This window comes from Pedobacter sp. AK017 (genome assembly GCF_014200825.1).
Classification (GTDB): Bacteria; Bacteroidota; Bacteroidia; order Sphingobacteriales; family Sphingobacteriaceae; genus Pedobacter; species Pedobacter heparinus.
In genome coordinates, this window is the sequence record NZ_JACHCW010000007.1 from 1 (window position 1) to 115,343 (window position 115,343).

Annotated in this window: 82 protein-coding genes, 1 tRNA gene and 1 pseudogene (1 of these 84 running past the window's edge); 44 read left to right on the top strand and 40 right to left on the bottom strand. The window is 42.4% G+C overall.

Translation table 11 applies throughout. The annotated features are described in order from the left end of the window. The 3 genes and pseudogenes from HDC92_RS11265 to HDC92_RS11275 form a co-directional block, all read left to right on the top strand. Nucleotides 1-314, top strand: a pseudogene (locus tag HDC92_RS11265) (peptidoglycan-binding protein); the annotation flags it as partial. Between the two features lie 102 nt (nt 315-416). After that, nucleotides 417-1,046, top strand: coding sequence for a DUF6266 family protein (locus HDC92_RS11270; RefSeq protein ID WP_183874555.1), 630 nt, complete (start codon nt 417-419; stop codon nt 1,044-1,046). Between the two features lie 11 nt (nt 1,047-1,057). Then, entirely contained in the window at nt 1,058-1,696 is a 639-nt protein-coding gene (locus tag HDC92_RS11275; RefSeq protein ID WP_183874557.1) for a DUF6266 family protein, read from the top strand. Between the two features lie 324 nt (nt 1,697-2,020). Here HDC92_RS11275 and HDC92_RS11280 read toward each other — a convergent pair whose 3' ends face one another. Beyond that, nucleotides 2,021-2,590: a hypothetical protein gene (locus HDC92_RS11280; RefSeq protein ID WP_183874559.1), complete on the bottom strand. Its 570-nt coding sequence runs from the start codon at nt 2,588-2,590 to the stop codon at nt 2,021-2,023. 160 nt (nt 2,591-2,750) lie between these two features. Between HDC92_RS11280 and HDC92_RS11285 the strand changes: the two genes are divergently transcribed. The 3 genes from HDC92_RS11285 to ahcY all read left to right on the top strand — a co-directional run bounded on the left by HDC92_RS11285 (nt 2,751) and on the right by ahcY (nt 5,530). Further along, on the top strand, nt 2,751-3,431 hold the full coding sequence (locus tag HDC92_RS11285) for a DUF3800 domain-containing protein (RefSeq protein WP_183874560.1): 681 nt from the start codon (nt 2,751-2,753) through the stop codon (nt 3,429-3,431). Further along, on the top strand, nt 3,406-3,930 hold the full coding sequence (locus HDC92_RS11290) for a hypothetical protein (RefSeq protein WP_221270956.1): 525 nt from the start codon (nt 3,406-3,408) through the stop codon (nt 3,928-3,930). The genes HDC92_RS11285 and HDC92_RS11290 overlap by 26 nt, the downstream gene beginning before the upstream one ends. Before the next feature lie 283 nt (nt 3,931-4,213). Continuing rightward, nucleotides 4,214-5,530 carry an adenosylhomocysteinase gene (gene ahcY / locus HDC92_RS11295; RefSeq protein WP_015809474.1) on the top strand — a complete coding sequence of 439 codons (1,317 nt, stop codon included), beginning with the start codon at nt 4,214-4,216 and terminating at the stop codon, nt 5,528-5,530. Between the two features lie 126 nt (nt 5,531-5,656). Here ahcY and HDC92_RS11300 read toward each other — a convergent pair whose 3' ends face one another. Beyond that, on the bottom strand, nt 5,657-6,649 hold the full coding sequence (locus HDC92_RS11300; protein WP_183874562.1) for a polysaccharide deacetylase family protein: 993 nt from the start codon (nt 6,647-6,649) through the stop codon (nt 5,657-5,659). A gap of 12 nt (nt 6,650-6,661) precedes the next feature. Then, the gene (locus HDC92_RS11305) at nt 6,662-8,236 is read right to left on the bottom strand and encodes a mechanosensitive ion channel family protein (protein ID WP_183874564.1); all 1,575 of its coding nucleotides are present in this window, start codon (nt 8,234-8,236) and stop codon (nt 6,662-6,664) included. 24 nt (nt 8,237-8,260) lie between these two features. Here HDC92_RS11305 and HDC92_RS11310 point away from each other — a divergent pair, with 24 nt between their 5' ends. The 5 genes from HDC92_RS11310 (at nt 8,261) to HDC92_RS11330 (ending at nt 13,703) form a co-directional block, all read left to right on the top strand. Next, nucleotides 8,261-8,983 carry a pyridoxine 5'-phosphate synthase gene (locus tag HDC92_RS11310; protein WP_015809477.1) on the top strand — a complete coding sequence of 241 codons (723 nt, stop codon included), beginning with the start codon at nt 8,261-8,263 and terminating at the stop codon, nt 8,981-8,983. 4 nt (nt 8,984-8,987) lie between these two features. After that, nucleotides 8,988-9,551 carry a hypothetical protein gene (locus HDC92_RS11315; protein WP_183874566.1) on the top strand — a complete coding sequence of 188 codons (564 nt, stop codon included), beginning with the start codon at nt 8,988-8,990 and terminating at the stop codon, nt 9,549-9,551. A 91-nt stretch (nt 9,552-9,642) separates the two neighbouring features. Continuing rightward, entirely contained in the window at nt 9,643-12,525 is a 2,883-nt protein-coding gene (gene gcvP, locus HDC92_RS11320) for an aminomethyl-transferring glycine dehydrogenase (protein ID WP_183874568.1), read from the top strand. A 40-nt stretch (nt 12,526-12,565) separates the two neighbouring features. Beyond that, nucleotides 12,566-13,159 carry a YceI family protein gene (locus HDC92_RS11325; RefSeq protein WP_183874570.1) on the top strand — a complete coding sequence of 198 codons (594 nt, stop codon included), beginning with the start codon at nt 12,566-12,568 and terminating at the stop codon, nt 13,157-13,159. A 145-nt stretch (nt 13,160-13,304) separates the two neighbouring features. Further along, nucleotides 13,305-13,703 (top strand): response regulator, encoded by a 399-nt coding sequence (locus HDC92_RS11330; protein WP_015809481.1) that lies wholly within the window; start codon nt 13,305-13,307, stop codon nt 13,701-13,703. Between the two features lie 4 nt (nt 13,704-13,707). Here the strand turns inward: HDC92_RS11330 and HDC92_RS11335 are convergent, their stop codons facing one another. After that, complete coding sequence (locus HDC92_RS11335; protein WP_183874572.1) at nt 13,708-14,475, bottom strand: MBL fold metallo-hydrolase; 768 nt, start codon at nt 14,473-14,475, stop codon at nt 13,708-13,710. An 83-nt stretch (nt 14,476-14,558) separates the two neighbouring features. Between HDC92_RS11335 and recJ the strand changes: the two genes are divergently transcribed. The 4 genes from recJ to HDC92_RS11355 all read left to right on the top strand — a co-directional run bounded on the left by recJ (nt 14,559) and on the right by HDC92_RS11355 (nt 19,122). Then, on the top strand, nt 14,559-16,262 hold the full coding sequence (gene recJ, locus HDC92_RS11340) for a single-stranded-DNA-specific exonuclease RecJ (protein ID WP_183874574.1): 1,704 nt from the start codon (nt 14,559-14,561) through the stop codon (nt 16,260-16,262). Nucleotides 16,263-16,303: 41 nt separating this feature from the next. Beyond that, the gene (gene lptB, locus HDC92_RS11345; protein ID WP_015809484.1) at nt 16,304-17,038 is read left to right on the top strand and encodes an LPS export ABC transporter ATP-binding protein; all 735 of its coding nucleotides are present in this window, start codon (nt 16,304-16,306) and stop codon (nt 17,036-17,038) included. A gap of 21 nt (nt 17,039-17,059) precedes the next feature. After that, the gene (locus HDC92_RS11350) at nt 17,060-18,568 is read left to right on the top strand and encodes a GH3 auxin-responsive promoter family protein (RefSeq protein ID WP_015809485.1); all 1,509 of its coding nucleotides are present in this window, start codon (nt 17,060-17,062) and stop codon (nt 18,566-18,568) included. A 125-nt stretch (nt 18,569-18,693) separates the two neighbouring features. Beyond that, nucleotides 18,694-19,122: a CBS domain-containing protein gene (locus HDC92_RS11355; RefSeq protein WP_015809486.1), complete on the top strand. Its 429-nt coding sequence runs from the start codon at nt 18,694-18,696 to the stop codon at nt 19,120-19,122. Between the two features lie 80 nt (nt 19,123-19,202). Here HDC92_RS11355 and HDC92_RS11360 read toward each other — a convergent pair whose 3' ends face one another. The 3 genes from HDC92_RS11360 to HDC92_RS11370 all read right to left on the bottom strand — a co-directional run bounded on the left by HDC92_RS11360 (nt 19,203) and on the right by HDC92_RS11370 (nt 22,066). Continuing rightward, on the bottom strand, nt 19,203-21,248 hold the full coding sequence (locus HDC92_RS11360) for a M13 family metallopeptidase (RefSeq protein ID WP_183874576.1): 2,046 nt from the start codon (nt 21,246-21,248) through the stop codon (nt 19,203-19,205). A gap of 84 nt (nt 21,249-21,332) precedes the next feature. Continuing rightward, nucleotides 21,333-21,794: a GyrI-like domain-containing protein gene (locus HDC92_RS11365; protein ID WP_183874578.1), complete on the bottom strand. Its 462-nt coding sequence runs from the start codon at nt 21,792-21,794 to the stop codon at nt 21,333-21,335. Between the two features lie 89 nt (nt 21,795-21,883). Next, nucleotides 21,884-22,066: a hypothetical protein gene (locus HDC92_RS11370; protein WP_015809489.1), complete on the bottom strand. Its 183-nt coding sequence runs from the start codon at nt 22,064-22,066 to the stop codon at nt 21,884-21,886. A gap of 199 nt (nt 22,067-22,265) precedes the next feature. On the opposite strand from HDC92_RS11370, the gene HDC92_RS11375 reads away from it, so the two are divergent. From HDC92_RS11375 to HDC92_RS11400, 6 genes are all read left to right on the top strand, one after another. Beyond that, on the top strand, nt 22,266-23,393 hold the full coding sequence (locus tag HDC92_RS11375) for a metallophosphoesterase family protein (protein WP_255484512.1): 1,128 nt from the start codon (nt 22,266-22,268) through the stop codon (nt 23,391-23,393). 72 nt (nt 23,394-23,465) lie between these two features. Further along, nucleotides 23,466-24,074 carry an RNA polymerase sigma factor gene (locus HDC92_RS11380; RefSeq protein WP_015809491.1) on the top strand — a complete coding sequence of 203 codons (609 nt, stop codon included), beginning with the start codon at nt 23,466-23,468 and terminating at the stop codon, nt 24,072-24,074. Nucleotides 24,075-24,144: 70 nt separating this feature from the next. Then, nucleotides 24,145-25,134 carry a FecR family protein gene (locus tag HDC92_RS11385; RefSeq protein ID WP_183874582.1) on the top strand — a complete coding sequence of 330 codons (990 nt, stop codon included), beginning with the start codon at nt 24,145-24,147 and terminating at the stop codon, nt 25,132-25,134. Between the two features lie 183 nt (nt 25,135-25,317). Continuing rightward, complete coding sequence (locus tag HDC92_RS11390) at nt 25,318-27,963, top strand: TonB-dependent receptor (RefSeq protein ID WP_015809493.1); 2,646 nt, start codon at nt 25,318-25,320, stop codon at nt 27,961-27,963. Between the two features lie 4 nt (nt 27,964-27,967). Beyond that, nucleotides 27,968-28,768: a DUF4249 domain-containing protein gene (locus tag HDC92_RS11395; RefSeq protein ID WP_183874584.1), complete on the top strand. Its 801-nt coding sequence runs from the start codon at nt 27,968-27,970 to the stop codon at nt 28,766-28,768. A gap of 10 nt (nt 28,769-28,778) precedes the next feature. Further along, nucleotides 28,779-29,675, top strand: a complete 897-nt coding sequence (locus tag HDC92_RS11400) for a sterol desaturase family protein (RefSeq protein ID WP_183874587.1) — start codon at nt 28,779-28,781, stop codon at nt 29,673-29,675. Nucleotides 29,676-29,682: 7 nt separating this feature from the next. Here HDC92_RS11400 and HDC92_RS11405 read toward each other — a convergent pair whose 3' ends face one another. Then, the gene (locus HDC92_RS11405) at nt 29,683-30,585 is read right to left on the bottom strand and encodes a pirin family protein (RefSeq protein ID WP_183874589.1); all 903 of its coding nucleotides are present in this window, start codon (nt 30,583-30,585) and stop codon (nt 29,683-29,685) included. A 93-nt stretch (nt 30,586-30,678) separates the two neighbouring features. Between HDC92_RS11405 and HDC92_RS11410 the strand changes: the two genes are divergently transcribed. Both HDC92_RS11410 and HDC92_RS11415 read left to right on the top strand, forming a co-directional pair. Further along, nucleotides 30,679-31,269: a lycopene cyclase domain-containing protein gene (locus HDC92_RS11410; protein WP_015809497.1), complete on the top strand. Its 591-nt coding sequence runs from the start codon at nt 30,679-30,681 to the stop codon at nt 31,267-31,269. Continuing rightward, nucleotides 31,262-31,501 carry a cytochrome b5 domain-containing protein gene (locus HDC92_RS11415; RefSeq protein WP_015809498.1) on the top strand — a complete coding sequence of 80 codons (240 nt, stop codon included), beginning with the start codon at nt 31,262-31,264 and terminating at the stop codon, nt 31,499-31,501. The genes HDC92_RS11410 and HDC92_RS11415 overlap by 8 nt, the downstream gene beginning before the upstream one ends. Nucleotides 31,502-31,552: 51 nt before the next feature. On the opposite strand, the gene HDC92_RS11420 is transcribed toward HDC92_RS11415, so the two are convergent. Beyond that, nucleotides 31,553-32,473, bottom strand: a complete 921-nt coding sequence (locus tag HDC92_RS11420; protein ID WP_015809499.1) for a PfkB family carbohydrate kinase — start codon at nt 32,471-32,473, stop codon at nt 31,553-31,555. Between the two features lie 143 nt (nt 32,474-32,616). Here HDC92_RS11420 and HDC92_RS11425 point away from each other — a divergent pair. Further along, nucleotides 32,617-32,690: transfer RNA gene (locus tag HDC92_RS11425), tRNA-Asn, on the top strand. Nucleotides 32,691-32,838: 148 nt separating this feature from the next. Continuing rightward, complete coding sequence (locus HDC92_RS11430) at nt 32,839-33,198, top strand: DUF2200 domain-containing protein (RefSeq protein ID WP_183874591.1); 360 nt, start codon at nt 32,839-32,841, stop codon at nt 33,196-33,198. Nucleotides 33,199-33,264: 66 nt separating this feature from the next. On the opposite strand, the gene HDC92_RS11435 is transcribed toward HDC92_RS11430, so the two are convergent. Both HDC92_RS11435 and murB read right to left on the bottom strand, forming a co-directional pair. Further along, nucleotides 33,265-33,795, bottom strand: coding sequence for an RNA polymerase sigma factor (locus HDC92_RS11435; protein WP_015809501.1), 531 nt, complete (start codon nt 33,793-33,795; stop codon nt 33,265-33,267). A gap of 164 nt (nt 33,796-33,959) precedes the next feature. Continuing rightward, nucleotides 33,960-34,976, bottom strand: a complete 1,017-nt coding sequence (murB, locus tag HDC92_RS11440; protein WP_183874593.1) for a UDP-N-acetylmuramate dehydrogenase — start codon at nt 34,974-34,976, stop codon at nt 33,960-33,962. Between the two features lie 206 nt (nt 34,977-35,182). On the opposite strand from murB, the gene HDC92_RS11445 reads away from it, so the two are divergent. From HDC92_RS11445 to HDC92_RS11465, 5 genes are all read left to right on the top strand, one after another. Further along, nucleotides 35,183-35,791, top strand: coding sequence for a TetR/AcrR family transcriptional regulator (locus HDC92_RS11445; RefSeq protein WP_015809504.1), 609 nt, complete (start codon nt 35,183-35,185; stop codon nt 35,789-35,791). Nucleotides 35,792-35,908: 117 nt separating this feature from the next. After that, on the top strand, nt 35,909-36,514 hold the full coding sequence (locus tag HDC92_RS11450; RefSeq protein WP_015809505.1) for a TetR/AcrR family transcriptional regulator: 606 nt from the start codon (nt 35,909-35,911) through the stop codon (nt 36,512-36,514). 15 nt (nt 36,515-36,529) lie between these two features. Continuing rightward, nucleotides 36,530-37,873 (top strand): TolC family protein, encoded by a 1,344-nt coding sequence (locus HDC92_RS11455; protein ID WP_015809506.1) that lies wholly within the window; start codon nt 36,530-36,532, stop codon nt 37,871-37,873. Then, entirely contained in the window at nt 37,870-38,934 is a 1,065-nt protein-coding gene (locus tag HDC92_RS11460; protein WP_183874595.1) for an efflux RND transporter periplasmic adaptor subunit, read from the top strand. The genes HDC92_RS11455 and HDC92_RS11460 overlap by 4 nt, the downstream gene beginning before the upstream one ends. A gap of 6 nt (nt 38,935-38,940) precedes the next feature. Continuing rightward, nucleotides 38,941-42,132, top strand: a complete 3,192-nt coding sequence (locus HDC92_RS11465; RefSeq protein WP_183874597.1) for an efflux RND transporter permease subunit — start codon at nt 38,941-38,943, stop codon at nt 42,130-42,132. 124 nt (nt 42,133-42,256) lie between these two features. Here the strand turns inward: HDC92_RS11465 and lpdA are convergent, their stop codons facing one another. Beyond that, on the bottom strand, nt 42,257-43,660 hold the full coding sequence (gene lpdA / locus HDC92_RS11470) for a dihydrolipoyl dehydrogenase (protein WP_183874599.1): 1,404 nt from the start codon (nt 43,658-43,660) through the stop codon (nt 42,257-42,259). Between the two features lie 89 nt (nt 43,661-43,749). On the opposite strand from lpdA, the gene HDC92_RS11475 reads away from it, so the two are divergent. Next, the gene (locus HDC92_RS11475) at nt 43,750-45,627 is read left to right on the top strand and encodes a CocE/NonD family hydrolase (RefSeq protein ID WP_183874601.1); all 1,878 of its coding nucleotides are present in this window, start codon (nt 43,750-43,752) and stop codon (nt 45,625-45,627) included. 5 nt (nt 45,628-45,632) lie between these two features. Beyond that, complete coding sequence (locus HDC92_RS11480; protein ID WP_183874603.1) at nt 45,633-47,288, top strand: M1 family metallopeptidase; 1,656 nt, start codon at nt 45,633-45,635, stop codon at nt 47,286-47,288. Here the strand turns inward: HDC92_RS11480 and HDC92_RS11485 are convergent. The 6 genes from HDC92_RS11485 to HDC92_RS11510 all read right to left on the bottom strand — a co-directional run bounded on the left by HDC92_RS11485 (nt 47,285) and on the right by HDC92_RS11510 (nt 55,464). Further along, a complete protein-coding gene (locus HDC92_RS11485) occupies nt 47,285-47,986 on the bottom strand; it encodes a DUF2490 domain-containing protein (protein WP_183874605.1) in 702 nt (233 codons plus the stop codon). The genes HDC92_RS11480 and HDC92_RS11485 overlap by 4 nt on opposite strands. Before the next feature lie 58 nt (nt 47,987-48,044). Further along, a complete protein-coding gene (locus HDC92_RS11490) occupies nt 48,045-48,935 on the bottom strand; it encodes a hypothetical protein (RefSeq protein WP_015809514.1) in 891 nt (296 codons plus the stop codon). A gap of 94 nt (nt 48,936-49,029) precedes the next feature. Continuing rightward, entirely contained in the window at nt 49,030-50,268 is a 1,239-nt protein-coding gene (odhB, locus tag HDC92_RS11495; protein ID WP_183874607.1) for a 2-oxoglutarate dehydrogenase complex dihydrolipoyllysine-residue succinyltransferase, read from the bottom strand. A gap of 18 nt (nt 50,269-50,286) precedes the next feature. Continuing rightward, nucleotides 50,287-53,082: a 2-oxoglutarate dehydrogenase E1 component gene (locus HDC92_RS11500; RefSeq protein WP_015809516.1), complete on the bottom strand. Its 2,796-nt coding sequence runs from the start codon at nt 53,080-53,082 to the stop codon at nt 50,287-50,289. A gap of 65 nt (nt 53,083-53,147) precedes the next feature. Continuing rightward, nucleotides 53,148-54,026 (bottom strand): MerR family transcriptional regulator, encoded by an 879-nt coding sequence (locus HDC92_RS11505; RefSeq protein ID WP_317618092.1) that lies wholly within the window; start codon nt 54,024-54,026, stop codon nt 53,148-53,150. A 145-nt stretch (nt 54,027-54,171) separates the two neighbouring features. Further along, the gene (locus HDC92_RS11510) at nt 54,172-55,464 is read right to left on the bottom strand and encodes a DASH family cryptochrome (RefSeq protein WP_183874611.1); all 1,293 of its coding nucleotides are present in this window, start codon (nt 55,462-55,464) and stop codon (nt 54,172-54,174) included. Between the two features lie 208 nt (nt 55,465-55,672). On the opposite strand from HDC92_RS11510, the gene HDC92_RS11515 reads away from it, so the two are divergent. Further along, nucleotides 55,673-56,587, top strand: coding sequence for a TIGR01777 family oxidoreductase (locus tag HDC92_RS11515; RefSeq protein WP_183874613.1), 915 nt, complete (start codon nt 55,673-55,675; stop codon nt 56,585-56,587). A gap of 29 nt (nt 56,588-56,616) precedes the next feature. On the opposite strand, the gene HDC92_RS11520 is transcribed toward HDC92_RS11515, so the two are convergent. The 6 genes from HDC92_RS11520 to HDC92_RS11545 all read right to left on the bottom strand — a co-directional run bounded on the left by HDC92_RS11520 (nt 56,617) and on the right by HDC92_RS11545 (nt 64,024). Further along, nucleotides 56,617-57,516: an FKBP-type peptidyl-prolyl cis-trans isomerase gene (locus tag HDC92_RS11520; protein WP_015809520.1), complete on the bottom strand. Its 900-nt coding sequence runs from the start codon at nt 57,514-57,516 to the stop codon at nt 56,617-56,619. After that, entirely contained in the window at nt 57,513-58,004 is a 492-nt protein-coding gene (locus HDC92_RS11525; protein ID WP_183874615.1) for an FKBP-type peptidyl-prolyl cis-trans isomerase, read from the bottom strand. Before HDC92_RS11525 ends, HDC92_RS11520 begins: the two co-directional genes overlap by 4 nt. A gap of 161 nt (nt 58,005-58,165) precedes the next feature. Next, entirely contained in the window at nt 58,166-59,956 is a 1,791-nt protein-coding gene (locus tag HDC92_RS11530; protein ID WP_183874617.1) for an acyl-CoA dehydrogenase family protein, read from the bottom strand. A 12-nt stretch (nt 59,957-59,968) separates the two neighbouring features. After that, the gene (locus HDC92_RS11535; RefSeq protein ID WP_183874619.1) at nt 59,969-61,147 is read right to left on the bottom strand and encodes an acetyl-CoA C-acyltransferase; all 1,179 of its coding nucleotides are present in this window, start codon (nt 61,145-61,147) and stop codon (nt 59,969-59,971) included. A 16-nt stretch (nt 61,148-61,163) separates the two neighbouring features. Beyond that, nucleotides 61,164-63,527 carry a 3-hydroxyacyl-CoA dehydrogenase/enoyl-CoA hydratase family protein gene (locus tag HDC92_RS11540; protein WP_183874621.1) on the bottom strand — a complete coding sequence of 788 codons (2,364 nt, stop codon included), beginning with the start codon at nt 63,525-63,527 and terminating at the stop codon, nt 61,164-61,166. A 29-nt stretch (nt 63,528-63,556) separates the two neighbouring features. Then, entirely contained in the window at nt 63,557-64,024 is a 468-nt protein-coding gene (locus HDC92_RS11545; protein WP_015809525.1) for a MarR family winged helix-turn-helix transcriptional regulator, read from the bottom strand. 205 nt (nt 64,025-64,229) lie between these two features. Between HDC92_RS11545 and HDC92_RS11550 the strand changes: the two genes are divergently transcribed. Further along, nucleotides 64,230-65,387, top strand: a complete 1,158-nt coding sequence (locus tag HDC92_RS11550) for an ATP-binding protein (protein WP_183874623.1) — start codon at nt 64,230-64,232, stop codon at nt 65,385-65,387. 188 nt (nt 65,388-65,575) lie between these two features. Here the strand turns inward: HDC92_RS11550 and HDC92_RS11555 are convergent, their stop codons facing one another. From HDC92_RS11555 to HDC92_RS11570, 4 genes are all read right to left on the bottom strand, one after another. Continuing rightward, nucleotides 65,576-65,755 (bottom strand): hypothetical protein, encoded by a 180-nt coding sequence (locus HDC92_RS11555; protein ID WP_015809528.1) that lies wholly within the window; start codon nt 65,753-65,755, stop codon nt 65,576-65,578. Nucleotides 65,756-66,675: 920 nt separating this feature from the next. Then, on the bottom strand, nt 66,676-67,998 hold the full coding sequence (locus tag HDC92_RS11560) for a DUF6089 family protein (RefSeq protein WP_015809530.1): 1,323 nt from the start codon (nt 67,996-67,998) through the stop codon (nt 66,676-66,678). A gap of 90 nt (nt 67,999-68,088) precedes the next feature. Further along, entirely contained in the window at nt 68,089-69,804 is a 1,716-nt protein-coding gene (gene ggt, locus HDC92_RS11565) for a gamma-glutamyltransferase (protein WP_183874625.1), read from the bottom strand. Next, nucleotides 69,782-71,554, bottom strand: coding sequence for an AMP-dependent synthetase/ligase (locus HDC92_RS11570; RefSeq protein WP_015809532.1), 1,773 nt, complete (start codon nt 71,552-71,554; stop codon nt 69,782-69,784). The genes ggt and HDC92_RS11570 overlap by 23 nt, the downstream gene beginning before the upstream one ends. A gap of 216 nt (nt 71,555-71,770) precedes the next feature. Here HDC92_RS11570 and HDC92_RS11575 point away from each other — a divergent pair, with 216 nt between their 5' ends. Further along, nucleotides 71,771-72,250, top strand: a complete 480-nt coding sequence (locus HDC92_RS11575; RefSeq protein WP_036674904.1) for a hypothetical protein — start codon at nt 71,771-71,773, stop codon at nt 72,248-72,250. Nucleotides 72,251-72,337: 87 nt separating this feature from the next. On the opposite strand, the gene HDC92_RS11580 is transcribed toward HDC92_RS11575, so the two are convergent. Then, a complete protein-coding gene (locus HDC92_RS11580; protein WP_183874627.1) occupies nt 72,338-74,128 on the bottom strand; it encodes a M61 family metallopeptidase in 1,791 nt (596 codons plus the stop codon). Nucleotides 74,129-74,309: 181 nt separating this feature from the next. Between HDC92_RS11580 and HDC92_RS11585 the strand changes: the two genes are divergently transcribed. The 4 genes from HDC92_RS11585 to HDC92_RS11600 are packed head-to-tail and all read left to right on the top strand — an operon-like array spanning nt 74,310 to nt 80,681. Further along, a complete protein-coding gene (locus HDC92_RS11585; protein WP_183874629.1) occupies nt 74,310-75,398 on the top strand; it encodes an efflux RND transporter periplasmic adaptor subunit in 1,089 nt (362 codons plus the stop codon). Beyond that, nucleotides 75,395-78,505 (top strand): efflux RND transporter permease subunit, encoded by a 3,111-nt coding sequence (locus HDC92_RS11590; RefSeq protein WP_183874631.1) that lies wholly within the window; start codon nt 75,395-75,397, stop codon nt 78,503-78,505. Before HDC92_RS11585 ends, HDC92_RS11590 begins: the two co-directional genes overlap by 4 nt. Further along, complete coding sequence (locus HDC92_RS11595; protein ID WP_255484513.1) at nt 78,486-79,808, top strand: TolC family protein; 1,323 nt, start codon at nt 78,486-78,488, stop codon at nt 79,806-79,808. Before HDC92_RS11590 ends, HDC92_RS11595 begins: the two co-directional genes overlap by 20 nt. Before the next feature lie 18 nt (nt 79,809-79,826). Then, nucleotides 79,827-80,681, top strand: coding sequence for an N-acetylglucosamine kinase (locus HDC92_RS11600; protein WP_015809538.1), 855 nt, complete (start codon nt 79,827-79,829; stop codon nt 80,679-80,681). Here the strand turns inward: HDC92_RS11600 and HDC92_RS11605 are convergent. The 3 genes from HDC92_RS11605 to HDC92_RS11615 form a co-directional block, all read right to left on the bottom strand. Next, nucleotides 80,671-80,859 (bottom strand): PID-CTERM protein-sorting domain-containing protein, encoded by a 189-nt coding sequence (locus HDC92_RS11605; RefSeq protein ID WP_183874633.1) that lies wholly within the window; start codon nt 80,857-80,859, stop codon nt 80,671-80,673. The genes HDC92_RS11600 and HDC92_RS11605 overlap by 11 nt on opposite strands. A 29-nt stretch (nt 80,860-80,888) precedes the next feature. Then, a complete protein-coding gene (locus tag HDC92_RS11610) occupies nt 80,889-84,053 on the bottom strand; it encodes a LamG-like jellyroll fold domain-containing protein (RefSeq protein WP_183874635.1) in 3,165 nt (1,054 codons plus the stop codon). A gap of 212 nt (nt 84,054-84,265) precedes the next feature. Beyond that, entirely contained in the window at nt 84,266-84,736 is a 471-nt protein-coding gene (locus HDC92_RS11615; RefSeq protein ID WP_183874637.1) for a GAF domain-containing protein, read from the bottom strand. Between the two features lie 328 nt (nt 84,737-85,064). On the opposite strand from HDC92_RS11615, the gene HDC92_RS11620 reads away from it, so the two are divergent. Continuing rightward, complete coding sequence (locus tag HDC92_RS11620; RefSeq protein ID WP_183874639.1) at nt 85,065-86,075, top strand: type IX secretion system membrane protein PorP/SprF; 1,011 nt, start codon at nt 85,065-85,067, stop codon at nt 86,073-86,075. A 19-nt stretch (nt 86,076-86,094) separates the two neighbouring features. Here HDC92_RS11620 and HDC92_RS11625 read toward each other — a convergent pair whose 3' ends face one another. The 4 genes from HDC92_RS11625 to HDC92_RS11640 all read right to left on the bottom strand — a co-directional run bounded on the left by HDC92_RS11625 (nt 86,095) and on the right by HDC92_RS11640 (nt 103,546). Continuing rightward, complete coding sequence (locus HDC92_RS11625; RefSeq protein ID WP_183874641.1) at nt 86,095-89,676, bottom strand: gliding motility-associated C-terminal domain-containing protein; 3,582 nt, start codon at nt 89,674-89,676, stop codon at nt 86,095-86,097. Between the two features lie 156 nt (nt 89,677-89,832). Then, entirely contained in the window at nt 89,833-91,827 is a 1,995-nt protein-coding gene (locus HDC92_RS11630) for an OmpA family protein (RefSeq protein ID WP_255484514.1), read from the bottom strand. A gap of 48 nt (nt 91,828-91,875) precedes the next feature. Continuing rightward, on the bottom strand, nt 91,876-92,871 hold the full coding sequence (locus HDC92_RS11635; protein WP_183874645.1) for a PorP/SprF family type IX secretion system membrane protein: 996 nt from the start codon (nt 92,869-92,871) through the stop codon (nt 91,876-91,878). A gap of 46 nt (nt 92,872-92,917) precedes the next feature. Next, nucleotides 92,918-103,546 carry a putative Ig domain-containing protein gene (locus tag HDC92_RS11640; RefSeq protein ID WP_183874647.1) on the bottom strand — a complete coding sequence of 3,543 codons (10,629 nt, stop codon included), beginning with the start codon at nt 103,544-103,546 and terminating at the stop codon, nt 92,918-92,920. A 301-nt stretch (nt 103,547-103,847) separates the two neighbouring features. Here HDC92_RS11640 and HDC92_RS11645 point away from each other — a divergent pair, with 301 nt between their 5' ends. Further along, nucleotides 103,848-106,394, top strand: coding sequence for a hypothetical protein (locus tag HDC92_RS11645; protein ID WP_183874648.1), 2,547 nt, complete (start codon nt 103,848-103,850; stop codon nt 106,392-106,394). A gap of 53 nt (nt 106,395-106,447) precedes the next feature. Here HDC92_RS11645 and HDC92_RS11650 read toward each other — a convergent pair whose 3' ends face one another. Beyond that, nucleotides 106,448-108,043 (bottom strand): S8 family peptidase, encoded by a 1,596-nt coding sequence (locus tag HDC92_RS11650; protein WP_183874650.1) that lies wholly within the window; start codon nt 108,041-108,043, stop codon nt 106,448-106,450. 74 nt (nt 108,044-108,117) lie between these two features. Further along, complete coding sequence (locus tag HDC92_RS11655) at nt 108,118-108,555, bottom strand: RrF2 family transcriptional regulator (protein WP_015809549.1); 438 nt, start codon at nt 108,553-108,555, stop codon at nt 108,118-108,120. Between the two features lie 441 nt (nt 108,556-108,996). Between HDC92_RS11655 and HDC92_RS11660 the strand changes: the two genes are divergently transcribed. Both HDC92_RS11660 and HDC92_RS11665 read left to right on the top strand, forming a co-directional pair. Continuing rightward, nucleotides 108,997-109,308: a hypothetical protein gene (locus tag HDC92_RS11660; RefSeq protein ID WP_036675245.1), complete on the top strand. Its 312-nt coding sequence runs from the start codon at nt 108,997-108,999 to the stop codon at nt 109,306-109,308. 95 nt (nt 109,309-109,403) lie between these two features. Next, nucleotides 109,404-110,729 (top strand): sigma-54-dependent transcriptional regulator, encoded by a 1,326-nt coding sequence (locus tag HDC92_RS11665; protein ID WP_183874652.1) that lies wholly within the window; start codon nt 109,404-109,406, stop codon nt 110,727-110,729. On the opposite strand, the gene HDC92_RS11670 is transcribed toward HDC92_RS11665, so the two are convergent. Continuing rightward, complete coding sequence (locus HDC92_RS11670; RefSeq protein ID WP_183874654.1) at nt 110,730-113,207, bottom strand: ATP-binding protein; 2,478 nt, start codon at nt 113,205-113,207, stop codon at nt 110,730-110,732. It abuts the gene before it with no gap. Between the two features lie 70 nt (nt 113,208-113,277). Beyond that, nucleotides 113,278-114,348, bottom strand: coding sequence for a patatin-like phospholipase family protein (locus tag HDC92_RS11675; protein ID WP_015809553.1), 1,071 nt, complete (start codon nt 114,346-114,348; stop codon nt 113,278-113,280). A 165-nt stretch (nt 114,349-114,513) separates the two neighbouring features. Between HDC92_RS11675 and HDC92_RS11680 the strand changes: the two genes are divergently transcribed. Beyond that, on the top strand, nt 114,514-115,343 hold the 5' portion of the coding sequence (locus HDC92_RS11680) for a glycosyl hydrolase family 28-related protein (protein WP_183874656.1). The gene runs 2,122 nt beyond the window's last position; 830 of the gene's 2,952 nt are visible here — the first part of the coding sequence; the start codon lies at nt 114,514-114,516; its stop codon lies off the right edge, out of view.

The window sequence follows — 115,343 nt, forward strand, 5'->3', positions numbered from 1 at the left end:
AAGTGGCTTGGTGCGCGGCCTTCTGTTCATGGTGCTTCGGGCAGGCAGGATACAAAGCGCCAAAAACGGCCTGGAGCCCCGCGCTCTTTCCCCCCGGAAGAATAGTAAAAGCAGCATTGCCTGGGATGGTAATGGGGCTGTATTTTCCATCGCTGCGAAGGATAGCACATTGCGGAATTGTAATTGGCGTAAAGGGAGAATGGTGTGAAACCGTTGAGGGTAATACCAATGTTGCGGGTTCAAGGGAGGGCGATGCTGTGATGAGAAAGTTGAGGCACAAAAGGACAATTGCAAAGTATGCGGATTGGTTGTAGTATTTAACCCGTCATATCGAACCGCAGGGAGATATCTCTTGTTTAGGCATAGTTCAAGAGATCTCTCCTGCCGTCGAGATGACGATAGAACAAAATAACATCATGGGAATCATTAGACAAGGAATATTCGGTGGTTTTGAAGGCAGAACCGGGCCATTGGTTGGCCGTAAAGTGAAAGGTAAAAGTGTGATATCGGGCTTGCCGCATAAGGCTACAAAACCACGAACAGCAGCGCAAATAGACCAGCAGCTAAAGTTTGAATTGGTTTTTGGCTTTTTGAAATGGTTAAAACGCTTAATAGCTATAGGGTTCAGAGACCCTGATGGTAAAAAGAACAGCTTTAATGCAGCAGTGAAATACAACTTTAAACACATTATTACGGGGACTTCGCCAGATTACGGCATTGATTACAGCAAGCTGGTTTTTAGTAAAGGTAGTTTGGCCGGGCCAAATAGCCCTTCAGTTAGTTTAGGAACTAATGCTATAGTGATTAACTGGCAGCCAGATGTGCAGCATCAATTTAGCCAACACACAGACAGGGCCAGCTTTTTGGTGTATTGCCCTGGCAAAAATGCTTTTGTAATAAAGGTAAGTGCTACCGAAAGATTAATGCTGGGCTACAGTATGGGCATACCACAGGACTTGACAGGTTATGACATGCATGTGTTTATGAGTTTTACGAGTGCTGATGAGAAAGTGGTTAGTGACAGTGTTTATTTGGGAACAATTTAAAAATTAATAAAATGGGAACTTTAAAAAATGGAATAGCAGGTAATTACAGTGGTAAAATAGGAAACCTTGTATTTTATGAAATTAATGGTAAACAGGTGGTGCGTACTGTTGGCAAGATAACCAAACCACCCACAGAAAAACAATTGAGCTGCAGGCAGCAAATAACCGTAATAAACAGCTTTTTAAAGCCAGTTATCGAATTTGTGAATGTCGGGTTTAAATTAAAAGCGAAAGGCACAAACAAAGGGGCTTACAATATGGCCGTTTCTCATAACAAAAAGCAAGCATTGCAGGGCATTTACCCCAGTATTGAAATGGATTATCCATCGGTATTGCTTACTCAGGGTAGCCTTACAGGCGCCATAAGCCCAGAGGTTGAACAGCTACCGGAAGGGCTGAAATTTACCTGGCTCTGCCCTACCGAATTTGCCTGGCCCTTCGGAAATGACCAGGTGATGCTGATGGCTTATTTCCCAAAGCTAAAAAAGGCTGTATTTAATTTATATGGTGCAAAAAGATCGGGCTGTGAAGATGTGCTGAACCTGCAGCCCGATTTACTTAGTGAATATATGGAGGTTTATATTTCTTTTATAGCGGAAAACAGAACCCGGATAGCTAATAGTACTTATCTGGGGAATTTTAACAAGTAATTAAAAAAGGGATACAATTTACCATTGCATCCCGTTTGAAAATTCTTTGTTGCGTCAAAGTGCCAACGGATTATGTAAGTTTTTTACTGTTAAATTATTTTGGTTAGATGTTATCATATCCAGGTTTACGGTATCCACAATAGATGTTGTATTACCTTACGCCTTTTAACTCGAACGGCTTTTCAATTTTGCCAAGTTTTTCCATCTTCATCAAAAAATCATTATTAAATTGATAAGAAAAACCTGGCCGACCCTGGCTGTCGGTTTAGAATAAATTATATGATTCAAATTTGTAAAATAAAAAGAATACGAAAGGATTACCTTTTATATTGTTTTCGCCTTACGAGGGCCCATTTTCAAAACACTTCCGTCTTTTCCGACCCCAATTTTTAGTTCATATTTATTGTCCATTTCATCCTGAAACGTTAAATCAATAGAAAATAAAAGCGGATCTTCAATTTTACGATCCCATAAGTACCCTAAATTTATCTTGCTATTTAAGACATAAGTTGACGGGGGTTGATTTACTATGTTACTACAATCAGTAATACCGGCTGATACCTGAGATATCTTGTATGTAAGATAACGCAAGGCCCGATTTATAGGAGTCAGAGTTATATTAATTTTGTCCGTCATGAACGATGCCTCTATTTTTACGTCAGGTCGAATTTCAGATTCAAAACGTCTTTGTTCAATTTCGGTGGCTAGTTGCTGAGCTTTCTGAACTGCAAGTTGTGATTCAAGCGTTTTTTGTTGTATGCTTAACGAAGAAGACTGAGCTTTAAATGTCTTTATTAGGTAAATAAGTGTAAAGCTTGTGACAACTACCATGGTACAATCAAAAAAAGTTCCCCAGACTTTGCTATCGAACGGGCCAAAATTATTTATATCCATGAGGGCTAATTTACATAAATGATCAGAGTTTGATACATCAGCGAGACTTATCCCAATAAATTCTATAAAAAGATGACTAGCACTTATATTTCGAATTCAGCAACTTATGTATATTATTGTAAAACCAAATCTAAACTGCTCTCTTCCTAAAGAATTAAAAATGAAAGAAACTTACAATCTATATTGCGATGAAAGCTGTCATATTGAAAATGATCACAAAAAGTATTTATTCTTAGGTTCAATAAAATGTCCCTATAATCAAACCAAACTTCATACTGAAGCGGTAAGGGAATTAAAAAGGAAACATAATTTTTATGCAGAGATTAAGTGGACATCCGTTTCGAAGTCAAAAATACATTTTTACTCTGACCTCGTTGATTACTTTTTTAAGACTCAATTAAAATTTAGGACAATTGCAATATTAAAATCAAAAATAGACTATCAGGCGCACGGTAAGAGTTATGATGATTTTTATTACACCATGTATTACTATCTTCTTAATCATAACATTGATACTTCCTATAATTACAATGTATACCTAGACATTAAAGACAGCTTAAGTGCTAGAAAGGTTAGAAAGCTAATGGAAATACTCAATACTAAATATGGTGTTTTTCGAAATGTTCAGAATATTAGATCTCATGAAAGTATATTAATGCAGTTAACGGACTTCTTTATGGGAGCCGTTTCTTATTTGCACAACGACAAACTTCACGCTAATGAGGCAAAGATGCAGATAATCGAGAAGATTCGACAACGAATCTCTGATGATCTAATGCAAACTAATTATTTAAATAATTTCAACCTATTCATCATTGATTTCATTAAAAATGCCTCTTAACTTGATAAAAATATATAACGCATTACTTGATATACATGCGCTTAATGCATATCAACGATCTGCTTCATTAATGGGTATATTTAACAGAGACATAGCAAATCATCCGAATTTTTGTTTCAGGAATAGGCCAATCACCCCTACACCCAAAGATGGAGTTATAGAAATGCAAACATTATTTACTCACCTTACAACCGTAATGGTTTGCAAAACCACAAGAGCAAGAGAATATGATCCAGACAGATCATGCCGTTTACATTGGCTGAAGTATCATATCGAAGAAAGAAAGCCAGATAATATGTTAATATTCTCTGTAGAAGAGCCAGATGGATTTCGTACTTACATTTATGATGTTGAAGAAAAATATGTGGTAGTCCTGGAACCCCTTAGAGAAATCGATGCGTATTACTTACTTAGTGCTTACCACGTCACTGGAAAAGACGCCAAAAGAGATAAATTTGGATCAAAATATCGAAAAAGAAGACTACCTGATATTTTATAAAGCAAAAAGCGCACAACTTCTAGGTTATGCGCTTTTCGATTTCCTTTCTTCGAATGAAGAATGAACTGATACAAAAGTAGTCTTACATTCTGTAAAAAAAAAATATTTTCTAAATATTTACATAATATGGGGGATCGACCAAAATCATACCTGTGTTACTTGCCGTAAAAAAAGCTAGTCCATAGACAATTAATCCTTTGACTTCAGCACTATATAATGATAATGCTTTTTTGTTATTGACAAGCAAATGCTGTAAATTTGCAGTTCATTTAAATAAGAAAATATGTCATCAGTAGAGACAACTTACGTTCCTTACAAGGTTAAGGACATTTCACTGGCAGAATGGGGCCGCAAAGAGATCGGACTGGCAGAGGCAGAAATGCCCGGATTAATGTCATTGCGTGAAGAATTCGGACCATCAAAACCTTTAAAAGGTGCCCGCATTGCAGGATGCTTACACATGACCATCCAGACTGCGGTTTTAATTGAAACATTGGTAGAACTTGGAGCAGAAGTGACCTGGTCATCATGTAACATCTTCTCTACCCAGGATCACGCTGCTGCTGCTATTGCCGCTGCAGGTATCCAGGTTTATGCATGGAAAGGCTTGGACGAAGAAAGCTTTGACTGGTGTATTGAGCAAACTTTACACTTTGGTCCTGAGCGCAAACCTTTAAACATGATCCTTGATGATGGTGGTGATTTGACCAATATGGTGTTCGACAGGTTCCCTGAACTGATTGCCGACATTAAAGGTTTATCTGAAGAAACCACTACAGGTGTACACCGTTTATATGAGCGCATGAAAAATGGCACTTTACATTTACCTGCCATCAATGTAAACGATTCTGTTACCAAATCTAAATTTGACAATAAATACGGCTGCCGCGAGTCGCTGGTTGATGCGATCCGTCGTGCAACTGACGTAATGATGGCTGGCAAAGTGGCTGTTGTTGCAGGTTATGGCGATGTAGGTAAAGGTTCTGCAGAATCTTTAAGCTCTCAGGGTGTACGTGTGATTGTTTCAGAAATTGATCCGATCTGTGCATTACAGGCAGCAATGGAAGGTTATGAAGTAAAGAAATTTGCTACAGCAGTTAAAGAGGCTGACATCATTGTGACCACTACCGGTAACTGTGATATTGTACGTGCTGAACACTTCAAAGCCATGAAAGACAAAGCTATCGTTTGTAACATTGGTCACTTTGACAATGAGATTGACGTGGCCTGGTTAAACAAAAACTACGGTGATACTAAAGTAGAGATCAAACCTCAGGTTGATAAATATACCATTGATGGCAAAGACATCATTTTATTGGCTGAAGGCCGTTTGGTAAACTTAGGTTGCGCAACTGGTCACCCAAGCTTTGTCATGTCTAACTCTTTTACCAACCAGACTTTAGCCCAGTTGGAACTTTGGACCAACACAGATAAATATGAGAACAAAGTATATGTACTTCCTAAATATTTAGATGAGAAGGTTGCCCGTTTACATCTGGCTAAAATTGGTGTGGAACTGGATGTTTTAGATCAGCACCAGGCTGATTACATTGGTGTTCCTGTTGAAGGTCCGTTTAAACCGGAAGCTTACAGATACTAATCTGATCTACGATCGGGGATTGTCTCGTCGCTACTTCGTAGTGAGATTTGTGATTCCCGGGATACAATAGAAGGGGAGCAGTCCATTTGGACTACTCCCCTTTTTTATGCGGTATGCGGTATAATTTTACTGACCGAATTCTTCTTCCACGCTTTGTCTCAGGTCATACATCATCCACTGCTTTCCTTGAACCTGTAATTGTTTATCCTTCAATAGCAGGATAAAATCTTTAACACCAAGTTCTTCATTGCCATTACCATGGATGAGGACAATACTACCGGCTTTGGCAGATTGCCCTTTTGCCAGCCAGGCATCGCTCCCTACCGGAATAAGACCATAAGTAAGCAATTTGGCCACCGCCTGTGAATCTGAGACCAGTCCGGGAAAACGAAAGAAAACAGAGGGCATTAAACCTTGCTGGATCATGGCTATTTCTGTACCCAGTATCTCAAAATCAAGATCTGTACCCGGCTCCAGCAGGAAATTGGTTTTAAGTGGGGCTTTGGCACTCACCCGGTGATTGTAAGAATGATTTACCCATGTAATCAAAATATCTCCGGAGGACACCAGCTCCTTTAACCATTTCAAATCGCTGCTATGGGTAAGCATCCATCGCCCGCTAATTGAGATCGCGATCGGGACTGGCTTTTCTGTTCGCTGAAACTCTGTGATCAATGAGGTAAAAATGACCCTGTCGAGTGGTTTATGCGATGGGCAAAGGTCTATCGTTAATATTATCCCCTTTTCTTTAGGAAATCCATGAATAATTCCTGCATCCTGTAAACTGCCGGATAATCGGGCAGCATCTTTTATGGTTTTAACATAAGGGCTATCTTTAAAATAAGAAAGGACATCCTGCCAGCTCAGCACTTTTGGGCTAAGGTTACCAACAGGAATAACTTGGGTGCTAAGTACCGCCGGATCAACAATCAGAAAAGATTCAGCATCGTCCTTTTTAAATTTACGCAATACCAGTTGATCTTTGTTTTCATATTTAATTACGGCAAAGTAGCGTTTATAGCCGGCAACTGTAATTTGCGCCCCCGCAGTTGAGGTGATACCCCACCATAAACAGATGATGCAGGTCCATTTTAAAACACGATTAAAAAACCTTTTCATAATGATAGTTGATTAAGACACCTTAATGGGGGAAACAGTACTTGCATTCCCATCCCTAATGGCCTGGTAATGCGGCGACATGATTTCTACACCTGCAGCATCAAAAGCGATATGAATTTGCTTATGGAGCTCCGAATAGATACGGGGCATTTTCTGTGGATTATTGATATAAACATTCAGTTCATAGGATACATACCAGTCTTCAAGGCTGGTTTGTAATACAAACGGCGCTTTTTCCTTGATTACCCCTTCAGAAGCCAAAGCCGCAGCAATTAACAGTTCATGAATTTGTGCCCAGGGAAGATCGTAGCCAAGGGTAACAGATGTGTGGATAATCAACTCATTCTGACTGGCCATACTACTGTAATTTACTGTGTTCCCATTTAATATAGCACTATTGGGAATGGTAATGACCTCATTTTTAAAAGTTAAGATACGCGTGACCAACAGTGATTTTTCCAGTACAGTACCCGTTGTATCACCAATCTTCACAATATCACCTAACTTAAAAGGCCGCATATAGGTAATGACCATACCGGCCACACCATTGCTGATGGCAGACGAAGAACCAAAAGAGATGAGCAATCCTAAAAATACAGAAACACCTTTAAATATACCCGAATCTGAGCCCGGGATAAATGGCCATATCACCACCAGCATAAACGCATTTAATACAAGCCTGACAATGTTAAAGGTTGGCTTTGCCCAATCGGCATAAAAGCCATTGATCTTAAGTTTCTCCGCTTCAATCTCATTTGCCAGAAATTTAATTGCTTTTTTAATGTAGTGAAATACAAACACAATAACTGCTATTGTAATCAGGTCGGGGATAAAGGCAATAATTCCGCTGAATATATTTTTCAGGGGGTTAAGCACAAAACCAATCAGACTATCACTCCAGGGTTTTGTCCAAGGAAAAAGGCGGAATACGATAGGCAGCGTCAGGTAAACAAGAATAAATATCACAAGTATCTTAACCAGGTTAAGTACCTTTCGGATCAGCAGCAGCTCGTCCTTACCGCTAATCAGCTCATAATTTTTAATTTTAAGGCCTGCAATCCTTTGATGCAGCTTTACCCGGAGCCAGGCATTGAAACGGTTTGAATATTTATTCAGGAAAAATATACATATGCCCAGAATAGAGATGATCAGGATACCTAATGCCCCACGCTTTAACAATTCTGTCAGATCTGTATCCTTCTTATACTTATGGATATTATTGAGTATAATTTCCTGGTAAGCCTTAACCATTACCTGTCTATCCATTTTTACGGAATCTGCATCAGCTTTCGATAAACTCAGGAGCACATTACCTTTATAGCTAATCGACACAAGGGTTGAATCATCTTCTGTGACTAAAGAATCAGCTACAAAAAGCAGGTCTTCTGCCAGGGCTTCCACTTTTGCAGAGGTTCTCTCGGCCCTCTCCTGGGCGGATAAAGAGCCAAGCTTATTTTTTATATGGAATAAGGTATCTGCATGTGCAATGACAGGATAACCTTTAAAAGCATTGGTATCCTGCCGGGCATAGGTTAGGCTACAAATACTCAGAAGGGCTATAAAAACAAATAGAGATCGTATCGACATAGGTTATTTATTTTATATTTGTGCATGGCACATCTATCTGTAAATATCAATAAAATAGCTACGCTTCGCAATAGCCGCGGCGGCAATAATCCGGATCTGGTAAAAGTAGCATTAGACTGTGAACGCTTTGGTGCTGAGGGCATAACAGTGCATCCCCGTCCGGATGAAAGACATATCCGTTACCAGGACGTTTTTGATTTAAAGGCTGTAATTGCTACAGAATTTAATATTGAGGGCAATTGCAGGGAGCAGAAGTTTATAGAGCTGGTACTGGCCAATAAGCCTGCACAGGTTACTTTAGTACCTGACGCAGAAGGACAGCTTACCTCCAATCATGGCTGGGATACCATCAAACATGCCGCTTACCTGAAAGAGATGGTCGGGCTGTTTAAAGCGGAAGGCATCAGGGTATCTATTTTTGTTGACCCTGTGGTTGAAATGGTTGAAGCAGCGGTTTTAACCGGTACAGACCGGATTGAGCTGTACACAGAAGCTTATGCACATAACTATTACGACAACAGGGAAAAAGCCGTTTTACCTTACGTTGCTGCAGCACACAAGGCCCATGAACTTGGTCTGGGTATTAATGCCGGACATGATCTTGACCTGCACAACCTGAAATACTTTGCAGAAAGTATTCCTGGTTTGCTGGAAGTAAGCATAGGCCATGCCCTGATTAGTGATGCACTTTACTTAGGCCTTGAAAACACTATACAAATGTATTTAAAGCAGTTAAAACACAACTAAACCTATGAAGAGAATCGCCTCCTTATGCCTGCTGTTTATTGTTTTTATGACAGCCTGCAGCAACAATGCAGTATTAGATCAAAGTGCAGCAACAGCTATTGTTACAGCTTACCTGAAACTGAATCCGGTTTATGAAACCGGCCGACTGGAGCTGGGCGAGATAAAATTTAAAAGTAAAAATGACAAAGCAGAGCTGGCCAGATACAAAGAACTGCAGGACAAGGGCTTTGTAGAGATGGAACTACAGGATCAAAAAAAGAAATTCCTGTCAAAAGACAGCTCTTATGTATACCTGATCAGTTTAACCGATAAGTCGAAACCTTTTGTGCTGAAACAGGAACAGAACAGGGCAACAATTAAGGTAATTGAATATGCACCCGATGAAGACAGAGCGGTTAGCCTGGATAAAAGCAGCAACAAAACAGCAAAGGTAACGGTAATGCTCAAAAAGGTAAAAAATGCTTTTACTGTTTTTTACAAGGATAAAAATACGGGCAGCAATTTCATTACCAAAACCTATAAACTGAAGTATAAAAAAGAATCGGGCTGGGCGGTTACCGGAGAATAAACAGTACTTTATTAAAAGTTTATGCAGCCTTTTTAACTGAAGCTAAGGGTATTTTTTATTACCTTTGCGCAACTTTTTTATTCATAGAATCATGAGCTTAGATATTCATTACAAAGAGGACTTTAAAAACCGTCACATTGCACCCAACACACAGGATACCAATGCAATGTTACACACGATTGGGCTAGGCTCTGTTGAGGAACTGATTGAACAAACTGTTCCTCAAAAAATCAGGTTAAAACAACCTTTGGATTTGCCAAAAGCTAAATCTGAAACAGATTATCTTGCAGCTTTAAAACAAACAGCTTCTTTAAATAAAGTTTTCAAATCTTATATAGGCCAGGGCTATTATGACACCATTACTCCGGGGGTAATATTGCGGAATGTAATGGAAAATCCGGGCTGGTATACCCAATATACACCCTATCAGGCCGAGATTGCCCAGGGCCGTTTACAGGCCTTGTTAAATTTCCAGACTATGGTGATTGACCTTACCGGAATGGAGATTGCAAATGCATCTTTGCTTGATGAAGGTACTGCTGCTGCAGAAGCCATGTTTATGCAGTACAGCTTGAAAAAAAACCAGCAGGCAACAAAGTTCTTTGTATCTGAACTGTTGTTCCCGCAAACCATAGATATTTTAAAAACAAGGGCCAATCCTTATGGTATTGAACTGGTAATTGGTGACCACCAGTCTTTTGAGCTTAATGAAGATTTTTTTGGCGCCATTATCCAGTATCCTGCCGGTAACGGTGAGGTATTTGATTATACCGGTTTTGCACAAAAAGCACATGATAAAAATGTTAAAGTAACAGTTGTGGCCGACCTGCTGAGCCTTACCCTATTGACACCTCCGGGAGAATGGGGCGCTGATGTAGTGGTAGGCACTACCCAACGCTTTGGCGTACCAATGGGCTTTGGTGGCCCTCATGCAGCTTATTTTGCAACAAAAGATGAATATAAACGCGCTATACCAGGCCGTATCATTGGTGTAACCATAGACAGCAATAACAATTATGCTTTACGTATGGCTTTACAAACCAGGGAACAACACATCCGCAGGGACAAAGCTACTTCCAACATTTGTACCGCCCAGGCACTTTTAGCTATTATGGCTGGCTTTTATGCGGTTTATCACGGACCAAAAGGCTTAAAACTAATTGCCGAACGTACCCATGGCCTTGCAGTTACCTTAGCTAAATCTTTAGAAAAAATAGGCTATAAACAACTGAACAAAGCTTATTTTGATACTATACAGTTGGATTTAGGTAATCTGGCAGACTCTATCCACAGGGAATGCATCGATAATGAGATCAACCTGCACTATAAAGGTGGTATAGTTACCATTGCTTTGGATGAGACCACTTCTTTTGAGGACATTAAACTGCTGACCAGGATCTTTTCAAAAGTAAAGGCCATTGCCGCTGATACGGTTGAACTGGCTGATGACAAAAACCTGGTTACCGTTATTCCTGCAGCACTGCAGCGTAAATCCACGTATTTAACACATCCGATCTTTAACGCACACCACTCTGAACATGAGATGCTGCGTTATATCAAATCGCTGGAAACCAAAGATCTTTCTCTTTGTCATTCTATGATTGCCTTAGGTTCATGTACCATGAAATTAAATGCAACAACGGAAATGATCCCGGTAACCTGGCCGGAATTCGGCAAGATCCATCCATTTGCACCCGCCGATCAGGTTTTAGGTTATTATACCATATTTAATGAACTGGACAAATGGTTAAGTGAAATTACAGGGTTTGCAGCCATGAGTTTACAGCCAAATGCAGGCGCTCAGGGCGAATATGCGGGCTTAATGGTGATCAGGGCTTACCATAATGACCGCGGCGATGCGCACCGTAACATTGCCCTAATCCCTTCGTCTGCACACGGTACCAATCCGGCTTCTGCTGCAATGGCAGGAATGAAGATTATAATTGTTAAATCACTGGAAAACGGGAATATTGATGTAGATGATCTAAAAGCAAAAGCTGAAGAACATGCGGCCAATCTATCCTGCCTGATGGTGACCTACCCTTCTACACATGGTGTATTTGAGGAAAGCATTGTTGACATCTGTAACATTATCCATGCAAATGGCGGTCAGGTTTATATGGATGGGGCCAATATGAATGCTCAGGTCGGACTAACAAGCCCTGGCAATATCGGTGCTGACGTTTGTCATTTAAACTTACATAAAACCTTCTGCATCCCCCATGGCGGTGGTGGGCCCGGTATGGGCCCGATTGGTGTAGCCAAACATCTTGTTCCTTACCTTCCTGGTCATGCTGTGGTAGACATCAATAATGAAAAATCTATTCATGCCGTGTCTTCTGCTCCCTGGGGCTCTGCCTCGATCCTTGTTATTTCTCACGCCTATATTGCCATGATGGGTACTGATGGACTGACAAATGCCACCAGATATGCCATTTTAAACGCCAATTACATGAAAGCACGTTTGGAACAGCATTATCCTGTTTTATACTCAGGTGCAAACGGACGCTGTGCACACGAGATGATTTTGGACTGTAGAGGCTTTAAGAGTTACGGAATTGAAGTAGTTGACATTGCCAAACGTTTGATGGACTATGGCTTCCATGCACCCACAGTTTCTTTCCCGGTTGCAGGCACTCTGATGATTGAGCCAACAGAAAGTGAGCCTAAACATGAGCTTGACCGTTTCTGTGATGCATTGATCGCTATCAGAAAAGAAGTTGCCGCAGTTGAACACGGTGAACTGGACAAAACAGATAATCCATTAAAAAATGCACCCCATACTGCCGCCATAGTAACGGGCGACGAATGGGACCATGCTTACAGCAGGCAAACAGCTGCATTTCCTTTGCCTTATGTTGCTGCATATAAGTTCTGGCCATCCGTAGGCAGGGTGAATGATTCTTATGGCGACAGGTCGCTGGTTTGTGCATGTCCGCCTATTGAAAGTTACATGGAAGAGCCGGTAGCATAAATACATCAAAAAACATATATTGCATCAAAAACATAAAAAGATGAAATTAAAACTCAGCGCATTGGCATTACTGCTTATAGTAATCACTTCCTCGGCTTTTATAGCGCCCTTAGTAAAACCTGTCATCTATAAAGTTGACCTGGAAAAATCGACACTAACCTGGGCTGCCAAAAAGGTAACCGGTGGCCATAATGGAACTGTCAACCTGCAGTCGGGCAGTTTACAGTTTGAAGGGAAAAAGCTTAACGGTGGAAATTTTGTAATCAATATGGCTACTATAAAGGATGCCGATAAAAGCGCAAAACTTGAAGGTCACTTAAAAGCTGATGATTTTTTTGGTGTCGATAAGTTCGCTACTTCTACTTTTGTGATCAAAAAAGTCACTTCCGGAACTGGAAACCAGGTAAATGTAACAGGAGATCTTACCATAAAAGGAATTACAAACCCTGTTACCTTCCCTGCAGCAGTAGTGTGGAATGCAGATGGCTCTGTAACCGCAACGGCAGATAAGATTGTTGTTGACAGAACTAAATTCGGTATTAAATTCAGGTCTAAAGGTATGTTTCCAGATATAGGCGACAAAATGATTTATGATGACTTTGAACTTTCTATCAAACTGTTTGCAAAAAAATAAAACTTATATTAAAACATTAAAAAGCCATTCTCTGTAATGGCTTTTTTTATTAATAAAATAAATGTTTATCCTTTAAAATATTTACAGACATATTTCATAACTTTATATCAGCAGCAAATATGCTGGCATAAGCCAGGTAACCCTTATGATGGACAATAGAATTAACCTTCTCGTTATTGATGATGATGACATCAACATCTTCATTATCAAAAAGATTGTTGAAAAAACGGGATACAACGTTAATATGGTATCCAAGGCAAATGGTTTATTGGCCATTGATCATTTAAAGGCCACAATGGGTCAGGAAACCTTCCCTCATCTGATCCTTATTGACATTAATATGCCGGTTTTAAATGGCTGGGAGTTTCTGGAAACCTATGAAGAGCTGAACATCACGCAAAGGGTAGACATGTATATGCTGTCTTCTTCGGTTTATGAAAACGACATAGAAAAGGCAAAAACTTATGCAAAAGTGAAGGGTTTTATCTCCAAACCTCTATCTATAGAGAGATTAATAGAGCTTTTTAAATTGCTGGAGCAATAAAAAACTAAGTGATCTTAAACTGTCCTTCAGCTGTTAAACTTACATGGCCAGATGCCTTTGTTTTGGCATGATAGAACAGGCAGTTCCAGTTTTCGGCCGCAGCCTTCTTACCAAACTCTTCTCTTAATTCCATTGCCTTTCTGCCATCAAAATCATATTTGGCGATAAACTTTCTTAAAAGTTCTTCGGGCTCAGGTAAAACGTCACCACCAAAAAACACTTTATCGACCCCGTCATCCAATAAAAAAACCTGGTGAAATGGGGTATGGGCACCTGTCAGTTCATAATTGATCTCGGGTGTCAACTGCCCCGAGCCTTCAATAAAAATGAGTTGTGCATTGCGTTGCAGGAATTCAAATATTTCCGTTTTATAAGAAGAAGATGGATTTGTAAATGCACTTTCCCATTCTCCCCTTTGTATCACATAACTGGCATTGGGAAAGCTAAGTCCCATTTTTTCTGCCCGATGATGGACCATACCACCTGAATGATCAAAATGCAGGTGCGACATGAGCACCATATTTATAGCTTCCGGATCAAAACCTGCCTTTCTTATATTTTCATGCAGGATGAGCTGTCCTTCCTCATTGCTATACCCCAATCCGGTATCAAATAAAATCAGTGAATCTTTTAACTGCACAAGAAAAGGCTGAATATGGATAAATAAAGAAGCTGGTCTGCTTTTTGGATCATCTGTTTCCGGGTTAAAAGGAATAAACTTTTTATCGGCAGCTACAGAATAAGACCCTTCGTATAAAGTGAAAACTTGCAATGGCGTAGTTATTTAATAAATGATATATTTACGAATCATTGCAAAGATATGGAACCTGCATGAAGTAATAGAATTATAATTAGATGAAGAAAAGATGGGTGCAGGCTTTACAGGGCAATAAAGAGACAACAGCGCTGCTTGCACAACAATTAAACATAGACAGCAGTTTGGCCCAGATACTGGTACAAAGGGGTATTTCCTCTTTCGAAGAGGCAAGGCAATATTTCAGACCGGACATGGGCAGGTTACACGATCCTTTTTTAATGAAGGACATGGACAAAGCTATTGAACGTATTGATAAGGCCATTAACAGTCGCGAAAAGATATTGGTTTATGGCGATTATGATGTAGACGGGACCACATCTGTAGCCCTTGCCTTTAGTTTCTTTAGCCAGTTTACAGATCAGATAGGCTATTATATTCCGGACAGACATAAAGAAGGTTATGGCATTTCTACAGCAGGGATTGATTATGCAAATGCAAATGGCATCAGCTTAATTATTGCGCTTGACTGTGGGATAAAATCAACAGATAAAATAGCTTATGCCAATAGTCTGAATATCGATTTTATCATCTGTGACCATCATTTACCTGGTGAGGTATTACCGGCTGCAGTGGCCATACTTGATCCAAAACGGAAGGATTGCCCCTACCCTTTTAAAGAGCTGGCTGGTTGTGGTATTGGATTTAAACTGGCACAGGCTTACTGCCTGCAGCATCGCCTACCTCAGGAGCAGTATGAGCGTTACCTGGACCTGGTGATGGTAAGTATTGCGGCCGACATTGTCCCGATAGAAGATGAAAACCGGATACTGGCTTATCACGGCCTGATTAAGCTGAACAGCAATCCCTGTATAGGGCTCAAGGCATTGATGGACATATCAGGAAAAAACAAAGATTACACCCTTACCGACGTGGTATTTACACTTGCCCCACGTATTAATGCTGCCGGAAGGATGGATCATGCCAACCAGGCAGTAAAAATGTTGCTCTGTACGGAGGATAATCTGGCACAGGAACAGAGTTTACTGATCAACCTTCAAAATACAGAACGCAAAACTTCGGACCAGAACATGACTGCCGAAGCCCTGGCATTGATAGCTGAATGTGAAATCCTCATCAATAAAAAAACAACCGTTGTTTACCATGAAAGCTGGAATAAGGGGGTAATTGGTATTGTGGCCTCGAGGCTGACAGAAAAATATTATCGTCCTACAGTCGTACTTACCAAATCGAATGGTCTGTTAACCGGATCTGCACGTTCTGTAGCAGGATTTGACCTCTATGAGGCACTACTGGGCTGCGAAGATCTGCTGGTACAATTTGGCGGACATAAATTTGCAGCCGGATTAACCATAAAAGCTGAAGATATCGGTTTTTTCACAGAACGTTTCGAAAACATAGTTGCTGCAACCATTACGGAAGACCTGCTTTGTCCCGAAATCAGTATAGACAACGAGATCCGGTTAAGGCAGATAGATGGAAAATTTCAGCGCATTATTGCTCAAATGGCCCCTTTTGGCCCACACAATATGGCCCCTGTATTTGTGAGCCATGAAGTATTTCTAGCCAGCAAACCTTATGTTGTAGGCACAAAACATTTAAAATTAGCTATAAAACAACAAAATTCATCTATTTTTGAATGCATAGCTTTTGGAATGGCTGAAGAATATGAACAACTGTTACAACCAAACCAGCCTTTTTCTGTTTGTTATACAATTGAAGAAAATATATGGAAAGCGCAAAAGCGTTTACAGTTAAATATTAAAGAGATCAAACTGAATTGAGTAAATCTATAATGATAAGAAATCGCAAATCGTAATTATAAATGATATTAAGAGCTGAACATCTCATCAAAAAATATAAGCAGCGAACAGTTGTTAACGATGTGTCATTTAGTGTAAGTCAGGGTGAAATTGTGGGTTTGCTGGGACCTAATGGTGCAGGTAAGACAACATCTTTTTATATGATTGTCGGCCTGATCAAACCCAATGAGGGTACCATTTTTTTGGATGAACAGGATATCACCAAAGACCCTATGTACCGCAGGGCCCAGAAAGGCATAGGATACCTTGCTCAGGAAGCATCGGTATTTAGGAAGCTTTCGGTTGAGGACAACATCATGGCCATTTTAGAAATGACAAAAATGAACAGGGAGGAGCGCCATGAAAAACTGGAAGAACTGATTACAGAATTTAGCTTGCATAAAGTACGTAAAAACAGGGGTGATTTGCTGTCTGGTGGAGAACGGCGAAGGACGGAAATTGCGAGGGCCCTGGCTGCAAGCCCGAATTTCATTTTATTGGATGAACCTTTTGCAGGAGTAGACCCCATTGCTGTTGAAGAAATCCAGACCATTGTAGCTAAGCTTAAACAAAAAAATATTGGAATATTGATTACAGACCATAATGTTCAGGAAACCTTGTCTATTACCGACAGGGCATATCTGCTTTTTGAAGGTAAAATACTGGAATCGGGCACGCCAGAGGTACTTGCGGCCAATGAGATGGTGAGAAGAGTTTATCTTGGTTCGAATTTCGTATTGCGCAAAAAACAATTATAGTCCTTATTCAAAAACCCACAGATGGCAATTGTAAATTCAATTTTTACCTGGTATATGAAAAAGCGCGTTCACCAGATCGAGCTTTTTATGAAATACCCGCACGATGTGCAGGAAGAATGGTTTCACAAACTGATATCCAGCGCAGAATATACAGAATGGGGAATGAAGTATGATTATCAGTCCATCCTTTCTCCACAGCAGTTTAAAGAAAGGGTACCCATTCAAAACTATGATACTTTAAAGCCTTACATAGAGCGCATGCTTAAAGGTGAACAAAATATCCTTTGGTCTTCAGAGATCAAATGGTTCGCCAAGTCATCCGGAACAACAAGCGACAGGAGTAAATTTATCCCTGTATCTGAAGAATCTTTACAGGAATGTCACTTTAAAGGGGGTAAAGACATGCTGTCTATCTTTTGTAACAACAGACCCGATAACCAGATCCTGACCGGGAAGGGCCTGGTACTTGGGGGAAGCCATCAGATCAACCAGCTGAATGAAGACTCCTTCTACGGAGATCTTTCGGCAGTACTGATCAAAAACCTGCCGGTATGGGCCGAATATTACCGTACCCCAAATATTTCTATCGCCCTGATGGATAATTACGAGGAGAAGATGGAAAAAATGGCTGAAGCAACGATTAAGGAGAATGTAACCAATATTGCTGGTGTGCCTACCTGGACCATTGTACTGGCAAAAAAAGTTTTAGAAATAACAGGAAAAAGGCATTTGCTTGAAGTATGGCCCAACCTGGAGCTGTACATTCATGGCGCAGTTAATTTTAAGCCTTACAGAGAACAGTTCCAGGAACTTATACCTTCAGATGAAATGTATTATTTGGAGACATACAATGCATCAGAAGGTTTTTTTGGCATACAGGACGAGGTAAACTCGGATGAAATGCTGTTGATGCTGGATTACGGAATTTATTATGAATTTCTTCCTCTTGAGCATATAGAGACTGAGCATCCACGGACCTTATCGCTGGAAGAAGTTGAACTGAATAAGAATTATGCCATTATCATTTCTACCAATGGAGGTTTATGGCGTTATATGATTGGGGATACCGTCCAGTTTACCAGTCTTTTTCCTTACCGGATAAAAATTACCGGCCGTACCAAACATTTTATCAATGCTTTTGGCGAAGAAGTTATTATTGACAATGCCGAACAGGCCATTTGCAAAGCCTGCACTGAAACAGGGGCTGTTTTTAAAGATTATACGGCCTGTCCTATCTACTTTAAAGGCGAAGAAGTTGGCGGCCATGAATGGATCATTGAATTTGACCAGCAGCCCAATGATTTTGAAAGATTTATAGATGTTTTAGATCAGACACTGAGAGAAGTAAATTCTGATTATGATGCCAAACGTTTTAAAGACCTTGCGTTGCGTAGACCTAAAGTGCACAATGCACCTTCCAATACATTCTATAACTGGTTAAAATCTAAAGGGAAGCTGGGTGGGCAGCACAAAGTACCACGACTGGCCAATGACCGGAAATATGTTGATGAAATTTTATCTATACTTTAAATTATTGTTTTTGCAGAAAGATTATTAAAATTCATTTTTTTTTATTAAATTTCATCTGCGTTTCTATTTCGTTCAAAGGAAGAGAAGAGATGGATAGAATTCGTGTTTTTAAATATGAATCGCTTATGAAAACCGTACAGCAGTTACTCAGCACCAAATCAGCCCAAATTTTCTCTGTAACAGAAAACTCATCAGTTTTAGATGCCTTAAAAGTAATGATGGAAAAAAACATTAGTGCCTTGATGGTTCTTGACGGTAAGCGCCTAGTAGGAATTTTTACAGAGCGGGATTATGCAAGAAAAATTATCCTGCACGGAAAGTCTTCGGCTGAAACTGCTATAAAAGAAGTCATGACTGCCCAGCCCATCACGGTACTTCCATCCGATGGCATAGACTTTTGTATGGGTATTATGACAGATAAACACATCAGACACTTACCTGTAATGCAGGAGCAGCAGCTTTTGGGTATGGTATCCATAGGTGATGTGGTAAAGTTTATTATTGAAGACCAGAAGCAAACCATTTCCCAGCTGGAGAGCTATATCAGCAGTTAATATGACCAGCTCATACCTCGTATGCTAAAAAAGCCTGTTCATTTACCTTGAACAGGCTTTTTTAGCATAAAGCATATCTTTTACCAGATTTTAACTCTTTTTTCAGGAGCTAGATATAAAGAATCTGTAGGTTTTACATTAAATGCAGTATAAAACTCCGGGATATTCCTTACCACCCCATTTACCCTGAATGTGGCCGGAGCATGTGGGTCTGTCCCCACTTGTGTTCTTAAAGCCTCATTTGTAGATTTATTTAACCAGGCTTGGCCCCAGCCAATAAACACCCTTTGTTCACCTGTAAAACCATCCATAACAGGTGCAGGCTTACCATTTAAACTTGCTTTATAAGCCCTCAATGCAATGCTTAAGCCACCAAGGTCACCAATATTTTCGCCAAGCGTAAAATTCCCATTTACATTCAGGTCAGGAAGCACTTTAAACGCACTATATTGTGCTACCAGTGCATTGGTTCTCTTTTTAAACTCTTCATTGTCTTTCTTTGTCCACCAGTTCCGCATCACACCATCCCCATCAAATGTACTGCCCTGATCGTCAAAACCATGACCAATCTCGTGCCCGATCACAGCACCTATACCGCCATAATTTACCGCATCATCTGCTTTCATATCAAAGAAAGGAGGCTGTAAGATTGCTGCAGGAAACACAATTTCGTTCATAGGCGGATTGTAGTAAGCATTTACTGTTTGTGGGTTCATCCCCCATTCAGAACGGTCTACAGGTTTACCAAGTTTGTTTATGGTCCGGTTATACTCAAATTCTGTTGCACGTACATTGTTACCATAAAGATCACCTTTAACCACCTTTAATGCACTATAATCTCTCCATTTATCCGGATAACCAATTTTAGGAGTGAACTTGTTAATTTTTATCAAAGCCTGTTTTTTGGTCTCAGGGCTCATCCAGTCCAATTCTTTAATACTGGCTTCATACGCTTTTAAAAGATTGGCCACCAACTTTACCATCCGCTCTTTAGCCTCTGCAGGAAAATGTTTTTCCACATACAACTTACCTACCATTTCACCCAGGTTTGCATTTACCACATCAACAGCCCGGCGCCATTGCGGCTTCTGTTCTTTGATACCCCTTAATGTTGTACCATAAAAGTTAAAATTTTCCTGATCCAGGGCAGAATTCAACATACTTGCACTCTCTGTAATTACTCCCCATTTCAAATAGTTTTTCCAGGTATCTATAGGTGTATTTTTAAGGATAGCATTCAGGTCCTTGGTATAGGCTACCTGTGTAACCACCAAACTGTCTACTCCCCTGATCCCCCCCTCAAGCAGCAAATTATTCCAGTCAAAATCAACCAGCAGTTTATTCAGATCCTTAACAGCATACTTATTATACAATGCCGCCATATTTCTGGTATCTTCTTTTTTCATCTGTTTGGAAGCCATCAGGGTCTCCAAAGCCATAACCTGTTTTGCGATAGCTTTTGCATCCTGTATTCCGGCAATGTTCAGCATATTTTCTATATGCTGAATGTATTTATTGCGTATCTCTTTCGACTTCGCATCAGTAAGCAAATAGTAATCACGATCTGGCAAACCCAAACCACCTTGCCAGCTGAACAGCATATATTTTTTCGGATCTTTAAAATCTTCCATTACCCCAAGGCTAAAAGGAATTTTAAAACCCAATTTATTGGCATAGGCAAAATAACCGGCAAGGTCTTTATTTGTGGTAAGCGCATCGATCTTTTTAAATTCGGCAGCAAGCGGTTCAAGCCCGATAGCATCACGAACTTTCATGTTCATATAAGACTCGTAAAAATCACCTATCTTTTGTTCTTCAGACCCATCCTTAGATTTAACCTTTGCTGCGGTCTCAATGATCGCCTTCACATCATCCTGGGCTTTATCATTAACAATGGCCATTGCCCCAAAAGAAGCTTTGTCTGAGGGGATTTTGGTGTTCTTCACCCATGTGCCGTTTACGTATTCAGTAAAATTATTGCCCGGAGCTACAGTGGTATCCATGTTTTTAAGGACAATACCTGAATAAAGGTCGGTAGTTTTAGCCCCTGGACTGTTACATGCGGACATAAAAAGGATGGTTCCGGCAACCACAGCAATACCTGCAGGCTTATTCAATTTTATCATAGATTAATGAGTTAGTATATTCAAACTTAGTAAAAAGATATTTAACCACCTGCTATTTAAAGCCCGATGAATAACATTTTTACATTAAAGCTTAACGGAGAGGTAAATGTCCACAACAGCATCTTCAGGATTTTGTGCTTTTTCTCCGTACACCTCAAAGTCTGAAGTGTATGCCCTGGGAATATCACTATTCCAGATATCAACCCAGGCATCGAATACCACACCTTTTAATAAGTTACCTTTTACACTGCGTTGCTGATAGCTCCCCCCTTCAATCAGGAGACCGGATAATCCTTCCGGAATATGGTCCAGATTTTCTACCCGGTAGCCGATCAATGTAGTATAAGGCTGGGTATGATCGCCATCATAAGCTGTGTAGATGCTGTAGACATCATTACTTATTACTCCCGGAATTTGTGCAGCAATATTGGCCGACCAAAACCTGTCCCAAAGTTCAGGAATATCTTTTGCAGCACTTCCGTCGGCATTGCTTGTTCTAACTGTGATTCCTATTACAGGAAATGAATGGATGATTTGATTTTTCATTTTTATAATTTTGATCACGCAAAATTAAACAGGCGTATGACAACCCTATGTCAGTGCCGAAAATTTATTTTACAATTCCCGTAAAACAACTAGGGTTTTCCCACAGCAGTAATGGTATCTGTACCAACTGTATCAGTTTTTACCGTATCAGTTTTTGCAACCGCTGTTGAAGCGCTCGCTTCATCCTTAGCTGGGGCTCTCAACTGCATTTTAGTATTGTCGCAGGCACTGAGGGTCAACACCATAGCAACCATAAAGAGGAAACGTTTCATAAAGATTTTTAAAAATTCTAATTCAAAATTAGAGAATAAATTGTTCTAAATGTTACAAACCTAATTTGAATTGTATCCTTATTTTATTTAATTACATCAGGATTACTTTGGTAAAAACCCGGTTCCAGTTATTATTCTTTTCTTAACAGTGTCTTAACATGGATGCTTTAATTTTATAGTAATCACTAAGCAGATGGTTATGATCAGTACAAAAACCTTATACAATGCGGTCCTGAAAACAGAACAGATTGATGACACCCATAAATTTCAGTCATTACCACAGCCATCGGGCAGCTATCCTTACAGATTAAATCTGGATGTTCCTGCGGATAGCAAAAAGCTTATTTTTCAGATGGTTGGTGATACAGGCGGACTGAATACTGCAGGTGCCAGACAACAGGTTGTAAAACAAATGGCAGCCCAATATACAAATGCAGCCACAAAGCACGATGAACCATCTTTTTTGTACCACCTGGGAGATATTGTATACCATTATGGGGAAGCGGAACAATATGAAGGACAATTTCTCGGGCCCTTTGAATATTATCCCGGACCCATTTATGCCATTGCCGGAAACCATGACAGCGATATCAATCCGGAAAGTGAAACACACTACGATAGTCTGGAAGCTTTTTATACTACATTTTGTAATACCTGTCCTAAAACCATTTATTTTGGTCAACACATCCAAAGAAAAAGCCAGGTACAGCCAAATGTATATTGGACCATGCAAACACCTCTAGCTACCATCATTGGCCTGTACACCAATGTTCCAAAATATGGCTGCATAAAAAAAGACCAAAAAAACTGGTTTATCAAAGAACTGCAGCATGCAGCAAAATACAGTACAGATAAAGCAATCATATTGTGTTTGCACCATGCACCTTACTCGGCCGATCTCAATCACGGTTCCAGCTTAGTAATGATTGATTTTTTAGAAACAGCTTTTGCTACAGCTGGTGTAAAGCCAGATGTTGTTTTTAGTGGCCACGTACACAACTACCAGCGTTTCAGTAAGCAATACAGTGATGGAAAAACCGTACCTTTTATTGTTGCGGGAGCTGGGGGCTTTGAAGACCTCCATTCACTCGCAAATCCCAACGATCCGGCTTATGATACCAAAAGTTCAGCCCTTGATCAGGTACAGCTGGAGAATTACTGCGACAATAAGCAGGGGTTCTTAAAAATCGAGATCGAAAAAAACCCATTCAATTTTAGCATCAAAGGGTCATATTATACGATCCCGGATCTGGATAAGGATAGTCCCGAAGAACTACAACAGGCCAGTTTATTTGACAGTTTCAGGATCGACCTTACCGGCAGATAAGATATATTACGATATTGCCCCGGATTTTTTAGTGTTGAAAAATTTATTTAACATTGGGCGCAATAGATTTTAATGCATACAGATCAACCGGATACAAATGATGACCATGCGCTGCTGATCAAACTCAGGAACGGCGATCAGTTGGCCTTTGCAGAGATTTACAACCTGTACAGAAGCAAAATGTATACCTATGCCTGTAACCTATGCAAATCAACCGAGACTGCTGAAGAGATTGTTCAGGAAGTATTTGTCAGGATCTGGCAAAAAAAAGACCAGATCAATACGGAGTTGAATTTCGCTGCCTATATTAAAAAGATCACACTAAACCATGTGCTTAATCATCTCAAAAAAATTTCCCGCGACAAGCAGCTTCAGGAAGAAGTATTTCATTACATAGCTACCATCCGCAATACAACAGAAGACCATCTACTCGAAAAAGAACTGCTGAAAACTTATGACGAGGCCATTGCTCTTTTACCACCTCAAAAGAAACTGATCTACCAAATGAGCCGCAATGAGGAAATGACGCATGAGCAGATTGCAGAAAAGCTGAACATTTCGAAGAACACGGTAAAAAACCACATGGTTGAGGCTACAAAATTCATCCGAAGTTATGTAAGCAAGCACAGGGGGATCATCTGTTTTATTATTGCTTCTTCAAATTATTTTCGGCCCAACTAGTCCCTCCTCTCTTTTAAATTGTATTGTAATTAACAGAACGCAATAGCGCGCCTGGCTTTAATTATTCAACTTGAAAGAGAAAGAGCAATTTAAACACTTATACCAGCTTTATTTAAACAACCTCTGCAATGCGGAGGAACTTAAACAGTTTTTTGAGCTGCTGAACAGGAACAGGGACGATCAGGAAATTAGCGCCATGCTTTCGGATACCTGGGACCGTACAGATTTAACTCCGGAAACAGGCCTTGTTCCTACATTTATAGATCAGCCATTAAAAACAGTAAAACTAACCCCTATCAGGCGATCAGTATTTGGCCTGCGAAGATTTATGACAGCAGCAGCTGTATTGTTGGTTTTAACAGGGATATATTTTTACAGAGCTGATATAGCAAAGGTATTCAACCCTGTGGCCAAAGCCCAGCTGTTCAGTTCTGCTGGCGAACGCAAACAAATCCGGCTGGCCGATGGTACCAAAGTATGGCTGAGCCGGAACAGTAAACTGAGTTATCCGGATAAATTTGAAGGGCCTGACCGCCAGGTAAGTCTCGAAGGAGAGGCCTTTTTCGAAGTAACCCATGATAGCAGCCATCCTTTTATCATTAAGAGTGGGGCAGTAAGTACAACCGTACTGGGCACCAGCTTTAACGTTAGTGCATACAAACAACAACACACTATAAATGTTACCCTGGTTACTGGTAAGGTGACCGTGGCCCTTAATGGCCAGAACAATACCAAGCGTGATACCATTGTAGCCAATCAACAGTTGATTGTTGATAAAATTACATCCAGTATCACAAAGCTAAACTATCCGGATGCGGCTGCTTTCCTGAACAGGAGGTTAGGCCTGTATGAATACAGGGGAGCAGCACTTCAGGAAGTTCAGCAAGACCTCGAAAACCAATACAACATCAAAATTGAACTTGGTCCCGGCTTAGCTGCCGCCACTTTTTATGGTAACCTGAACATGACAGATGCACTTCATGAAACTTTAAATAAACTATGTACGGTAATGGAAACTAAATGGAAGAAAGATGGAGGACATTATGAGCTGATAAAATAAATGCCCGGCAATGGATTACACAACCAGGCAAATATCCCGTCAATTTGAATGCCCAAGCCTTGAGAACTAAAGGGCAAAACAATTAATAGTTACTATAAAGTTATGAAACCTTACCGGATTTATCGTCTGTAAACGGAAATAATTTGCTACAGGCTACATAACCTTAAACACACAAATACTTATATGAAATCAAATGGATCAGTCAGGTTTCTGACACTCATTACCTTAATATTGCTTTTACTGGCCTTGGCACAAGTTAGGGCACAAGCACAGGAGCAGCTTACCAGAAAAATAACAATTACCTTAAAAGATGAAATATTGAAAAATGCACTCGATAAGATCACGAGTGTAAGCGGTGTTAAGTTCACTTATAATGAACTGGTGGCCAAGAGTAAAATAACCATTAGCGTAAATGCAAAAGATAAGCCGCTTTCGGCAGTGCTTACCACAGCATTTGCCGGACAGCCACTTCAGTTTAGTGCACTTGACAAAGAAATTTTTATACGTTTAGATCTTGCTAAAGAAAAAAAGCCGGAAGCCGGCCCGGCGGCAAATCCGGTGACAAGTCTGGAAAAACACACTTTAAGTGGTACTATTAAATCTGCAGCCACAGGAGAAACACTGATAGCGGCCACCATCAGGGTTGCGGATACCAAATTTGCCACTTTAAGTAATGAATACGGATTTTATTCTATAACCCTACCAAAAGGCAATTATAACATTGAGGTAAAAGCAGTGGGCGCTAAAAGTTATAAAGCCAAGGCAGATCTAGATAAGAACATCGTCTTAAATGTGGCACTGGATGATGATTTAAATGAACTTGAAACAGTAACCATCACCACAAAAGCCAGCAAAAGAGATATTGAAAGTCCGCAAATGGGTATGGAACGACTTAGTATCAGTGAAACTAAAAATGTTCCGGTGTTGCTGGGCGAAAGGGATGTAATTAAAACCCTGCAGCTTTTACCAGGTGTAAAAACATCGGGCGAAGGGAGTGGGGGTTTCTTTGTACGTGGCGGCAGTGCCGATCAGAACATGATCCTTTTAGATGAAGCTCCGGTTTACAATGCCACCCACTTACTCGGCTTTTTCTCTACTTTCAATTCCGATGCCATTAAAAATGTAACCCTTTATAAAAGTGGCATGCCTGCCCAATATGGAGGCGCTTTATCTTCTGTTCTGGATGTTAAAATGAACGATGGCAACAATCAGAAATTTGGGGTAAGTGGTGGCATAGGCCTTATTGCAGCCCGTATCAATGTAGAGGGGCCCATACAAAAGGATAAATCTTCTTTTCTCATCTCGGCAAGAAGAACCTATGCAGATATGTTCCTTAAGCTTTCCAGCGATTCGGCTACCAAAAATTCCCAGCTGTATTTTTACGATATCAATCTTAAAGCAAACTACTTCTTAGGCGAAAAAGACCGCTTATTTATTTCAGGCTATTTTGGTAAGGATATCCTGAAGTCTGATAACCTTTCGGGAATAGACTGGGGCAATGCCACATCGACCATAAGATGGAACCATATTTTTAGCAGCAAGTTATTTTCCAATACCTCATTGATATTCAGCAATTACAATTATAAGATTCAGTCGAACAGTGACGAAAGCTCCGTCAGACTCTTCTCACAAATCAGGGACTGGAACTTCAAGGAAGACCTGCAATGGTATGCCAACGATAGAAATACACTTAGTTTGGGGTTTAACTCCATTTTTCATACCATCAAGCCCGGAGAAGTACAGGCCAATGGAGACTCCGGCTTTATTTCTCAGAAACTTCAGGACAGATATTCCATGGAAAATGCTGTTTACCTGAGCAATACCTGGAAAGCCAGCACTGTTCTTAATTTTACTTACGGCTTAAGGGTTTCGGCTTTCAGCATTCTTGGAAAAGGTGAGTATTATACCCTGGACACGGAAGGGAATGTAACCAGTTCAACGAATTACAAACCTGGTGACTTGGTTAAAACCTATGTAAACCTGGAGCCCCGTTTCGCAGCAGCGCTACAGCTAAACAGCACCACTTCAATTAAGGCTTCTTATGTGAGAAATGCCCAGAACCTGCACCTGATTGCCAACTCAAATTCTTCATCACCTACAGACAGGTGGGTTGCAAGTACCAATATCATTAAACCTGAACTTAGCGATCAGGTATCACTGGGCTATTACAAAAACCTGGGTACTGATGCTTATGAGCTAACTGTTGAAACATATTATAAAACGCTTCAAAATCAGATCGACTACCGTAATGGTGCCGACATTTACACCAACAGGCCCATAGAGACCCAATTGCTATTTGGTAAGGGAAGGGCTTATGGTATCGAATTCCTGATCAAAAAGAAAACAGGTCGGTTAACAGGCTGGCTGGCCTATACTTTGTCTAAAACCGAAAGAAAAATAGATGGCATCAACAACAATACCTGGTATAATGCCAGACAGGACAGGACACACGACATTTCTATAGTAAGCATGTACCAGCTCAGTAAAAGATGGTCTCTATCAGCCAATTGGGTATTTGCCACAGGAAATGCCGTTACCTTTCCAAACGCAAAATACAAAATGCTCGGGCACAGTTATTTCTTTTTCTCGGAAAGGAATGCCGACAGGATGCCGAGCTATCACCGCCTGGATCTGGGTGCAACAAGGCAGCTAAAACAGACCAAAAAGTTCTCATCAGAACTTAATTTCAGTCTTTATAATGCTTACGGACGCGAGAATGCCTATCGCATTACTTTTAGGGATAAGGAAACAGACCCCAACAGAACAGAAGCCATCAGAACAACGCTTTTCAGGTTCGTTCCGTCAATTTCGTATAATTTTAAATTTTAAACCTATGAAACCAATACTTCGTTTTATAATTTTGGCAATAATCTCAATGTTTTGGTCTTGCGAAAAAGCCATAGACCTCAAATTAAAAGATAGTGACATTACTAAATATGTGATTGAAGGTGCAGTTACTAACCAATCAAATGGTTGCAAGGTAATTATAAGTGAGACAAAAAAATTTAGCGATGACAACCAATTTAATGGGATAAGCGGTGCAATCGTAAAAATTGAAAACAATGGCAGCACATTTATGTTAACAGAAACAGGAAAAGGCATATATGAAAATCTGACAGTTACCGGGGTACCAGGACAAACTTACCGCCTTACAGTAACCATAAAGGGTGAGGTATTTAAGGCCTCGAGCACTATGCCTGCTGTGGTTGATTTTTTGGACTTTACACTTAAACCAAACGATGTGGACACCACCAGGGCCACGCCAAGGGTAAAATTTAAAGACCCTTTAGCAACGCGTAACTATTACTGGTTTCAGCAGTACATTAACGATAAATTGCTTATGGAATACAAGGTACTTAATGATGAATATACATCGGGGCAGGAAGTTAATGAATACCTTGTATACGAAAATACAACAAAGAACCGTGCGCTTAATTTAAAAAAAGGCGACAGACTGACTGCAGAAATGCATTGTATTGATGAACCGGTATTCACCTATCTGTTTAGCCTGTTTGGTGCAAATGGAGCTGATAATGGTGCCGCCCCTACCAATCCGCTAAGCAATATCAGCGGAGGCGCGCTTGGCTTTTTCAGTGCGCACACTGTACAGCTAAAGACTATTGTGATTCCTTAATAAGTAAAAAATGAATGAATTAGATCAAGGTATAACCGTTGGGGCATTGTTTGGCTTTGTCATATTGCTTACCTTATTCGAAATGTATTTTAGTTACGCCCATGATAGAAAACACTATCATGGGCGTGATACCCTTACCAATATCTATTTGATGATTGCAGCATTTGTAATCAATGTGCTAACCAAAGCAGGCACATTTATGCTGCTGGATTATGTTTACCATCATTACAGGCTTTTCCAGGTCAAGAACATTTACCTATACTGGCTTGTATTGATCCTGGCACAAGACCTGCTTTACTGGCTGCTGCACTATACCGGCCACTATGTGCGTTTTTTTTGGGCCATGCACGTTACCCATCACTCTTCCCCCTATTTTAACCTCACAACAGGCTTCCGTTCTACTGTTTTCGAACCCTTATACCGGGTGTTTTTTTATTTGCCACTTGCCTTTATGGGCTTTAGTGCCATGGATATTTTATTTGCCTACCTGGTTACCCAGATTTACGGTAATCTGGTGCATACCCAAACCATAGGCAAATTGCAGCCCTGGTTCGAATATATCTTTGTAACACCATCACATCATCGGGTCCATCACGCCAGTAACCTGAGGTACCTGGACAAAAATATGGGTATGGTGCTTATTTTATGGGACCGACTTTTTGGCACTTTTCAGGAAGAAGTTCCGGAAGAAGAGATTGTATACGGCTTAACCAAACAGCCTGAAGACACGGGGGCTGTAAATATCATTTTTCATGAATTCAAGGCCTTAATCGCCGACGCAAAGAAAGCTCCTGATTTTAAGAATAAGGTAAAATATTTTTTATACCCACCAGGATGGAGCCATGATGGCAGCAGCCAGACAGCCAAAACAATGCAACGTGAAATGAAACAGCAGAAAGTGGCTTAAGCACTTATTAAGCTGGTTTATGGGGCTTAATGTGATCACTTTGTGGTGGCAGGGGCACAAAATCAGTTTCTCCGGGTACCGGAACAAATGATTGCTCCAACCACATTGTTTTTGCTTCTTCAATCCTTTCAGGTGTAGAGGCTACAAAATTCCAGTAAATGATCCGTCCTTCATCAAAAGGTTCACCTCCAAAAATATAAATGGTTGTATTCTCCTGCATGTTAAATGCACAAAGCTTGCTGTCTTTTGCTACCAGTAACTGTTTCGGGCCAAAAGTATTGCCCTCACTTTCGATGGCGCCTTCCAAAATGTACAAGGCACTCTCCCCAAAAAGGTCCTTACCTATCTGAATAGATCGCGGACCTTTGGTTTTTAATTCCAGAAAATAAAGAGGACTATAGACCGGCACCTCAGATTTTCTGCCAAAAACTTCACCGGCAATAAGTTTAAAATGTACTCCGTTTTCTTCCCATTCAGGCAAGCCTTTTCCTTCCACATGAAAAAACTCAGGTTCCATCTCTTCCAGGTGTTTTGGCAGGGCCACCCAGATCTGCAGCCCATGCATCATTTTATCCGAATGGCGCAGGTACTGAGGTGTTCTTTCTGAGTGTACAATTCCTTTACCGGCAGTCATCCAGTTTACCTGGCCGGGTTTTATTTCTACTTCAGTACCCAAACTATCCTTGTGCATAATGCTCCCCTCAAAAAGATAGGTAAGTGTCGACAGTCCGATATGCGGATGTGGTGGCACATCCATATTCTCGGTATCACTCATACAAACCGGCCCCATGTGGTCTATAAATGCAAAGGGGCCTACCATTCTTTTCTCACGGAAAGGCAATAGCCTGCCCACCATAAAGCTCCCTATGCTGGCCGGTCTTTCTTCAATAATCAGATTGATGTTTGACATGAAATTTTAGTTAATGTTTTTTTCATAGTGAAGAGATTAAATAGACATGCTTTTAAATATAATCATATTTTTGGGAAGAACTTATATTCATCCATGAACAATAGTTATATCAAAACAATATTATTAGCCAGTTGTTTAACAGGAATTTTCTTTTCTCTTATTACATTTCTTTTATCGGCACTGGGGGTATTGTCTGTTGGTCAGCAAACTTTAAGCAAACTCCTTATAGCTGGTCTTCCCTTCATCATCCCCGCATTGGCTTTATGGCTTTATCAGTTTTTAAATTCAAGGTTTCCAAACAACAGCCTCGAAAAATTCAGTTTACTTGTCAGCAACATTCTGCTGGGCATTTGTGTAGCAATGCTATTTTTTGGATACCAGAAGTGGTATACCCTAATTACCACTTTTATCTTGTTAAGTCTGTTAATTTACATTGAATATCTAAACAAATTAAGGTTTATGTACCGCTTTTACCGGTTGTTTATACTTTTGCTGATCCTTTTTTATCCTGTTTACCTGATGGTGATTACACATGGATTCTTAAAATTTAATGCAGAAGCTTCATTAAAATTAGGCATTGGAGGCGTTTCGATCGAGGCTTTCTTTTATTTAATGGCCATGCTGTTAATGGCCGTATATCTGTTTGAACTTTTTAAGCATAAAATAAGCAAATCCAATGGATAACCTGCCCCTGTTTACCAAGCAACAATTAGCCCTGCGCAACGGGCAGGATAAGCCAGAGATATGGGTAGCCTTTAAAGGCCTGATATATGATGTTACAGAAAGTCGTTTATGGCGAAATGGCAAACACTATGAACATTGGGCGGGTCAGGATTTAACAGATGAACTTCCGGATGCCCCTCATACCGAAACTGTTTTTGAAAAGTTTAAGCCCGTAGGAAAACTGGACGCATAAAAAATGGCTATCCATGATCCGGACAGCCATTTTTACGGTTTAAATATTAAACTACGGCTCTATAGTAAATGCACTCAGGTTTACAAATTCCTGCACCCTTGCAGCTACTTCTTCTTGCTTTAGATTTAAAATTTTCTCTATCCCAAATTTTTCTACACAAAAAGAAGCCAGTGCAGATCCGAAAATAATGGCATTTTTCATGTTATTAAAATTGACTGTTCCCACTTTAGCCATATAACCAATAAAACCACCGGCAAAAGTATCACCAGCACCGGTAGGGTCAAATACTTCAGCAAGCGGGAGGGCTGGCGCAGAGAAGATCTTGCCTTCGCCAAACAATAGTGCACCGTGCTCACCTTTTTTAATGATCAGATATTTCGGCCCCATAGTCAGGATTTTTTTTGCTGCCTTAACCAAAGAGTATTCACCTGAAAGCTGGCGAGCTTCGGCATCATTGATGGTCAGCACATCCACCATTTTAATAGTTTCCAATAAATCAGTCATCATAATGTCCATCCAGAAGTTCATGGTATCCAGAACAATCAGCTTTGGCTTATTTTTAAGACGTTTGATCACCGTTTGCTGTACAATCGGCGTCAGGTTGCCCAACATCAGGTATTCACAGTCCTGGTAATTGTCTGGTATGATCGGGTCGAAAGCTTCAAGTACATTCAATTCTGTAACCAGGGTATCACGACTGTTCATGTCGTTGTGATATTTACCAGACCAGAAGAACGACTTTTCGCCTGCCTTTACCTGCAGTCCTTCAGTGTCTATACGGTGTTCAGCAAATGTATCAATGTTCTTTTGTCCAAAGTCATCACCCACTACAGCAACAATTTTTACCTTATCGTAGAAGTAAGATGCGGCTAAACTGGCATAAGTTGCAGCACCACCAACTATTTTATCGGTTTTTCCAAAGGGGGTTTCAATAGCATCAAAAGCTACAGTTCCTATGATTATCAAGCTCATATAAGTTTCTTAAAATTTTTTTTCATTTTTTTCACTGCAAATATTGCATAAATAATTTAAAAGCCCTAATATTGCATTCCCAAAACGAACAAGATATTATTATCTTCAACGGTTCAAAAAGCCCGTTTTGGTAACCGGAATACTCCCGAATAGCTCAGCCGGTTAGAGCATCTGACTGTTAATCAGAGGGTCGCTGGTTCGAGCCCAGCTTCGGGAGCAGCAAAAAAAGCCTTATTCTTACGAGTGAGGCTTTTTTGTTTTCTGATCACTTTGAAAAGAATTAAGCATTGACAGTAAATTATAGTGACTATATTTAAAATCTAAAAGTCTAACTTATAATTTTTTGACCGTTAACCACGCGTAAAATGAATAATGCAAATCATGCAAGGGTATATAAAATGTCCTTTGCAAGTGTCTATCCACACTACATACAAAAAGCGGAGAAAAAAGGGCGCACAAAAGAGGAAGTAGACGAAATCATATACTGGCTAACAGGATATGATCAGCAAACATTACAACAGCATATAGATAACAAAACCGACTTTGAGACCTTTTTTGCCCGGGCACCACAAATAAATCCTAATATTTCAAAAATTACCGGAGTAATTTGCGGTTTTCGTGTTGAAGAAATCGAAGACCAACTTATACAGAAAGTCCGTTATCTGGATAAGCTGATCGATGAACTGGCGAAAGGAAAGCCAATGGATAAAATTTTAAGAAAATAAGAGGAAACCATCCCTAACAAAAAAAGACACATGACGTGTCTTTTTTTGTTAGGGATGGTGTATGTATTACATCACTTCCGTACCCAAAATATCTTTTGAATAGGTTTTCAGGTATTTTTTAAGGATTTGCCGGGCAACATGGATCCTCGTTTTTACCGTTCCTATTGGAATTTCAAGCATTTCTGCAATTTCATGGTATTTATATCCTTCAAAATACTTAACAAAAGGTATATAATATTCGGGTTGCAGCGTGGCTAATGCCTTATTAATATCTCCTATGATAAATTTGCTTTCACTGGAATTTTTGGTTGCACTATAATGCAGGTTTGCAGATGAAATGTCATCAGATTTCGTAATCAGTGCATTGGTTTTCACCAAGCGCCTGTAATTATTAATGAAGGTATTCTTCATAATTGTAAACAGCCATCCTTTTAAATTGGTGCCTTCTTTAAACTTCCCATAATAGGTAACCGCCTTTAGCATAGTATCTTGAACCAGATCATTTGCATCTTCGATGTCTTTGGTAAAATTTAAAGCGAATGATTGTAAAGAAACAGAATGATTGTGAAGCTGTAGGTTGAACTCATTTTTTGTCATAATGTTTAAGTTTTAAGGTTAAAAAAACGAACAAACAGTTTTTGAGTGGCGCTCACTGATTTGTTTAATCTTACACACTAAAGTCTTAACAACATATGTACCAAAAAATAATTTTCCATGTTAAGAAATTAATTTTGGCGCTTAACAATATAAATAAGTCAATATCACAAAATATTTACTTCTCTTTCCAGTTTTACACCAAACTTGGCATATACTGTATTGATAATTTCCTCCGAAAAAGCATACACTTCCTGTCCTGTTGCGGAACCAAGATTTACCAATACCAATGCCTGGTTTTTCCATGTACCTGTTTGCCCTGCCACTTTACCTTTAAAGCCACATTGCTCAATCAGCCAGCCTGCAGCCAGTTTAACCTGATCTCCGGGCATAGGATAATGGACAACATCCGGAAATTTGGCCAGCACAGATTCAAATTGAGCCTGGTCAATCACCGGGTTCTTAAAGAAGCTCCCTGCATTGCCAATTGTCGAGGGGTCTGGCAACTTACTGACCCTTATCGCCGAAACAACCTTAGAGATATCTGCTATCGTAGGATTGGTAATATTCCTGTTTAACAGTTCGGCCTGAATGGCTCCGTACTGCGTATGGAGTACGGCATGCCTGCTCAATTTAAAACTAACGGCAGTAATGATATACCTGCCCTTCAGCTCATTTTTAAAAATACTGTCACGGTAGCCAAATCTGCAATCTTCAAAATTAAAAACCCTTTTTTCTGCCGTGGCAATTTCGTAAGCGGTACAGGAATGAAAAACATCTTTCAGCTCTACCCCATAAGCACCAATATTCTGGATCGGTGCCGCACCCACGGTTCCCGGGATCAGGCTCAGGTTTTCCACACCAGCAAAACCATTCCCTACACAGTAGTTTACCAGATCGTTCCACACCACCCCTGCCCCTGCAGTTACCATTACATTATCCTGATCAACCTTTGAGGAAATACCCGGTATACTTATTTTCAGCACAAGGCCGTCAAAATCCTTAGTAAATAAAAGATTACTTCCCCCTCCCAAAACCAATAACTTTTGCGCACTGCTTACAGCCATTCCCAGCAACTCCTCTAAATCAGGTTCAGTAAAAATCTCTGCAAAAAAACTAGAACAAACGTTAACGCCAAATGTATTATATGGTTTGAGGGAAATATTTTCTTGCAGGACTAACATAAACAAGTAAACAGGTTAAATATATGCCACAAATGTAATTGTAAGACTTGTAATAAATATGTTAAAAGTAATATTTAAAAATTTTGACTATTTTTCATCCGTATTATATTTGTTTTTTAATGATGATGAAGCTATCACTATGGTTTCGGCTAAATTGTTAAAATACCTTAAACACAATAAAGGAAGAAGGGACCAGTAAAATTTGTATGGAAAATCAGGATAAAAAGAAAGTTTTAATTATTGAAGCGGCATTAAAACGGTTTGCTCATTATGGATTGTCTAAAACAACCATGACGGAAATCGCAAAAGACATATCGTTCTCCAAAGCTTTGCTTTATTACTATTTCCCTGATAAATTGAGCCTGTATGTAAGTGCAATAGAACACCTGATGCAGATCATCAGCAGAGATCTGGTGAAATCTATTGACAAAACAAGCAGCTCAACAGAAGGCATATTCAAACTGCTGCAAAAAAGACAATCTTTTATTCAAAAATATTACAATCTCCTGGAATCTACGCAACTTATTGGTAATGAACTACCTGATGATCTGTACCAGAAATTCAGTAAGGCAAGGGCTTTTGAAGCCATAATTATCAGCTCTTTGTTTAGCCGGGGCGTTACAAGCGGAGAGTTTATAATAGAAGATCCGAAACTGACAACAGAAATATTCATCGATGCCCTATCTGGCATACACTTCAACATCATGTCTAAGGACAAGAACATATTCCCTGTAAAAGAGCAGTTTAAACAAATATTTATCAAGGAAAAACTGTTCGCCGAGATTTTTCTGGAAGGATTAAGGCCAAAAAAATAAACCAAACAGTCATACAATTGTAAGTTTCAACTGATTTTTAAGAGAAAATTTTTAATGCAGGATTATGGCCGTATTTTTGACCACTTAAATAAAAAAGTCAGAAAGTAAAAAAGTAGAATGGTAGAGACAGATAAAAAAAGAGAGGCTATTATTGAAGGTGCAATTAAGCGTTTTATTCATTATGGGATTAACAAAACCACAATGAACGAGATTGCTGAAGATCTATCCGTATCCAAACCCTCTTTATATTATTATTTTCCTGATAAGAACAGTTTGGTACTTGGTGTCATTGAAAAAATATTCAATGATTATTTTGAAATGGTAGAAAAGGATAAGTTTGCCGACATTTCCCTGGAAGTATGCATGGCCGGCTTTATTGAAATCCGACACCGTTTTTTTCAGAAATATTATATGCTTCATTTATCAGGGGGCAGCCCGGATTCATCATTGAATTCTGAGGAATTAAAAGCGCATTTTATGAAAATGCATGGAAAGAACATACAATTGCATGCAGATATTTTTCAAAATGCAATAAATAAAGGTGAAATCGCAGATATGGAAGTTTATAAAACTGCAGAACTTTACCTGGACAGCCTGGCTGGTATTACCTCTCTTTGTATACTCCATGGCAACAAAGAGTTGTTCCCAAGTAAAAAAGAAATGAAAAATATACTGGAAAGACAGCTTAGCTTATCGGGTATATTTATTAAAGGATTAAAATAACAACAGACTATACATATGAACACAATAATTAAACAGATAAAAGTAATTCCGGTATTGCTACTCGGATTATTGCTATCAAATACAGTTAACGCTCAGCAAACCATGACGTTAAAGGAAGCATTGAATTATGCAGTACAGAACAGTGTGAAGACACGAAAATCCAAACTGGACATTGATGGCGGAAAGTATAAAACAGAGGAAATCAGAGCTCAGGCCCTGCCACAAATTACAGGTAATGCAGGCTTAACTTATAATCCAATTATTGGCCAGCTGGTAGCAAATATAGGTGGTCAGACCCAATCATTTAAATTGGGCCAGAACTGGAATTCTTCTGCCGGTGTACAGCTTTCACAACAACTGTTCAATCAAACAGTATTTACCGGGCTTCAGGCAGCAAAATCCAGTGAAGAGTATTATAATCTCGTTTCTCAACTTACTGAAGAGCAAATTATTGAATTGGTTGCCAACAATTACTATCAGGTTTTAGTAAACAGACAACAATTGAATGTGGTAGACAACAACATCAAAAATGTAAAAGTTATTGAAAAAATCATTTCTAATCAGTATCAGAATGGCTTGGCAAAAAAGATCGATGTAGACCGTATTAAAGTAAACCTTACCAATTTAGAGACACAGCGTGAACAAACTTTAAATTTAATCACACAATTGGAAAACCAGTTGAAATTCTCTATGGGGATGCCGGTAAGTACTGACATCACTTTACCTAAAACAGAACTTACAGAGGTTACCCGATTACCACAGTTCGCAGACTCTCTTTCGCTGGCCAATAGAACTGAAATCAAAATTTTGGATACTCAGGACAAACTATACTGGCTACAACGTAAAGCTTATGTATCAGAATACTACCCCTCTTTAGCTTTGACAGGAAACTATACCTATTCCAGCCAGAGCGGTAGTTTCGACTTCCTAAGCTCCAACAATACCGCCATAGGTTTTGGCTCCTCTGCTGTCGGCCTTACTTTAAAAGTGCCGATTTTTAATGGCTTTCTGACCCGTTCAAAAATTCGCCAGGCTGATATCGATATTAAAAAAGCAAGAGAAGACAGAAGAGAATCAACAAATTCACTGAATTTGGCTTATGAAAATGCAAAAATCCAGTTACGCAACAGTTTAAATACCATTAATGCACAAAAGAAAAATGCTGAACTGGCCGACGAGATCTATAGAAGTACACAAAACAACTATAACAATGGCCTCGCAAACTTAACAGATCTGCTGGACACAGAGAACGCATTAACAGAAGCACAAAACAGCTATACGCAGGCATTATTAAACTATAAGATTGCCGAAATACAATTAATCAAATCAAACGGAAATATAAAATCACTTTTACAATGAAAAGAATAATCATAGCAGTCCTGATCATCATAGTTGCCGGAGGAGGAATTGCCCTGGTGTTAAGCAACAATAAGAAAAAGAATGCAGCTAAAACTGCAATTGTTGCAGCAGGTGGAGGTGCAGTGAGTGTACGTACTGCAACGATCAAAAAAGCCGCCATTGACCTTGATTTTAGCGTTAACGGAACGTTTGCCCCCAATCAGGAGTTAAACTTCCTTTCAGAAAATGCAGGTCGCGTTACTAAAATATTTGTGGAAGAAGGTTCCAGAGTGAGTAAAGGCCAGATTTTAGCACGTATTGACGCCGAGATCATAAATACGGACAAAGAAACAGCCGAAGCAAATTTACAAAATGCCATCAGGGATGAAGCCAGGTATGCAAGCTCGTTTAAAACAGGTGGAGTTACGCAACAACAGCTGGATCAGGCTAAACTGGCAGTAGAAAATGCACGTTTAAGGTTGCAAAGCGCTACAAGAAAAGTAAGTGATGCCAACATAAAATCGCCAATCAACGGTATAGTCAATAAAAAATATATTGAAGTAGGGGCATTTGTAAATGCACAGGGAACACAAATGTTTGAACTGGTTGACGTTTCCAAACTAAAACTGAAGGTAAACGTAAATGAAAGCCAGGTAGCCAGCTTAAAAATCGGCGACAAAGTACAGATAAAATCCAATGTTTTTCCTGCCGATGATTATACCGGAACCATTACTTTTATTGCCGCTAAGGCCGACAATTCCCTGAACTTCCCAATTGAAATTCAGGTAGAAAACAACGGTAAGCACGACATTAAAGCCGGTATGTATGGAACAGCCATTTTTAAGTTCCCAAGACAGGCCCCTATCCTGACCATCCCACGTGGCTCATTTGTAGGCAGTGTAAGCAGCAATCAGATTTTTGTATTGGAAAATGGAAATACAGCCAGGCTTCGTAAAGTTATTGCAGGCAGAATTATTGGTGACAATGTAGAGGTCATTCAAGGTTTGCAAGAAGGAGAAACTGTAATCACAAGCGGACAAATCAATCTGGTAGACGGCAGTGCCGTAGCACCAGTAAAATAAAAGAATATGAAGATAACAGAAATTTCTATAAAACGCCCTACTCTCGTTATAGTGGTATTTACCGCACTAACGCTGATGGGACTATTGAGCTACTTTTCTTTAAGTTATGAATTACTCCCAAAATTCTCCAACAACGTAGTTTCAATATCAACAATATATCCGGGAGCCTCACCAAATGAGGTAGAAAATACCGTAACCAAAAAAATTGAGGATGCGGTGTCTTCCCTCGAGAATGTAAAGAAGATCAATTCCGTGTCTTACGAAAGCTTATCTGTTGTAACGGTAACGCTGACAGACAAAGCGGACGTCGACTTATCATTGAATGATGCACAACGTAAAATAAATGCCATTCTCGCCGATTTGCCGGAAGAGGTGAAACCTCCTTCACTGAACAAATTCTCTTTAGATGATTTACCGGTAATCACCATGTCTGCATCTGCAAAAATGGATGATGCCACCTTTTATGACCTGATTGATAAACGCATCGCCCCTGTACTTTCGAGGGTAAACGGAGTTGCCCAGGTAACTTTAGTAGGTGGTCAGGAAAGGGAGATCGAAGTAGGACTGGATGCCGACAAAATTCAGGGTTACGGATTATCAGTTCCCCAGATCCAGCAGGCCATACTTACCTCAAACCTTGATTTCCCTACTGGTAGCGTAAAAACCAACAGTGAGGATATCCTGATCCGTTTATCCGGTAAGTATAAAAATGTTGATGAACTGAGGAACCTGGTTGTGGCAACCAGCAAAACCGGTGCGCAAATTCGTTTAAGTGATGTGGCTGATGTTCAGGACGCACAAAAAGAAGTAGAGAAAATTGCCCGTATTGACAGGAAAGGGGCTATTGCAATTCAGATCATTAAACAAACTGATGCCAACGCCGTTGAAGTGAGTAAACAAATGCATAAAGTAATTGCAAACTTAATGCAGGATTACAAAACCAATGGACTGGACATTAAAATTGTAAATGACAGTTCTATCTTTACTTTAGAATCTGCAGACGCTGTTATCCATGACTTAATACTGGCGATTATACTGGTAGCCTTTGTGATGCTGTTTTTCCTGCACAGCTTGCGGAATGCCGCCATTGTAATGGTTTCTATTCCCGCATCGCTGATTGCCACTTTTATCGGGATCAGTCTATTTGGCTATACGTTAAACCTGATGTCATTACTGGGGCTCTCGCTGGTGGTAGGTATCCTTGTGGATGATGCAATTGTGGTACTGGAAAACATTTACCGACACATGGAAATGGGTAAAAACCGCGTCCGCGCAGCCTTCGACGCAACAAGTGAAATTGGATTTACCGTAGTTTCAATTACCCTGGTAATTGTAGTGGTATTCTTCCCTATTGCAGTAAGTACGGGTCTGGTATCAAACATTTTGCGCCAATTCTGTGTGGTAGTTATTATTGCAACACTATTATCCCTTGTGGCCTCATTTACCATTGTTCCATTATTATCATCCCGTTTTGGTAAACTGGAAAGGATTGAAGGTAAAAATATTTTCGGCAGGTTTATTTTATGGTTTGAAAAACAACTCCACACATTTACAGTTTGGATCACAGGCATATTAACCTGGACACTGCGTAATAAAGCAGTAACCATTATTGGTGTATTCCTTTTATTGTTCAGTTCCTGCGGCCTAACCATCGGTGGGTTCATTGGTACTGAGTTTTTCCCGAAGAGTGACAAAGGTGAGTTCCTGGTACAGATAGAGCTCCCTAAGGATGCTTCCCTTGAGAAAACAAATCAATTTACCCAAAAAGCAGAAGAGTTCCTGTCAACCAAACCAGAAATTACCCAAATGATCACTACAGTTGGTCAGGCCAGTGGTGATTTTGGTGGAACACAGGCCACAGCCTACAAATCTGAGATCAACGTAAAACTCGTAGATCGCAAAGACCGTAAGGATGAATCCAGTATTTATGCAACCAAAGTGAGCAGGGAACTGGCCAGACACCTGGTAGGTGCCAATGTTAAAACTGTTCCGATCAGTATCCTGGGTATCGCAGAGAACGCTCCCATCCAGCTGATTGTTACGGGCCCCGACCTGGATAGTGTTTTACGCTATGCCGAAGCGGCTAAGGGCGTACTGTCAACCATTGAAGGTGCCGCAGAACTAAAGCTCTCGGTAGAGAAAGGTAGCCCTGAGATTAACGTACAGGTAGACCGTGATAAGATGGCTGCATTGGGATTGACCCTGCAAACTGTAGGTGCAACCATGCAAACAGCTTTTAGCGGCAATACTGACGGAAAGTTCCGTAAAGGTGAATATGAATATGACATCAACATCAGGTACCAGGCTTTCAACCGTAAAAACATAGACGATGTGAGAAACCTGATCTTCGTAAATGCAAACGGCCAGCAGATTAAGCTTTCCCAGTTTGCAGATATCAAGGAAGGTGCCGGCCCAAGTCAGCTGGAAAGAAAAGATAAAAGCACTTCTGTTACTGTAAAAGCACAATCAATTGGTAGGCCAACGGGTACTGTAGTAGCCGAATTTGGTGCCAAGCTGGAACAGTTGGAAAAAGAGGGTAAGCTGAAAAAACCTGTAGGTGTAAATTATGTATGGGGCGGCGACCAGGAAAACCAGAGCGAGGGCTTCGGTACTTTAGGTATTGCCCTACTTTCGTCTATCATACTGGTATACCTGATCATGGTTGCTTTGTACGATAGCTTTATTTATCCTCTGGTAGTCATGTTCTCAATTCCATTGTCAATTATCGGGGCCTTGCTGGCACTTGCACTGGCCAACCAGTCGCTCGGTATCTTTACCATATTGGGTCTGATCATGCTGATTGGTCTGGTAGCCAAAAATGCGATCATCCTGGTCGATTTTACCAATCAGATGAAAGCCGAAGGAAAAACTACGCATGAAGCGCTGATTTTAGCCAATCACGCCCGTTTGCGGCCAATACTCATGACAACCATTGCCATGGTAATCGGTATGTTACCTATTGCATTGGCCAGTGGTGCCGGTGCCGAATGGAAAAATGGTTTGGCATGGGTAATTGTAGGTGGCTTAACAAGCTCCCTGTTCTTAACCCTGATTGTCGTACCTGTAATGTACCAGGTGTTTGACAACATACTGAATTACTTCGGTTTCAATAAAAAAGGAAAAACCATGGAAGAATTAATGGTTGAACCTTATACGCATAAAGAGGTTAAAGAATATGAAATAGACCATATCCATTAATGGCTAAAACCAATGCAGAAACAAAAAAGAGGAACCCTGAAAAGTTCCTCTTTTTTTTTGCAGGTTAAACAAATGTCAGTTCAGAATAAGCTGCGGCCTTTTGTCTGATGCACGAAACCGGTCATCAAATGTGGATGGCCCGGTTCTCTGTCGCTGCCATAGCAGCCTCTTTCATCGCCTCTGTATAAGTAGGGTGTGCATGACAGATCCTGGCAATGTCTTCTGCTGAGGCACGGAACTCCATAGCAACAACAGCCTCTGCAATCATATCTGCAGCCCTTGGTCCAATCATGTGTACACCTAAAATTTCATCTGTTTTAGCATCTGCAAGTACTTTTACAAAGCCATCTGTATCCATACTTGCCTTGGCACGGCCACTGGCCTTAAATGGAAAGGAACCTGTTTTGTATGATAGTCCTTTTTCTTTCAGCTGCTCTTCGGTATAGCCTACCGAAGCTACTTCCGGCCAGGTATAAACCACGCCCGGAATCAGGTTATAATTGATGTGTGGTTTTTGTCCCGCAATCCGCTCTGCAACATATACGCCCTCATCTTCGGCCTTATGGGCAAGCATAGCACCCTTAATCACATCACCTATCGCATACACACCCGGGACTGTCGTTTCCAGGTGATCGTTCACCGGGATCTTATTTCCTCTTTCTTCAGGTTTGATACCTATGTTTTCCAGCCCCAATCCTTCTGTATAAGCTGTACGCCCAACTGCAACAATGCAATAATCTGCTTCAAATTTCACCTCTTCTCCTTTGGCATTGGTTGCTGTAACCGTAACTTTCTTGCCCTTGGTACTGGCCCCGGTAACTTTATGGCCCATAAAAAACTCCATACCAAGCGATTTTTTCAATACACGCTGCAGTTCTTTACCTAAACCGGCATCCATCGTACCTATAATTGATGGCATAAATTCAATCACCGATACTTTTGTACCTAAACGTGCATATACCGAACCTAGTTCCAGTCCAATTACACCACCGCCAATAACTACCATCTGCTTAGGTACCTCAGTGATGTTTAAAGCTTCTGTAGAAGTGATGATCCGTTTTTTATCAACAGGTAAAAAAGGCAATGCAGTAGGTTTTGAACCCGACGCAATGATTACATTTTTAGCTGTTATGGTCTCCGATTTACCATCTTTGGTAATCTTAATCGTATTTTTATCTACAAAAGAACCTACACCCTCAAAAGCATCAATTTTATTCTTTTTAAACAAATATTGTATCCCAGCAGTATTTTGCGCCACCACATCATTTTTACGGGCAATCATTTGCGGCATATCCACCTTTAAATCTTTCAGGTTAATGCCATGCGTCTGAAAAGTATGTGCAGCATTATGAAAATGCTCTGAAGAATCCAACAGGGCCTTGGAAGGAATACATCCTACATTTAAACAGGTTCCCCCAAAAGTTTTATATTTCTCTATAACTGCTGTTTTTAAGCCTAACTGGGCACATCTGATTGCTCCAACATAACCGCCCGGGCCCGAGCCAATTACAACTACATCGTATTGCATACTAAGGATTTTTTTTGCGTAAAGTTAATAAACCTATCCCGTATTCAGCAATCAATTCCATATATTTATCCTTAAAAAAACCTTCCTCTATGACTCCTTTCAAATCGTTCTCCTTCATTTTTCTCTTTATTTTTACCAGTCTTTCTGCTTGTGCACAACAGTCCGACTCTGCTTATATACGTCAGAACTATACCAAAATAGAAAGGCTGATCCCTATGCGGGATGGCATTAAGCTATTTACAGCCATTTACATCCCCAAAGACAAAAGCAAGAAGTATCCTTTTATGCTCAACCGTACTCCTTATACCGTTTCGCCTTATGGCGAAAACAATTATAAAACAAGCCTTGGCCCCTCTCCGCTCTTTATAAAAGAAGGCTTTATCTTTGTTTATCAGGATGTAAGGGGAAAATGGATGAGTGAGGGAAAATTTGAAGACGTAAGGCCGCAAATAGCCGGCAAGAAACGCAAAACGGATATTGATGAAAGCTCCGATACTTATGATACGATCGACTGGCTGATCAGGAACATTCCTGGAAACAACGGTAAAACCGGTATTTACGGTATCTCATATCCAGGCTTTTATGCTACTGCGGCTCTACCAGATGCCCATCCATCTTTAAAGGCAGTATCGCCCCAGGCTCCGGTTACCGACTGGTTTATAGGCGATGATTTTCATCACAATGGCACCTTGTTCCTTGCAGATATCTTTAGCTTCTATTATACCTTCGGGGTACCGCGACCTCAACCAATTACGCCCGACAAACGTCCAAAACCCTTTGATTTCCCGGTTAAAGACAACTACCGTTTTTTTCTTGAACTGGGCCCCTTAAAAAACATCACCAAAAAATATTATGGCGATACCATACGATTCTGGAATGATATCAATGCGCATACCAATTATGATGCCTTCTGGAAAGCCCGTAACATTACGCCGCATTTAACTGGTGTAAAACCTGCAGTTTTGGTAGTGGGCGGCTTCTTTGATGCAGAAGACCTTTACGGTACGCTTAAAACCTATCAGGCCATCGAAAAACAAAATCCATCCTCAAAAAACAACCTCGTTATGGGCCCCTGGTACCATGGTGGCTGGGCAAGAAGTACGGGAAGCAGTTTCGGGGATATTAATTTCGGACAGCCAACCAGTACTTCATACCAGCAAAATGTTGAGTTCCCTTTCTTTATGCAATACCTCAAAGAGGCACCGGATGCAAAAATTGCAGAGGCAACCATTTTTATCACTGGCAGCAATGAATGGAAGAAATTTAGCTCCTGGCCACCTCAGGATACAGAAGAAAGAACATTATACCTGCAGCCCAATGGCAAACTGAGCTTTGAGAAGGTACAGCGGACCGACAGCTGGGATGAATATGTAAGTGATCCCAATTCACCTGTCCCTTATCAGGATGGCATACAAACCAGCAGAACCCGGGAATATATGATCGATGACCAGCGTTTTGCCTCGCGCAGACCGGATGTAAGGGTATTCCAAACAGAGCCCCTCAGTTCCGACCTTACACTTACCGGCCCGGTATTGGCCAAACTGGTGGTATCAACCACAGGTACGGATGCAGATTATGTGGTAAAACTGATAGATGTATATCCGGAAGATACACCAAATCCTGTACCTAACCCTAAAAACCTGATCATGGGTGGTTACCAGATGCTGGTACGCGGCGAGATCATGCGTGGAAAATACCGTAATAGCTTTGAAAAACCCGAGCCTTTTGTTCCTGGAACAATTACAAAAGTAAACTATGCCCTTCCGGATGTAGCCCATACCTTTAAAAAAGGTCACCGCATCATGATCCAGGTCCAGAATTCATGGTTTCCCCTGGCCGACCGGAATCCACAGCAGTTTATGGACATTTACCAGGCCGAAGCTGGTGATTTCAGAAAAGCCACACATAGGATCTTCCACGATGTACACAATGCATCTGCAATTACGGTAAACGTACTGAAACCTTAAAACGGATGAAACCAGTATATTGTGCCATCCTTACTTGCCTGCTCAGCCTTCAGGTAGCAGCCCAGCTGATGGACAAAAGACACCCCCATACAGCTGCAGATACATTACGAGGAATGCTCAGCCCCCTGCGTACCAGCTACGACATTAATTATTACCACCTGGACATCAGCCTGGATATTGCCAATCAAGCGATTAAAGGAAGTAACGAATTCCATTTTACCGCAACACAGCGCCTCAGTAAACTGCAGTTCGATCTTTTTGAAAATATGGATATAGAAAAGATCATTTTTAAAGCGCAGCAAATTCCATTTACAAGAAAATTTAATGCGGTATTTGTTAGCTTTCCCCAACCTATTGAAAAAGGCAGCAAAGAGAAATTCACGGTATTTTATTCAGGAAAGCCGGTCATTGCAAAAAATCCGCCCTGGGAGGGGGGCTTCATTTTCAGTAAAGACAAATCCGGAAAACCCTGGGTATCTGTAGCCTGCCAGGGCCTGGGCGCCAGCAGCTGGTGGCCCAATAAAGACCATCAAAGCGATGAGGCCGATAGCATGCTCATCAGTGTTACGGTACCTAAAGACCTGCAGGAAATCTCTAACGGCAGGTTGCGCAGCAAAGTAGAAAAACCAAATGGTCAGCTCCAGTACAACTGGTTTGTAAACAATCCCATCAACAACTACAATGTAACGCTATACGTAGGCCGGTATGCACACTGGGCCGACCAATATGCCGGAGAAAAAGGGGAACTGAGTCTGGATTACTGGGCCCTGAAGGAAGACAGTGCAATTGCAGTCCCCCATTGGAATGCAGATGTTAAACTCATGCTAAAATCCTTTGAACATTGGTTCGGCCCCTATCCTTTTTATCAAGATGGCTATAAACTGGTTCAGGCGCCCTATCTCGGAATGGAACATCAGAGTGCAATTGCTTATGGAAATGGTTTTAAAAAAGGATACCTGGGTAGCGATCTTTCCAACACCGGCTGGGGCCTCAAATTTGATTTCATCACCATTCACGAAAGCGGACATGAATGGTTTGGAAATAACATCACTACAAAAGACATTGCCGACATGTGGGTACATGAAGCCTTCACCAATTATGCCGAAGCCTTGTTCCTGGAATCAAACTATGGAAAGAAAGCCGGCGCTGAATACATTACCGGAATAAGGAAAAATATCCGCAACGACAGCCCGATAATCGGCACATACAACCTGAACCGTGAAGGATCGGGTGATATGTATTATAAAGGGGCTAATCTCGTACACCTCATCCGGCAGCTGATCAATGATGACGAAAAATTCAGAAGCATCCTCAGGGGATTAAACAAAACCTTTTACCATAAAACTGTCACCACACAGCAGGTTGAGGAATACATCATCAGACAGAGTGGCTTAAACCTGCAAAAAACCTTCGATCAATACCTCCGGCATACCGGCATCCCGACATTGGAATACCAGGTCTACAATGGTTTGCTGAAGTACAGATGGGCAGCCGATGTGAAAAACTTTGATATGCCTGTAAAAGTAAGCCTCAAGCCTGGCAATTTCAGTTTTATCTATCCTTCAGCCAACTGGAAAACGATTGCGGCAGATAAAAGTATAAGTAACAGATCCTTTAAAGCAGAGCCCAATTTCTACATCCAGCTTAAAGCGGTCAATTAAAACCGGGTATACAAAGCGAGCTGGATGGCATGGTTCATGGTATTGTTGCCGGCACCATTTATAAATTGGTTTAAGTACCCTGCCTCCACATCAAAACTTTTACTGAAGCGGTAACCAATGGCTCCGTAAGCACGGTTCTGGTCAAACAGTTTACCATTCAGCTTTGCCTTATGCTGAACGTTAAAAAATAATTCATTTTGCAAAGCGGCAAATGGCCCTTTGGTAAAGGTGTCCTTTGTTTCCGTAAGCGGAATAATGCCTCTCAGAAAATACCTGAGGCGTTGCGAGAAAATGTCATCTCCGGCAGCTTCTATAAATCGTTGCTCCAGTCTGAACCGGTGCTGTACCGCAACAGATTTGATTTTATGCATCAGGATATACTGCTCCCAGATCCGGTGCTCCGTCAGCACATGGCCTACTGGTCCGGTCTGATCTAAAAAAGTATTTGTCAGTAAATAACCAACTGTAGCATTGCTGTTTTTATTGATATAATAAGTTACACCGGGCCTGAACAAAAAATTCCGCAGCCCATCCCATTCATTTGCAGACCTCAGCTGAACATCCAGGTGCATGCCCCATTTGTCATTAAATTTAGTACTGTTTAAAAACAGGAACCAGCCAGAGTTTTGTTTTACCTGCTGGGAAAAACCATTCAGTACAAAAAGAGAAAATAAAAAGGCTAAAATTAAACGCTTCATATAATTGGATCGGATCAAAAAGCTAAAATAAAAAACAAAAGTAAAAGTTCAATAAATACTAGAACTGAAAGCCCAGCACCGTATAATTCTGAATATACTTAATTTTTTGACTTGCCCCGTCGATATCATTTCTACCAGTGGTGTGAATTTTAGTCAGGTCGATATAACCAACCTTTGTACTATTTTGCAGATAAAGCCCTTTCAGGATGTAAAATTTGAAACCAAGCTTGGCAGAAACACCATAACCGGCAATATTCCAGTAATTGTTCTTTCCTACATCAAATAAATGGGCATCAGTTCTGGGCACCACCAAACCAGCACCTATACCGGTTTCCATGGTCAACGAAGTACGCTGCGAATAAGCTACCCAAATGTCATCATACCGCTCCAGCTCTGCACTCGCATAGTTTAGTCCATCAGTATGCTCAAATCTTAGCATATCAGGGCCTACCTCCAGCATTTCACCATTATATACACCAGCGTAGCGGCCTGTAGGAATACCAGGCTCAGAAACAGTAGCATCTATATGTCCGTCGATCTTCACCTTCTGCGGAATGTCCATCACATATTTCATATGGTCCCAACCCAATGAGATGCTGTAATTGTCCTTGATAAAATAACCAAAGTGAAAATTAAACTGCGGGATACTTAGTGAACTTGGCTCCAGATATTTCCAGCTCAGTTTAGTTTGCCGGTCATTCGCTACAACATCTCTAAGGGTAAAATCATAACCAGGACCTTTAAAATTGATGTCACTCTTTGCATACCAGGAATGGTTATATCCCCACATCACAAAGAAATCTCCTTTTCTGGAAAAATTTCTTTTCAGCTCATTAGAAAAGATACTTCTACCAATTTTTGGCCGGTTTACAGAAGTAGTAATATTTTGCTGTGCGCTTAATTTTTTTGAAAAAACTAATAAAAAAACAAATAAGTAATACTTTTTCATAATTTCAATCAACCCACCGGGGGTGATAAATAAAATCAATTGTTCAAATCAAAAAAGACCCGCATTTTATGCAGGCCTTTTCTTTATCAGGCATTTATATACCCAATAACAATCTTGCAGGATCTTCCAGCAATTGTTTAACCCTTACCAGGAAACCAACAGATTCTCTTCCATCAATGATCCTGTGGTCATACGACAAGGCCACATACATCATCGGACGGATTACCACTTCACCTTTCTCTGCAACCGGGCGCTCAATGATATTGTGCATTCCAAGAATAGCAGACTGTGGGGCGTTGATGATCGGCGTCGACATCATCGAGCCAAAAACACCACCATTGGTAATGGTAAAAGTACCCCCTGTCATTTCTTCAATCGTCAACTTACTATCACGCGCTTTAGTAGCCAGTTCAATAACTGTTTTCTCTATCTGTGCAAGGCTCATGCTCTCTGCATTCCTGATAATCGGTACAACCAGTCCCTTAGGTGCAGAAACCGCAATTGAAATATCAGCAAAATCATTATACACAATAGATTCACCATCAATGCGTGCATTTACTGCCGGAAAGTCCTTAAGTGCCTCGCATACCGCCTTGGTAAAGAAACTCATAAAGCCTAATCCAACACCATATTTTTCCTTAAACTGATCTTTATATTTTCCGCGCAGGTCCATGATCGGCTTCATGTTCACTTCATTAAAAGTGGTCAGCATAGCCGTTTCATTTTTAACGGTAACCAGGCGTTTGGCAACAGTTTTGCGCAAAGGCGACATTTTTTCCCTGCGCTCATTTCTTGATCCAGCAACAGGAGCAGCCGGGGCCGAAGCTTTAGGAGCTTCTGCTTTCGCAGCAGGTTGCGCAGTTTTCTGAGCGTTTAAAGCATCGTCTTTGGTAATTCTTCCATCAACACCAGTTCCTTTTACAGTAGCGGCATCCACACCTTTTTCCGCAAGTATTTTACCCGCAGCCGGCGATGGCGCACCCGTTGCATAGCTTTCACCAGCTTTTTCTGCTACAGGGGCAGCCGATTTATCTTCGGCAACTACAGCCTTTTCAGCCGCTGGTGCGGCCTCTGCGGCAGGTTTTGCCGGAGCAGCACCAGCGTCTTCAATTTTACAAACTACAGCACCAATTGCCAGTGTATCACCTTCATTGGCTACTGTTTTCAAAGTTCCGGCCTGTTCCGCAGTTAATTCGAAAGTTGCTTTGTCAGATTCTAATTCTGCAATCACCTCATCCATTTCTACTGCATCACCATCATTTTTCACCCAACGTGATAAAACAACTTCTGTTATCGACTCGCCAACTGGCGGAACTTTTATTTCTATACTCATAACTGATGTATTATTTTTCTAATCTACATTAAATACTTTACTCACTGATTTTTTAGCAATCTTCTGCTCTACTTCAGTAACCGGCATCTCAAAAGCTTTGGCCAGAATATAGGCTTGCTGATCCGCATGTTGTTTTGCAAAGCCGGTGGCCGTACTGCTGCTTTCTTTTCTCGAGATCACTTCGATATCACCAAAGATCGTTCTTCTCAGTCTGCGCAATAAATACGGCCATGCCCCCATGTTTTCAGGTTCTTCCTGTACCCATACGGCTTCTTCTGCGTTTTTATACTTCTTATAAACAGCTTCCATCTGTGCAACCGGAGTAGGATACAATTGCTCTACACGAACAATCGCAACATCCCTGATCTGGTCTTTTTGCTGTTTTTCCAATAGCTCATAGTAAATTTTACCACTACAGAACAATACCCTTTTTACATCTGCGGCTTTTACATTTGTATCTGCAATCACTTCATGGAACTTGCCATCGGTAAACTCTTCCAGTTTAGAAACACATAACGGATGGCGCAACAGGCTCTTAGGGGTAAATACCACCAGTGGCTTTCTGAAGTCACGTTTAAACTGCCTGCGTAACGCATGGAAAAAGTTTGCAGGGGTAGTACAATTGGTTACCTGCATATTGTAATCTGCACAAAGCTCCATAAAGCGCTCAATCCTTGCAGATGAGTGTTCAGGGCCCTGTCCTTCATAACCATGTGGCAATAACATGACCAAACCATTTTCACGCTGCCATTTTGTTTCTGCACTGGCCACATACTGGTCTACAACAATTTGTGCCCCGTTAAAGAAATCACCAAACTGGGCCTCCCAGATGGTCAGCGCATTCGGATTGGCCATGGCATAACCATATTCAAAACCCAATACACCATATTCAGATAAATGCGAATTGTAAATGTCAAATGGCGCCTGCTGGTCAGAAATATTGGCCAGTGGGATATATTCCTCTTCCGAATCTTCTAAGGTCAGTACCGCATGGCGGTGAGAGAAAGTACCACGTTCTACATCCTGCCCGCTTAAACGTACCCTTTTACCTTCTGCAAGTAAGGTTCCATAAGCCAGCTGCTCACCCATCGCCCAGTCAAATACATGCGTAGTATTCGCCATTTTGCTCCGTTCCTCAAAAAGCTTCTCAATTTTTTTGAAGAACTTTTTATTGGAAGGCAATGTGCTGATCCTTTTGGCAATTTCCAGTAAGGTAGTTTTTTTAACAGCGGTACTTGGCGAACTTTCAAAATCCTTAGGTGTAGCGATCCGCATGTCAGACCATGCACCACCAAACTTCACATCCTGGTAAGTAGAAGTAATCTCTTTCGCCTCATTTAAACGTTCCTGTAAAATACCACGGAATTCTTTTTCCATCTCTTTTGCCAGGCTGGCTTCCAGTTTACCTTCAGTTATCAGCTGCTGGATGTAAATATCCCTTGGGTTCGCATGTTTTTCAATCGCTTTATAAAGCAGCGGCTGGGTAAATTTAGGCTCATCCGATTCGTTATGTCCAAACCTGCGGTAGCATAAAATATCTATAAAAACATCGTTTTTATATTTCTGACGGTATTCCATGGCCAGGTTAATGGCATACACCAGGGCTTCAACATCATCTCCGTTTACATGAAACACGGGCGATAAAGTCACTTTTGCAATATCAGTACAGTATGTACTCGTCCTTGCATCTTTAAAATTGGTGGTAAAACCAATCTGGTTGTTGATGATCAGGTGAATGGTCCCGCCGGTTTTATATCCATCCAGGCCAGCCATCTGGATCACTTCATACACAATGCCCTGTCCTGCAACAGATGCATCACCGTGTATCAGTATTGGCGCAATGCGGGCATTGTCGCCACCATATTTAAAATCTATTTTCGACCTGGTCATTCCTTCAACCACCCCATCTACCGTTTCCAGGTGCGATGGGTTCGGACAAAGACTCAGGTGTACACTCTTGCCATCATTTGTGGTCACATCAGTTGAATAACCCAGGTGATATTTCACATCGCCACCAAACGGAGATTCAGCACTATACCCCTTACCTTCAAACTCAGCAAAAATATCCTTATAGGTTTTCTGCATAATATTGGCCAGCACATTTAAACGTCCTCTGTGCGCCATACCAATTACAAACTCTTCAATACCAAGCTCGGCACCCTTTTCAATTACAGAATCGAGGGCGGGGATCAATGCCTCTGCACCTTCCAGCGAAAACCTTTTTTGTCCCAGAAACTTAGTGCCCAGAAAATTTTCAAAACTTACCGCTTCATTCAGTTTCTTAAGTATCCTTCTCTTTTCTTCAATTGAAAAATTTGGGGTGTTGCGCACACCTTCCATTTTCTGCTCTAACCAGGAAAGTACTTCAGGAGTACGCAGATACTTATATTCAACACCAATAGAACGGCAGTAAGTCTGCTTTAAAAAAGCAACAATATCGCTCAGCTTGGCCGCACCAATACCCAATTCAACACTTGCGTTAAATACGGTATCCAAATCCGCTGTGCTAAGTCCAAAATTTTCAAGGTCAAGCGTAGGCAAATGCTGACGTCTTTCCCTTACAGGATTGGTATGTGTAAACAAATGGCCGCGCTGACGATAACCATTGATCATGTTCAACACATTAACTTCCTTTAAAAAATGCTCAGGGGTATCTTCTGTAACTGCCCCTGCAGAGGAACCTCTGCCGAAATCAAAACCTTCAAAAAATTTCTGAAAGCCAAATTCAACCGAGTTTGGATCTTCTTTATAAGATTGGTATAAGGACTCTATGTATTCGGCATTTGCGCCGCTGAGATAAGATAAATTATCCATTATGTATAAATATGCTATAAGTGATGCAAAATTAGGATTTTACCTTATAAAACAGGCAAATTTCTTTATAATTCTTCAAGAAATTCGACCATGTCACAAACATTCTTCAAAGGGGTAAGCCTATCTTTTACAAGAATGTCAAATTCAGAGATCAGACTTCCTGCAACCAGCAAGGGCACCTCTACATAATCCATTACTTTTTCTATAATCTTGTTGAGGTCCTTTCCCAGGTTAAGCGAGGTCAAAACAATAAATGCATAATCAGGTTTATAGCCGCTGATCACTTTTTTAATATCTGCATAGGGAATTTCCGACCCCAGGTAAAGTGTTTCATGTCCGCATTTTTTTAACAGATACCTGGCAAAGAGCAGACCTGTTTCATGCATTTCTGCTTCGGGCAGGAAAAGCACAAACCGCAGTACTTTTTTCTTCCTTGGTTTTTCCAGTTTATCGATTTTCACAATGATCTTGTCCCTGATCAGACTGGAAGCAAAATGCTCGTGTGAAGGGTTTATGGTTCCTGTTTGCCACAGCATTCCTACACGTTTCATAAAGGGGAACAGCACCAGGTCCATAGTTTTGACCAAACCCATTTCATCAATACAGCCCGTAAGTATTCTTGAAAACTCATTTTCATCATACTTAAGGGTAGCATCTGAAAGGTTCAGCAACTGGATGCTCTCATTTCCCCAATCGGAATCTAACTGCCGCACCAGATCTGATACCTGTTGCCTGCTCAGCTTGGCAATCCTGCTGATCTTGTATCCGTTTTCATTTAAGGCTACAATATTAAGCAGCATTTTCAGGTCATCCTCATCGTAATACCTGATATTGGTAGGGGTACGTTTAGGCGGCACCAGGTTATACCTGGTCTCCCAGGCCCTTATGGTGTGTGCCTTTATGCCTATCAGACTTTCTATATCACTAATTGAATATTTCTTCACATTATTTATAACAACAAATGTTAAACAACTTTGTTTAAAATACAACTTTTGTTTAACATTTATAAGCATGGCCTATACTTAGCCTTTCTGTAAAACGAAGCTTTACGCAATTTGTTTTTATAAAAATACAGTAGCAGGCTCCAAATCAGGCGAAAGAAGGGCTGTCGGCAACTGCAATATCCAAAATTTTGATCTGCGTGTTTAAATCGAATGTATTTTTCGACCTGGCATCTTTACCAATACCGGCAACGCTTGCCCAGTTGCCCCAATTACTGGCCGGCGCATAATCAATCAGTTTCTCTTCAAAATAAGCTGCACCACAGGTCCAGTGTATTTTTAAAACATGAACAAGATAAGTAGCCACCAATAAACGGCCCGAATGAGGAATAAAACCAGTAGCATTCAGGTCATACATGTATTTGTCAACTACCGGATGTGCTGTACAGCCTGTTTTCCATTTTTCCAAGGCAGGATCCACCCTTTCAATAGCCTGCATAATGTCTTTCTCCAGATCGGTTTCCTGAAGAAAGGCAATGCCATGCTTTTTAAACATGAACCGGAAATAATCCCTCCATAAAAGGCCCAGAAAGATCTGGCTAAAATTGGCATTCAGTCCAAAAACCCCCTCTGCTTCCTTCACCTTCCAGTAAACCATTCTGGGCGACAGGCACCCGATGGTAAGCCAGGCAGACAAGCGGGAAGAAAAACCAGGTTTTTCAGGTGTATGTTTAGTATTTTGTTTCAAATAAATATCAGCACCCGCTTCCAGTAATTGCGTCAAATGCTGCAATCCCGAATCCTCGCCACCAGTCGCATACTTTTCAATCATAGCCCCGGCGACAGTTTCAAAACCAAGGTCCTTTAATGACGGCAATTGGCCCCAGTCTGCATTTTCCACGAAATCTATACGTTCCGGTGTCAAAATACAGGCTTTCACAATCGCATCACGCTCAGTTTTCTTTTTAAACTGCGCAAATACATCCGGGATATCCTTTATCGGAAATGGCAGGTCTTCCTTATTGTAAAGTGTATGCCCGATAAAATGCTTTAAATTGATCTTTAATGTCCACAGCAAATCCTCAACATGGCCTGAAATTTCAGTCTCCTCAGGGCCCACTTCGCGGTGATGGTATACTTCTGCAATATCAAACTGTTCTACCAGGTCCCTGATCATATCTTCGGGTTTCCCCTGCACCAGTAAAATATCCCCGCCAAACCGTTGAAAAGCTTTTCTTAACGACAAGATACTTTCCAATAAAAACGAAGCCCTTACTATCCCGGTTTTTGCGGTTCCAAACCTTGTATTTTCGAAATAACGCGGATCAAAAAAATAAACGGGTAAAATACTGTCAGATTTAGCAATCGCTTCAACCAACATCTCATTGTCATGTAAGCGAAGATCATTCCTAAACCAAACGAGTATTTTTTTATTCTTCATTAACCTAAATTAAATTTTATGATAAACTTCAAAAATATGCCATTTTTTATCTTAAAGCGAATCCCGCCACCAATCTTTACATAAGCAGAACAAAATATTTACCCTAAAAAGATAATTTATCAAACTAAAACACCTGTTATAAGTTGTATAATTACTATACAAGAAGCAGATTTTAGACGTTTTGTTATAAATAAAAAAATCCTTAAAGATGAACAAGCACATTCTGATCACCGGAGCAACTGGTATGATAGGAAAAAAACTAATAGAATCCTTACAAAAAGGCGGTCATTCTGTTACTGTTTTATCCAGAAAACCTAAAAATATACCTGGTGTAAAGCTGTATCTATGGGACGTGTACCAGCATAAAATAGACCAGCAATGCATGGAGGGGATAGACACAGTCATCCACCTGGCCGGCGAAAATATTGCAGCACATAAATGGACAAAGAAAAGAAAGCAGCAAATCATCGACAGCCGGGTCTTGTCAACCCAGCTACTTTATCAGGCCATAAAAGAAACAAAAGCCAGTGTCAGTACTTTTATATCTGCTTCAGGCGCTGCCTGGTATGGCGATAGCGGAGATGAAATCCTAACCGAAGAAAGTCCTGCCGGCTATGGCTTTATGGCTGCTTGCTGTGAACAATGGGAACAGGCCGTCGATCAAGGTAAAAAGCTTGGGATAAGGGTAGTAAAATTCAGGACCGGTATGGTACTGGGCAAAAACGAGGGGGCCTTAGCTTCATTAGAAAAGCCCATCCGTTTTTTTGCCGGGGCAGCACTGGGTTCCGGCAGGCAATGGGTTCCATGGCTGCATATAGATGACATGGTGTCCATGTACACTACCGCAGTAGAAAACACCCTGATTTCAGGAGCATACAATGCATGCGCACCTTTTTCTGTAACCAATGCCACATTAACCAGGGCCATCGCAAAAAAACTACACCGGCCGGTATGGCCTTTTAATGTACCCAAAAAAATACTTAAACTTATACTCGGAGAAATGAGCGAGGTTATATTTATCAGCACCAATACCTCTGCGCAGAAAATACTGGCAGCCGATTTCAAGTTCAGATATACCCGGCTCGAGGATGCTTTATCCGCTATTTACAGTCCCCAAAAATAGACTACATTTACCTATACCTATCCTAAGTATTAATTTGTAATACTTACAATTTCTATATCGAAATCCAGACAGGAGTTTCCAGGTATAGTTACACTACCAGCAGCATCAGTTTGGGCAGACTTACCATATCCCAGGTCTGATGGGATCAGTAACCTGATCTTTCCGCCAACCCCAATTTTTCCAGGCATTACCTGATACCAGCCTTTGATCAGTTCGTTCAATGTAAATGTCACCCCATCTGTACTCGAATCAAAAACAGTTCCGTTCAGCAACCTTCCGGTATATTTCACGTTTACTACTGAAGTCTGTTTGAGGTCCTGCTTGTTAGTCCCTTCATTAGAAATGATGTAACGCACACGTGTCGGATCCAGTACCGGCTGTAAATTATTTGCAGTAACAAACTTATTGATCAAGAAGTTATCTACCTCATATTGTTTGTTAAAATTCAGTAAACTCAGGTCGATGATCACGATCTCATTAGACTCAACCCCCAAAGCAGGTTGTCCATTTTTGCCAAATGCCATTCTTGAGGGCAGGATCACCTTAGCTGTTCCTCCTTTTTTTAACTTCCCGAGTGTAAGCCTTACTGCCGGTATGGTTAAAAAATTAAAGCGGTCTGTATAGCCCAGAAATGTTCCCGGAATGGTATAATCACCATTCTTTAAAAAGCTGGTTCCATTTGCATGTTTAAAATCATAACTATAGTAAACCGAATCTGAATTCACTACAGCAGCACCGGTACCTTCAGATACAATCTGGTAATAAAATCCCGAAGGGTCCATTAATTTCGGAATGTTGTTTTTTGAAAGGTAATCTTCTATGGTACGTGTATCCAGTGTTTCAATAGATTCATACTCTTTTTTACAGGAATTGAACAGCGTTAAAGCGCCTAACAAGGCAAAGGTATATAATGATAACTTTTTAATCATTTGGGGTGTTTTATTTTATCTATTTCTAAAGTGATATCTAATATTGAATTGGGGGGAATTACAGGTGAAGTAACTGCTCTGTCTTTAAAGCCTAATGCCGAAGGGATGATTAAACGGATTGCACCACCTGGCTGTATCAACCTGGTCCCGGTCTGCCAGCCCTCTATATAACCGGGAAGCAGGAATACAAAAGTACTGTCCAGGCTTCTGTCACGCAGAACAGTGTCTTTTAAAACCTTCAACCTGTACCTGGCATATATCGAATCCTTATCTCCATAAACCACATTCCCCGTACCCGGACTTATAATGTTATAATACAAGCCCGAACTGTGCTTTACAGCCGTCACCGAACTATCTTTCAAATATTTTACAATTATCGCATCGTCAATCTCCAGTTGCGCCTTGTCATCATAGGGTGCGGGTTTCTCGCAGGCAACAAATACTGCTGCCATCAAAACAAACCCCAACAATACCCTGGTTTTTAACATAATTCACAAAAATAGTCTTTTATTGCTGATGGCACAATTTTTAACCAATTTTAACAAATCTATATCCGGTAAAATCATATGGGCCCACAAAAAAAACGCCCGCAATTACATTACGGGCGCCCAGTTTTTAATTATGAATCGTCTCTTTTATGACAATGTCTTTAATAACAATATTTATTGGCAGCAATAAGTTGCTGAGCCACCTTTTGTCTGGCTTCCTTCACATTAAAAGGCTCCATTTTGGTAAACCTTCTCAGGCCAACCAGCATCATCCTTTGCTCATCCCCTTCGGCAAAAGCCCATAAAGCCTCTTTTCCTGCTTTCTGCACCGCATCAACAGCTTCCACAAAATAAATGCGCATCATGTTCAGCTGGCCTGTACAGGCTTCCTCACCCCGCAGACTAACCAGCTTTTCGGTTCTCAGCATGGCCGACTCAGCGATATACACATAACTGGCCATATCGGCAATGTTCATCAGTATTTCCTGTTCTTTCGACAAACTCATCATTAGTTTCTGCACAGCCGCTCCGGCAACCATCAGGGTTGCTTTTTTCAAATTCTTGATGAGCTTTTTCTCCGCTGCAAAAAGCGTATCGTCTTCCTCTCCAAATTCAGGGATAGCCATCAGTTCGGCCGCTACCGCAGTTGCAGGGGTCATCAGGTCCAGTTCTCCTTTCATTGCACGTTTCAGCATCATATCTACTGTCAGCAACCTGTTGATCTCATTCGTGCCCTCAAAGATCCGGTTGATCCGCGCATCGCGATAGGCCCTGTCCATAGGTGCCTCTGCCGAAAAGCCCATCCCGCCATAAATCTGCACCCCTTCATCCACCACATAGTCCAGTGCCTCCGATCCCCAAACTTTCAATATGGCACATTCAACGGCAAACTGCTCGGTCGATTTCAGCTTAGCCTTACCGGCATCCATCCCCCCTGCAACCAAAGCATCATAAGCATCATCAATATTCTGGCCGGCACGATAATTTGCCGATTCTACCGCATACACTTTAGTGGCCATTTCTGCCAGCTTGTAACGGATGGCCCCATATTTAGAGATCTGACGGTCAAACTGGATGCGTTCATTCGAATAATTAATAGCGGTGTCAATTACCGATTTAGATGCACCGATCGCTGCGGCCGCCAGCTTAATCCTGCCAATATTCAGGATGTTAACCGCAATCTTAAAACCGTTTTGCCGTTCCGAAAGCATGTTTTCTACAGGAACCGGGCAATCGTTAAAGAAAACCTGGCGCGTAGATGAGCCTTTAATACCCATTTTATGCTCTTCAGGGTTCATGGTAATGCCACCAAATGCCCGTTCAACAATAAAAGCAGTTAAATTCTCGTCATCATCAATCTTGGCGAATACGATAAACACATCTGCAAAGCCCCCGTTGGTGATCCACATTTTCTGACCATTGATCAGGTAATGTTTCCCGTCTTCAGACAATTTAGCTTTGGTTTTACCCGAATTGGCATCAGATCCCGAATTGGGTTCTGTTAAACAATAAGCGGCCTTCCATTCGCCTGTTCCCAGTTTAGGGATATATTTATTTTTCTGTTCTTCCGTTCCGTAATACAAAATGGGCAGGGTCCCTATCCCGGTATGGGCCGAAAGGGCCACAGCAAAGGAATGTCCCGCACCAATCACATCGGCAACCAGCATAGAAGTATTAAAGTTCTTTCCAAATCCACCGTAAACTTCAGGTATAGAAACACCTAAAACCCCCAGTTCACCGGCCTTATCCATTAAAGATGGCATCAGTCCCTCTTCCTGCGCATCTATGCGGTCCAGGTTAGGATACACCTCCGCAGCCAAAAAGTCGCGGCAGGTCTGTGCAATCATATTTTGCTCTTCATCAAATTCTTCAGGAATAAATACATCCTGATACGAGGTTTCCGTAATTAAAAACTCTCCACCTTTAATCGTTTTTTTGTCTGTAGTTTCCATATCCTTATCAGATTAAAGCATTTCAAAAATACCGGCTGCACCCTGTCCGCTACCCACGCACATGGTTACCATGCCATATTTTTGTTTTCTCCTTTTTAGTTCATTAAACAATTGTACAGATAGCTTAGCACCGGTACACCCAAGCGGGTGACCAAGCGCAATCGCACCCCCGTTTACATTTAAAATAGCTGTGTTGATGCCCAGTTCCCTGACAACCGCGAGCGACTGAGAGGCAAAAGCTTCATTCAATTCAATTAATTCAAGCTGATCAAGCGTCATTCCTGCTTGTTTCAGCGCTTTAGGAATTGCATAGATAGGGCCAATTCCCATAATACGCGGTGGAACACCTGCTATATCATAGCTTACCAGACGTGCAACAGGCTCAACACCCAGTTCCTTCATTTTCTTTTCAGAAACCACCAGTACAAACGCCGCACCATCTGATGTTTGCGAAGAATTACCGGCAGTAATACAACCATCAGCGGCAAATACCGGTTTCAGTTTGGCCAGTTTCTCTATCGAAGTATCGGCCCTTGGACCTTCATCTGTATCTACAACATAACTGCGGGTTTTCTTTTTCATATCTGCATCCAGGTAATTTTCATTTACCGTAATTGGCAAAATCCCATCTTTCAGATGACCATTTTTGATTGCTTCAACTGCTTTTTGGTGCGAATGATAAGAAAACTCATCCTGGTCTTCCCTGCTCACTTTATATTCACGGGCAACAGCCTCAGCAGTTAAACCCATACCCCAATACCAATCCGGATTAACCCTGGCAACCTCGGCATTCGGAACAACTTTCCAACCACCAAATGGCATACCCGACATCACTTCAACCCCGCCGGCAATAATACAATCGGCCATACCACTTTTAATTTTGGCAACCGCCGTGGCAATGGTTTCCAGGCCAGATGCACAATATCTGTTCACCGTTACACCCGGCACCTTATCCGTATCCAGCCCCATTAAAGAAATCATCCTGCCAACATTCAATCCCTGCTCTGCTTCAGGTGTAGCATTACCTACAATCACATCATCAATTTGCTCATTATCCAGATTGGGTATAGATGCCACCAAATGTCTGATCACTTCAGCTGCCAGATCATCTGCCCTCGTAAAACGAAATACACCACGGGGGGCCTTGCCCACTGCGGTACGATATCCTGCTATAATATATGCTTCCTGCATGTCAATATCCTTTTTATTAATTCCTTAACGGTTTGCCTTTAGTTACAATACTCTGGATGCGCTCCAGCGTTTTCCTTTCCCCACAAAGTGATAAAAACACTTCTCTTTCCAAATCCAGTAAATACTGTTCCGTTACCTCTGTTGGCGAAGAAAGGTCACCTCCACACATCACCCAGCCCAGTTTCTCTGAAATCTTTTTATCATGTTCAGAAATATAATGACCAGAGTACATGGTATTGGCACCGGCATACACAATACCTAAACCCTGCTTACCCAACACTTTAATGTCTTTCCGTCTAACCGGCTGCGTATAACCCGCATCTGCAAGTTCAATTGCCTTGGCTTTAGCATCAGCAATTAACCTGCTCCTGTTCATGGAAATAGCATACTTGCCTTTTTGAAGATAACCCAACTCAAAAGCCTCAACAGCTGATGTAGACACCTTAGCCATACCTATAGTTAAAAACCTGTCCTTAAGCACATTCTGAACAATCTGATCATCCTTATATTCATCAGATGCACGCAAAGCGAACTCTTTAGTACCACCCCCGCCGGGAATTACCCCTACACCAAACTCAACCAGGCCCATATACGTTTCAGCATTGAGCTGTACATGGTCGGCATGCAAACTAAACTCGCAACCCCCGCCCAAAGTTAAATTGTGCGGGGCTACCACTACCGGAATAGAAGAATACCTGATGCGCATAGAGGTATTCTGGAATAAGCGGATGGCCATGTTCAGCTCTTCCCATTCCTGCTCTACCGCCATCATAAAGATCATCCCTACATTGGCGCCGGCCGAAAAATTGGCGCCGTCATTCCCAATCACCAGCCCTTTGTAATCTTTTTCTGCCATATCAATGGCTTTATTTATGGCCTGCAAAGTATCGCCGCCAATGGTATTCATCTTAGAGTGGAATTCCACATTGATGATCCCGTCACCCAGGTCAATAATAGAGGCTCCCGAATTTTTCCAGAGCACCTTACTTGCCCTTAAGTTATCCAGAATGATAAAAGCCTCTGTACCCGGCACTGCTTTATAGCTTTTAGTCGGGATATCATAATATTTGCGAACCCCATCTTCTATCCTGTAAAACGATGTATTTCCGGCCGCCAGCATTTCATGCACCCAGGCCGCAGCCTCGTGTCCATACTTTTTCATGCCTTCAATGGCCTCGGCAACACCTACAGCGTCCCAAACCTCAAAAGGCCCCAGCTCCCATCCAAATCCCGCACGCATGGCATCATCAATTCTGTACAGTTCATCCGAAATTTCAGGGATCCTGTCCGACACATATTCAAACAGCCCAAAAAACGAGGCCCTGAACAGTTCAGCTGCTTTATCTTTTCCTGCCGCAAACACCTTCATCCGGTCGCGTACCTGTTCAATTGGCTTGGTCAGCTCCAGCGTAGCCGATTTCACTTTTTCCTGTGGACGGTATTCCATCGTTTTCAGGTCAAGCGCCAGTATTTCTGTTTTGCCTTCGGCAGATTTTGTTTTTTTGTAAAAACCCTGTCCGGTTTTATCGCCCAGCCATTTATTGGCTTCCATCTTTTCTACGTATCCCGGCAGTTTAAACAGCTCATGCGCCTTGTCATCCGGACAGTTGTCGTACAGCCCTTTAGCTACCTTGATCATGGTATCCAGGCCAACCACATCGGTAGTGCGGAAAGTAGCCGATTTTGGCCTGCCCAATGCGGGTCCGGTAAACTTGTCTACCTCCTCTACGGTAAGGTCCATTTTTTCTACCAGGTGCAGCAGGGCCATAATCGAATAAACCCCTACACGATTGGCAATAAATGCCGGTGTATCTTTACACAAAACGGTAGTCTTGCCCAAAAATTTATCACCATAATGCATTAAAAAGTCGACCAGCTCAGGTCTTGTATGCGGAGTAGGAATAATTTCCAGTAACCTTAAATAGCGGGGCGGATTAAAAAAGTGTGTTCCGCAAAAGTTGGCCTTAAAATCATCCGTTCTGCCCTCGGCCATTAAATGAATGGGGATTCCTGATGTATTTGAAGTAACCAGTGTGCCAGGCTTACGGTACTGTTCTACCTGTTCAAACACCTTTTTCTTGATGTCAAGATTTTCTACCACAACCTCTATGATCCAATCGTAAGCGGCAATTTTAGACATATCGTCTTCAAAATTTCCGGTCGCAATATTAGTCAGAACTTTTTTTGAATAAACCGGAGAAGGGTTGGTTTTTACTGCAGTTTGCAGCGCTGTATTTACAATACTGTTCTTATCTCCTTCTTTTGCGGCAATATCAAGCAGCAGCACTTCTACGCCGATGTTGGCAAAGTGACAGGCAATGCGCGAACCCATAATACCAGAGCCCAATACCGCTACTCTATTTATTTTTTTGTTCATCATCTTATCAATAAATATATATGGTCTTTCATTCAATCCTGTTCGTTCCCGGAAGCCTGAACCACTTCTTCAGGAACTTTATAGCCCAGGGTCAGCTTATTCACCTTTTGCAAAGTAACCAGCAGGTTATTTTTCTCCGTTGCAGATAGGTTCTTGTTCAGGTATTCATTAAATGCGATTACCACACCTTTGGCCATATGCCTTTTTTCATAACCCAGTCCGGTCAGGTAAACTTTTACGGAGCGTTTGTCTCCGGCAGCAGTTTCCCTGTATATTAACCCCAAATCTTCCATATTGTTTAGCATTCTTGACAAACTGGTGGCCTTTACCCCGAGCAGCCCGGCCAGCTGCGAAACCGCCGTACCTTCCTTGTCAATATTGATCAGCACATACCCTATGGCCTGTGTAATGCCGAAGCCCGAAGCGATCTGGTTGTATGTATTGGATACATTTTGCCAAACTACCTTCAAAAAATAATCTATTGTTTCCTGCTGTTTCATTAAATACTATGCTTGCATAACAAAGCTATACAATTAAAAAATATAATGCAAGTACATTTGTTAAAATAGTTTAACCTAAAATAGGGCTTTACCATAGAGGGGAAGGCTTAGACGCTGCCTCCGGAAGTTATGCAATTTCAAAATAAAGTTTATGTAATTTCAAAATAAAACCTATGCAATTTCAAAATAACCGTATCTTTGAAGTATGAAAGGCTTTGTAAACAGGCAAATTGCAGCAAAAATAGAGCAGCAAAAAAACAAATTCCCAATAATTGCCCTAACCGGTCCCCGGCAGTCAGGGAAAACTACTTTGTTAAAAGAATTGTTTAATGACTACAGGTATGTATCCCTGGAGAATCCGGATGTTCGGGCATTTGCAACAGATGATCCTGTTGGCTTTTTAAAATTATACAATGAGCGGGTAATTTTTGACGAGGTACAACGCGCACCGGGTCTTTTTTCTTACATCCAGGGTATTGTAGATGACAGTGGGCAGATGGGGCAGTTTATTTTATCCGGTTCTCAAAATTTTCACCTCTTAAACAGCATCACACAAACCCTGGCCGGTCGTGTGGCTTTATTTAAGCTATTGCCCTTTGATTTTTCTGAACTAAAAGGCGCGGGTATTCCAAACGTATCCTACGCCGAAACCGCAGTAAAAGGCTTTTATCCCGCTATATATACACGCGAAATAGATCCGGTTGTATTTTATGCCAATTATATACAAACTTATATTCAAAAGGATGTAACCGAATTGCTCAACATTCGTGACATCAGCTTATTCCGCACTTTTTTAGGCTTATGTGCCGGTCGTGCGGGGCAACTGTTAAACATCAATGCATTGGCTAACGAATGTAACATTTCACAGCCCACTGCAAAGGCTTGGTTATCTATCCTGGAAAGCAGCTATATTACATTCCAATTACAGCCCTATTACCAAAACTTCAACAAACGTTTGGTAAAAACCCCAAAGCTCTATTTTTACGACACGGGCCTGCTCAACCACTTACTAGGTATCAGATCGCCAGAAGATTTTGAACAGAACAGACTGAAAGGCAATCTTTTTGAAAATATGATCATTGCCGAATTCCAAAAGAAAAATTACCATCAATACCTGCACAAGGATTATAATTTTTGGCAGGACAGCAATAACCGGGAAGTAGATTTATTAATAAAAACCAACAATGGCTTTGATATTTTTGAAATCAAAGCCACCCAAACCATTTCCGCTTCCTTATTTAAGGAACTGGACTATTTTGAAGGATTGACCCCAAATCTAGTTATTAAAAAAAACCTGATATATGGTGGTGGTGAAGATCAGTCACGCACCAAATACAACGTGATCAGCTGGAAAAATATTTAATACTAAGCTGGGCAAACCATTTTCATTGACCTCACTTCAGCAATTTAAATCTTAATTCAATACGTTTATAAACACTTGTGGAGCAATTTAGTTATGGGTCATTTTATTTTGGCCAAAAGGGATCAAATTAAAATGGCAACAGGGTCTTTATTAAATGGTCAACGGGGGTCATTAACATGTGGTTTCCACTATAATGCAACGATCTCTTCAATAGAAAGACCTGTTGCATCAGCAATGACTTTAAGATCAACCCCTTTAATTTTGAAATTTTTAGCAATTGACTTTTTCTCAGCCAAAGCACGTTCTTCTTTTGCAGATTCCAGTACGCTATAATAATCCCATTCTCTTTTTTGTGCTGCTCTGTTCATATTTCGTTCCTCCTATGTTAGTCATTAAATGGGTTAATATATACCTGGCCTGAGCTACGATTCCCGGTAATATAAGTTTCGGCTGGCTCACTGACGATATGATCCAATGCCTCCGCTTCTGTATTACCTGGTTTAACCATTTTCAATTTAAATGATAAGTTATAATCAAATATAACAACAAAACTTTAAATAACAAATTTATCCTATAAATTAATATAAAAATCTATACAGTAAAATTTTATATGAAAAATCAATATTTTGATGGAGTAGGTGGTAAGCATGAAGATTTCGAGAATCTCGACGCTTTAGATCCAGTTTATAGTGACGAGTAAGCCGAAACAAGAACTATTGGTTAATAGTCTTACATCTTCCAAAAATTTAAACACATAGAATGAAGCCATAAACCATTGACAATGTTGATTTTACGAACAACAAAACGAACAAATTATAATATTTTATACAGATTTTTAATTTTTATTCTGGCCCAAGGCCTTAGTTAACTGTCTTATATATTAATATTTGGTTAGATTTCTGATCATCTTCAATAACAGGCAATTATAAAGATAGCATTAAATCAAGAGAAGGCTTACTACATCGTTTTATATGAAAATATAGTGGCAATTAAATAATTATAATATGAATAAAGAATTATAATACTGTTAAAATACCCTTGAGATACCGTTGGAATACCCTATATGGTATTCCAACGGTATCTCAAGGGTAATCAAAAGGTAACTTAAAGGTATTTTAATTCTGTATTCATTATGTTTTGATATTGTACTTACTATATTTTTATATACTACCCTGTAGTAAGATAGGTAAAAGAGCTTAGGAAGAATATAGCTTATGCGTTATATATAAAAGCAAAAAGCCTCCCCGAATATCAGGGAGGCTTTTAAAATTCAATGTCGTATTTCAGACTAGAACAAGGTAAACTCTACCCTTCTGTTTTGCTGACGACCTGCAGCAGTTTTATTGCTTGCAATAGGTTGGTTCATACCATAACCTGTAGCTTCAATACGCGATGCATTTGCACCCTGCGAAACCAGGTAAGCTTTTACCGATTCTGCCCTGTCTTTAGACAAACGCATGTTTAAAGCTGCAGAACCTGTATTGTCTGTATGTCCTGCCAGTTTCAAACTAAAGTTTTTCTGGATCAGCAGTTCAGCAACACGGTTCAATGTAGCATAAGATTTCTGGCGGATAGTGGCTTTGCCCAAATCAAACTCTAAGTTTTTAATGGCATCGGCAACCACTTTGCGGTCGGCTTCTGTAATGATGATTTTCTCAACCGGAGCAGGTACTTTTAAAGGACAGCCCGAACCATCAACCACAACGCCCGCAGGTGTACCCGGACATTTATCCAGTTTATCTGCCACACCATCACCGTCACTGTCTTTCAACAGGTCGTTCATCTCAGTTCTTAACCTTGCATTCTCAGCTTTCTGGGCATCCAGGTCGCTTTTTAATGCATTGGCAGTTTGTTTGGCCTGCAAGGCTTCGTCATAAGTTAAAGCCACAGGATTATGCCATGCCAGTTGCTTTCCTTTTCCTAAAGAAAATTCCAGACCTGCATACGCATAATTATACTTGTCATTGCTGCCACGGTAATAACCATCCAGGTTATCGCCATCAACATAGTTAATGGTCCAGCCCAGATCCAGGTTTACCTTTTCAGCTACTTTAAATTTAGCACCAACACCTACCGGAATGATCAGCTCGCTAATGGTTTTGCCACCGGCATAATCCGTTAAAGCACCCGATCCTGCAGCAGTTTTAACTTTATAACCTGCTAAACCAGCACCCGCCGATGCATATAATTGCACTGCACTGTTCTTGTTAAACATGTCTATGTTAAACAGGTTAACCACAGCATTTAAACTTCCTGAATAAGAAAGGTCTGTTTCAAAAGCGCTAACCGGACTTGCATTGGTACCACCACCGTCCCAGGCCTCCGAATTGTCTCCTTTTAATTTACCCCTCACACCGTCTAAACGTAAAGAGAAATAAGGTGTAAACTGTTTCTTGATGTACAAGCCATAACCCAGACTGCTTTTCCAGTTCGAGAAATCGTTTTTGCCACCCAATGGGGAAATCGGACTAAGCACCCCTGCGTTTACACCTATCGACCAGGTCGACAGCTGATTGGCTTCGGCACTCATTTTTTCTTGCGCCTGGGCAGTACCTCCCAGTAACAAAGCCGCTACAGCTACGGGCAAACATTTAAATAATTTTTGTTTCATAATATGAGGGTTAAATAATTAGTAGAATATTTAATTCTGAAAACAACTATTCAATTATCAGGCCAAACTATAGCCGATTTTTCTACACAGCTACCAGCCCATTGCTTTATCATCCCCACGGGGATCAGCCCCACCCTGATAATAACCCCATTTGGTTTTCAATATCGCGTCAACCCGGCCAATAGGCCCTCTTGGCTTAAGGTGATAGCCTCTTTTGCTCAGCTCCAATACAGCTGCACTGTCCAGCGTCCCTTTTTCCACATATACAGAATCAGGCATCCATTGGTGGTGGAACCGCTTTGCGGTAACGGCCGACTGCATACTTTTGTCAAATTCTATGACATTGATGATGGTCTGAAAAACAGAGGTCATAATGGTAGAGCCACCCGGGGTGCCCACTACCATAAATAGTTTACCGTCCTTTTCTATTATGGTTGGCGTCATCGAACTCAGCATCCTTTTCTCTGGTACAATGGTGTTTGCTTCGCCGCCCAATAAACCGTACATATTTGGTGCCCCCGGTTTTACAGAAAAGTCGTCCATTTCATTGTTCAATAAAAAGCCCGCTCCTTTTACCACCACTGCAGAACCATAAGAACCATTTAGGGTTGTAGTTAACGAAACAGCATTGCCATCCCTGTCTACAATAGAAAAATGGGTGGTCTCTTCATGTTCAGGTACATTAAATACACCGGCTTTAATGTCCGAGCTTAAGCTGGCCTGTGCCCAGTTAAAGTTTGACATCCTGCTTTTGATATATGCAGGATCGATCAGTTGTTTCTGGGGCACTTTAAAGAAATCCGGATCGCCTAAATGCGTTGCACGATCGGCATATACTCTCCTTTCTGCTTCAACCATCACCTGTACTGTCGAATCTGAGTTTAATCCCCAGCGTTTTAAAGGGTAAGGTTCAACAGATTTCAGCAGTTGAAGCAAAGCAATACCACCACTGGAGGTGGGTGGCATGGTGATAATTTTATAGGCTTTGTAATTGCCAACAATGGGCTTGCGCCATACGGCTTTATAGTTTTTTAAATCTGCAGCGGATATGATCCCGGCGCCACGTTTCATCTCTGCCACCAGGCTATCGGCAACCGGGCCTTCGTAAAAGCCTGCGCGGCCCTTATCCCTGATCTGTTCCAGGGTATTTGCCAGCTCATTCTGGACTAAAACATCACCCTCAGCCCATTCCCCTTCTTTTACCAGGGCTGTGCCAAGCGGATTATACGTTACAAAGCGTTCTTTTTCCCTGTTCAGCTCCCTTGCGGTACGTGCTGTTATTTTAAAGCCGTTCCTGGCCAGTAAAACTGCGGGCTGAACCAGCTCTGCCCATTTTAATTTACCATATTTCTGATGTGCTTCTACCATGCCGGCCACAGAACCCGGTACACCTGCGGCCAAATGTCCATCCAGGCTTTTTTCCTTAACAGGATTGCCTGCAGCATCTAAATACATATCCTTAAAAGCCAGTCCGGGAGCTTTTTCGCGGAAATCCAAAGCATTGGTCTCACCCGATGCCGAGCGGTACACCATAAAACCGCCACCACCTAAATTTCCGGCATTGGGGTATACCACGGCCAGTGCAAACTGAACGGCTACAGCGGCGTCAACGGCATTGCCGCCTTTCTTTAAAATATTTAATCCTACCCCCGAGGCTTCTGCATTTGCCGATACCACCATTCCGTTGCGGTATTCTCCACTGTTGTTCTTCCCAAGCTGTCCGCCAACACAGGCAGCTAAAGTAGCTGCTATAAAAAGTACTCCGGCAAGGGGGGCAAAATGTTTAAGCCTTATAGTTTTCTGCATCGGTATATATTTTTTCAATAATGGTTGCGTATTTTTCCAATATAACTTTTCTTTTCAGGCTCAGCTTGGGGGTCAGCTCCCCACCGTCAATACTCCATGGTTTAGCCAGCAGTTCAAAGCGCTTTACCTGTTCCCATTTCCCGAAATCCTTACCGGAATTCAGCACAATCTGGTTAAACTTCTCTATCACCTGCGGATTTTTGGCCATTTCTTCGTCTGTGGTATAATTGATCCCTTTTTTAGCTGCCCATGATTTTAAAGCTACAAAATTAGGTACAATTAAAGCTGCCGGAAATTTGCGGTTTTCGCCTAGTACCATTACCTGCTCTACCAGTACCGTTTCCTTAAACTTATTTTCTATCATCTGCGGTGCCACGTATTTACCGCCTGCAGTTTTAAAGATCTCTTTTTTCCGGTCGGTGATCTTTAAAAACCGGCCATTGACCAGTTCACCGATATCACCTGTATGGAACCAGCCATCTTTATCTATGGTTTCGGCAGTCAGGTCGTCCCTTAAATAATAGCCTTTCATAATGTCGTGTCCACGGGCCAGCACCTCTCCATCTTCTGCTATTTTAACTTCTACCCCATTAATTGGGGGGCCTACCGTTCCAAACATGGTATTGCCAAAATGGTTCACCGTAATTACCGGTGAGGTTTCGGTAAGTCCGTAGCCCTCAAATACCGGCATGCCCGCAGCCCAGAAAATCCTGGCCAGTCGCGGGTTTAAGGCCGCGCCTCCCGAAATGATCACTACAATTTCGCCACCAAGGGCCTCCTGCCATTTTTTAAACACCAGTTTCCGGGCAATGCCCAGCTTCAGGTTATAAAACCAGCTGTTTTCAATTTCAAACTTTTCGGCCAGGGCCACAGACCAGAAAAATATCCCCCTTTTGATCCCTGTAAGTGCCTTGCCTTTCTCCATGATCTTTTCATATACCTTTTCCAGCAGGCGCGGAACGGTAGAGAAAACATTGGGTTTTACAAACTGTATGTCGGCCACAATAGTGTCCATACTTTCGGCATAATATACCGCCGTATCACAATACATGTACAGGTAAACCACCATGCGCTCAAAAATATGCGAAAGGGGTAAAAAGCTAAGGCCTTTACGAATCCCGTCAGGAAGCAGCACAGCCGAATTTTCAAAGTTTTTGACCAGGTTATTATGGGTCAGCATTACCCCTTTGGGTGTACCTGTAGTGCCCGAGGTATAAATGAGCGTTAAAATATCTTCGGGTGTAATCTGGCTGCGATAGGCCTCTAGGTCTGTTTCGGTCTTTTGCTGTCCGGTCTTAACCAGCGTCTGCCAGTTGCCGGCTCCTTTAACTTCATCAAAAGTATAGATCTGAATGTCTTTCTTCAGCTCCTCACAAACCGGTTTTAGTTTGTTGTACAAAGGTTCATCTGCCACAAAAATGACGGTAATTTCTGCATTCTCGAGGATAAACTTCACATCATGTTCTGCAAGCGTAGGATAAAGGGGAATGTGGTAGGCCCCGATCTGCATCACTGCAAAATCTGTAATGTTCCATTCGGGCCGGTTTGCCGACATCACGGCTACCCGGGATGCTTTACCGATACCCAGCTCAATCAGCCCCCTGCTCAATGCATCAACGGTATCGCTAAATTCCTGCGTACTGTATTTCTGCCATTTCCCATTCACCTTGCCACTTATAAACTCCTGTTTAGGAAATTTCTCTAAATTATATTGAAGTAAATCAAATACTCTTGTTACCGTTGCAGCCATACATCATCAGCTTAAATAAAAGATCTGGTTAAAAGATTTTACAGAAAGAACCTGTACAACCCTTGTTCTCAAACTTAACTAAAAATAATTAATGGAAAAAGAACTTTCTCAGTATGCAGGTCCGGCAGCCATGACATTATTTACATTTCTATGATTATCGGCACAATAGTTGCTACGCATGGAACAATAGAAAAATTAAATAAATAAATTATGATTATGAAAAAATTACTTTTTACTGTTTTTGCCTTAGCTGCATTTTTTACGATGAACAGCACTGATGCCAACGCTCAGAGCTATAACAACGCTATTGGTGGCCGCTTTGGTAATGCAAATGGGGTAAGTTTTAAAACTAAACTGAACAAAGGTGCAATGCTTGAACTGATCGGAAACTTTAGGAGCAACGATGGGGTAAGCTATGCCAACCTTACCGGCTTATATGAAGTTTACAATCCGATCAATGGAGCTGAAGGTTTAAACTGGTTCTATGGTGGTGGTGCAACTATAGGTTCTTACAAAATTAAACATGGTGGCGGCAGCGATTTTTATTTGTCGGCCAATGGTGTTTTAGGACTTGATTATAAATTTAACGGAGCCCCTATCAATTTATCTTTAGATTGGATTCCTGCGCTGCAACTTACACCTGATACAGGTTTCTGGGGTGGCGATATAGGTTTGGGTGTACGTTTCACGTTCTAAACAAAACTTATAAATGCATTAAAAAGCGCCTGGTTATGATTTAACCAGGCGCTTTTTAATTTACAGGGTGGTCGTAACCGCCTCATATTATTTAAACAATACGGCCTTCCTTACTGCCTTTTGCAGTTCTGTGGCCTTTTCGTCTATCTGCCCCACAAGTTTCAGGTTCGGGCTGGCTTTAAGGGTAACTGTAATGTCTTTAAGGATCCCATCTCTGGCTACCTTAAAAGTTACCGTCTCTCCAACTTTTTTACCGGCAACTGCGGCCATTTTATCAATCGCTATTTCAACAGGGGCGCCATCTGCACTGATCACTTCATCATTCACATTGAGCCCGTCAACCCAGGCCGCCGAATTGCGTGAAACAGTAGTAATAATGACCCTTCCTCCCTGATTTTTAGTGGCAATGCCCAAATACGGGATACTTTTACCTTCATTTTCATTGGTTATGTTGATACCTGCATAGCCAAAATATTTATGGTAGTCGATTGCAGTGGTGCCATTCACGTATTTAGCCCAGAAATCTGTAAAGCTGGCCCCGCTGATCTTTTCTACCATAGCCTTAAATTCTGCATCGGTATACCCTCTTTTTTGTGCTTTATTTTGCAGGTACATGGCTTTCATCACATCGTCCAGACTTTTAGCACCTTTTGTGGCATGGGCTATTTCCAGGTCCATCAATAAGCCTACTACCTCGCCCTTGGCATAATAAGAAACTGTAGTGTTGTTCGAATTTTCATTAGGCCTGTAATATTTGATCCAGGCATCGTAACTGGCTTCGGCAACCGACTGCACCTTGTTGCCTGGGGTATTGGAAACATTGCTGACTGCCGTAACCAGTGCATCTACAAAGCCTTTCTCGTCTGTAAAACCAGCACGCAGCATCAGTTTATTTTCGTAATAGGCGGTAAAACCCTCTGCTATCCATAAATTGGTGGTATAGTTCTCATTGTCGTAATCAAAGGGGCCTAAGGCCACAGGGCGCATCCTTTTTACGTTCCATAAATGATAATACTCGTGCGCAACCAGCTCTAAAAAGCCTTTATAGCCGGTTTCGGTAGCATAAGCATCGCGTTTTGCACCCAGTACCGTAGAGTTCAGGTGTTCCAGACCGCCGCCACCGGAAGAAAAATTATGGACAATAAAAGTATAATGCTTATTTGGGTTTTCGCCATAAATGGCCGTCCCCTGCTCCACAATTTTGGCCATATCCACTTTAAGGCGCTCCTTATCGTAATTCCCGCCGCCGTACATGGCCACTTCATGTTTAAGCCCCGAGGCCATAAATTCAAAAACATCCTGGTTACCTACTTCAATAGGGCTGTCGAACAAAATGTCAAAATCGGCAGCGGTATAGGTAAATTGCTGCCCCGAAACCGGTTCCAGTCCGGTAGATACTTTAGTCCAGCCTTTATAAGGGTTGATCTTTACTGTACTCGGTGTTTTAAGCAAACCGTCAGGGTACATAAATATACCGCTGCTCGACAAAAACGCATGGTTTTCATCAATAAAAGATGTACGCACCGAAACTTCAAAAGCATATACCCTGTACTTAATTTTAAGGGCATTCGCTTTAGCCGTGTACACCCTCCAGGTGTTTTTTCTCACCTTTTCATGTTTAAGGATTTTGCCATTGGCCGTAGCCCCAAAACCTTCCACACTTTTAGCAAATTCGCGCACCAGGTACGAACCCGGGGCCCATACCGGCATTTTTATATCTATATAATCTTTAACCAGGCCTGAAATGTTCATTTCTACCTCCGTATAGTGCGCCTGGGGCTCTGTAAAACTGATATCGAATCTTATTTTAACCTGCGATTTTGCTGTCATACCTGCAAATAGTAATATTACCAATCCCAATATTGATGTTTTAATCATAGTTCAATACTTAATCGCGCCAAAATAGAAAAATTTGATTCCTAAAGCAAGACAGATGCAGCTAAGGGGCCCCATATCGGCAAGAACACTACCTGTAACACACTTAATACAAGCTGTTATAGTCATTTTAAATATTTTTGTTCGTTAACTATAACAGCTACACAACCATAACAAAACACAGATGAAACTAAAATACGTCATTTATGCCCTGATCGTTTTGGGGATTGCCTATTTGATTTACTACCGGATTTCGGCCAATAAAAAAATTGCCGAAGATGGTGCCGGTCCGGGTAAAGGAAAAGGAGGATCGTCGAAAGGTTTACAGGTTGACGGAATTGTGGTACAGACCAGCGATTTTACCAATGATCTTGATGTAACCGGTACACTGGAAGCAAATGAGGCCGTAGAATTGCGCAGTGAGGTGTCGGGGCTGGTAACCAGCATCAATTTTAAAGAGGGGGCCAATGTGAGCAAGGGCCAGCTGCTGGTCAAGATCAACGACCGCGACATACAGGCACAGCTGCAGGAGGCTTTAACCAAGCAAAAACTATCTGCCACCAATGAAAACCGCTCTAAACAACTGCTGGAAAAAGGTGCAATCAGTCAGGAAGAATACGACACTTCCCTTGCCGACCTCCAGTCTTTAAAGGCACAGACCCAGCTGATCCGTGCACAGCTGGCAAAGACTTCCATCTATGCGCCCTTTAGTGGTAAAATAGGCTTACGCTCCATATCCGTAGGCGGTTACCTTACGCCCAGTACGCTGATTGCAAATTTATCCAGCATCAACCCGCTAAAGATCAGCTTTTCGGTACCGGAAAAATACATTGGCCAGATTAAACTGAATTCGGAGATTTCCTTTACGACAGATGGCTACAACAAAAAATTTACGGGCAGTGTTTTTGCAATAGAGCCCGGAATAAACACACAAACACGTACTTTACAGATCAAGGCACTGGTGCCCAATGCGGGCAACGAATTGAGGCCTGGTTCTTTTGCCAAGATAAAGCTGGCCCTTAGCACACAAAAAAATGCGCTGCTCATTCCCAATGAAGCCATTATCCCGGTATTGAAAGGAAAGACCGTGTTCATTACCAAAGACGGCAAAGCCCAACAGGTGCCTGTAGAAGCCGGCACACGCACCGCCGATCACATTGTAATTACCTCGGGCCTGAACATTGGGGATACTGTACTGACAACGGGCGCCATGGCCTTAAAACAGGATGCCCCGGTTAAAGTTTCTGTGGTTAAAAACAAGGCTGCTTTATGAGTATTTCAACCACGAGTATAAAAAGGCCGGTACTGGCCATAGTGATGAACCTGATGATCCTTTTGTTCGGGGTAATCGGCTATAACTTTCTGGGTATACGCGAATATCCGAACATTGACCCTACTGTAATCAATGTACGGACGTCCTATCCGGGTGCAAACTCAGACATCATTGAATCGCAGATCACAGAACCGCTGGAAAAATCCATCAACGGGATAGATGGGATCAGGAACATCTCCTCCTCCAGCAACCAGGGCAGCAGCAACATCACCATTGAGTTTAACCTGAACAAGAATATTGATGATGCCGCGAACGATGTGCGCGATAAAGTATCGGAAGCAGCAAGAAGGTTACCCAAAGATATTGACGGCAACCCGGTAGTGAGCAAGGCCGATGCCAACTCGGACGCAGTGATTACGATGACCGTACAAAGCGACAAGCGCAATGTAATGGAGCTGAGCGATTATGCAGAGAATGTAATTGCCGACAGGCTGCAGACCATTACCGGGGTAAGTAGCATCCAGATCATGGGGCAAAGGAAATATGCCATGCGGATCCGCATTTCGCCGGATAAGCTGGCCGCTTACGGCTTAACGTCCCAGGATATTGTTGCAGCACTGGACAGGGAAAATGTGGAACTGCCTTCCGGAAAAATAACCGGATCAAATACGGAACTGATTGTAAAGACCCTTGGAAAATTAACCAATGCCGAACAGTTCAATAACCTGATCCTGAAGAACGATACCGATAATGTGGTGCGTTTAAAGGATGTTGGTTTTGTGGAGCTGGGATCAGAAAACGAGGAGACCGTATTGAGGGAATCCGGCAAACCGATGGTTGCTGTAGGCCTGATCCCGCAACCCGGCGCCAATTATCTCGACATCTCCAAGGAGTTTGACAAAAGGTTTGCCCAGCTGGAGAAAGATGTGCCCCAGGACATTAAGCTGAACATATCCCTGGACACAACCAAGTTTATCAAAGCCTCGGTAACTGAAGTGGCAGAAACCATTATTTTATCGCTCATCCTGGTGATCCTGATCATTTACCTGTTTTTCAGGGACTGGGCCATCGCCATCCGTCCGCTGATCGACATTCCGGTATCCCTTGTGTTTACCTTTTTCATCATGTACATTTTTGGGTTCTCTATCAATGTACTGTCGCTATTGGCCGTGGTTTTGGCAACAGGCCTGGTGGTGGACGACGGTATTGTGGTTACAGAGAACATTTTCAAAAAAGTAGAGGAGGGCTATTCGCCTTTTGAGGCTGCAATAAAGGGTTCCAACGAGATCTTTTTTGCCGTCATCTCTATTTCCATTACCCTTGCCGCCGTGTTTTTACCTGTAATCTTTTTACAGGGCTTTGTAGGCCGTCTGTTCAGGGAATTTGGGGTGGTAATCGGCGCTGCTGTACTGATCTCTGCATTTGTGTCGCTTACCCTGACACCCATGCTGAATGCCTACCTGATGAAAAAAACAGGACACAAAAAATCGAGGTTCTATGAACTGACAGAGCCTTATTTTGTAAAGCTAAATGATGGCTATGCCGAGAAACTGAATAAATTTCTGGACCGGAAATGGCTGGCCATACCCATTATAGTGGCCTGTGTAGGGATCATTGTATTGTTCTGGAAAATATTGCCCAAAGAAACCGCACCTTATGACGACCGCAGTGCGATAAACATGAACCTGACCACACCTGAAGGTTCTTCTTTTGCCTATACCGACCGGTTTATGATGAAAGTACAGGACATGATCAATGATTCTGTGCCTGAAAAGAAAGTGAACATCACCATTACTTCACCGGGCTTTGGGGGCACAGGTGCTACCAACAGTGGTTTTGTTAGAATGGGGCTGGTAGATCCGGGCGACAGGGAACGCACACAGGCAGATATTGCTTCAAAACTGACCAAAATTACCAGGAAATACTCGGAAGGCAAGGTTACAGTTACCCAGCAGCCTACCATTTCTGTGGGCCGGCGCGGTGGTTTACCGGTAAATTATATCATCCAGGCACAGAACTTTGAAAAACTAAGGGAAAAAGTGCCTTTGTTTATGGATGAGGTTTCGAAAGATCCGACTTTTACCACTTCGGACGTAAACCTGAAATTTAATAAGCCTGAGATTGACCTGAGCATAGACAGGGACAAAGCCAAAAACCTGGGTGTTTCAGTAGCCGATATTGGTACGGCCCTGCAACTGGGCTTAAGTGGCCAGCGTTTTTCCTATTTCTTCATGAATGGCAAACAATACCAGGTGATCGGGCAGTTTGAAGTGGGCGACCGTAAGGATCCGCTTGACCTGAGTTCGGTATATGTAAGGAACGATAAAAATGAACTGATACAGCTGGACAATGTGGTAACGGCTAAAGAAGAAAGCAGTCCCCCTCAATTGTACCGCAACAATCGTTTTACGGCAGCCACAGTTTCGGCAGGCCTTGCACCGGGCAAAAGCATCGGGGAAGGGATAGCCGCGATGGACAGGATTGCAGAGAAGGTACTGGACGAATCTTTCTCTACCGATCTTGGTGGGGAATCGAGGGACTTTAAGGAAAGTTCTTCCAATACGCTCTTTGCCTTTGGCCTGGCTTTATTGCTGGTTTACCTGATCCTGTCGGCACAGTTTGAAAGCTTTATTGACCCGATCATCATTATCCTGACCGTTCCGATGGCTGTTGCAGGTGCATTTCTATCCCTCTGGCTGTTCGGACAAAGCTGGAACATATTTAGCCAGATCGGTACCATCATGCTCATTGGTCTGGTAACCAAAAACGGCATCCTGATTGTAGAATTTGCCAACCAGCTGAAAGAAAAAGGCAAAAGTGTACATGATGCCATCAGGGAAGCTTCGGTTTCGAGGCTGCGCCCGATTCTGATGACCAGTCTGGCCATTGCTATCGGCGCCCTGCCCATTGCCATGGCGCTGGGTGCTGCAGCCAAGAGCCGCATGGGTATGGGGATCGTAATTGTGGGCGGAACAACCTTTGCATTGATCCTGACCCTATTTGTAATCCCTGCAATTTATTCGTACTGGTCTAAAGAACACAAAACAAATACAGAATTGGAACTTTCATTAAAAGCAGCATTAGAACATGAGAAAGATGAAAAGTAGGGCTTTTATGTTTGCCTTGGTGCTTTTGTGTGCAGGTACCGGGCTGGCTTACGGACAGGAACAGTTGAGCCTGCAGGAAGCCATTGCTACTGCACTTAAAAACAATTATGATATTAAACTGGTAAATAACGACATCCAGATTGCTAAAAATAATGTAAACCCGGGAAATGCAGGCATGCTGCCCAGCCTGGATGGAAGTTTTAGTGATGGGGGAAGCCGCCAGAACATTACCAGGACACAGAGCAATGGCAACCAGCAAACGCTGGACGGGGTGAGAAATACCAATATGAGCTATGGCGCCTCACTAGGCTGGACAATTTTTGATGGCTTACAGATGTTTACCAATTATGAACGGCTGAAAGAATTGCAAAAACAAGGGGAAGTGAACGCCAAAGCCACTATTTTAACTACGGTGAGCAATGTGATCAGCTCTTATTTTACGGTATTAAAGGAGCAGCAATTGGTGAGGGCAAGGGATACGGCACTCGACATCTCGCAGCTGCGCCTAAGAATTGCAGACAATAAACTGGCTATTGGCAGGGGCTCTAAACTGGATGTGCTGGCCGCAAAGGTTGACTACAATACGGATACTGCAGCTTACCTGCAGGAAATTAACCTGTTGAAAACTGCAAAAACAGCTTTAAACCAGGTAATGGCCAGGGACCTGAACCTTGATTTTAAGGTGGATGAAGCAATTGATATAGATTCGAAACTGGATTATGGCACTTTAGCCGGACAAATGGAACAGTTAAACCCCGACCTGCAAAATGCCTTTATCAGTAAAAAAATTGCAGAGCTGAATTTAAAGCAGGTAAAAGGTCAGCGCTACCCTGTAGTAGGCGTAAATGGTGGTTATGAGTTTCAGAAAAGCGCCAGTCCGACCGGCTTTAATACCCAGCAGCGTGCTACGGGTTTTACATATGGTCTTACGGCAAGCCTGAATATCTTTAACGGTTTTTTGCAAAGGCAAAACGAGCGCAATGCAAAGATAGAGATCAATTCATCTGCACTAATGCTGGACAAGACAAAACAGGACATCACAGCCCAGCTGATCTCGACCTATCAGAACTACAGTACCAACCTGGATTTGCTGAAAGTGGAGCAAAACAATGTAGACATTGCCAAACAAAACCTGGACATTACACTGGAAAAATACCGTCTGGGCAGTATTTCGCCACTGGAGTTAAGAGAGGCGCAAAAAAACTCAATTGATGCCATTACCAGGTATCTGGAGGCGCAATATCAGGCAAAACTTACAGAAATCAGCCTAAAAGAAATCAGTGGTACTTTAAATATTCAATAAGATTACTATTTTTAGCGAATGATTCTAGTAGCAGACAGTGGTTCTACAAAGACCGATTGGATGGGTTACAGCCCAAATGAACAAATCAACTTCAATACACAAGGTATAAACCCTTACTTTTTAAATGCACACGACATTTTTAAGCTTTTTTCCAAGAAAAAGGAAATCGCCGCTTATGCAAGTCAGGTAAAAGAGGTTTATTTCTTTGGTGCAGGCTGTTCTTCACCAGATAAAGTAGAGATCATCTCTAATGGAATCTCCTCCTTTTTTACCAATGCCTATGTATCTGTAGAGCACGACCTGATGGGTTCTGCCTATGCAACATGCGGCGACAAAAAAGGGCTGACCTGTATTTTAGGTACAGGCTCAAACATCTCTTATTATGACGGCAAAACACTGCACCATGGAGCGCATGGACTGGGTTATGTACTTGGAGATGAAGGCTCGGGCACCTGGTTTGGGCGCAAACTGGTTACCAGCTACCTGTACAACCAGATGCCTGCCGAACTGGCCTTCGAATTTGGACAGGAATACCAGATCGACAAAGAAACCGTAATCACCAATGTATACCAGAAACCAGCTCCGAATACTTATCTGGCCTCTATCAGCAGGTTTATGGTAAACCATAAAGCACACCCCTTTATCCTGAATATTTTAAGGGAAGGTTTTCAGGAATTTGTAGACAGCAACATTAAGGATTACAGCAATTACAAGAGTCTGGATTGCCATTTTGTGGGTTCTATCGGCTTTATTTACCAGGACATTTTAAGAGAAGTGTGTTTAAATAGCCAGGTAAAAGTAGGACAGATCCTCCAGAAGCCAATCGAAGGCATTTACAATTACATTTTAAGAAAAGAAGGCATCACCGTCTAGTATTTTTTTGCTGGTTAATTTTCCTTAATCCATAAGCTGCCCCGGCAAGCAGCAAGGCCGCAACACCGCCGTCAACAGGTAAATCGGGATCATCACCCGGCAAACCAGGGTCGTCAGCCTGCATGGCCCACAGGGAGGTCCATAGCAGTATTAAAATCAGCACCAGGGGATATTTCATACAATTGGTTTTACAGACATATTGTTTGTTTAGTTTCGCAATACTTTAAAAACAGCTTCCACTTTATTGTTTTTCGGATTAAGCAGTTGTAAAAAATAGACCCCTTTTACCAGCTGCCCGCAGTACTGCTGAACCGGAATACCCGCATCCAGAATGGGAAGCACGCTACTCCAGACTACCCTGCCCGTGATATCCCTGATTAAAACTTTCAGATTTTTATAGGTCAGCCTGGCCGACTTCAGGTAAAGCCACTCCTTAAAGGGATTGGGATATACCACAATGTTTTTATCGGTTTCGGTATCTTGTTGCTTTACTTCCGGGAGCTCCCTGTACAGAATAGCAAAGCGTTGCTGACCGTAAGATGCCGGAATGGCGGTGTCTATAAAAAAATGGCAATTGCTTTCCGGTTCTGTTAAATGTTTATTGATACCAAGATAACGGTCGGCCAGTACAATTTCCTCATTGGGTTTAAGCGATGCTTTTAAATTTAAAGTATAATTTCCGCTTGCCCAGCCCTTCAGGTACAAACAGACCTCTTTTCGGAGGCTGTCTATTGCGCGCTCATCTATAGACAATTTTGTTCCGTTCCCGGCTATCCCTGCAATGCTCAGGTAACCTTCTCCAATTTTTCCGGCATCTGCATCATTTATCCCATCATTACCTTTGCTGCTAAAAATCAATGTATAACTGTCGGTCAGTCCGGCTGCATACAGCTGTATTTTTAACCTGCTTGTTGTTTCCTCTGCCCTTCGGGACTCCCTAAGGGCCATCTGCGCTGCCGGAACAGTAGTACCGGTATATTTTGCGCTTTCCTGAAAACTGAGCGAACCACTGGCATTTCCGCTGTTTACCCGCACAAAAAAGCCAGTTCCCGAAGGGATGATATAATCCGGGTCGTCTGTAACCTGATAGGCATTGTTTTGTGTATTGAATACCCAGATGAAGGGACTGACATTTTGTTTTTGCAATGCGGCCCAGCGGATTGCCGAAGCATACGGGTTTCCGAGCAGGTTAAAACCATCGCCCTCTCCCCCGCTGTTCCTGTTAAAAAGGTTTACCGTTAAATCGCCTGTATACAATTTACCGGTATAGGTAATGGTGTAAGGCCCTGGATTAGAAAACGGAGGTGTCTGGATTTGGTGCAGGTAGGCATCGGGAATATTCCTGCTGCCTCTTGAAAACAGATAAAAACCCTTTCCGGATGGGATGCTGACATCCATATTGGGAATGGCCTTGTATTTTTGTGAAAGGCTGCCGGGTAAGGACTGATCGTGTGTATAAATCGTTCCTCCATTATTGGGCGAGGCATCAAAGCCATTTAAAGTACCGCCAGTACCGGTTACAAAGACACTGGCCTGAATGGCCGCGAAATTATTTTGCGGCTGCCCGTTTAATTCAGACCGGTATACGGGAGCAGCCAGCAAGCACCAGCCCCTTGCCGTTGAAGGGGCAGCAAAGTTTCCTTTCACAAAATGCTGTACGTGTACATCTCCTGTGAGCTGTGTATTACCGGGACCTGTTACCGGCATCAATGCGGCACCATAATTTGAGGTATCGGCAAGCAGGCTGAGGTTTCCGTTGGAATTGAGGGTTCCCCTGATCAGCTGTACCTGTTTGCCCACATTTAGCGGGGATTGCAGCAACAGCGTATGGGTAGCCGAGGCCAGCTCTACTTCGAGCCGCGAAACAGTAACCAGGCCCGTACCTGAAAGCGTTTGCAATGCATGCCCTCCCCTGAAAACAAGACTGCCATGATCCTTATTTAAACCAATGCGGCCATGGTTCAGCACATCGTATTTAAAAGTGAGCCTTGCTCCATCCTCCAGTACTACAGCAGCATTTGCTGCAATACTGGCCGCACAATTTACTTCAAGGCCGCTCTGCAGATGAAGTCTTGCCCCGGGTTCTAAATTGAGCTGATTAATCATGGTTACCGCAGGAGCTAAAAGCTTCGTTTTTTTACCTCCTTTAATAATCACCTGAGCATTTTGTGCAGGTAAAGCCCCTAAACTCCAGTTCCCCTCGTCCGACCAGTCTTCCGTTCCGGCAGCTCCGGTAAACTCGTTGACCACCTGAACATTTGCCGGATTAACTTCCTCAGCTGCAACGCTGATAAAGCTGGCTGGATTAGCCTGGTTCCTGTATTCAGTGCTGATCCAGTCGACATTACGCTCCACATTTTGAATCCTCAGTTCATCAATTGTACCCTTAAAATAGCTGCCATTCTGTTTACTCTTGCCAATACTCAATGTCCCCGACCGCCCAAGCTTTACCCCATTTGATCCGCCGCCAGCTTTATATACCCCATTGATGTATATTCTTCTTATCCCTTTAATAAAAATACAGACAAGGTTGTACCAGGTATTTACTGCCAATACCTCGGCGGTTGTGGCACTTCTGAAACCTTCAGCATTTTTAGTTTCAAAAACAAGGTTACCCTGGGCATTCACCTTAATGACATATCCCCCAGCAGTGGTGTCGCTGGCTAAAATCACCTGCTCAGTGCCCCTGTGATCCATTTTAATCCAGGCGGTAATGCAAACCGTCGTATTGGTATCTGCTGCAGCAGCCATCCCATCCGTACTGCCATTCAGCAACAGTCCATTGCCAATATGGGCAGCAGGGAAGTTAGCCGGCCCTGTTCCCGGACTCCCTGTCATACTCATCTCCGGACCATGATTTGCACTGCGGCTTATGGAAGGTGCAGCATCCAGGTTCAGGTGCCAGACCTGCTGATAGCTGGCCGGCCAGGTGGCCCTTGCAGAAAGCGTAAACGGGTCGTGGATATAGGTTGAGCCATAATAAAGATAGATTTCGTTATGGCCAGGATTGCTGCCGGTAAATAGCTCCTGAATGTTTACCCAGCACACCAGTTTCCCATTAACCGCATCATAATGGTCAAGCTGAAAAGCAAGCGGCAGCTGAGGGGCATTGGTTGCTGCAAAGGAGATATCCAGCCCCCTGCTGTTCTGCAACCTTCCTTCGCAATTGCCGATGTACCTGAGTTCAGCATCCTCAAGGACAATCAGCACAGGAAAGTTTAAAAGACTGGCCGTACCGGAAACTTTCGATTGATCAATGGTTATTTTCTTTCTGAAATTATAGCCGGGCATCCAGCTGCGGGCAAGGGCAGGACTTCCTGCCAGCAGTAACAAAACCAACAAAATCTGCCTTGTCCAAAAATTTGAATACATTTCCAATATTTAATTTATAATCACAATATATTTAATTAGTTAATTAATTACACTGTAATTATAGATATTAATATCGTAAATACATAATTTTATATTAAAATAAGAAAACAAGTTTACAGACCGGAGGTTTACCTTGCAAAAAAAAGCCCTGTCTGATCAAATGATTTATTTGAGCAGACAGGGCTTTATATCCCTGAGAATTTCCTTGCGGATCAGGCCATGATCCGGCCGGCTATTCTTCTGTTGATCTCTTTCTTCACCATACCGGCAACCCACTCCATTTTCCTTTGTTCCTGGGGCAGGAACTTTCTGTGTTTTTTGTCTACAATACAAACTGTACCTACACGCAGGCCTTCATCTGTAGTGATGGGCACAGCAGCGTAAAACCCTAAACCAGATTCTCCGGCTATTAGTGCATTGGACATCAGATAAGGATGCTGCTCAAAGTTTTCAAATGCAATCCCACTCTCATTGATAATGGCCAGCGAACATAAGCTGCTCTCCTGGTCAACAAAATTGATCAGGGCGATTGGCGTATTCAACATTTTTGCGGTAAATGCTGCAAGCTGATCAAAAACAGGCTCAGACTTGGTATATAAGATTTTATAGTTTTTCAGGTTTTCTAACCGCGACCGTTCATCAGAGGCGATGCTTTTTCTTAGTTTTTTTTCCAATTGTCTCATATCTAGGTATATCCTGATCAGGCAATTACCATACCCTATTTTTTAAAACCTCAAAAAAATGGTGTTCCAGAAATCAGCCAAAAACAGAACCAGCTTAACCGGGTTAAATAACCCGTTTTTTAAATTAATTGGGAATTATTATTTAATATGCAGTTTGTAAACAACACCAGAAAAACAAATTACTGACCTGGTTACAGGGGTAAATATTTACTCACAATGTTGAATTAAATAACCCTTAAATTCTGTTTATTTTTAGCATTTTATTTTAAATATTCATTATACACAAAATTTATCTTATTATTGGATACCCAAAGGCTATTTGATCAGAATGAAATCATTTTTTTACCTCTCTGTAATTCTGCTGTTCAGTCTGATTTGCTATGGGCAGGAGCAGCCCAGGTCTACACAATACATCTTTAACAATTACTTAATTAATCCGGCCATATCGGGGATAGACAATTATACCGATTTAAAACTGGGTTACAGAAACCAGTGGAAAGGGCTGGAGGGGGCACCCGTTACCCAATACATTTCTGTACATGCCCCGATCGGGCAGGACTTTGTAAGAAGCTCTGTGAATTCCTTTTCGGGTGCGGGGTACAACCCTTTAAGCCGCAGTTATGTAAATAACTACACTTCTGCCGAACCTCATCATGGAATAGGTTTTTATGCGCTGACAGACAAAGCGGCCCGGATAAGACAGACCAATATCAATGCGACCTATGCCTACCATCTGGGCCTCAGCTATGATGTTAATTTATCGGTTGGCATCTCTGCAGGCATCTCTTCTACCAGCATAGATGTGGCCAATGTAACGGTCGAGCATACAGCCGACCCTTTGTTATCCGCCGATTATAACAACAAAATAAGACCTGATATAGGTGGCGGGCTCTGGCTGTACAGTCCGCGTTTTTTTGCTGGTGCATCTGCCAAGCAGGTACTGGGCTATCGTTCTAAAACCGCAAACAGGCAAAGCAATTTACCGGCTTACCAGACCACTGTATTTTATGGCACTGCCGGTTATAAATTTTTTGTAGATGAAGATATTGCTTTCATCCCTTCTACTTTACTGACCTATTGGCTGAGTGCCCCTACCACCATTGATGCCAATCTTAAAATTGCCTATCAGGATAAATTCTGGATTGGCGGGAGTTTAAGGAATAACGATTCCTTTTCTGCGCTGGCTGGTTTTAACGTAGCTTCTCTAATCAATATCAGCTATTCTTATGATGTAACCACTTCTGCATTAAGGTCTGTAAACAATGGCACACATGAAATTGTATTGGGTATCCTGCTCAATAACCGCTACGACGTAAAGTGTTCTACCCGTCAGTTTTAACCAGATTCTTTTTTAAATACTATCTTAAAAGTGTAATGCTGCCCCCTATTGGTCTGCAGTCGGCCCTCAGGTCTATTTTATAATAATATGCTCCGGCGGGCAGGTCTTTACCCCTGAAACGACCATCGAAAGGCTTGTTATAAGGCCCAACAGATTCATATACCAGCTGACCACTTCGGGTATAGATCTTGATATTGATATCGGCATGGTCCGGTAACCCGGTGATCATCCAGTAATCGTTCATGCCATCGCCATTAGGGGTCATGGTGTTTTTGATCTCCAGGTTGTCATTGGTTACCTCTATATGCACAGGTGTAAAATCGCTGTAACAGCTTCCCAGTTTTCTGCGGATCACATAATCACCGGTCTTGCTTACCTTAAAAATAAACTTTCCATTGGTGCTTTCCATTAAAGGCATGGTATTGTTCCCGGCAAGGTACATCTGGTAAGTACCTTCTTCTGGGGCCAGTACAGGCAGCATGATCTCGGTAGCGTAACATACCCGCATACTGTTGACCACAGGTGTAGCCAAAGGAATTACCGGGGCAGCGATGCTAAAGGTCTTGCTCTTGTCGAAACCACAGGTGGTCTGGTCATAAACTTCAAGATAATAATCGCCCGCAGCGATATTGGTCAGGTCGCGATTGGTACCCACCGTATTACCGGACAGGTCTTTCCAGATGTATTTATATACAGCATCATTGCCAGTACCGCTTAAAGGCAGCCCCCCTTCAATTTTAACTCCTGTAACAGATCCACGTCCCAATGCACACTGGTCATCCACAACTACACCTATGGTTTTATCAACAATCAGCAAAGGTATTCTTGCTATTACATAAGGCCCCAAAGGATCTGAGGTACAGCCATTCGGATCTGTTATTTTCAGTTCATAACTTCCTTCCGGCAGATTTTCGATCAGCTCGGCTGTTCCCGGATAGGTTTGTCCCGCTGCATTCTCCCAATGGTATTTTCCGGCCAGGGGCTTTACATTATTGGGGTATACCAAACGGATAGATCCATTGTTGGTACCACAGGAAGCATCAGACTTAGCCGATACCTGGGCCGTGTACTGCAGGATGGGTGTAGCGGTAATGGTAAAGTTTCTTGCCAATGAGGTACACAGGGTAACCGAATTACTTGCATTGAGTGTATAATTGCCCGGAGGAAGTGCTGTAATGTTAAAAGGGACACCAGGCTGGCAGGTACCGGTCTTTTCAAATGTACTGCCTATGGCGGTCAGCTTATAATTATCGCCCTGAACAATGGTAATGCCGTTTATGGCGCCGTTGTTATTGTTACAGGTTGTGCTGACTGGTGTACCATTGTTGATGATGACCGAATTGGTAATGGTGACGGTAATGTAAGGAGCGCTGATCCTGACTGCCGGACAAGGGCCCTGATCTTTTACCTCCAGCATGTATACACCTCCGGGCACACCGGTCAAGTCCAGGTTCTGGCCAACCTCTGCCCCCTGTACCCAGGCACCGTTTACCGGATCGCGGGTCATCTCAAACCATTTATAGGTTGCCGTACCAATAATATCCGTTACCGCAATATTTTTAATAGAGCCATTTGCCTCTCCGCAGGTGGCCTGCCCTACCACTCTGGGTACAATATTGATAATTGGCGAAGGGAGCCTGGTGATGACCCTTACTGCGGATTCCAGAAAACACCCCGCCTGATCTGTTACTTTTAATTTATAGGAACCCTCGGGCATGCTTACATTTTTACCTGTGGCCGCTATTTGCCCGGTAATGGCATTGATCCACTGGTAACTGAGGGTCCCCTCGCCCCTGTCCACATTGGCCGAAAAGGGGAAAGTTAATTGGCCGCAGCCCGGGCTTGGCCAGTTTACCACAAGATTGGTCAGTTTCTGGTCTTTGATCAGAAACTGTTTGGCAACGGCTTTACATCCATCATCCACAACCACTTCATAATTTCCAACAGGCAGGTTGCTTATTTCCTGTATTGTTCCCTGAGGGATCAAAACTGTCCGTGTCCCATTCTCTTCTATCCTGTTCCAGGTAAAAAGAAAGCCTTCCCTGGGCTCAGGGATTTTTATGGCCCCATCTCCGTTACAGGTAACCATAGTAACAATGGCATCATTTTCCAGCAGGGCCGCAGTTGAAAACTGCGAGGTGGTTCCATTCAATATGGGCGTTGCCGTAGCCGTAACATTTCCGGTTAAAGGGCCATCATATTTCCAGCGGCCATTGGCATCGGCCTGAACCGTTACTATATATTCCTTTCCTTCGCAGATCCCATTACAGTTCTGTGTATAAAAAAGCTCTACTTCAGCATTTGGCGTTGCTTTGCCTTCCAGGTGATTGGGTCTTTTGATGAGTACCTGTACGAAGGCCTGCGTATAATTTAAGGCGGGGCCTATACCAAATACTTTGTTGCAAAAAAAGCTGTTCCGCATGATCTTAACTGCCCTTGAAGAAAGCAGTTCTACCCCATAATTGTTATTGGCAATGCTATTTCCCAGGTCAGATGTAACTGTACCTCCTATCATCCCTGTCGCGATACCTTCAATTCTAACCCCTACCCCGTTGCCCAATTGCTCTGTTCTTGTTTTTCCGGTACCGATCAGGTTACTTGTCAGCACAAAATCTGAATTTGTGATGGATACACCTGTAGTGCGGTTACCTGAAATGATGTTTTTGCGCAGGTAAAGATCTGTGTTTGAGGAATTCACTTTTACACCATGAATTTCCAGTGAAGAAGATAAGAGGAACAATTGCAGGTCATGAAAGTCATTTGTTCCACTGGCATCTACGCCAATCTTATTGTTTACAATCACAACACTGGTCCGGGTAGCAGAAGGGTTTGAGCGGTTGATGTTGATATTGGTCTGATTGGCCGCAATTACATTGCCTTCCCTATCGTCATCCCCTCCTATGGTCATTGAGGTTTCATACAGATTGGCTGAAACACCGGCAATATTCGGGATGGCTGTAATCCCGTCATATAATACACCGATCAAGTTAGACTGGATACTGATATTGGCCAAAGTTGCTGCAGTGTAAAAACCGGAGTTACTCACCATGATCCCGTTGATGGTACCCCCTATCACATTTCCCTTACCAGGTGCACCGATTTTTATATTGCTGGCCCTGTAATCGATCACTATTCCTGAGCCCTGATTGGTATTTACATTCTGCAGACTGCTGAACCTTGCAAAATTACGAAGGAACAGGCCATAAATTTCTACATTCACAACCTGTGTATATACGCTGTTAAACGTTCCGATGGTTAAACCATGAAAAGTAGAATTGGCAAATTCAGGTTCCAGGATAATTTTAGCCCCTGAAACCCCGAGTGCTGTCCAGCCGGGCTGGGAACTTCCGTCAATGGTCACATTTGACGGTATAGCTGGCAAGGCAGTGCGCAACCTGATGGTCCTGTTTGCTTCGTCCATAGCACCTGGCAGATTGAAATTAATGGTATAGCCGGTGGTATTGGGTGGCACTGAGGTCAAGGCCTCTCTTAATGTGCCCGGGCCACTATCTTCTTTACTCGTAACCGTATAAGTCTGGGCAAAGCCGACAACAGAACTTAAGAGCAGAAATACCAGCGTGGCATACTTGGCGTAGCGCATAATTTAAAATGAAAAGCCAATTTACAATTTAATGTAATTATAGCATAAATATTTTAATAAATGAGAGGCAGTCTGCTACAAAGCAGAAACCCTGTATAAACATCCAGGAAAAAATATTGGACATCTATGCAGGGTTTACAACGAGAATGAGTATTGCTATTTTTTGGTAACCTTAAATTCTGTTCTTCTGTTCAACGCCCTTCCGGCAGGGTTATCCTTTCCGTTGGGAAATTCATTTGGGGCTATGGGCCTGGTTTTTCCGTAGCCCTTACTGGTCATCCTGTTTTTAGGGATGCCTTTTCCGATTAGATAATCGACACAGGACTTTGCCCTTCTTTCCGAAAGGTCCATGTTATAAGCTTCGCCCCCTTTGCTATCTGTATGCGAGCTGAGCTCTATTTCTATCGTAGGGTTATCCACCATGATGGTATACAGGTAATCCAGTTTCCCTTTTGAATCCTCGGTCAGGTCGGCTTTATTAAATTCATACAAAACATCTTTAAGCACAATGGGCTTATCTATTTCATAAGGGATGAGGCAAAGCTCCGGACTAAACAAAGTGTCTTTCTGGGCCAGCTGGTCGTAGCTGAACGAAATGTTTTTACTAAAGTATTTTTCCTTCTCGGCGGTAAGTTTAAACCCACGGTTAGAATTTATTTTAAAGGTATACTGACCGTTTTCATCAGTTGTAAACTTAAACTGCTGTGCAGAATCGGCAAGGGTAACTGTTGCATCCTGCAGCGGTTTGCGGGTATTGCAGTCCAGCAGTATTCCCTGTATCACCAGGAACTCCCTTTTCACATGGAAAATCTCCAGGCAACAAACAGATTCGCGGTCTGAGCTGATATATCCTTCCGAATCTGCATTGTCCAAAGGGGTAAAATAAAGGTCATCTTTGGAAGAGTTAAAAGGATAGCCCAGGTTTCTGGGTTCGGTCCATTTCCCAAAATCGCCTTCACTTTCAAAGAAATCGAAACCGCCCATACCTACTCTTCCATTACTGCTGTAAAGCAGTTTTTTAGTAGATACATTGTAATAAGGGGCTTCCTCATCATCGGGTGTGTTGATTACCTTTCCCATATTTACAGCAAGGCCAAGCGAGCCATCCGTACGGATAGGGGCATACCAAAGGTCGTACTTACCTGAACCTCCCGGTCTGTCGGACGAGAAGACCAGGTATTTCCCGTCTCTTGTTACAAAAGGCTGCATGGCGTTAAAGCCTTTTACATTGATCTGGCCACCCAGTTCTATGGGTTCTGACCAGTCTTTTCCTACACCAGGTGTAGCGTTTAACTGATAGATCTTTTTATTGCCAAGGGCAGTCCAGCTGGTTACATAGGCTATCTTCCCATTCGGATGAAATGCCGGGGCAGCCGATTCTTTGGCTGCACCATCAACTGCCGTTTTTCTGATGGAAATACTTTCCGTGAGCGGGTTTCCCGTTGCTACATATACCGCATTTATAAAGGGGGTTTCTTTTTTGGCCACTTTTACATTTTTATCCGACAGCACCTCTTTCTTTCCGCTGCTCCCTATTGGCCGGGAAGAAGTGAAATAAAAATTCCCTCCCTTTATAGTTGGCGTATAATTAGATCCTTTGTCATTAATGTTATTCTGAAGTCTGCTTAACCTGAACAACCTTGGGTAACGCAGTTCATTCAGCGCAAACTGGCAGGAGGCAATTTCTGTTCTGGCTTTGGCTGCATAACCATCTTTTACATTATATTTTTCCAGGAAGGTATTAAATGAAGCGATCGCATCCTCAAACTTCTGGTTTGAGCGCTGGGTTTCCGCATACCAGAATGTACTAAGAATGTATTTAGGATTGGTAAAATCCTTAGCCATTGCATACCATTTTTCGGCATCTATAAAATTTTTATATAACCTTAATGCTTCCGCGAGCTGAAAAACACAGTACTCATAATCGTCTTTTTTAGGGCTCTCTTCTTTTATCTTATTTTCAAAACCGTAGGGCACTATAAAACCAACACTATCGGCAGAGATTTGTAAGGCTTTTTTATAATATTCGGCAGCTGCATAATATTCTTTATTCTGGAAATATACATCTGCCACTCTTTTATTATTGGTTACAAATTGTGCCTGTGCTACGGAAGCAAATAAGCAGAGGATCAGGAGTATCTTTGTTTTCATTGGAATGTTAATTTGTTTATTTTTTGGGTTCCCTAATACTAACATGCTTTACAATCTCGGACAAAAGAAGTTAGGGCCTAATATTCCTTTTCTGCCGGTAAATGAAACGGACAGCTCCAGTCCCCCCTTGCTTCCGGTAGCCCGGTTAAGGCTGGAGGTATTAAAGTCGTAGCTCAATCCGAACACCATGTTCTTCAGGTGCAGGCCAAAAAAAGCAATGGCCGAATCATCAACCCTGTAATTTGAACCAAAAAGGAGGTCAGATTCAGGATTTAGCATAAACTGTGCATAAGCCCCTGCCGAAATCTCGCGGGCATTGCCCTGTTTCATGTAAAGGCCATTTGGTGTAATGCCAAAAACTTCCGAAATTTTGATCCTTGCACCCCCGTGTGCAGCATATCTGATTGGCATCCTTACACTGTTTCCCAGAAATTTATCTACCGGCCTGGTCAGATGTGCCGCCATTACCCCGCCAAATGCATTTACGTTCTGATCCGGGTTTCCATCAAAAAACATCACTCCGGCATTTACATCAGGCACGAGTGTATTGGAAGAGGAAAAAGATTCGCTGATACCGAAACTGGGATCATATCCGGTTACGGGATTATACTGACTGCCCAAAGTGATCTTTGAAGGGTCAAAGCTCTTGTTCAGAATGCCGGCCTGTAAGCCAAAGTTGATCATATTTAAACCTGCCCTGCCAAAATGGATGCGGTAGGCTCCGGAAACCAAAGCGCTTAAATGGTTATAACTGATGTCGCCCGCATTCTGGTTCAGCACCATTGCACCGAAAGCCAGGTTCTTAACAGGGGCCATATCAAAAGATGCGCCTCCTGTTAAAAACGAATTGGATATAGAACCCCACTGCTGTTTGGCATTTAATGAAACCCTGTATTCTCCATCGGTTACCCCGGTTAAGGCCGGGTTTAACCATAGCGGATGCGCATAGTACTGGGAGAAGTGAGGGTCAATTTGTGCAATACCCTTTACGGCTCCCATGCTTAAAAATGCTGCTACTGCTATTATTCTTATTAGTTTCTTCATAACAAATTTATTTTTCATCAGGCTGTATTTGTTTATCAGGTATATTTTATCGTAACAGGGTTATCGTTCCTTTTTTAGTGGCCTTGCTTCCATCGTTAAACTCTGCCTCCAGGTAATACACATATACCCCGTTAGGCTGCATTTGTCCTTTATAGGTGCCGTCCCATCCATTTTGAATACTCAATGATTCGTAAAGGAACTGTCCCCATTGATTGTATACCCTCAGCCTCATTTTGGCTATTGTATTTCCATATACATACAAGACATCGTTTTTACCATCATTATTTGGCGTAAACGTATTTGGAACAAATATTCCGTTGCCCAAAGGATTATCGCTTGTACCGTTCAGACTGGTGGCATCACTCAGCTGACAGTCCAGCTGGCCTTTGGCCCTTACCCTGATGTTTACATTCTGATTTGGCTGTAAGCCACTGATCAGGTGTGTGGTACCCACAGGTCCGGAACTAGGTGATACCCAGGTTAAGCCCGCATCTGTCGACACTTCATAAGCAGTAGCCCCCGGAACTGCATTCCAGGCAAACGTAATGCTGGTTGCTGTAGCTTCCTGCACACTTACCACCGGTGCGGCAAGCCTGGCCAGCACAGTTACTGTAACAGCCGTACGTGTAGCGCTGGCACAACCTGTAGCCAGATTAATGCTGCCCACATAATAAATGGTGGTACCTGTTAAAGCCGGCACGTTAAAGGTATTGCCTTCTGCAAGTGCCGTTCCGCCTACCTGAACGGTATACCACGCATATTTAAGCGTTGGATCCGGATTGTTGACACGAAGTACCGGTGTACTGCCCGGACAGAATGGATTTTCGGCTCCGGAAACAGATGGCGGAGGATTTGGAATTGCCCCTGCATTTACCACAACCGGCGTACGTGAAGTACTGATACAACTACCAGAACTGGCGCCAACATAGAAGGTTGTGCTTGGCGTATTGAGCTGAGGTGTGGTAAAGTTTGCTCCCGATCCCAGTATGGTAGTACTGGTAGCTGTTGCATACCAGTTATAAGTTACGCCTGTTACAGGATTGGACACACTGAGCACAGCAGTACTTCCGATACAGGTATTTACTATACCCGAAACTACTGATGGTGGTACAGGTTTAGGTGTAACGGTAACCGTTACTTTTACCCTTCCTGTTGCAGTTCCGCAGCCCAAAGCACTTGTAGCCTGTACATAGTAATCTGTTGTGGCATTTAAGGTAGTGATGTTAAATGTAATGCCGGTATTGACCAGTGTTCCGTTGGTTGCGGCAGTATACCATTCATAGTTTACACCTGTCTGCGGGTTCTGAATGGTTAAGGTAGTTCCGTCACCCGAGCAAATTGCGGTACCGCCAGCACCCACAATAGGCACATTTGGTACAGGATTAACGGTTACTGTAACCACTTTTGCCGATCCAGGTAAGTTGGCACATACCCCGGTTCCACTTACCGTCACATAATATCTGGTGGTGCTGGTTAAGCCCGTTGCCGTAACATTTGCACCAATAAAGGCCACATCTGTTAAGGCAGCATCGCGGTACCAGGTAAAGACCGGATTGCTTATAGCTGGACTGCTTGCGCTGAGCTGGGCAGGCATTCCGGCACATATGGTTTTATCGTCTGCGATGATGTCTGTTACCACTGCATTTCGCGTTACGGTAACCGTAACTACTTTTGCCGAAAGCACGTCATTGGCGCAGGCATTGGTTCCATTTACGGTTACATAGTATTTAGTGGTCAGTGTTAATGCTGGTGTAGTAAAGGTTGGGCCTTCATAAGCCAGATCGGTTAATGAAGCATCACGGTACCATTTAAATACCGGACTGCCTACCGTGGTACTGCTTGCGCTAAGCGTAGCGGTATTGCCTGCACAAATGGTTTGATCGGCCAGGACAATATCAGCAGCTGTGGCATTGCGGTTCACCGTTACAGTTACGATTTTTGCAGACAGGGCATCATTTGCACAAACCTCTGCCGAACTTACTGTAACATAATATTTGGTGGTTACCGTTAAGGCCGGTGTGGTAAATGAAGATCCCCTTACAGCCAGATCGGTTAAATCAGCATCGCGGTACCAGCTAAACACCGGATTGTTAACCGTTGTACTGCTGGCCATTAAGGTTACCGCTGTACCAGAGCAGGTTGTCCTGTCGGCCGCAACGATATCAGCGGCTGTAGCATTTCTGTTTACCGTTACGGTAACCACCTTAGCCGAGGCGGCATCATTGGCACAGGCATCGCTTCCACTTACGGTTACGTAGTATTTGGTTGTAGCCGTTAAGGCGTCGGTACTAAAGTTAGCCCCTACAAAAGGAACATCACTTAAATCAGCTTTTTTATACCACCTGAATACCGGACTGCTAACTGTGGTGCTTGATGCCGTTAAGACAGCCGTAGTTCCTGAACAAATGGTCTTATCTGCTGCTGTAATGTCCGCAGCCGTTGCATTACGGTTTATGGTAACCGTTACTATTTTTGCGGATGATGCATCATTCGAACAGATATTTGGTCCGGTTACAATAACATAATATTTAGTAGTTGCAGTTAATGCGGCAGTGGTAAAGCTGGCCCCTTCATACGGAGTATCACTTAAATCAGGGTTTTTATACCACTTGAATACCGCTCCTGAAATACCAGGTGCCGAAGCGGTTAACGTTGCTGTAGTACCCGAACAGATGGTCTGGTCTGCAGCAAGAATATCCGTAGGCAGGGCATTAGGTTTAACAATAAGGGTAACCTTTGTTCTGGCCGTATTGGTACAGCTGTTTCCGTTCACTGCTTCCACATAGTAGTCGTAAGTTCCAACACCCAGGTTTGCAGGGCTGGTATAGCTGTTGTTATTGGTTACCAGCTGATTTCCTGCTGTTGCCTGATCGTACCAGTTAAATACCACCCCGGTTACCGGTGTTACTTTCAGGGTAACCGGTGTATTGATACAGGTTGTTGCCGGATTGGCCGGATCAGCAACAGGAGGAACAGGCAGTGGCAATATCGTTACCACTACTTTTACCCTTCTGCTTTCACATCCGTTTCTGGCAGCGGTAACAAAGAAATCGTAGGTACCGGCGGTTAATGTTGCAGGGGTCATAAATGTCGGCCCGTCTGCCTGGAACACTGTGCCCTGGTACCATTTATAGGTTACATTTGCCAGCGGGTTGCTTACCGATAGCGTTGCAGATGCACCCTGGCATGCGCTGGCGGTTTGTGCCTGAACAACAGGGGCAGCAATTACACGCTGGGCATAGTTTACATCTATAGAAGTAAAGGCCCCCAGAATTCCGGAGTTTAGTTTAACCTCAACTGCATCAAATTTGCTGGTTGGTACAAAAGTTAACAGCGCTTTGGAACCGCCACTCAGCAATTCCAGCTTAATCAGTGAGCTGCTGATGGTAGTGGCATCGTTGTTACTTACACCATTGTTATAGGTAGTGATATCCAGCGATGGTAAAACTGCAAGTGAAAGTATTTTACCCGGCGAAGAAAGCATTACACGAACGGTGTCGCCAATGTTAGATACACCTGTAAAACCTAAACGCTGATAAACAGCGCCCAGCACCCCAACTGGGATGACCAGTGAGGAAGCTGTTGAAGCATCATCATCAATGGCCAGTCCGGGATTATATACATCGGCCAGAATACCTATTCCATTGACACCATGTGTTTCAGCTACCGCGGCTTCACAAGGCACCGCCGATGGCGGGTCATTAGGAATTGTAGTTACAGTAACCGCAGTTCTTGCAAGGGTAGTACAACCAGATGGTGCCACACCTTCAACATAATAGGTGACAGTTCCGGGAACTGTTTGCGCAGGTGCGATATAGGTAGCCCCGGTTTCGAGTAAATTACCTCCTGCCGGAGCATCGTACCAGCTGAAAATTACACCGGCAGTGCTTGAGCTTGCTGTTAAAACAGCTGCTACCCCAACTTTTACGGTAACAGCAGGTGGTGTAACAATCGGGGCATCCAGTGAGCCCACATTAATGGTAGCTGTTGCAGCGGCCGAGGGCACAAGACAGCTGTTTACTGCCTTTACACTATAGGTAGTTGTAGCAGTAACGGCAGTAATGGTAAGCGAAGTTCCGTCCCTGCCCGCCAGGTAAGTATTGCCGCTGTCAAACCATTGATAGGTTATTCCGGCAAGCGGATTTTTAACGCGCAGAATGACATCACTTCCCGAACAGGTATTCACATTAGGCGATTCCAGTTCCGGCACTGCAGGTACAGGGGTTACACTTACATTTACCTGAGTTTTGTAGCTTAAGCAGCCGGAAGCATTGCTGGCAGCCACATAATATTTGGTATTTGCAGTTAAGGCAGGTGTTACAAATGAAGGCCCATCTTTACCCGGCAGGTAGGCACCGGTAGCATCGAACCATTTATAGGTAATGCCGGCAGCAGGATTCAGTACCTGTAAGGTAGCTGTTTGTGTAGCACAGGCCGTAACATCAGCCGAAACCACCTGAGGAGCCATCAGCACACGCTGTGCATAATTCAGGTCGACAGAAGTTAACACGCCCGCTATGCCTGCATTTAAGCGTACCTCAACTTTATCAAAGGCTTGGGTTGGCACAAATGAGATCAGCGCAGCTGTATTACCACCCAGCAGCTCAAGGTGAATGAGCGGATTGCTTAAGGTCAAAACATCATTGTTGCTGGTATTGCCATTGTAGGTAGTTAGGGTAATACCCGATAAAAGGCCCAGTGAGAGCAATTTACCTGGGGCAGTCAGCTGAACCCTCACCGTATCGCCAACAGTTGAAAGACCGTTAAAACCAACACGCTGGTACACCGAACCACCCAGCAGGCCTACCGGCAATACCAATGACGAACTTGTTTTTGTATCGTTGTCAATTGCCAGTCCGGCATTAAACACTCCTGCCAGCAGGCCAATGCCATCAACCCCGTTCGATTCCGTTATGGCAGCCTCACATGGTACCGGGTTAGGGCCAGTTCCGTCTACATTAATGGTAACCTGCACACGGCTGGAAGCAGCACAACCAGTGGTTGTAGATACCGCTTCAAGGTAATAGGTAGTTGTAACCGTCAATGGTGGGGTTACATAAGTAGGGCCGGTGTATACAGGAGTTGTGGCATTTGCACTGGTGTACCAGTTAAATATCACATTGGTTTCTGTAGATGAAGCATTCAGTATAGCGGTTTGTCCGGGACCAACCGTGGTTGATGAGGCCTGTACCTGTGGCAATACCGGAAGCGGGTTAACCGTAACAGCCACCGTAGCGCGGCCTGCACTTGTACAGTTGCCATTGGCTGCCTCTACAAAATAGGTTGTATTTGCATTCAGGGCCGGGGTAGTGAATACCGGGCCTTCAAAAACAGCTGTTCCACCGGTTGATGCGGTATACCACCTGTAAGTTGTTCCTGCTACCGGATTGTTTATGGCCAGTACTGCAGGCGAACCTGCACATACAGGAGCTGTAGCAGCCAGTACCGGAACATCTGGCGGAGTTGTTACGGTGACCGGAACCGGTACACGCTGTGCGTTGGCACAACCTGCTTTGCTTACTTCTATATAATAAGTTGTGTTGGTGGTTAAAGGTCCGGCTACGGTCAGCGTTTCGCCGGTTGCCAGTAAAGTACCGCCACTTGCAGCAGTATACCATTTTAAAGTGGTACCACCATTTGCCGTAGCAGTTAGTGTAGTTCCGCTGCCGGCACAGATCAGTTTTCCGGCAGCCGCAACTGTTGGATTGGGATAAATGATCTCTGCGCCATAAATACTCAGGTTACTCAAGGCAGCAACCAGGGCACCAAAGCGGATTTCAACACGGTCATAAACCCCGCCTGCTACTAAAGTAGCTTTAAAGTGGTTCCCGTTTAATAATTTAAGGTCTAAAACTGAAGAATTTAAGGGATAGGTACCTACTACCGTATTGCCATTCATCACGGTAACTGTAATATTGCCCAGTACATTCAGATCTGCCAGTCCTACTGGTGTGGCCAGATCCAAACGGATGCTGTCTGTTGCAGTACCCGGCCCGGCGAAGATCAGGCGCTGGTAACCGGTCGACGCGACACCTACTGCCAGGTTAATCTTGGTGAAGTTATCCGGATCGGCATCGGTTGAATTTTCAGGGTTCTGAACGGTACACAATAAGCATATACCATCAATCCCCGATTGCTGGTTTACAGCAGCATTGCACTTAGGATTGGCGGGACCATTTGTTACAGTTACAGTAACCATGGCCCTTACAGGGCTTACGCAGCCTGATGCATTTTCTGTCTCTACATAATAAGTAGTGGTAGCCGTTAATGCAGGTGTGGTATAGCTTGCCCCGCTAAAGAAGGACGCTCCCCCTGTTGGGGTAGTATACCATTTTATGGTATTGCCCGCATCGGCACTCACCAGCAAAGTAGCCGATTGCCCGGAACTGATGGTTTCGTTGGCCGTGATTACTGTAGCGGTATTCGGACTTGGGTTAACAGTAACATTAACCGGGGTCCTGCTGCTCACTGCAGTTCCGGAAACAGCTTCTGCATAAAAAGTTGTATTTGCACTTAAAGGACCGGTTGTATAAGTTGTACCTGTAAATATGGAGGTACTGCCTGTAGCTGCATACCAGTTATAAGTAACCCCTGGTTGGGAGTTAGCTACCGACAAGGTAGCCGAAGTTCCGCTGCAGGTAGTTACTGCATTCACAACCGGGGCGGCTACATTTACCACAAGGGTATAATCAGTAGAAGTGGTTAAGCCGTTTTTATCGGTCGCCGTCATGGTAACCGTAAACGTACCGCCCGACAATGGTGTTCCCTTAATTTCACGGGTAGCCGGTGTAAAGGTTAATCCTGCCGGCAAGCCTGTAGCCGTATAGGTATAAGGGGCCGTTCCACCCGTTACTGCAGGTAAGGTCTGGGTAGGATAAACCGTACCCACAAGCCCGTTCGGTAAAGTAGCCGATGGGAGGTTCAGCTCTCCGTTTACTTTAATTACATAGACCTGGCTCGCCGTTGCACCATTTGCATCGGTTACTTTAACGCCAACGTTATAGGAGCCGGATTGTGTTGGTGTACCCGAAATCTGACGTGTTGCAGGGTTAAAAGTTAAACCCGGAGGCAGGTTGCTTCCTTCATAAACATAACCCCCGGCGCCACCAGTAGCAGCAGGAATGGTTTCTGTTGCATACACAGTTCCCACTGTACCATCGGCAAGTGTTTTTGCAGCAAGCAACAATGGGTTACCCACCACTATGGTATAATTTGTGGTAACCGTATTACTCTCGGTATCAGCCACCTGCACAGGAACCGTAAATGTACCGGCCTGGGTAGGTGTACCGGTGATCTGGCGTGTGGCCGCATCGAATGTTAATCCCGGAGGTAAGCCGCTTGCCGTATAAGTATAAGAACCGCTTCCGCCTGTAGCAGCCGGAATGGTTTGTGTTGGATATGGGCTGCCCACTGTTCCATTTGCCAATGGCGTATTGGCCAGTGCCAGCGGATCTCTGACTGCAATGGTATAATCCTGTGTAACGTTATTGCCATTTGAATCAGTGGCAGTAACGTGAACGGTATAAGTACCTTTTTGTGTTGGGATACCCTTGATCTCACGGGTTGCCGGATCAAAAGTTAGTCCCGGAGGCAGGTTTGTTGCGGTATAAGTATATGGAGTGGTGCCCCCGGTAGCTGCCGGTATGACCTGAACAGGATAGGTAGTACCTACTGTTCCGTTTGGCAATATCATGGCAGGAAGCGCCATTGCTGGTGTTAATTTTAAAGTATAGGCTGTACTTACCGAGCAGCCCTTACTGTCGGTGGCAGTGATGGAGAAATTAAAATCACCAGGCGCAGCCGTAGGTGTTCCCCCGATTGTTCCATCGGTTGACAAACTCAGTCCGGCAGGCAGGCTACTGCCTGCGGTAAGTGTATAAGTATAAGCTGGTGTTCCACCTGTAGCAGGTGTAATTTGTTTTGAATAAGTGGCTGAAAGTGTAGCATTGCTTAAAGTTGTAGCCGGCAGTACGATCTGAGGATTTACAGTTACGGTTACAGGTACACGATCGGCATTGGCACAGCTGCCTTTACTTGTTTCTAAATAATAAGTGGTGGTTGCCGTTAAAGGCGTAGTGGTTGTAAAACTGTTTCCACTGGCCAGCAAGGTGCCTCCTGTTGGGGCCGAATACCATTTTAAAGTGGTACCTCCGTTCGGGGTGGCATTTAATGTAGTATTGGTACCATAACATATGGCCTGGCCTGTTGTTGCTACAGTCGGATTTGGATAAATCACCTCAGCGCCATAGATCTCCATGCTGCTTAATGCCTGTATTGTTCCTCCAAAACGTATTTCGACCCTGTCATAAGCAGCAGTAGCCGCCAGTGTAGCCTTAAAATGGTTGGCAGTTAACAGCTGCAGGTGAATTAATGAACTGCTTAAAGTATAGGCTTTGACAATGGAATTACCGTTCATTACGTTCACCGTAATTCCCCCCAGTACAGTTGCATCCAGCAGTCCCCCCGGCAGGTTCAGCTCTAAACGGATACTGTCTGTTGCCAGGCCTGCTGCAGGAAAAATTAGACGCTGGTAGCCTGTGGCCCCAATTCCTACGGCGAGGTTGATGGTTGAAAAGGTATTCGGATCATTGTCTATGGCCCCGATCGGGTTGTTAACTCCGCAGCTCACACACAATAAAGCATTAACTCCGCTCTCCTGGCTATTTGCAGACTTACAGGTTAAACCAGTTGTTGGATTCGTTACCGTAACGGTAACCGGAACCCGGTTGGCACTTGGGCAGCCGCTTGTACTTTGTGTGCCCGCATAAAAAGTTGTCGTGATGTTGATTGGCCCTACAGTATAGGTTGGCCCTGATGCGACAGCTGTTCCACCAGTTGGAACAGTATACCAGGTTACCACACTTCCCGTTGGTGCTACCGCTGCCAGTGTTACCGTTTGCCCGGCATTAATGGTGATGCTGTTTGTTGAAACCTCCGCATCGCCCGGGATCGGGTTAACCGTTACCGGCACCTCTACCCTTGCTGCACTTACACAGGTACCATTTACAGCTTCAACAAAATAGGAAGTACCGGCAGTTAAAGGTGCTGCAGAAGTAAAAGTAGTACCGGTAGTAATGGCCGTTCCCCCCGTTGCGGCCGTATACCACCTGTATGTATGTCCTGCAGCTGCATTTGTTACGGTTAAAACAGCCGGACTGCCCGAACAAATTGCCGGTGCCGAAACTATAGGCACCGTTGGTGTTGCCGTAACGTTCACAATTGCACTATCTACATCCGATTCGCCGGCGCAGCCTGCTTTTTGGGCTGAAAGATAATAAGTATAGCTGCCCTGGGCTATATTCGATTCGGAATAGGCAGGCCCTGTTCCGCTGGCCAGTAATGTTCTGGTGCCGGTACCTGTTTTTTTATACCAGTTATAGGTAAACCCTCCATCCGGATTGTTTACGGAAAGTGAAACCTGGTTGCCGCATATCGCTAAAGCACCCGCGGTTAAACCTGCAAAAGACGGTTTTGCAACCGTTCGCTGTACTTCATGTATGTTTAAGCCGCCAGACAAAATATTCCCTCCCACGGCCAGGGTATTGTCGATACTTACTTTTACACGGTCAAAAGGCGCACCTGGTTTAAAATAGACGGGTGTGACTGCTGTTTTTGCCAGCAGTCCGAGCAGGTCTACACTGAGCAGACTGCTGACGGGCTGTGCTGTTCCTACAGGAGTATTTCCATTATAGCCCTGTACCGTCACCGTATTAAAAAGATTTACATTCAACACGCTTGCAGGCACAGAAATAACCACTTTGGCATAATCGTCTGCAGTAGAAAGACCATTTAAATAGATCGTTTGTGAAACTGTTGAACCAAGCCCTACCACTCCGGCCTGTAGCTGAGCAGCTGTAGTCATATTGTTATCTATAGCCAGCTGAGGTGTTTTTACCAGTTCCGTTAAAGTGACGTTTACACCGGTTGATTCGCCGATAGTAGCATATATAGATGGGGCACAATTCTCTGTAGCCACATTAAAAGCACTGTAAACTTTCATATTTATAGAAGCACCCAGCGCAAGCCCCAGCAAATTACCGCTAAACCTTAGCCTTACACGTATAGAATTGTAACCTACTGTTGGTGTAACGGCAAAATAAGTATTGCCCGCAGCGTCCTTTACTACAGCACTGCTTACATTGGCCGCATTTACAAGCGTTCCGTTATTTTCATTATTACCGGCTGCTGCCTGTGCGCCTGAATACACATCCAGCTGAACGAGGTTCTTTTTTAGCAAACCGGTAAGGTCTCCTACAATTCCGAGCAGGTCCAGACTAAGTCCGCCCCCGGTTGTGGGCTGATCAAACCGGATATAAGTGGTTTTCCCCGCCGCAACGGGCGCTCCATACTTTAACTGTATCCAGGCCTCCCCCTCTCCCTTCGCTATTCCGAGGATATTGTTGTATTTGGCGGTTAAAGTTGCAAAGCCAGCCCCGCCGTTTGCAGCACCTAATGGATTGAGTACTGCACCTGCGTCCGCTCCGGGATCGGTATTCACTACGTCGCCCACTAAAATAATGCTGTAATAGCCAACAAGTCCACTTGATGGTGTTACTGTTGCATAACTTTTAGCCTGTCCATAAGATTCTGAATTTAAAAGCGTTATACTGATGAAACTAAGAAGAAAAAGAAGTGACTTTTTAAACAATTCTAACAGGGTAGATGTCCTTTTCATAGGAGAGTGATTGAGGTTATTAGATTTATTGCTACAATTTTACTCATAGATTGCATCTCATTCACCGTTCGAATTGTTCATTTAGACCGTTTTAAAGCCTGTCACCTGTTCATTTTGTTCATTTTTATAATACTAGACAACTTGCGGCAGTGTGTTATAGCCCAATAATACCTTGTAGGATAGGTTTTTGGGCCTATGTTATCTTTTCTATTCATTTTTTATCCATATTGTCGGTGTTCATTATTCTTATTAAAGCATTATATTCGTTTAGTTGAAATATTTAACGCTCACTTATAGGTGTATGGATGAAATATCTATCTTAAATGAACTCAAGGGTTTAATTCTAATTAAGACAGGAATTAGAACAATTACTCCGGCTGACTGTAAAAGGATATCCATTGAAATCAGCAAGACTTTAAATAAGAACGTTAGCGAAACAACCATCAAAAGGTTATTTGGGTTTGCTGTGGTCAAACACAATTTTTCTAAATTTACCCTTACCACATTATCGGAATATGTAAGTGGTGAAAGCCTGGAGAACTGGCCTGCATCAATAAACATTAATGCAGACAACACCCCACTCAACTGGTCGGCCATTAAAAATAAAGCAGCCAAGGTTACAGATTTCACTTTAAAAGGAATCAAAAACCGTTCTGGCATGCCGTATCAGATGACCATCAGCAGAAAATTTGCCGAGCATGACTTTGACGATTTTTTCAAAAGCAGCAGTAGTTTCACGGCCTTCATTTCTCAGCCAGGTTATGGAAAAACAATCCTGCTCAGTCATCTGGCAGAAAAATTCTTTAATGAAGAATGTCCTCAGTATAAGGAATCAATACTATTGTTTATTCAGGCATACAGCTTTTTTAATGCTGAGCAGTTAACCCTAAATTTTGAGGATCAGCTCAAAACTCTGCTTAGTATCTCAAAAAAAGAAAGCCTTATCAACTATATTGATCATAATTATCGCCATTCAGGAGGAAAGCTGATCATATTTCTGGATGGGTTTTCAGAGCTGATCCTTAAAAAAGATCTCAAGATACAGCTATTCAACAGCATCATTAATTTTATATGTGCCATAGAGCATACGGAATCCATAAAACTGGTCATGGGTATGCGTTCTACCACCTGGATCCGGTTCTATGAAATGATCAGGCATTCTGCTTATTTAAAGACCAAATGGTTTCCCGGGAATTATTTTAACATTGCTGAAGTTTCCAATGTTCCTCAGCTTACGGAAAAAGAGGTTGACCTGATCATTTCCGGCATAGACAACCTGGATGTAAACGCAATCAATCCGAACCTCAAGGCCCAGCTGAAATTTCCATTTCACATTCAGTTATACTATCAACTGAGGGAAGAAGACCCCGAGTTCAATTTTTCAACAAACATTACCTTTCACGAGCTGATTTCAAGATTTATACAGGAAAACATCTACCGTTCAAATTATTATACGGAAAAGATACTGTTCCTGAAAAAGATCATCCAGTTAACCAGTTATGGAAAAAAAGGCGACTCGGTTCCAAAAGACAATCTGATTGCCGAACTCTCCGCATTTAAAAATGCCTATATGGAATTGCTGGCTGATGGCATATTAATGGAGGAAAAAAGATATGAAGACTATCATCCAAGAGAATTTGTCAGGTTCGTCCATCCTCATATTTTTGAATACTTCTTATTTATTGAACTGCTTGAAAAGTTTCATTTACAGGTAGACCGGGATTTTTTCCAATACATACAAAATGAATACGAAAGTGACAATGTCAGGTTTCAACTGTTTCAATGGACCATACGCTTTATTGTCAGGATAGGCGACCTGAAATCACTTGCTAACCTGTTTGATTTACCGCTAAATCATTTTGAACACAACTACCTGATTCTTTTTATTGCTGAAAACCTGAAATACAGGTCCAGGTATAGTTCTGATACAGCCCTGCTCTTGAAAGAACACAAACTGCATGACATCATTATCCAGGAACTGGGTAATTTTGATTTTGTAGATTCCTGTTATAAAGAAGCACTAAGTGTTTTGCTTGAAGTTTCAGATTCAAACAGCCATGCGCTTACCTATCAGTCTATTCTCGCTATTCTCGACATGCTAAGCCTGGATGAAGAAAAAATAAATGCAAGGCTGGATGAACTGGCCAGTTATGAAGCCCTGAACTGGGCCATAGACCCCTATGAAGTTACTTTACTGGTCTATTCGAAACTCAGCAATAAAGACATTGAGAAAAATCAGCTGATTGCAGATATAGAAAATTTAAAGTATCCTTTCCTTAAAGCAGGAATGCCCCTTAACACCCAGCAGGGCATCACTTACCTGTTGGTTATTGTACTCAATTTATTTTATGGATCGGATGAGGGCACCATTAAAATCATAGAGACTATTGCTAAATTACATCCGGATTTATTTTCAAAAAGATCAGCTTTCACCATACTTATGATGAACCTTTTGGCCCTATCCTCCTCGAGGATCAATCCGGGTAAGAAAACAGATCAGCTGGAACGTATTCTTATTGGCCTTCATGGAAATAAGTCACGTTTTAAGATTACACAGTATGCTGAATCCATTTTAAAAATGACCCAGGCCTATCAGCTCAGAAACAAAGGCGAATACCTGCAGGCCTGTCAGTATTGTGATGAATGCATACAGCTTTTTAAAAGAAACAATTTAAACTTAAACCGCATACTCATGTATAACCTAATTATTGGCATCTATTCAGATCTGAATATGACAGCAAAGGTGAATGAGTATAAATACGAACGGCTTTGCTTTATGGAAGAGAAGAATATTCCGGGGAGTATCTTTTCTCTGCCAAAGGAACTGACGGATTTTAAACACCGTTAAACAAAAAAACCGCCAATATAATAAGGCGGTTTTTTTGTTTAACGGTGTTCTGGCTATTTCTTATACCCGGCAGCAAGTTTTAATGCATCATAGGCATTTACAATGCCACCGCTTACACAAAGATCTGAAAAAGGAACTTTTTTAGTACCTGCTTCATCCCTGATTTCGACAGACTGATCGACTTTTACCACAGACTTCATAATGATATCCTTAACTTGTACAGCAGTTAGCTTGGGATAATAAGAACGGATAAGGGCAGCAAGGCCTGCAACGACAGGGGAAGCCATACTTGTTCCGTTTAATTTCTCATATTTTGAGCCCGGTACAGTTGAATTAATATTTACCCCCGGCGCAAAGACATCAACTTTAGTTTTTCCATAATTAGAGAAACTGGCTTTTATTGTGCCATCGTTTGTCCAGCCAGAAGCCCCTACTGTTATCCAGCTGGCCGCTTTACCACCACCAATATATTCAGGGTCAGGGAAATTTGGTTCAACTTCCAGGTCCTTATTGTCGTTGCCCGCAGCATGTACCAGTACAACGTCTTTGGATACTGCATATTTCACCGCTTCATCCACAATCGCTTTATCCCATGAGTATGACTTACCGAAGCTCATGTTGATTACCTTAGCGCCTTTATCTACTGCATAACGGATAGAGTTGGCTACATCTTTATCCCGTTCATCCCCATTTGGGGTATTGCGGACACTCATAATCAGCACGTTATCAGCAACGCCCATAATTCCAAGGTTATTGGTACGCACAGCAGCAATGATACCGGCAACGTGCGACCCATGTCTTGCATCAGGCCCGGTTACGTCATTGTTCCCATAAAAACGTTCTTTGCTATTGTTAGGGTCATCGCCAACAATTCCGCGGGGATCGTAATCCAGGTTCAAATTATAATCTACCTGACTTTTAAAATGATCATAACCGGACATGATCTGGTTTTTGTAAAAATCTTCAAAGCTACTCTCCTTTAACTGCGCCAGCAAAATGCGCTGAATATTGGCCTCCATATCATTTGAAGGCTTAAAGGATTGGAAATCCTGAATTGTCGGATTTTCTTTACCGATTTTCTTTACCACTTCATCTATGGCGTTTTTGATACCTTCAAAACGCTCCAGGCCTATTTTTGCCTCAGCAAGTTCCTTTTCAAATTCTGCCTTATTTTTCTGATAGGCTTCAAAGGCCGGAAGTTCACTTGCTTTTACTGAAGTAGCATCGGAATTGGCAAACCTGGCATTGTCACGACGTACCAGACGTGTAAGTTCAAGTGTTTCGTAATTCACCGAACCTTTTGATGAACCCAAAAAGTTCCATCCATGAACATCATCAATGTAACCATTTTTATCATCGTCCTTACCATTACCAGCTTTTTCTTTCTTATTTACCCAAACCACCGGTTTCAAATCTTCATGTTCAATATCCACTCCCCCATCCAGAACGGCTACAACTACAGGTACAGATTTTTTGCCCTTTAATAACTCGTTATAAGCTTTTTCTGTACTAATGCCAAATGTAGAATCGGCTTTTAAGTCGAGGTTCTGCCAGTTAGGCTTCTGGGCAAATGATATAAATGGCATTGCTGTCAGCAAAACCAGGCATACCAGCCCACTGCAGAAAAAATTCATTTTCATCTTATTCATATATTTAAATTTTGGGCAAAGTTAATCAATTATAACGCCACGATGGTAAAGTGGGTATAAGCTGGCCTCAGCGTTTAACGCACCAGTGTGTCATCTGTTTCTCTCGCGATCACATCTGCAATGGTAGTTTGGGCAAGAACTTTAAGCGTGGCATCCCTGACATCAATAAATGTTTTTCTGATGCCACAGGTCACTTCATCATGGCATTCATCGCATTTACGGTAAAACTTTAAACTTGCACAAGGCACCATGGCGATAGGCCCATCGGTAATACGGAGTATATCGGCCAGGTAAATTTCATTTGGTTCCTTATTCAGGCTATACCCGCCGCCGGCTCCCTTTTTACTATACAAATAACCTGCATTACGCATATCCAACAGGATCTGCTCCAGAAATTTTCTGGGGATCATTTCCTGCTCCGCAAGCCTTACTATTTGCATGGGAGGATTTTCTCTGTTTTTGCCAAGAGCAACCAGTGCCTTTATTGCATATTTCGTTTTCTTAGACAGCATACTAGCAAAGCTAAGAAAAGATTTATGTATTTTGTAAAGCTTTTCTTTTATTGTCCATTCCTAAAAAGCTATACTCAAGGAGCCCGTCCTTTATAAAATTCTCTTGCTTTCCTCTTGCTATTGTCTTGCTATTGTCTTGCTATTGTCTTGGTCGGGCAGTACAAAAACAAGAGTAGCACAAAATTTTTCCAGCTCATTGACAAAATTAAACTGCCGTTTAGTATAGGACAGCCGGAACCAGCGGTTTATTCGTCCTAAGCTCTTGTTTAATGATCAACTGAACAATTGCGCTACAAATTGTGGAGAATGTCTACACCTGTTAAAAGCCCAAAATGTAAAAAAAACCCTTTAAGGGCCACAGAACATCAAAATACAAGTTTTGGCATCATTATGCGCTATATCATTGTAATTAATCAGCACAAGAATTTAAAAATTATAATTATGAAAAAGATCATTTTATCAGCAGCCATCCTTGCCTTTGCAGGATTAACAACAGTAAAAGCGAATGACATTAAGACACCGGTTACAATTACTGCTCATCAGGATAGCGTAACCAAAACACCAGTTGAAACCAAAGACCTGCCAGATGCTGTAAAAACTACCTTGGCATCAGACAAATATAAAGAATGGATTCCAACAGCTGCATTTTTAGTTACTAAAGCAGATAAATCTGAGTACTATCAGGTTGATGTAAAAAAACAGGAAGAAACTGCATCTCTAAAAATTGGTAAAGACGGTGTAGTCATTGAATAGCCCTATATCCTAAAATAATAAACAATTTAACACCTAACAAAAGCCGGATTTCGTCCGGCTTTTGTATTTTTGCTATATCTACAGCGAAAATCCCTATGGCAAAAATACTGATCATTGAAGACGACTCTACTTTTTCTCAGGTATTGGAAGGTTTTTTTACAAAACAGGGCCACGAAGCCCAGGTGGTAAACAATGTAAAAAAAGCTTTTAAAATAACAGACGAACAAAGCTTTGACCTGTTGTTGATTGATTACCGTTTACCTGATGGAACGGGATTGGATATTCTTTCGCACGTTCTGGAAAAAGGGTTGTTACAACCGGTTATTATCATGACCAGCTTTAACGATGTCAGAACAGCCGTAAAATCTATACAGCTTGGTGCTTTTGATTACATCACAAAACCCGTTAATCCGGATGAGTTGATGATGATCATTAAAAATGCCCTGGGCAAGAAGGAAAACAGCCGCAATAGCGCTGTTGAACATGCAGATGCTATAAAAGGTAAAAGTGCTATTGCAGATAAACTTTATGAGCACATTAACCTGGTGGCCCCTACCGATATGTCTGTAATTATACAGGGTGAAAGCGGCACGGGTAAGGAGTATGCTGCGCGTGCCCTGCATGCGCAAAGTAAGCGCAGGGATAAACCTTTTGTGGCTATAGACTGTGGTGCCCTATCTAAAGACCTGGCTGCCAGTGAATTATTTGGCCATGCCAAAGGTGCTTTTACAGGTGCTTTGAATGATAAAAAAGGGCAGTTTGAAGCTGCAAACAGTGGTACGCTGTTTCTGGATGAGGTTGGGAACTTAAGTTATGAAGTACAGGTTAAAATGTTGCGCGCCCTGCAGGAAAGAATTATACAGCCGCTGGGCAGTACCAAGACCATTAAAGTGGACGTGCGGATCATTACGGCCACAAATGATGATCTTAAAACCAGTGTTGCCAATGGTCTGTTCAGAGAAGACCTTTACCACCGGCTTAATGAATTTAAGATACAATTACCGGCCCTGAGGGACAGGGGTAAAGACATTGAGCTTTTTATCAGCCACTTCATCAAACTTTCCAATTCGGAACTGGACAGGAACGTACAAAGCATATCTCCTCAGGCCAAAGAGCTGTTGCTCCGGTACGACTGGCCGGGAAACCTTCGTGAGCTCAAAAATGTGATCAAGCGAATGGTGCTGCTTACACCTGGAGAAACTGCAGCAGTTGATGCTCTTCCAGAAGAAATGATCATTTCTATAAACCATGCTCCCCGGCCAAGTACTTCGGACCTTAAAGTGATTAACGAGTTAAACGAAAAAGCATTGATTACGGAAACCCTGGTTAAAGTAAAGTACAACAAATCTAAAGCGGCAAAACTCCTCAATATTGACCGTAAAACCTTGTACAGTAAAATGGAACGTTATGGCATTGAATAATCAGGCGCGTTGCTTAACCAGATGTAAAAGTTGATTCAACTGCTGTAAAAGTGCCAGGATTCTGTTCTTCTTATGGATGTCGGGCTTTTCACTACCAGATAATTCTATCTCCATCCGCCTGAATTCAGCGGCCAGTTTTTTGGATCCGATCTGTGCTATCCTTCCTGCAAGCCGGTGTACAAGCAAACTTAATTTGGGCTGGTCATCTGCTGTTAAAGCCTGCCTGATCTCATCACTATCATCAATACAATCGTCAGAAAACCTTAAAAGGATCCTGTTCAGTTGTTCTTCATCGTCAAAGGTCATTTTTTTCAGGCCGCGCAGGTCGAGGTCAATCTCATCCGCCTGGCTAACCGCTCCGGCTTCTTCGTTCAGTACAGCTAAAAGTTCATGCGCTTTAAAAGGCTTCATGAGCAGGCCATCAAAACCATTGCTTAAAAGATTTTCCAGTTCGTCAGGCAATACCTGAGCGGTAACTGCATAGATCTTCACTTTATCTCCCAGCTTTTCTCTCAGCAATTTACAAAGTGCAATACCGTTCATCTCCGGCATGCGCATATCCATCAGTACAAGCTTTACTGAGCTATCCCATGCCGAGTTTAACAACTGAGAGGGGGAATTAAAAAGTTCAACATCAATACCATGCTTTTTGCAGATGATTTCACAGAGGTCAAGGATCAGCTGGTCATCATCTACAATCCTGACCTTTCCATTAAAGGCTGGTGTTAAAACCTTTGTATTTTCGTATGCTGGTTCCTGTGCTACCTTAAAGGTCAGATATACTGTGAAAATACTTCCTTCACCTTTCCTGCTCTTTACATAGATCCGCCCACCCTGATTTTCAATCAGCGCTTTAATGATGGTTAAGCCAAGCCCGGCCCCGGCTTTGATGGCCTCTTCATTTTCTATTGAATTTACCTGTTCAAACTCATTAAAGATAAGTTTAGTTTCCTCTTCGTTAAGGCCAATCCCGGTATCCTTTACCATAAAAGTAAAGTGGAGCCGTTCGCCCTGTCTTTTATAGAAAGCCGATAAGCTTACCTCCCCTTCGGTAGTAAATTTTATAGCATTGCCCAGCAGGTTATACAAAATCTGCTTTAAACGAAATGGATCACCTTCTACATATTTCTGGCCAGAAAGGACAAAATCTGTAACCAATTTTAGCGACTTACGCTCAGCCTGTGGCTGCATTACCGAAACCACTTCGGCCAAAAGGGCTTCAATATCAAATACTTTTTCGGAAAAAGTAAACCTGCCCGAAATAATCCTGTTGTAATCCAGCACTTCGTTTACGATTTGCAGTAAATGCTCGGATGAATGATAAATGGCATCGATATCTTTACGTTGCGGATTTTTTTGCTGTCTGATCAATTCTGAATAACCAATAATGGATTGCAATGGTGTTCGGATCTCGTGGCTCATGTTGGACAGGAACCTTTGTTTGGCCATGCCATGGTATTCCGCTTCGTCTTTTGCCAGTTCCAGTTCGGCCCGGTACTTATTGCTCCGCGTAATATCTGTTAAAATGAAATACAGCAGCAGCACAGTGAGCAGAAAAAACACGAGCATAATGATACTGATGGTATTTATACCTGTGTTTACCACATTTTTTGCCTGGATGCCATTCATTTCAATCTGGGCAACCACCTCGCTTTCTACTTTACGCAACACATCGAGCATCTGGTTGATCAGCTGGTTATTGGCATTTGTAAGCATAGCTTCCCTGTTTAGGAAACTTGCATTTTTATGGCGTTGTTCCTGCTCAATCACTTTTAAAGATTCACCCAGGTTTTTCACAATCCTGTCCTCGGCAGATAGGGCTATGGTATCCCTTTTAATCTTTTCTTCATTAACAATCTTAAAGGAATTGTCCTGTTCAATCGTTTTTTTTCTGCCAAATATTTTATTGAAGAAGCCTTTGGGCTTTTCTTCGGTTGGATAGATCGTGGTGGTGGAAGTTTTTTCTTCTGTGGCCAAAATGGTGCTATCGGCCTGTTCAGCGCCTTTTGAGACCAAGGCACTTAGGTTTTTAACCTGTGCAGAGAAAGATTTATTGTTGACCAGCCGTTCCCTTACCTTAAGGTAATTGATAAATTGTTTGTCCCGCTCGGCAAGCAACTTTTTAATGGTTAAAATACGTGTGAGCTGGATGGCATCATTTTCGTATAAAGCGGCAAGCGTATCCAATACCAGCCTAAGCTGCCGCGATTCTTTAAAAAGCTGGCTGTAATTTCCGGGATCATTAAATGCCTGTTTTTTTTGCAGCTGATCCAGACTGCTTATTTTTCTTGAAATGGCATTTACTATTCTTAATCTTTCACTTGGTGCAGAGATATTCTCTACAGTGGTCAGCATCTCTTTGAAAGCTACTTTACTCACACCCCAGGCCATAAATAAGGCAAAACAACCTAAAAGCAAAGCAATAATGATCTTTCCTTTTATGGCTTTGATAAAACTTTTACGGGGTATCTTATTCATTTCCAGATATAGCTTAAATCGATTACCCAGAGGTAAAAACAAAAAGCATGCTATAAATAAAGTTCAGCTCCTAAAAGGACCCAAACGACCTTACTGCTTTTAAGAAATCCCAGGGCTTGGTATTGGCGCCGTGCTTTTGTTCCTCTATCAATAACCTGGCCAATACGGTTAAACGACCTTCATTCTCGCTAACGGTACGGTCGCCCAAAGCCACCAGTTTTTCAATATTTGAAGGGCTGGCAGCGTCCAGTCCTTCTTTAATACTTTCCAGGCTATCTGGCTCTATGCGCAGGTAGTTTTCGGTTTTTCCGGCCGAATGAAACAGCTGCTGCAAAAAGAAATCGCTGGTTTCTGCTACCCCACTCATCATAATGTCCAAAATAGCTGGTACGATGGCCATGGCACTGCTTTTTTTAAAGTGCTCATAATCATAAGACCTTCTGGATCTTCCGGTACCCAGCGAGACCAGAAAAATATCATTGATACGGGTCTGGTTAAAAGCTTTGGTTACTTCTATCAATCCACTCAAGGCAGGGTTAGTGGCAAATACACCCCCATCCAGCAATGGATAACGCACATTCGCCAGGGAGTGGATCTCGGCCACACTAAAATAAGTAGGGGCCGCTGATGTAGCCCGGCAAACATCTTTTAAGTAAAAATCGCGGGCATCACCTCTTGAAATTGCAGTTTGCTGCCGGAAGAAATGAGTTTTCCGCAGCTCAATGTTATAAGCGCTGATGATACAGGGTTTGAGGAGCTGACTAAGTCTGGTATCCTTAAAATAAGTTTTCAAAACCCCTTCAAATACCATGCTGTTATACCGCTCGCCGGCAAGGCCCAGTTTTGCCCTGATGCGCTTAAAAAATGTCATTTTAAAAATTTCATTTCCATGCTTCAGGTACAGGTCTAACGCCTCTCTGGCTGTAAAGCGTGGCCTGCCTGGATTTTCCTCAGAGGGGCACAATAGCAAACAGGTCAGTATGCCACCGGTACTGGTGCCGGCAAAAAAGTCAAAATAATCTACAATTGCCGCTCCGGGATTTTTGCTCTCCCGTTTCAGCTTTTCTTCCAGCGCAACCAGGATCATTCCGGGAATGATACCTCTTATGCCGCCGCCATCTATAGAAAGGATTTTTTTCATTAATAAAAGTAAATATAGCTTTTTGACACTTACCTAGATGTAATTTTAATGTAAATGGTTTTTCATTAAGCTTAAAAATGCAAAACAACAAGCCAGAATAGCTTAATACTTGGTCGTAAAAGTTTACTACTTATTACCGATTTTTAAAAACTATTTTAAACCAGCATGAACAGACTTAAAACCTTATCACTGATTTTACTGACCCTAACCACGGTGCCTTCATTTGCTTTAAAAACAAAAAAGGTTGGCCCATCTGTTGAAATAGAGATCAGCAGGACTGCTACACACGTTGTAAGGATTACAAACGATACCCTGGTACTGATTAGCGGGAGTACTTACCTGTTTACGGTAGACACACCTGAAGATAAGGGACTGGTTTCAACCCAGATTGGGGTGCAGCAGCTTCCGCAGCAGCTCAGGGCGAAAGACGCATCTGTCCAGACCTACAGGGTTATGGCCCGGGACGGTTCGGTAAAAACCGAGGGAGAGCTCTTAAACGGGGACAAGCTGGTGGTCAGTTCGGCTGATGGCAAAAGCAGCAAGACCTATTACATTGCCCTGAAACCAATGGCAGTTGGTGGCCAATTGAATTTGCAGCAAAAAAATATGACCTTAAATACAAGGGCTGAACTGACTTTATATTTTACGGCCGGACAGAGAACGCCTAACGCCACTGTAAGCATCTTTTTACCCAGGGGTATTCAACCTACATTGGAAAATACAACAGTGAATGTAATCGGGCGTGGTGATGTTAAATTAAAAGACCTGGCTACACAATCAATTGGACGCGTAGGCAGCAATTATTCCTATTCAAAAGTAGGCAGCGTAAACATCACTGCCGCGGCCAATGGTGCTGCCATACTCAGCTTTAAAAACCTGGATTTAAGGCCGGCAAATGGTCCGGATCTGAAGATCGTGATCAGTGGGGTTAAACTGGAAACGGCTGGAGCATACACTTTCAAAGCAAGTTATACGACCAACAAACCAGAAATTTT

Bases quoted from the DNA above. Each gene is read 5' to 3' on its own strand.
- HDC92_RS11270 (WP_183874555.1), top strand. From the start codon at position 417: ATGGGAATCATTAGACAAGGAATATTCGGTGGTTTTGAAGGCAGAACC.
- HDC92_RS11275 (WP_183874557.1), top strand. From the start codon at position 1,058: ATGGGAACTTTAAAAAATGGAATAGCAGGTAATTACAGTGGTAAAATA.
- HDC92_RS11280 (WP_183874559.1), bottom strand. From the start codon at position 2,590: ATGGATATAAATAATTTTGGCCCGTTCGATAGCAAAGTCTGGGGAACT.
- HDC92_RS11285 (WP_183874560.1), top strand. From the start codon at position 2,751: ATGAAAGAAACTTACAATCTATATTGCGATGAAAGCTGTCATATTGAA.
- ahcY (WP_015809474.1), top strand. From the start codon at position 4,214: ATGTCATCAGTAGAGACAACTTACGTTCCTTACAAGGTTAAGGACATT.
- HDC92_RS11300 (WP_183874562.1), bottom strand. From the start codon at position 6,649: ATGAAAAGGTTTTTTAATCGTGTTTTAAAATGGACCTGCATCATCTGT.
- HDC92_RS11305 (WP_183874564.1), bottom strand. From the start codon at position 8,236: ATGTCGATACGATCTCTATTTGTTTTTATAGCCCTTCTGAGTATTTGT.
- HDC92_RS11310 (WP_015809477.1), top strand. From the start codon at position 8,261: ATGGCACATCTATCTGTAAATATCAATAAAATAGCTACGCTTCGCAAT.
- HDC92_RS11315 (WP_183874566.1), top strand. From the start codon at position 8,988: ATGAAGAGAATCGCCTCCTTATGCCTGCTGTTTATTGTTTTTATGACA.
- gcvP (WP_183874568.1), top strand. From the start codon at position 9,643: ATGAGCTTAGATATTCATTACAAAGAGGACTTTAAAAACCGTCACATT.
- HDC92_RS11325 (WP_183874570.1), top strand. From the start codon at position 12,566: ATGAAATTAAAACTCAGCGCATTGGCATTACTGCTTATAGTAATCACT.
- HDC92_RS11330 (WP_015809481.1), top strand. From the start codon at position 13,305: ATGATGGACAATAGAATTAACCTTCTCGTTATTGATGATGATGACATC.
- recJ (WP_183874574.1), top strand. From the start codon at position 14,559: ATGAAGAAAAGATGGGTGCAGGCTTTACAGGGCAATAAAGAGACAACA.
- lptB (WP_015809484.1), top strand. From the start codon at position 16,304: ATGATATTAAGAGCTGAACATCTCATCAAAAAATATAAGCAGCGAACA.
- HDC92_RS11350 (WP_015809485.1), top strand. From the start codon at position 17,060: ATGGCAATTGTAAATTCAATTTTTACCTGGTATATGAAAAAGCGCGTT.
- HDC92_RS11355 (WP_015809486.1), top strand. From the start codon at position 18,694: ATGAAAACCGTACAGCAGTTACTCAGCACCAAATCAGCCCAAATTTTC.
- HDC92_RS11360 (WP_183874576.1), bottom strand. From the start codon at position 21,248: ATGATAAAATTGAATAAGCCTGCAGGTATTGCTGTGGTTGCCGGAACC.
- HDC92_RS11365 (WP_183874578.1), bottom strand. From the start codon at position 21,794: ATGAAAAATCAAATCATCCATTCATTTCCTGTAATAGGAATCACAGTT.
- HDC92_RS11370 (WP_015809489.1), bottom strand. From the start codon at position 22,066: ATGAAACGTTTCCTCTTTATGGTTGCTATGGTGTTGACCCTCAGTGCC.
- HDC92_RS11375 (WP_255484512.1), top strand. From the start codon at position 22,266: ATGATCAGTACAAAAACCTTATACAATGCGGTCCTGAAAACAGAACAG.
- HDC92_RS11380 (WP_015809491.1), top strand. From the start codon at position 23,466: ATGCATACAGATCAACCGGATACAAATGATGACCATGCGCTGCTGATC.
- HDC92_RS11390 (WP_015809493.1), top strand. From the start codon at position 25,318: ATGAAATCAAATGGATCAGTCAGGTTTCTGACACTCATTACCTTAATA.
- HDC92_RS11395 (WP_183874584.1), top strand. From the start codon at position 27,968: ATGAAACCAATACTTCGTTTTATAATTTTGGCAATAATCTCAATGTTT.
- HDC92_RS11400 (WP_183874587.1), top strand. From the start codon at position 28,779: ATGAATGAATTAGATCAAGGTATAACCGTTGGGGCATTGTTTGGCTTT.
- HDC92_RS11405 (WP_183874589.1), bottom strand. From the start codon at position 30,585: ATGTCAAACATCAATCTGATTATTGAAGAAAGACCGGCCAGCATAGGG.
- HDC92_RS11410 (WP_015809497.1), top strand. From the start codon at position 30,679: ATGAACAATAGTTATATCAAAACAATATTATTAGCCAGTTGTTTAACA.
- HDC92_RS11415 (WP_015809498.1), top strand. From the start codon at position 31,262: ATGGATAACCTGCCCCTGTTTACCAAGCAACAATTAGCCCTGCGCAAC.
- HDC92_RS11420 (WP_015809499.1), bottom strand. From the start codon at position 32,473: ATGAGCTTGATAATCATAGGAACTGTAGCTTTTGATGCTATTGAAACC.
- HDC92_RS11430 (WP_183874591.1), top strand. From the start codon at position 32,839: ATGAATAATGCAAATCATGCAAGGGTATATAAAATGTCCTTTGCAAGT.
- HDC92_RS11435 (WP_015809501.1), bottom strand. From the start codon at position 33,795: ATGACAAAAAATGAGTTCAACCTACAGCTTCACAATCATTCTGTTTCT.
- murB (WP_183874593.1), bottom strand. From the start codon at position 34,976: ATGTTAGTCCTGCAAGAAAATATTTCCCTCAAACCATATAATACATTT.
- HDC92_RS11445 (WP_015809504.1), top strand. From the start codon at position 35,183: ATGGAAAATCAGGATAAAAAGAAAGTTTTAATTATTGAAGCGGCATTA.
- HDC92_RS11450 (WP_015809505.1), top strand. From the start codon at position 35,909: ATGGTAGAGACAGATAAAAAAAGAGAGGCTATTATTGAAGGTGCAATT.
- HDC92_RS11455 (WP_015809506.1), top strand. From the start codon at position 36,530: ATGAACACAATAATTAAACAGATAAAAGTAATTCCGGTATTGCTACTC.
- HDC92_RS11460 (WP_183874595.1), top strand. From the start codon at position 37,870: ATGAAAAGAATAATCATAGCAGTCCTGATCATCATAGTTGCCGGAGGA.
- HDC92_RS11465 (WP_183874597.1), top strand. From the start codon at position 38,941: ATGAAGATAACAGAAATTTCTATAAAACGCCCTACTCTCGTTATAGTG.
- lpdA (WP_183874599.1), bottom strand. From the start codon at position 43,660: ATGCAATACGATGTAGTTGTAATTGGCTCGGGCCCGGGCGGTTATGTT.
- HDC92_RS11475 (WP_183874601.1), top strand. From the start codon at position 43,750: ATGACTCCTTTCAAATCGTTCTCCTTCATTTTTCTCTTTATTTTTACC.
- HDC92_RS11480 (WP_183874603.1), top strand. From the start codon at position 45,633: ATGAAACCAGTATATTGTGCCATCCTTACTTGCCTGCTCAGCCTTCAG.
- HDC92_RS11485 (WP_183874605.1), bottom strand. From the start codon at position 47,986: ATGAAGCGTTTAATTTTAGCCTTTTTATTTTCTCTTTTTGTACTGAAT.
- HDC92_RS11490 (WP_015809514.1), bottom strand. From the start codon at position 48,935: ATGAAAAAGTATTACTTATTTGTTTTTTTATTAGTTTTTTCAAAAAAA.
- odhB (WP_183874607.1), bottom strand. From the start codon at position 50,268: ATGAGTATAGAAATAAAAGTTCCGCCAGTTGGCGAGTCGATAACAGAA.
- HDC92_RS11500 (WP_015809516.1), bottom strand. From the start codon at position 53,082: ATGGATAATTTATCTTATCTCAGCGGCGCAAATGCCGAATACATAGAG.
- HDC92_RS11510 (WP_183874611.1), bottom strand. From the start codon at position 55,464: ATGAAGAATAAAAAAATACTCGTTTGGTTTAGGAATGATCTTCGCTTA.
- HDC92_RS11515 (WP_183874613.1), top strand. From the start codon at position 55,673: ATGAACAAGCACATTCTGATCACCGGAGCAACTGGTATGATAGGAAAA.
- HDC92_RS11520 (WP_015809520.1), bottom strand. From the start codon at position 57,516: ATGATTAAAAAGTTATCATTATATACCTTTGCCTTGTTAGGCGCTTTA.
- HDC92_RS11525 (WP_183874615.1), bottom strand. From the start codon at position 58,004: ATGTTAAAAACCAGGGTATTGTTGGGGTTTGTTTTGATGGCAGCAGTA.
- HDC92_RS11530 (WP_183874617.1), bottom strand. From the start codon at position 59,956: ATGGAAACTACAGACAAAAAAACGATTAAAGGTGGAGAGTTTTTAATT.
- HDC92_RS11535 (WP_183874619.1), bottom strand. From the start codon at position 61,147: ATGCAGGAAGCATATATTATAGCAGGATATCGTACCGCAGTGGGCAAG.
- HDC92_RS11540 (WP_183874621.1), bottom strand. From the start codon at position 63,527: ATGATGAACAAAAAAATAAATAGAGTAGCGGTATTGGGCTCTGGTATT.
- HDC92_RS11545 (WP_015809525.1), bottom strand. From the start codon at position 64,024: ATGAAACAGCAGGAAACAATAGATTATTTTTTGAAGGTAGTTTGGCAA.
- HDC92_RS11550 (WP_183874623.1), top strand. From the start codon at position 64,230: ATGAAAGGCTTTGTAAACAGGCAAATTGCAGCAAAAATAGAGCAGCAA.
- HDC92_RS11555 (WP_015809528.1), bottom strand. From the start codon at position 65,755: ATGAACAGAGCAGCACAAAAAAGAGAATGGGATTATTATAGCGTACTG.
- HDC92_RS11560 (WP_015809530.1), bottom strand. From the start codon at position 67,998: ATGAAACAAAAATTATTTAAATGTTTGCCCGTAGCTGTAGCGGCTTTG.
- ggt (WP_183874625.1), bottom strand. From the start codon at position 69,804: ATGCAGAAAACTATAAGGCTTAAACATTTTGCCCCCCTTGCCGGAGTA.
- HDC92_RS11570 (WP_015809532.1), bottom strand. From the start codon at position 71,554: ATGGCTGCAACGGTAACAAGAGTATTTGATTTACTTCAATATAATTTA.
- HDC92_RS11575 (WP_036674904.1), top strand. From the start codon at position 71,771: ATGAAAAAATTACTTTTTACTGTTTTTGCCTTAGCTGCATTTTTTACG.
- HDC92_RS11580 (WP_183874627.1), bottom strand. From the start codon at position 74,128: ATGATTAAAACATCAATATTGGGATTGGTAATATTACTATTTGCAGGT.
- HDC92_RS11585 (WP_183874629.1), top strand. From the start codon at position 74,310: ATGAAACTAAAATACGTCATTTATGCCCTGATCGTTTTGGGGATTGCC.
- HDC92_RS11590 (WP_183874631.1), top strand. From the start codon at position 75,395: ATGAGTATTTCAACCACGAGTATAAAAAGGCCGGTACTGGCCATAGTG.
- HDC92_RS11595 (WP_255484513.1), top strand. From the start codon at position 78,486: ATGAGAAAGATGAAAAGTAGGGCTTTTATGTTTGCCTTGGTGCTTTTG.
- HDC92_RS11600 (WP_015809538.1), top strand. From the start codon at position 79,827: ATGATTCTAGTAGCAGACAGTGGTTCTACAAAGACCGATTGGATGGGT.
- HDC92_RS11605 (WP_183874633.1), bottom strand. From the start codon at position 80,859: ATGAAATATCCCCTGGTGCTGATTTTAATACTGCTATGGACCTCCCTG.
- HDC92_RS11610 (WP_183874635.1), bottom strand. From the start codon at position 84,053: ATGTATTCAAATTTTTGGACAAGGCAGATTTTGTTGGTTTTGTTACTG.
- HDC92_RS11615 (WP_183874637.1), bottom strand. From the start codon at position 84,736: ATGAGACAATTGGAAAAAAAACTAAGAAAAAGCATCGCCTCTGATGAA.
- HDC92_RS11620 (WP_183874639.1), top strand. From the start codon at position 85,065: ATGAAATCATTTTTTTACCTCTCTGTAATTCTGCTGTTCAGTCTGATT.
- HDC92_RS11625 (WP_183874641.1), bottom strand. From the start codon at position 89,676: ATGCGCTACGCCAAGTATGCCACGCTGGTATTTCTGCTCTTAAGTTCT.
- HDC92_RS11630 (WP_255484514.1), bottom strand. From the start codon at position 91,827: ATGAAAACAAAGATACTCCTGATCCTCTGCTTATTTGCTTCCGTAGCA.
- HDC92_RS11635 (WP_183874645.1), bottom strand. From the start codon at position 92,871: ATGAAGAAACTAATAAGAATAATAGCAGTAGCAGCATTTTTAAGCATG.
- HDC92_RS11640 (WP_183874647.1), bottom strand. From the start codon at position 103,546: ATGAAAAGGACATCTACCCTGTTAGAATTGTTTAAAAAGTCACTTCTT.
- HDC92_RS11645 (WP_183874648.1), top strand. From the start codon at position 103,848: ATGGATGAAATATCTATCTTAAATGAACTCAAGGGTTTAATTCTAATT.
- HDC92_RS11650 (WP_183874650.1), bottom strand. From the start codon at position 108,043: ATGAATAAGATGAAAATGAATTTTTTCTGCAGTGGGCTGGTATGCCTG.
- HDC92_RS11655 (WP_015809549.1), bottom strand. From the start codon at position 108,555: ATGCTGTCTAAGAAAACGAAATATGCAATAAAGGCACTGGTTGCTCTT.
- HDC92_RS11660 (WP_036675245.1), top strand. From the start codon at position 108,997: ATGAAAAAGATCATTTTATCAGCAGCCATCCTTGCCTTTGCAGGATTA.
- HDC92_RS11665 (WP_183874652.1), top strand. From the start codon at position 109,404: ATGGCAAAAATACTGATCATTGAAGACGACTCTACTTTTTCTCAGGTA.
- HDC92_RS11670 (WP_183874654.1), bottom strand. From the start codon at position 113,207: ATGAATAAGATACCCCGTAAAAGTTTTATCAAAGCCATAAAAGGAAAG.
- HDC92_RS11675 (WP_015809553.1), bottom strand. From the start codon at position 114,348: ATGAAAAAAATCCTTTCTATAGATGGCGGCGGCATAAGAGGTATCATT.